Source organism: Dictyobacter aurantiacus (assembly GCF_003967515.1).
Taxonomy (GTDB): domain Bacteria; phylum Chloroflexota; class Ktedonobacteria; order Ktedonobacterales; family Ktedonobacteraceae; genus Dictyobacter; species Dictyobacter aurantiacus.
Window position 1 is genome coordinate 6,050,988 of record NZ_BIFQ01000001.1, and the last position, 82,351, is coordinate 6,133,338.

Annotated in this window: 75 protein-coding genes and 4 pseudogenes (1 of these 79 running past the window's edge); 57 read left to right on the forward strand and 22 right to left on the reverse strand. The window is 54.8% G+C overall.

Translation table 11 applies throughout. The annotated features are described in order from the left end of the window. The 4 genes from KTT_RS24415 to KTT_RS24430 form a co-directional block, all read left to right on the forward strand. Positions 1–518, forward strand: partial view of a helix-turn-helix domain-containing protein gene (locus KTT_RS24415; protein WP_126599174.1) — the 3' portion only. It extends 262 nt beyond the left edge of the window; the window shows 518 of its 780 coding nt (coding positions 263–780); the start codon falls outside the window, past its left edge; the stop codon is at positions 516–518. A gap of 136 nt (positions 519–654) precedes the next feature. Then, the gene (locus tag KTT_RS24420) at positions 655–1,245 is read left to right on the forward strand and encodes an NADPH-dependent FMN reductase (protein WP_160146099.1); all 591 of its coding nucleotides are present in this window, start codon (positions 655–657) and stop codon (positions 1,243–1,245) included. A gap of 54 nt (positions 1,246–1,299) precedes the next feature. Then, positions 1,300–1,785, forward strand: coding sequence for a hypothetical protein (locus KTT_RS24425; protein WP_126599178.1), 486 nt, complete (start codon positions 1,300–1,302; stop codon positions 1,783–1,785). Between the two features lie 40 nt (positions 1,786–1,825). Continuing rightward, entirely contained in the window at positions 1,826–2,794 is a 969-nt protein-coding gene (locus KTT_RS24430; protein ID WP_126599180.1) for a hypothetical protein, read from the forward strand. A 104-nt stretch (positions 2,795–2,898) separates the two neighbouring features. Here KTT_RS24430 and KTT_RS24435 read toward each other — a convergent pair whose 3' ends face one another. Then, the gene (locus KTT_RS24435; RefSeq protein ID WP_160146100.1) at positions 2,899–3,942 is read right to left on the reverse strand and encodes an LLM class flavin-dependent oxidoreductase; all 1,044 of its coding nucleotides are present in this window, start codon (positions 3,940–3,942) and stop codon (positions 2,899–2,901) included. Positions 3,943–4,322: 380 nt separating this feature from the next. Here KTT_RS24435 and KTT_RS24440 point away from each other — a divergent pair, with 380 nt between their 5' ends. The 7 genes from KTT_RS24440 (at position 4,323) to KTT_RS24465 (ending at position 12,117) form a co-directional block, all read left to right on the forward strand. Then, a complete protein-coding gene (locus KTT_RS24440; RefSeq protein ID WP_126599184.1) occupies positions 4,323–5,540 on the forward strand; it encodes a cytochrome P450 family protein in 1,218 nt (405 codons plus the stop codon). Positions 5,541–5,559: 19 nt separating this feature from the next. Then, on the forward strand, positions 5,560–5,961 hold the full coding sequence (locus tag KTT_RS24445) for a sigma factor-like helix-turn-helix DNA-binding protein (protein WP_126599186.1): 402 nt from the start codon (positions 5,560–5,562) through the stop codon (positions 5,959–5,961). A 202-nt stretch (positions 5,962–6,163) separates the two neighbouring features. Continuing rightward, entirely contained in the window at positions 6,164–6,604 is a 441-nt protein-coding gene (locus KTT_RS24450) for an SRPBCC domain-containing protein (RefSeq protein ID WP_160146101.1), read from the forward strand. Between the two features lie 620 nt (positions 6,605–7,224). After that, positions 7,225–7,437 carry a hypothetical protein gene (locus tag KTT_RS36265; protein WP_160146102.1) on the forward strand — a complete coding sequence of 71 codons (213 nt, stop codon included), beginning with the start codon at positions 7,225–7,227 and terminating at the stop codon, positions 7,435–7,437. Beyond that, a complete protein-coding gene (locus KTT_RS24455; protein ID WP_160146103.1) occupies positions 7,430–10,162 on the forward strand; it encodes a PEP/pyruvate-binding domain-containing protein in 2,733 nt (910 codons plus the stop codon). The genes KTT_RS36265 and KTT_RS24455 overlap by 8 nt, the downstream gene beginning before the upstream one ends. Positions 10,163–10,243: 81 nt before the next feature. Continuing rightward, entirely contained in the window at positions 10,244–11,515 is a 1,272-nt protein-coding gene (locus KTT_RS24460) for a sensor histidine kinase (RefSeq protein ID WP_126599192.1), read from the forward strand. Beyond that, the gene (locus tag KTT_RS24465; protein ID WP_126599194.1) at positions 11,512–12,117 is read left to right on the forward strand and encodes a response regulator transcription factor; all 606 of its coding nucleotides are present in this window, start codon (positions 11,512–11,514) and stop codon (positions 12,115–12,117) included. The genes KTT_RS24460 and KTT_RS24465 overlap by 4 nt, the downstream gene beginning before the upstream one ends. 140 nt (positions 12,118–12,257) lie before the next feature. Here KTT_RS24465 and KTT_RS24470 read toward each other — a convergent pair whose 3' ends face one another. The 3 genes from KTT_RS24470 to KTT_RS24480 form a co-directional block, all read right to left on the reverse strand. Further along, positions 12,258–13,067: an arsenate reductase/protein-tyrosine-phosphatase family protein gene (locus tag KTT_RS24470; RefSeq protein WP_126599196.1), complete on the reverse strand. Its 810-nt coding sequence runs from the start codon at positions 13,065–13,067 to the stop codon at positions 12,258–12,260. 123 nt (positions 13,068–13,190) lie between these two features. After that, a complete protein-coding gene (locus tag KTT_RS24475; protein WP_126599198.1) occupies positions 13,191–13,892 on the reverse strand; it encodes an MIP family channel protein in 702 nt (233 codons plus the stop codon). After that, positions 13,892–14,323, reverse strand: coding sequence for an arsenate reductase ArsC (locus KTT_RS24480; protein ID WP_126599200.1), 432 nt, complete (start codon positions 14,321–14,323; stop codon positions 13,892–13,894). The genes KTT_RS24475 and KTT_RS24480 overlap by 1 nt, the downstream gene beginning before the upstream one ends. A gap of 442 nt (positions 14,324–14,765) precedes the next feature. On the opposite strand from KTT_RS24480, the gene KTT_RS24485 reads away from it, so the two are divergent. The 4 genes from KTT_RS24485 (at position 14,766) to KTT_RS24500 (ending at position 17,110) form a co-directional block, all read left to right on the forward strand. Beyond that, on the forward strand, positions 14,766–14,957 hold the full coding sequence (locus KTT_RS24485; protein WP_126599202.1) for an IS3 family transposase: 192 nt from the start codon (positions 14,766–14,768) through the stop codon (positions 14,955–14,957). Positions 14,958–15,061: 104 nt separating this feature from the next. Next, the gene (locus KTT_RS24490; protein ID WP_126599204.1) at positions 15,062–15,544 is read left to right on the forward strand and encodes a DoxX family protein; all 483 of its coding nucleotides are present in this window, start codon (positions 15,062–15,064) and stop codon (positions 15,542–15,544) included. A 115-nt stretch (positions 15,545–15,659) separates the two neighbouring features. Beyond that, the gene (locus tag KTT_RS24495; protein ID WP_126599206.1) at positions 15,660–16,010 is read left to right on the forward strand and encodes a PadR family transcriptional regulator; all 351 of its coding nucleotides are present in this window, start codon (positions 15,660–15,662) and stop codon (positions 16,008–16,010) included. After that, entirely contained in the window at positions 16,010–17,110 is a 1,101-nt protein-coding gene (locus tag KTT_RS24500) for an inorganic phosphate transporter (protein ID WP_218030977.1), read from the forward strand. The genes KTT_RS24495 and KTT_RS24500 overlap by 1 nt, the downstream gene beginning before the upstream one ends. Before the next feature lie 131 nt (positions 17,111–17,241). Here the strand turns inward: KTT_RS24500 and KTT_RS24505 are convergent, their stop codons facing one another. Together KTT_RS24505 and KTT_RS24510 are read right to left on the reverse strand one after the other, a co-directional pair. Continuing rightward, entirely contained in the window at positions 17,242–18,714 is a 1,473-nt protein-coding gene (locus KTT_RS24505; RefSeq protein WP_126599208.1) for a sensor histidine kinase, read from the reverse strand. After that, positions 18,711–19,388 (reverse strand): response regulator, encoded by a 678-nt coding sequence (locus KTT_RS24510; protein WP_126599210.1) that lies wholly within the window; start codon positions 19,386–19,388, stop codon positions 18,711–18,713. The genes KTT_RS24505 and KTT_RS24510 overlap by 4 nt, the downstream gene beginning before the upstream one ends. 248 nt (positions 19,389–19,636) lie before the next feature. Between KTT_RS24510 and KTT_RS24515 the strand changes: the two genes are divergently transcribed. Both KTT_RS24515 and KTT_RS24520 read left to right on the forward strand, forming a co-directional pair. Continuing rightward, positions 19,637–20,329: a phosphatase PAP2 family protein gene (locus KTT_RS24515; RefSeq protein ID WP_160146104.1), complete on the forward strand. Its 693-nt coding sequence runs from the start codon at positions 19,637–19,639 to the stop codon at positions 20,327–20,329. Between the two features lie 211 nt (positions 20,330–20,540). After that, a complete protein-coding gene (locus KTT_RS24520) occupies positions 20,541–20,843 on the forward strand; it encodes an SHOCT domain-containing protein (protein ID WP_126599214.1) in 303 nt (100 codons plus the stop codon). 117 nt (positions 20,844–20,960) lie between these two features. Here KTT_RS24520 and KTT_RS24525 read toward each other — a convergent pair whose 3' ends face one another. Next, positions 20,961–23,048 carry a heavy metal translocating P-type ATPase gene (locus tag KTT_RS24525; RefSeq protein WP_126599216.1) on the reverse strand — a complete coding sequence of 696 codons (2,088 nt, stop codon included), beginning with the start codon at positions 23,046–23,048 and terminating at the stop codon, positions 20,961–20,963. Positions 23,049–23,543: 495 nt separating this feature from the next. Then, complete coding sequence (locus KTT_RS24530) at positions 23,544–24,458, reverse strand: Dyp-type peroxidase (protein ID WP_126599218.1); 915 nt, start codon at positions 24,456–24,458, stop codon at positions 23,544–23,546. A gap of 439 nt (positions 24,459–24,897) precedes the next feature. Between KTT_RS24530 and KTT_RS24535 the strand changes: the two genes are divergently transcribed. The 4 genes from KTT_RS24535 to KTT_RS24550 all read left to right on the forward strand — a co-directional run bounded on the left by KTT_RS24535 (position 24,898) and on the right by KTT_RS24550 (position 28,206). Continuing rightward, positions 24,898–25,713 (forward strand): class I SAM-dependent methyltransferase, encoded by an 816-nt coding sequence (locus KTT_RS24535; RefSeq protein WP_160146105.1) that lies wholly within the window; start codon positions 24,898–24,900, stop codon positions 25,711–25,713. A gap of 145 nt (positions 25,714–25,858) precedes the next feature. Next, positions 25,859–26,617, forward strand: a complete 759-nt coding sequence (locus KTT_RS24540; protein WP_126599222.1) for an N-acyl homoserine lactonase family protein — start codon at positions 25,859–25,861, stop codon at positions 26,615–26,617. A 153-nt stretch (positions 26,618–26,770) separates the two neighbouring features. After that, positions 26,771–27,334, forward strand: coding sequence for a P-loop nucleotide/nucleoside kinase family protein (locus tag KTT_RS24545; protein WP_126599224.1), 564 nt, complete (start codon positions 26,771–26,773; stop codon positions 27,332–27,334). A 194-nt stretch (positions 27,335–27,528) separates the two neighbouring features. Continuing rightward, positions 27,529–28,206, forward strand: a complete 678-nt coding sequence (locus tag KTT_RS24550) for a hypothetical protein (RefSeq protein WP_126599226.1) — start codon at positions 27,529–27,531, stop codon at positions 28,204–28,206. Between the two features lie 93 nt (positions 28,207–28,299). Here KTT_RS24550 and KTT_RS24555 read toward each other — a convergent pair whose 3' ends face one another. Together KTT_RS24555 and KTT_RS24560 are read right to left on the reverse strand one after the other, a co-directional pair. Then, on the reverse strand, positions 28,300–28,896 hold the full coding sequence (locus tag KTT_RS24555) for a hypothetical protein (protein WP_126599228.1): 597 nt from the start codon (positions 28,894–28,896) through the stop codon (positions 28,300–28,302). A 416-nt stretch (positions 28,897–29,312) separates the two neighbouring features. Then, a complete protein-coding gene (locus KTT_RS24560) occupies positions 29,313–31,100 on the reverse strand; it encodes a sensor histidine kinase (protein ID WP_160146106.1) in 1,788 nt (595 codons plus the stop codon). A gap of 262 nt (positions 31,101–31,362) precedes the next feature. Here KTT_RS24560 and KTT_RS24565 point away from each other — a divergent pair, with 262 nt between their 5' ends. After that, positions 31,363–33,837 carry an HAD-IC family P-type ATPase gene (locus KTT_RS24565; RefSeq protein ID WP_218030978.1) on the forward strand — a complete coding sequence of 825 codons (2,475 nt, stop codon included), beginning with the start codon at positions 31,363–31,365 and terminating at the stop codon, positions 33,835–33,837. Between the two features lie 413 nt (positions 33,838–34,250). After that, positions 34,251–34,724: a pectinesterase family protein gene (locus KTT_RS24570; protein WP_160146107.1), complete on the forward strand. Its 474-nt coding sequence runs from the start codon at positions 34,251–34,253 to the stop codon at positions 34,722–34,724. A gap of 457 nt (positions 34,725–35,181) precedes the next feature. On the opposite strand, the gene KTT_RS24575 is transcribed toward KTT_RS24570, so the two are convergent. Continuing rightward, on the reverse strand, positions 35,182–36,783 hold the full coding sequence (locus KTT_RS24575; RefSeq protein WP_126599235.1) for an alpha-amylase family glycosyl hydrolase: 1,602 nt from the start codon (positions 36,781–36,783) through the stop codon (positions 35,182–35,184). A 505-nt stretch (positions 36,784–37,288) separates the two neighbouring features. On the opposite strand from KTT_RS24575, the gene KTT_RS24580 reads away from it, so the two are divergent. Both KTT_RS24580 and KTT_RS24585 read left to right on the forward strand, forming a co-directional pair. Then, positions 37,289–37,768: a MarR family winged helix-turn-helix transcriptional regulator gene (locus KTT_RS24580; protein WP_126599237.1), complete on the forward strand. Its 480-nt coding sequence runs from the start codon at positions 37,289–37,291 to the stop codon at positions 37,766–37,768. Between the two features lie 36 nt (positions 37,769–37,804). Then, positions 37,805–39,409, forward strand: coding sequence for an FAD-dependent monooxygenase (locus KTT_RS24585; protein WP_126599239.1), 1,605 nt, complete (start codon positions 37,805–37,807; stop codon positions 39,407–39,409). A gap of 311 nt (positions 39,410–39,720) precedes the next feature. Here KTT_RS24585 and KTT_RS24590 read toward each other — a convergent pair whose 3' ends face one another. Together KTT_RS24590 and KTT_RS36270 are read right to left on the reverse strand one after the other, a co-directional pair. After that, entirely contained in the window at positions 39,721–40,038 is a 318-nt protein-coding gene (locus KTT_RS24590; protein WP_126599241.1) for a hypothetical protein, read from the reverse strand. A gap of 318 nt (positions 40,039–40,356) precedes the next feature. Further along, the gene (locus tag KTT_RS36270) at positions 40,357–40,524 is read right to left on the reverse strand and encodes a hypothetical protein (protein WP_160146108.1); all 168 of its coding nucleotides are present in this window, start codon (positions 40,522–40,524) and stop codon (positions 40,357–40,359) included. Between the two features lie 172 nt (positions 40,525–40,696). Between KTT_RS36270 and KTT_RS24595 the strand changes: the two genes are divergently transcribed. Then, on the forward strand, positions 40,697–41,308 hold the full coding sequence (locus KTT_RS24595) for a DUF899 domain-containing protein (protein WP_126599243.1): 612 nt from the start codon (positions 40,697–40,699) through the stop codon (positions 41,306–41,308). A gap of 273 nt (positions 41,309–41,581) precedes the next feature. Here KTT_RS24595 and KTT_RS37445 read toward each other — a convergent pair. Continuing rightward, positions 41,582–41,728: pseudogene (locus KTT_RS37445) on the reverse strand (winged helix-turn-helix transcriptional regulator); the annotation flags it as partial. Between the two features lie 454 nt (positions 41,729–42,182). Between KTT_RS37445 and KTT_RS24605 the strand changes: the two are divergent. Genes KTT_RS24605 through KTT_RS24615 form a run of 3 tightly spaced genes read left to right on the forward strand, consistent with a single transcriptional unit; the run spans position 42,183 to position 44,209 of the window. Continuing rightward, entirely contained in the window at positions 42,183–42,761 is a 579-nt protein-coding gene (locus tag KTT_RS24605; protein WP_126599247.1) for a winged helix-turn-helix domain-containing protein, read from the forward strand. Continuing rightward, a complete protein-coding gene (locus KTT_RS24610; protein ID WP_126599249.1) occupies positions 42,758–43,978 on the forward strand; it encodes an MFS transporter in 1,221 nt (406 codons plus the stop codon). The genes KTT_RS24605 and KTT_RS24610 overlap by 4 nt, the downstream gene beginning before the upstream one ends. Before the next feature lie 48 nt (positions 43,979–44,026). After that, complete coding sequence (locus KTT_RS24615; protein ID WP_126599251.1) at positions 44,027–44,209, forward strand: DUF4158 domain-containing protein; 183 nt, start codon at positions 44,027–44,029, stop codon at positions 44,207–44,209. 195 nt (positions 44,210–44,404) lie between these two features. Here the strand turns inward: KTT_RS24615 and KTT_RS24620 are convergent, their stop codons facing one another. Further along, positions 44,405–45,277, reverse strand: coding sequence for an alpha/beta fold hydrolase (locus tag KTT_RS24620; RefSeq protein ID WP_126599253.1), 873 nt, complete (start codon positions 45,275–45,277; stop codon positions 44,405–44,407). A 178-nt stretch (positions 45,278–45,455) separates the two neighbouring features. Between KTT_RS24620 and KTT_RS24625 the strand changes: the two genes are divergently transcribed. Next, on the forward strand, positions 45,456–46,355 hold the full coding sequence (locus KTT_RS24625) for a LysR family transcriptional regulator (protein WP_160146109.1): 900 nt from the start codon (positions 45,456–45,458) through the stop codon (positions 46,353–46,355). A 56-nt stretch (positions 46,356–46,411) separates the two neighbouring features. On the opposite strand, the gene KTT_RS24630 is transcribed toward KTT_RS24625, so the two are convergent. Further along, positions 46,412–47,245, reverse strand: a complete 834-nt coding sequence (locus tag KTT_RS24630) for a helix-turn-helix transcriptional regulator (RefSeq protein ID WP_126599257.1) — start codon at positions 47,243–47,245, stop codon at positions 46,412–46,414. Between the two features lie 182 nt (positions 47,246–47,427). On the opposite strand from KTT_RS24630, the gene KTT_RS24635 reads away from it, so the two are divergent. Next, a complete protein-coding gene (locus KTT_RS24635; protein WP_126599259.1) occupies positions 47,428–48,273 on the forward strand; it encodes an NAD-dependent epimerase/dehydratase family protein in 846 nt (281 codons plus the stop codon). A gap of 90 nt (positions 48,274–48,363) precedes the next feature. Here KTT_RS24635 and KTT_RS24640 read toward each other — a convergent pair. After that, positions 48,364–48,711: pseudogene (locus KTT_RS24640) on the reverse strand (SDR family NAD(P)-dependent oxidoreductase); the annotation flags it as partial. 22 nt (positions 48,712–48,733) lie between these two features. On the opposite strand from KTT_RS24640, the gene KTT_RS36275 reads away from it, so the two are divergent. The 11 genes from KTT_RS36275 (at position 48,734) to KTT_RS24690 (ending at position 58,918) form a co-directional block, all read left to right on the forward strand. Then, positions 48,734–48,898, forward strand: coding sequence for a hypothetical protein (locus KTT_RS36275; protein ID WP_160146110.1), 165 nt, complete (start codon positions 48,734–48,736; stop codon positions 48,896–48,898). A gap of 113 nt (positions 48,899–49,011) precedes the next feature. Further along, on the forward strand, positions 49,012–51,699 hold the full coding sequence (locus KTT_RS24645; RefSeq protein ID WP_126599260.1) for a winged helix-turn-helix domain-containing protein: 2,688 nt from the start codon (positions 49,012–49,014) through the stop codon (positions 51,697–51,699). Between the two features lie 94 nt (positions 51,700–51,793). Continuing rightward, entirely contained in the window at positions 51,794–52,993 is a 1,200-nt protein-coding gene (locus tag KTT_RS24650; RefSeq protein ID WP_126599262.1) for an alpha/beta fold hydrolase, read from the forward strand. Between the two features lie 170 nt (positions 52,994–53,163). Beyond that, on the forward strand, positions 53,164–53,352 hold the full coding sequence (locus tag KTT_RS24655; RefSeq protein WP_126599264.1) for a hypothetical protein: 189 nt from the start codon (positions 53,164–53,166) through the stop codon (positions 53,350–53,352). 81 nt (positions 53,353–53,433) lie between these two features. Then, positions 53,434–53,808: a type 1 glutamine amidotransferase family protein gene (locus KTT_RS24660; protein ID WP_126599266.1), complete on the forward strand. Its 375-nt coding sequence runs from the start codon at positions 53,434–53,436 to the stop codon at positions 53,806–53,808. A 38-nt stretch (positions 53,809–53,846) separates the two neighbouring features. Further along, positions 53,847–54,716 carry an alpha/beta fold hydrolase gene (locus tag KTT_RS24665; protein ID WP_126599268.1) on the forward strand — a complete coding sequence of 290 codons (870 nt, stop codon included), beginning with the start codon at positions 53,847–53,849 and terminating at the stop codon, positions 54,714–54,716. 351 nt (positions 54,717–55,067) lie between these two features. After that, the gene (locus KTT_RS24670) at positions 55,068–55,637 is read left to right on the forward strand and encodes a carboxymuconolactone decarboxylase family protein (protein WP_126599270.1); all 570 of its coding nucleotides are present in this window, start codon (positions 55,068–55,070) and stop codon (positions 55,635–55,637) included. 103 nt (positions 55,638–55,740) lie between these two features. Further along, complete coding sequence (locus KTT_RS24675; protein WP_126599272.1) at positions 55,741–56,343, forward strand: carboxymuconolactone decarboxylase family protein; 603 nt, start codon at positions 55,741–55,743, stop codon at positions 56,341–56,343. 130 nt (positions 56,344–56,473) lie between these two features. Next, positions 56,474–57,457, forward strand: coding sequence for a hypothetical protein (locus tag KTT_RS24680; RefSeq protein ID WP_126599274.1), 984 nt, complete (start codon positions 56,474–56,476; stop codon positions 57,455–57,457). Between the two features lie 188 nt (positions 57,458–57,645). Beyond that, positions 57,646–58,440: an alpha/beta fold hydrolase gene (locus tag KTT_RS24685; protein ID WP_126599276.1), complete on the forward strand. Its 795-nt coding sequence runs from the start codon at positions 57,646–57,648 to the stop codon at positions 58,438–58,440. Positions 58,441–58,624: 184 nt separating this feature from the next. Beyond that, on the forward strand, positions 58,625–58,918 hold the full coding sequence (locus KTT_RS24690) for a hypothetical protein (protein WP_174844798.1): 294 nt from the start codon (positions 58,625–58,627) through the stop codon (positions 58,916–58,918). Between the two features lie 283 nt (positions 58,919–59,201). Here KTT_RS24690 and KTT_RS24695 read toward each other — a convergent pair whose 3' ends face one another. Continuing rightward, a complete protein-coding gene (locus tag KTT_RS24695; protein WP_126599278.1) occupies positions 59,202–59,519 on the reverse strand; it encodes a hypothetical protein in 318 nt (105 codons plus the stop codon). Between the two features lie 240 nt (positions 59,520–59,759). Here KTT_RS24695 and KTT_RS24700 point away from each other — a divergent pair, with 240 nt between their 5' ends. Next, positions 59,760–60,965: a cytochrome P450 gene (locus KTT_RS24700; RefSeq protein ID WP_126599280.1), complete on the forward strand. Its 1,206-nt coding sequence runs from the start codon at positions 59,760–59,762 to the stop codon at positions 60,963–60,965. An 18-nt stretch (positions 60,966–60,983) separates the two neighbouring features. After that, positions 60,984–61,772, forward strand: a complete 789-nt coding sequence (locus KTT_RS24705; RefSeq protein WP_126599282.1) for an alpha/beta fold hydrolase — start codon at positions 60,984–60,986, stop codon at positions 61,770–61,772. 400 nt (positions 61,773–62,172) lie between these two features. On the opposite strand, the gene KTT_RS24710 is transcribed toward KTT_RS24705, so the two are convergent. Then, positions 62,173–62,664 carry an RNA-guided endonuclease InsQ/TnpB family protein gene (locus KTT_RS24710; RefSeq protein WP_126599284.1) on the reverse strand — a complete coding sequence of 164 codons (492 nt, stop codon included), beginning with the start codon at positions 62,662–62,664 and terminating at the stop codon, positions 62,173–62,175. On the opposite strand from KTT_RS24710, the gene KTT_RS24715 reads away from it, so the two are divergent. From KTT_RS24715 to KTT_RS24740, 6 genes are all read left to right on the forward strand, one after another. Then, a complete protein-coding gene (locus KTT_RS24715) occupies positions 62,632–63,432 on the forward strand; it encodes an IS6 family transposase (RefSeq protein ID WP_371864887.1) in 801 nt (266 codons plus the stop codon). The two genes, KTT_RS24710 and KTT_RS24715, sit on opposite strands and share 33 nt — an antisense overlap. A gap of 513 nt (positions 63,433–63,945) precedes the next feature. Beyond that, complete coding sequence (locus KTT_RS24720; protein WP_160146111.1) at positions 63,946–66,498, forward strand: DUF8189 domain-containing protein; 2,553 nt, start codon at positions 63,946–63,948, stop codon at positions 66,496–66,498. 2 nt (positions 66,499–66,500) lie between these two features. Continuing rightward, positions 66,501–68,072, forward strand: coding sequence for an RHS repeat-associated core domain-containing protein (locus tag KTT_RS24725; RefSeq protein ID WP_160146112.1), 1,572 nt, complete (start codon positions 66,501–66,503; stop codon positions 68,070–68,072). A gap of 1 nt (position 68,073) precedes the next feature. After that, positions 68,074–68,379: an RHS repeat-associated core domain-containing protein gene (locus tag KTT_RS24730; RefSeq protein ID WP_126599290.1), complete on the forward strand. Its 306-nt coding sequence runs from the start codon at positions 68,074–68,076 to the stop codon at positions 68,377–68,379. Between the two features lie 639 nt (positions 68,380–69,018). Continuing rightward, the gene (locus tag KTT_RS24735) at positions 69,019–69,207 is read left to right on the forward strand and encodes a hypothetical protein (RefSeq protein WP_126599292.1); all 189 of its coding nucleotides are present in this window, start codon (positions 69,019–69,021) and stop codon (positions 69,205–69,207) included. Positions 69,208–69,921: 714 nt separating this feature from the next. Next, a complete protein-coding gene (locus KTT_RS24740; protein WP_268904540.1) occupies positions 69,922–71,451 on the forward strand; it encodes a TnsB C-terminal domain-containing protein in 1,530 nt (509 codons plus the stop codon). Between the two features lie 60 nt (positions 71,452–71,511). Here the strand turns inward: KTT_RS24740 and KTT_RS24745 are convergent, their stop codons facing one another. After that, entirely contained in the window at positions 71,512–72,795 is a 1,284-nt protein-coding gene (locus KTT_RS24745) for a hypothetical protein (protein ID WP_126594039.1), read from the reverse strand. 140 nt (positions 72,796–72,935) lie between these two features. On the opposite strand from KTT_RS24745, the gene KTT_RS24750 reads away from it, so the two are divergent. Both KTT_RS24750 and KTT_RS24755 read left to right on the forward strand, forming a co-directional pair. Beyond that, on the forward strand, positions 72,936–73,763 hold the full coding sequence (locus tag KTT_RS24750) for an AAA family ATPase (protein ID WP_160145540.1): 828 nt from the start codon (positions 72,936–72,938) through the stop codon (positions 73,761–73,763). 348 nt (positions 73,764–74,111) lie between these two features. Then, complete coding sequence (locus KTT_RS24755) at positions 74,112–75,446, forward strand: protelomerase family protein (RefSeq protein ID WP_371864905.1); 1,335 nt, start codon at positions 74,112–74,114, stop codon at positions 75,444–75,446. On the opposite strand, the pseudogene KTT_RS37740 reads toward KTT_RS24755, so the two are convergent. Further along, positions 75,424–75,525: pseudogene (locus KTT_RS37740) on the reverse strand (hypothetical protein); the annotation flags it as partial. The gene KTT_RS24755 and the pseudogene KTT_RS37740 sit on opposite strands and share 23 nt — an antisense overlap. A 95-nt stretch (positions 75,526–75,620) precedes the next feature. On the opposite strand from KTT_RS37740, the gene KTT_RS37195 reads away from it, so the two are divergent. Continuing rightward, positions 75,621–75,788 carry a hypothetical protein gene (locus KTT_RS37195; RefSeq protein WP_235845536.1) on the forward strand — a complete coding sequence of 56 codons (168 nt, stop codon included), beginning with the start codon at positions 75,621–75,623 and terminating at the stop codon, positions 75,786–75,788. A gap of 95 nt (positions 75,789–75,883) precedes the next feature. On the opposite strand, the pseudogene KTT_RS37745 reads toward KTT_RS37195, so the two are convergent. Then, positions 75,884–76,009, reverse strand: a pseudogene (locus KTT_RS37745) (IS3 family transposase); the annotation flags it as partial. Positions 76,010–76,845: 836 nt separating this feature from the next. Here KTT_RS37745 and KTT_RS24770 point away from each other — a divergent pair. The 4 genes from KTT_RS24770 to KTT_RS24785 all read left to right on the forward strand — a co-directional run bounded on the left by KTT_RS24770 (position 76,846) and on the right by KTT_RS24785 (position 81,093). Continuing rightward, positions 76,846–77,082, forward strand: a complete 237-nt coding sequence (locus KTT_RS24770) for a hypothetical protein (protein WP_126594035.1) — start codon at positions 76,846–76,848, stop codon at positions 77,080–77,082. Between the two features lie 226 nt (positions 77,083–77,308). After that, complete coding sequence (locus KTT_RS24775; protein WP_126594034.1) at positions 77,309–79,396, forward strand: hypothetical protein; 2,088 nt, start codon at positions 77,309–77,311, stop codon at positions 79,394–79,396. A 16-nt stretch (positions 79,397–79,412) separates the two neighbouring features. Further along, positions 79,413–80,042 (forward strand): hypothetical protein, encoded by a 630-nt coding sequence (locus KTT_RS24780; RefSeq protein WP_126594033.1) that lies wholly within the window; start codon positions 79,413–79,415, stop codon positions 80,040–80,042. Positions 80,043–80,124: 82 nt separating this feature from the next. After that, the gene (locus tag KTT_RS24785; protein ID WP_126594032.1) at positions 80,125–81,093 is read left to right on the forward strand and encodes an SUMF1/EgtB/PvdO family nonheme iron enzyme; all 969 of its coding nucleotides are present in this window, start codon (positions 80,125–80,127) and stop codon (positions 81,091–81,093) included. Positions 81,094–82,351: the final 1,258 nt, after the last annotated feature.

Below are 82,351 nucleotides of genomic sequence, written 5' to 3' on the forward strand. Positions count from 1 at the left end.
CAACCCAGTTGCGTCGCATCAGTCGCGACCAGGAGGCAGCGGCACTCTTCCAGAACTGGGATGATCTCAAGCTCTCCCTTGAGGTATTTCGTCACTATCCTGAGAAGGGAACTATTGAGGGAAACATTTTTTTTCCGCAATCCTTCGACGGCCTGATCTTTATTGGCCTGTTCCGCGATCCTATTCCACAGGGGGATCCTGTGAGCGCCACTGTATTAACCGAGACGGGATATTATTGTCTTCCTCTAGTGCCGCCAGGGAAATACTATCTGTTCGCAACCGCTCTACCACGATCCGATGACTTTCGCACTATGTTTGAATCCGGGGCCTATCTACGCTGTACAAGGCAGCCGGTTATCTCTATGCCACATGAAAATATGCGAAAAACCGAGGACCTTGTACTGAATATGAAGAGCTGGACAGATACGCCTATCTTGCTGGCATTGCCCTGGTTACTTTTATCCAGATTAGGTGATTTTTATCATATGCCTTTGCATTTTAACGAATTACTTTCTTAGCATACACGCTAAAGCATCTGGAAGTGCCGCTCGATCGCGGCAGGGCTCATCAATTGGGGCTCGTCCCAGGACAGGGCGAGCCCGGGTATATACAGCGAGGATGCAGGGGCGGCCAGCCGTTGAAAGGACGTTTGTTATGACTGAATCAGGACCGCGTGTTTTTCTCATTGCTGGTAGTGCAGATAAAAACTCGTATATTCGTACCAGTATGGAGATACTGGCAAATACGCTACGTGAGAGCGGCGCTCAGGTTGACCTCTGGGATCTCGCGGAGCAGCCATTACCCTTATTGTGCCCTTCCATTCTCATGGCGACGCCGCAGAGCGTTCCTTTTCCCGTGCACCAGTTTACCCAGTTGGCAGAGCAGGCCGATGCATTTGTGCTTGGCTCGCCCGTGTATCATAACTCATACTCAGGCATCTTGAAAAACGCGCTTGATCTGCTTTCCAGCCAACACCTTTTCCATAAGCCGGTTGCACTGATCAGTAATGGCAATAGTGATCGCACAGCTTGTCTTCCCTGCGAGCATCTACGCAGTGTCGTCAAAGGGTTATCAGCCATTGCCATCCCTACGCAACTGGTTACTATCCCGGCAGATTTTCTTCCGATGGATAATCAGCATGTCTTGACGAATACGCGCCTGCTGGAACGTTTTTCGCTGCTCGCAAAGGAGTTACTCTACTTTACTACTTTTCTTCACCATGATGTGCAGACGCAAGTTTCGTAATAGCATGACATTCTCATCTCGCTGAGAGGTGTTGTTGTGAACAGGGAGGAACGTATGGCAAAACAGCCAGTTGTCATCCGAGTGTGGTGCAGAGAGGAAGATCTGCATAAGACCGCTGGGATGTTATCCTGGACGGTTGGGCACCGGGTTGAAATACCAGAGGAGGTAACCCATAAGACAAAGACCTATTTTTTTATTATCACTGAGATTGAAGAGTACGAGGACGAGAATGTAGTGCGTGCCTCTATGGGTTTCGACATTATTGGCAAGGTGTCAGGGGTAATTGATTGGGAGGTCATGCCCAAAGAGTTTGACCCTAAGCTGACCTCTACACAAAATGATGACGTTATGAATTCCTTGCTTGAGGTGTTCGACAATTTGCCCATCCCTATCTCAATTGTGCAACGCGCCGATGGTACCTTCGCATGGAAGTGGAGGCATGCCAGTGGCCAGGCGCCGACGATGATGGAGGCGGTAAAGGCTGCGCTGATCCATATCATGAAATCGTACAAATTGATCCAGCAAGAATTGATCGGTTGATATTGACGGAATACACAATCTAGCAGCTATGGAGGTACATATGAGTCGAGAGCCTTATCGTATCGAAGTTACAGAAGATGGTTTTGTACAGGGCCGTGAAAAGCTGGAGGGGGCAGGCGCTGCTCAAGCGTTCGGACCCTGGATCGTACTGTGTGCCGCTATCATTGTCGGTTTGCTCATCGCTACCTTCTGGTCACCCACATTTGTTGATACGGTGATCGGGATGAACATCGCCCGTACTGTGCTGGGAAGCAACCCCGCAACGGCTGTATTTACCAATGTCTGGTTTAGCATTATCTTTGCGATTGCCGCCGGCCTGGCAAATACCTTTACCGCCTGCAATTGTGTGGTGTTCAGTTGTATCGCGCCCCTCTCCAGCCAGCAAAGTCAAGGGGCAAAGCGTGGAGTCGCATCGCTGCTCATGTGGATGGCTATTGGTATTATTGTGGTGACGACGCTGTACGGTATTATCGGTACATTGCTGAACAAGCAGATTCCTATGCTCTCCCATGCCGTGTTGCCTTTTGGACAACAATTTCCTGTACGCTTGCTGCAGTCGAGCGTCGTCTTTGTTATTCTAGGCATCGTCCTGTGCTATTGGGGACTGACGGCGCTGCAGTTTGCCAGAAACCCCTTTCAGAAACTGGTTGAGCGCCATTCCTGGCTAGTCTCCCTTTTCCTGGGAATCATTGTTGGTTTCTTTAGCGTGGGCCGCCCCTATCCATTGTTCCAGGAGCTTTTGACATATGCAAGCGGATCTGGCAATGTGCTGCTCTCCGCTCTTTTACTGGCACTCCAGGGACTGTGCAATATGGCGATCATGGCCCTGGTATTTGTGCTATTGATCTATGGTACCCGCGGACGCTTTGTGCGCTGGCTGCAGGCGAATCCGGCGCGGAGCAGAGCTCTCACGGCTTTCTCTCTTGTCGTCGGTGGCATTTTCTTGATTGCATACTGGGGGATTCGTCTCCCTTCACATTTTGGTATTGGCTGGTTCCCGACCTTCTGATCTTTATCTATATGTATGCTATTGGGCCTGGTACGATCAAACGATACCAGGCCCAATTTTGCTGCCACCAGGCGGTAGACCAGGGTGCAAGCAGCAGGCATACTCTACGCGGATGCCGGGAGTTTCATATATTCAGCCACAAACCGCATAGTATCAAAACAATCCTCTTTCACACGTCCCTCGCGACAAACGGGATAGAGAATGGGATAGATGTTGCGATCAATCATCCACTGCATTTTTTTGCGGCGTTGTGCTGGCGAGCCAATGACAGCAAATTGCTCCATCATTTCATCTGTCACCAGATGGCGTGCCTTAAGGATACCTTCTGTGCGCCAGACCTCGCATAGATTGCGCACCGCTGGTCCATACCCTGATGCTTCCATGACCGGGAAGAAGTGTGGAGCGCCAAAGAAGTATGTCAGGCAGGTTCTCAAGGCATCTAGTGATTCATCACTATCGTCGGCGGTTGTCATGGTGAGGGTATAGAGAGCGATATCATCGGGGTTGCGCCCAATTGCTTTGCCTTCACGCTCAAATATTTCTCGATAGCGATAGTAAGATGCCTCGGAAAGTCCATTGGATATGACACCATCGGCCTGCCTGGCCGCCAGCGCGATCATCTGGGGTCCTAGAGCAGAGAGGTAAATACGTGGTGGTGTCTCTAATGGTCCCTCACGCAGACGGAATGCGAATATGTTATAAATTTTTCCCTGATAGGAGAAGCGCCTGGGTTGGCCTGCCTTTACAACTGCATCACTTGGGAGGCCAACAATCGGGCCACCCAATTGCTCATCGCTTTGAGGTGTCAGTATTCCACGTATAATATCGATTGTCTCTCTGGCTCGCTGTATCGGACGATCAAGCGCAATACCATGCGCGGCTTCCATCCAGCTACCGCCACCTGTTCCAATACCATAATGGAGGAAGCGGCCGTTACTGAGTCGCGAGATCGTAGCTGCTCCTATTGCTAATAGTGTAGGCGTACGAGAATAAAAGTTCACATCCCCTGTTCCCAGGCGAAGCGTGGTGGTTCCCGCTGCGACCTCAGACAGAACGGCGAAGCTCTCTTTCCCATCGCCTTCACCTACCCAGAAGCCTTCATATCCGAGTTCTTCGGCTTCCCGGGCATATTGTACAATCTCTTGCATAGATAAATCCCCTGTATTTACCAGGGATACACCCATATGATCTAGCATCAAACGCACCTCCCATTGCGAGTTCTCTCATACTGTCATGTTGAAATACATGTAATGAAAATTAAGTAGCAAATCTCACTTCTGAAAAAGTATAGTGTATTATCTCCAAGAATGCTTCTTTTTAATTGCTTCTTTAATACAGCAATTAAAAAGAAGCAAAATATTGGAAAACCATTTATTATTGTTATGATGTACTTTGTATGATAAGGTGCCGCTTCTAGCGGCGCAGGGAAAAGGAGTGAGGGGAGCAGGATCGCCCCTTTGCTTTTATATCTGGGAGTGAGACGCAGTTCCATCGGTGTGTACTTATGCTTTATGACGAGGAGGAGACGATGAGCCAGTCAACGAAACTCAATTTAAATTCACCCATATTCAAAGCCAACCCCTATCCTACCTTTGCTCAATTGCGTGCTACGGATCCGGTTCACCTGTATGCTTCAACAGCTGAACACAAAACGTGGCTGATCACACGCTATAAAGATGCGGATGCAATTCTTCGTGACGACCGATTTGTCAAGGAACGACGTAACACGTTGCCTCCCGAGGAAAGGGCGCCCATACCAGAAACTCCTCCTTCACCCGCTGATCTCATGAGTCTGATGATGACCGACTTTGATCCACCTACTCATACACGATTGCGCTCGCTGGCGAATCTATCCTTTACCCCGCGTATGGTTGAACAGCGGCGTGAGCGTATTCAGCAGATCACGGATGAGCTCATTGATGGGGTGGAAGCGAAGGGCACGATGGATATCATCGAGGAGTTTGCATTTCCGCTTCCGATGCGGGTGATTGCCGAGATGTTAGGTGTGCCTGCTGAAGATAGCGTTCAGTTGCATGTGTGGACAAAAACTATTGCTGACGCGCTTGGTGATCCGGTTGCTTTTCAGCAGGCGGGCGTGCAATTACAGGCTTTCCACACATACCTGCATGACTTGATTGAGAAAAAACGCCGAAACCCTGCCGATGATCTGGCAACCAGGCTGATCCAGGCGGAGAGCGAGGGAGAACATCTTTCTAAAAGAGAACTGATGACGATGATATTTTTGCTGATCGTCGCCGGACACGATACCACAGCCAGTATGATCGGCAATAGTATGCTTGCACTATTAACCCATCCTGACCAAATGAACTTACTCCGAGAAGATCCTTCCCTGATCAAATCTGCGGTAGAGGAGTTCCTGCGCTATCGTAGCCCATTTATGCAAGCGACGTTTCGCTGGGCTCGTGAAGATATTCAGATTGGTGGCAAACAGATCCGTTGTGGGGATGGGATACTGGTCTCGCTGGCCGCTGCCAACCATGACGATGAGGCATTTGTTGATGCAGAGCATCTGGATATTACACGCCGCGAGAATGCCCATCTTGCCTTTGGTAAAGGCATCCACTATTGTATTGGGGCACCTCTGGCACGGATGGAAGGGCAGATCGCGATCGGATCTCTGCTACGCCGATTCCCTGCTATCAAATTGTCCGTTGATCCGGCGACCCTGACCTGGCGTCCAGGCTCGATTGCGCTGGGATTAAATCATCTACCGGTGAGCTTTTAGTATACACATAAGGAGAAACATGGCTACAAATACTTCCCCTTCTCCCCATGGTGATGCTTCTCACAAGAATCAACTTGCTCAAAGTCTGGCGAAACAAATAGATGCCTTATTGAGGGAATTAGTAGCCATAAACCTGCTTACGGAGCAAGATCAGCGTATTCTTTCTTTACGCATGGGGCTGAAAGATGGCAAATGCTATACGTTAGCCGAGATTGCTGCTCTCCTCCATAAATCACCAGAGTTGATACGTAGCCATCAATATTTTGCTATGCGACAGCACATCAGCAATCCGCAGTTTTTCAAACTACTGGCTAGCTATGCACAAGTAGTTAAACTTCCTCGCGGCCTGGCGTATTATTTGCAGCGTTATAGTAAACCCGAAGATCTTAGTATACCCATTCAGGAATGGGATTTTGATTAAAGGGGGAACTGCAGGAATCAAACATGTTCTCAAAAAGAGCAAGATCTGAGAAGTAGGGCATTTGTGTGCATGTTATAATGTGCTTCATGAACATTGAGTATTTTGTGCGCAACAGTGTAATTTAGTAGTGTTAGAGTTAATGAGTTCATGCGCAACAACATGGAGTTGTGTTGCTCTGAACATGAAGAAAAGGTTGTACATCATGAGCAAGACTGCTACAGACCATGTCTATGAGATCATTGTGAATGCCAATCCGGAAGCTGTCTGGAAATCATTGACCGATGGACAGGAAACGCAGAAGTATTTTTACAATGGTCGCGTGGAATCTGACTGGAAAGTTGGTTCTGATTATCATTTCTACGCTCCAGATAATTCTGTTGTCTCACAAGGAAAAGTTGTAGAGATTGAGCCACACAGTCATCTCAAGCAGACCTGGGTACCTTTATGGATTGGCAATGAGACTTCAACGGTGATCTGGAATCTTCAGCCGTTAAATGGCACAACGCTTGTGAAACTGACTCATACCGATATCAACGACGCTGCATTTGAGCAGGCGCAAATGCATGTTGGCTGGATCTATGTTCTCTCCAATCTGAAAAGCGTGCTTGAGACTGGCGAATCCCTTCCACCCATTTTTGAATAATGTGGTTGAGATTTACCCATTGAACCCTCCCATTGGAGGTATATCAGATTTCTCTTCTCTGACTCTCAAATGCGGGGAAATTCCATGTCGTAAAAAATTGTGTGCCGGAGGCAAAAGTACTCAGAGCGTGTGATGATCTTTTATTGGAGAAAACAGCATTGATGAGAGAGACGAGTGTCCTGCAAGCTTGCTGCAAAATACCACCGCACTGGCTGCAGTGCAACGTCACAAGTTACGCCAAGTTCCGCCAGTGTCACCGGACCGCTCCGCCCCCAGTGCTGCGTTTGATTCCTGAGCCTGATATGGCTCCCGAAGGGGACGATTCTCTGTAAAGAAGAGAGGATCGCCCCCTTTTCTGCATTGAGCCAGGCATTGTGCCAGTGAAGCGCGACAAAGGCGAGGAAGCGGCAAATGCAATAGCAACATATGGCATTCACCGGCTGATAGCATGCTCGATCTTTACGAAACATCTGCTCACCGCGCACCAAAGGTTCTCCACCATGATATTTGTCATGGGCAAATCTGGAGAGATTTCACTTCTCCTTCTGTTCATGCACGGGTACACTTGGGCGTAGGAGCAGGCGCTCCATCGAAACGAAGCGTTGAAGGAGGAGCGAGGCATGATGAGTTCCTACATCGTTCTGTGGACCGCCTTTTATGTCGATAGTACTCGTCGCATCTCATTGCCCAATCACCTTCCACCGCTCACGCTGTGGGTGCCTTCCTGCCAGATCGATTTTCCATTTCTCGTGCTGTCCCTCCCTCGCTTTGCTCGTGCTTGGGTTGCACCATCCACGAGATCAAGCATGGAAAGAAGGAAATACTATGAGTAGACAGAGCCAGGCCTTCCCGTCGAACGATAGAAGCCAACCTGATGCCGATGTTCTCGTTGCCCCCCTGGAGACACTTGACCGAACAACCCTTCCACTCGCTGGTGGAAAGGCTGCCAATCTGGGGGAATTGATCCAGGCAGGTTTGCGCGTCCCGGCGGGCTTCTGCGTCACCACGACTGCCTATGAGCGGATCGCAGCTCATGCGGGGCTTCACACCCAGCTTTTAGAGCTGGCGTCTGTTTCCCGTGAGGGCCGCGCAGAAAGACTCGTCGAACTGGCAATCGCCATCCGCACGGCCTTGAGAGAGACTTCTCTGCCACCAGAGGTGGTCGAAGCCATCACGAAATCCTATCAGGCCCTCTCCGACGGCTCGCCCATTCCGGTTGCCGTTCGTTCCTCCGCGACGACCGAAGATCTGCCCGATGCCTCTTTCGCAGGTCAGCAGGAAACCTTTCTCAACGTGATCGGCATCGATGCGGTGCTCTCTGCTGTCCACCAGTGTTTTGTCTCGCTCTGGACAGATCGTGCGATAGCGTACCGAGCTAGTCTCGGCATTGGTCCACAAAGCGTGCGCCTGGCGGTCGTGGTGCAGAGGATGGTGGTGCCCGAGGTGGCTGGTGTCCTTTTTACTGCTAATCCCCTCACTGGGAAACGGCGAGAGGCCGTCATCGAGGCCAATCCGAATCTGGGTGAGGCTGTGGTTTCCGGTATCACCAACCCAGATCACGTTGTCGTCCGAACGAGGACGGGTGAGATCATCGAACGGCGTCTGGGCGAGAAACAGGTCGTGATCCAGGCCAATGCCTCTGGTGGGACACGCACGATCGAGGCGCGTTCCTCTCACCCGCATTTCTGTCTTTCTGATGAGCAGATCCACACGCTCTCAGCTCTTGGAGCGCGCGTTGAGGCGCTCTATGGGACACCACAGGATATCGAGTGGGCCCTTGATGCCGCAGGCTCCATCTTCCTGCTCCAGGCACGACCCATTACGACACTTTTCCCCCTTCCGGCGGGCGCTCCATCCTCCGATGAGGAGCTACGTGTCTATCTGGCCTTTGGCGTTCAACAAGGCACCTATCGCCCTTTCACGCCGCTGGGTACATCCAGCTGGCGGCTCCTTACATCCGGACTGCTCACGCTCATCGGTCATCCCCCTGCCGATCCGTTATCCGGCCCCAGCTTTGTGCAAGAGGCCGCCAGCCGTCCGTTCTTCGAGGTCACGGCGGCGCTCCGCAGCGCCTTTGGTCGTCGTTTCCTCATCGAATCCATGCGCGAGGCGGAGGTCCATGCAGCCACCAGTTTCGAGCAGCTCACCACCGACCCACGACTGTCGCTGCGGAGGGTTCGCCGGCTTGCCGTTGCCCGCGCCCTCCTGCTCCTGTTTGCTCGTACCCACCTGCCCTGGTATCTGCTACAAGCTCTTATCGCGCCCCGCGTTGCTACCAGACGGGTGCAGCGTGACATTTCACAGCTCCGTTCCGGTTTCCAGCTCGACCCAGATGCTCCAGCTCGTGCCCATCTGGCAGAAGCGGAGCGCCTGCTGCTGGAGAGCACCCGTGTGGCCTTTCGTGTCTCACCTGTCATGCTAGCTGGCATGCAGAGCTTTGTGCTGGCGAGACGGCTGCTTGGGGATCTGGCTTCGGAGAGTGAGTGTCAGCGCGTCCTGGGTGGCTCACCGGCCAATCCCACTACGCAGATGAACCTGGCCCTGTGGAAACTTTCCGAGCTTCTGCAGGCAGATGAGTCGAGCCTGCACCTGCTTACGACGGCGCCCCCTGCACATCTGGCCCAGGACTATCAGCTGGGACAACTCCCCGCGCTCTTGCAAGAAGGGATGACGCATTTCCTGCAGGAGTACGGCCACCAGAGCATCTGCGACCTGGACCTGGGGATGCCGCGTTGGTCAGAGGACCCGACCTATGTGTTTGATCTCCTTACCGGATACCTCCAGTTGCCGGAAAGCGCACACACGCCAGATCTTCAACTGCAACGGGCTGGGGATGCTGCATCTGCCATGATCGAGACACTTTCACAACGTACCAAGCGTCAGCATTGGTTGCGCGGATGGTTGGTGCGCTTGTTGCTCATCCGTGCTCATGCGCTTGCTGGTTTCCGCGAGATGACGCGCTTTGTCCTTGGGTTGCGGCTTGCCCAGGCCCGCTCTCTGCTTCTGCCTGTCGGGGAAGCACTTCGGCAAGCAGGGAGGCTCGGAAAGGCCGCTGATGTCTTCTTTCTGACCTTCCCCGAAATCCATGCGGCCCTTGGGGGAACTGACCAGCGAGCGACCGTCGCGGCGCGACGAACGACCTTTGATCGGGAACTGAAACGGCGGCATATTCCCCTGGTCCTGCTCTCCGATGGGACCGAACCGGCATTGGTGCGACCGTCTGAGCGGGAAGGAGCGGCCCTGCGGGGAACGCCTGCCTCCCCAGGCCGGGTGACGGCTCCGGCACGCGTGATTCTCGACCCCGAAGCGGCTCAGCTCGCAGCAGGGGAGATCCTGGTTGCTCCCTCAACCGATCCTGGGTGGACCCCCTTGTTTCTCAAAGCCGCAGGGCTGGTGATGGAGGCAGGAGGAGCCATGGCACACGGGGCGATTGTGGCCCGCGAATATGGCCTTCCCGCTGTCGTCGGGGTAGCTGGCGCGACAGAACGGATTACGACTGGCAGCCTTCTGACGCTTGACGGCAGCGCGGGAATCGTCACCATTGAGTCCAGGGAGTGAGCCAGGCCACCCCTGCTCTCTGCAGTGGTACAATGAGGGTGTGAACAAGGGAAGGTCGAGTGCAGGCAACAGGAGGAAGACATGCACATCAGCCAGGGTCAGCAAACAAGAGAACACGCCATGAACGCTGAAGGTCCTGGGGGCACCACGTTTTCAGAGGATGTGATTACTTCGAGTGGGATCACCTTCCATCTCTGGCGGCTCTACCAGCATGCCTGGCTTGTGTGCCTCTTCTTTCCGCTGCTGGCGCTGGTTCGCGAGCCCCTCGCCACCTGGCGTCTCGTCTTGGGCCTGGTGTTCCTCCTGGGGTTCGCGGTCAGTTATACCTGGCTGATGTGGCCCCATCCCGCCAGTCGGAAAGCATCTGCGTGGGCAGGCTCCTGGCTCTCACTCCTCCTCTTTGCCACCCTCTCGCTCCTGGTGCTCGCGTTCACGCTCACCTATGGTCTGTCCTTTCTCTGGCTCTTGATTGGCGTGAGTGCTCTTGCCGGAGTGCTGTTCCCGATGCGCAGCGCGTTTGCCATTATCGTGATCTTCACGCTCCTCCCACTCTTCCTTACGGTAGGGATGACAGGAGGTCTGGCAGGCGTGGATTGGTGGTGGCTCATCGCGCTCATGCTGCTGGTGCGAGGACTGGGTCTGGACATGATGGGAGTGGCTCGCATGGGCAGGGCCATTCAGGAACTGCATACCGCACGTCGAGAGCTGGCCCGCCTGGCGGTCATCGAAGAGCGCGAGCGCCTCGCCCGCGATTTGCATGACCTGTTGGGGCAGGCCCTTTCCATGATCTCCCTCAAAAGCGAACTTGCCTCCTGCCTGATTGAGGAAGATCCCAAACGCTGTGCTCAGGAACTCTCCGAGATCGAACACGTGTCGCGAAAGACGCTGCGCGAAGTGCGTGAGGCCGTGGCTGGATATCGACAGCCGACCCTGATCAGCGAACTGGAGGGAGCCCGGCAACTCTTAGAGGCAGCAGGGATTCAGGCACAGATTGAATCTCTCCAACCACCCCTGCCGCCTACGCTGGATGCCGTACTCGCCTGGACGGTGCGCGAAGGGGTAACGAACCTGATCCGCCATAGTCGTGCACAGCAATGCTGCATTCACCTGAAACACAAGAACGGGAGAGTCAGCGCCGAAATCCTCAACGATGGCGGGGAACGGAGGACGGAAGAAAGACCTCCTCAGAGGGGCTCTGGCCTGGCCGGTCTGCAGAAGCGGATATCACCACTGGGGGGAACGCTGGAGGCTGGTCCATATCTCCTCCAGGGTAAACAACACTTTCGCCTCTATGTGGAACTGCCGTTTGAGACCAGACGAGAAGCATGGGTTGCGGAGGGAGATGGCTCATGATCCGAGTGTTGCTCGCAGAGGACCAGGCGATGGTGCGTGGAGCGCTCTCTGCTCTGCTGAGTCGAGAGAAAGATATCGAGGTGGTCGCGGAGGTGGGACGAGGCGATGAAGTCGTACACATGGCGCTGATGACGCAGCCAAATGTTGCCTTGCTCGATATTGAGATGCCGGGTCTTGATGGACTCGCAGCAGCACAGGCGCTGCACGATGCTCTGCCCAACTGTCGGAGTGTCATCCTGACCACCTTTGGACGTAGCGGCTATTTGCGTCGGGCCATGGAGAGTGGCGCAGTCGGGTTTCTCCTCAAAGATGCGCCGGCCGCGGACTTAGCGATCGCGCTTCGGCGCGTGATGGCAGGCGAGCGCGTAGTTGATCCTGACCTGGCTCTGTCCGCGCTCTCTGAGGGGAATAATCCGCTCACCAACCGGGAGCGAGAAGTGCTGGTCGCTGCTCTCCCCGGCCTCAGCCATGCCGAGATCGCCGCACGCCTTTCTTTATCCGAGGGGACCGTACGCAATCACATTTCCGCAGCGATGCAGAAATTAGGGGCACGCAATCGGATGGAGGCGGCGCGGTTGGCTGAACAAAAGGGATGGTTGTGAAAGGCTGAAGCGTTCCGAATGTGGCGTATCTCGCTGCTCTTGATGCCGTCGATGCGCACGGGCGGGCGCTGCCCACCCGCGTCATCTCCCACGCCGTCGTAATGGGCTCCGATGGGAATGGGAGGCATGAGAAGCAGGTTTCATACCCTGTGGTGCTCCACGCTAGCGGGCTGCTGTTGTTGATACCGATGCTCTACAAGTGTTAAAAAGTAGCGGATCCGGGTGGCGAGCTGCGTGGCTGTGTGTTCGAAGGCCTGGTAGCGTTGTTCCGGGGTTCCTTCTGCCTGGACAGGATCGGGAAAGCTCCAGTGGATGAGCTCCGTGTTATCTGGCCAGGTGGGGCATGACTCGCGCACCCGATCACAGACCGTAATGACATAGTCAAAATGCTGATCGCCCAGTTCATCGATATGCTTGGAACGAAGGCGGCTATGATCAACATGCAGGGACGCTAATACCTGCATAGTAGCAGGGTGGATACCGGCCGGCTCCGTGCCTGCACTGGCGACCTCAACGCGCCCACTGCTCATCTGCCGCAACAGGGCTTCCGCCAGCAGGGAACGTGCGCTATTGTGGGTGCAGAGGAACAGAACGCGGAGTGGTCGTTCCGGGATTGGCCACTGTTGCGGATCAGATGGCACCTCCAGGCTCCCAATTGCTGGATGTAAGACGCTGCCTGCGCTCAGATAGAGCACGCGCAGCGCTTCGAGATCAAGGCTATAGTATAGCGATCGCTCATCCGCGCTGCTGCGCCGCTCTGTGACCAGATGGTGTTCACGCAGTTTCCGCAAATGGTACGAGACAACATTCTGGGGTTCATGGAAGTCTTGAATGATTTCTTGCACGCTCCGATCACTATGCGCCAGGGTCGTTACAATGTTCCAGCGGAGCTCATGTGCCAGGACTTTCAAGAATTCGGGGACGTGTGGTGTCGAATGTGTTGTGTTCATATTCGTCGTTCTCCCTTTTACTGGCAAGATCTATGAGAAAAGTGCTGGTGGTACCAGGACGCTTCCTCCGAAGTAAGGCCCAGCTCGAGGTAAGACAGGCACTTTTCTCGCACGATGTGAAGATTAGGCGCGGTCCGGTTTTTTTATTGCCTCGATTGGTGTGATGTCGGGCGTCGCTCGTAACCATTGATAGAGAGCCGCACTCAGGCATGTTCCAATGATGGGGGCAATGATATAGACCCATTGATCTTGCCAGGCTCCTGCAATCAATGCAGGTCCCAGGGAACGAGCTGGATTCATGGACGCGCCACTAATCGGGCCCCCCCACATGGCATCCAGGGTCACTGCAGCGCCAATTGCCAGCGCTGCCAGTTGTCCAACGGCTCTGGTATCAGTCGCCACAGAGATAATGACCATCATTAAGACCGCTGACAGGAGCACTTCCAGGCCAAATGACTGCCAGACGCCACCTGCTGGGATGGTGGCTCCTAATGATGCGATGGGGCCGAAGAGCCCGCGAAGGGCAACGGCCCCGAGCACGGCGCCCAGGATCTGAGCCAAAATATAGAAAGGGACCTGTCTCCAGGGAAAATGGCGCGTGAGTGCAAAGGCAATGGTGACCGCTGGATTAAAATGTGCGCCAGAGAGATGACCCGTGGCAGCGATCATGACCATAATAATCAAGCCGAAGGTGAGTGCGACCCCCACATGTGTTAATGTATGGGTCTGGGTATCGACCATGATGGCACCACAACCAGCGGTAACAAGGGCAAAGGTACCCACACCTTCTGCGACGGCTTTTCGTGGTAAGGATGTCTGCAACATCAGGCTACCCCTAAGATAGCAGGATCCTCGACCCAGGCGCGCAACTGACACTCGATCGCATCACGCACCTGTCGGAATGAGGTAAGTCGTTCTTCCTCTGTTCCCTGAACAGCCGCGGGATCGGGGAAGCTCCAATGGATGCGTGTCGCTTTCCCTGGAAATACAGGGCACTGCTCTGCAGCATTGTCGCAGACAGTGATCACGTAATCAAAGGGCTGATCAAGAAACTCATTGAGATGTTTGGAGCGGTGATGGCTAATATCGATCTGGCATTCAGCCATAGCCTGAATGGCCAGGGGATTAACCCGAGAAGGCGCGGTGCCTGCACTCTCAACATCCATCTGCTCACCAGCCAGGTGGCGGAGCCAGCCTTCCGCCATTTGGGAACGTGCGGAATTTCCTGTGCACAGGATAAGGACCCGTTGTTTCATTGCGTTGTTCCTTTACCTATCAGTATGCTCGTAAAACAAGGCGCTTGTATTGAACATGTAGGTACGAAGCTGGATGAAATTGCTTCGCTGCGCATTTATTCAAAATATATTGATACAAATATTATTGATGTAATTAAGATACCAGAAAAAAAGCTTCACTGCAAGGCGTAATGCCTTCCTTCTTTCCTGCTGCGAGAAAAGGAACATGAACACGCTGATCTGATTTCCTGCTGCTGAGATCAGGTATCAGACTATTCTCCTTACTGTTTCTCTCTTCACCTTTTGAAGAAGCCCTGCTTTCCCGAGTGTTGCGGTATCTTATCCATGTGTAAAAAGACCTTACCGAGGCAGTGCGATCCGGATTTGATCAGCCTTGGTGTCAAGGGCAAGTGGAAGCTCAGGCCCACCGCCTCAAGCTAATTAAAAGACTGGCTATCGCCGGGTGACCCGAGCGTTCCAACGAAAAGGATGGAGCGTCAATCACAAACGGGTCTTACGAGTGATGCAAGAAGAATCCTTGTTGTGCCAACCACAAACTCGAAGCATGGGTATGGCGTCTACGAGAATTTGGTCAAAACGGCCAGTATTGACGCTCCCAATCAAGTGTGGGATGGGTTCTCTCACCCTGGATTGATACCCAGTCGCACTGGCTGCAGGAGTCAGACTCGATCAAAGCCGATTCCTAAGTAGTAAAGGCACGAGTTACGACAATACCTATGGAACAGTGAGGTGATTCATATGCAATGGCTTGCCCGTATCGTAGCCAGTTCAGCACCAGCGGCTACCATTCTAGTGCGTGTGATTGTTGGAAGTGTTTTTCTCTCCGAAGGGCTACAGAAGTTTCTCTTCCCGGCGCAGCTTGGGGTGGGGCGTTTTGAGAAGATTGGTATTCTCTGGCCGCACGTCATGGCCCCCTTCGTGGGGATCGTCGAGATCAGTTGCGGCGTGCTCATCCTTCTGGGTCTGTTCACCAGGCTCGCCGCTCTCCCTTTGATCATTGACATGCTCGTCGCCATCAGCACCACCAAGCTTCCCCTCCTGATTGAGCACGGTTTCTGGAACATGGCCCACGAAGCACGAATCGATTTCTCCATGCTCCTGGGATCCATCTTCTTGCTCATCGTGGGAGCGGGAAGCTGGTCCCTTGATGCGCACGCGGCCCAATGGTTCCGAGCCCATTCCCGAACGCGGCTCCGATTCAGATCAGCACCGTCTCCGTAGTGGAAGAGTATGCATCATAGGAACGCCCGGGAGATACCATTAGCTCTTGCGATATCGGCAGCCGCTATCGTATACTGATAATGGATTTGTTGTTTGTTTGAGAAAGGGCGTGATCATGATTCTCCGTGATTTAGAGCTGGGCGCGATGCAAGCGCACATCCTCTATCATGCGACCATCGAGCCGATCTATGGCAGTTGGATGGCCGGCGAACTGGCTCACCACGGATATACGATCAGTTATGGGACGCTGTATCCCATGCTCCATCGCATGCAGCAGGAAGGGCTCCTGGCGTGTGAAGAACGACGTGAAGGTAGTCAGCTGCGCAAGTACTATCGCGCGACCGAACAGGGGGTACGCGACCTTGAGCAGATACGCCAGCGCATCCGCGAACTCTACCAGGAACTGGTCCTGGAAAAGCCAGGCGCTTCATCAGAGCATCCTTCATCAAGATATGGAGAGGCATAATGATCATGACGATCCTGCTCATTCTTGTGGCCGTTGGTTTTGCCTGGAATCTGGGCGTGCATTATACCGGGGCCGTCATGGGGATGCCCTACGCCGCGCGCTCAATCTCCTTGTGGCCTGCACTGATCCTCATTGGGATATTGACGATTCTTGGTGCCACCTTTGCCAGCCATGGTGTCGAAGCGACGGTGGGACAACAGATCATCGACAGCCACCTGGTGACGGTCCCTGACGCGCTGGTGATTGTGTTGGCTGCGGGAGCGCTCACGCTGCTCTATAACTACTGGAAAATCCCCACTTCCACGATTCAGATTCTGGTCTTTTGCGTTGTAGGAGTTGGCCTGGCTGGCAACATTCCGATCGCCTGGCAGACCATTGGCAAGCTTGCCATCGTCTGGGTCTGCGCGCCGGTAGCCGCCTTTGGCCTGGGTTTTCTCTTCACCCGTTTGCTTGATCTCATCATCCCGACAGAGCTGGCCCGCGCCCAGACGCAGGCGCTAGCCCAGGAGGACGCGCAGGCGCTCCGCCATCACTCCTGGTTCGCGCGCGCCTTTCCCGGCGTCGCGCTCCCGCAAGAGGTATTTCCCTTGAAGAAGGCGCCCGTCTCCCAGGCGACCCTCTTCGCGCTGCGCTGGCTCCCGTTCTTGCTGGTCTGCGTTGGGATGGCGGCCTCGTTTGTGCTGGGAGCGAACGATGTCTCGAACGCAACCGGGGTCTTCATCCTCACCCACCTGTTTTCCTTTCTGCTGGCGGGCTTCATTGGTGGCGTCGCGATGGCGGTTGGGACGCTGACATGGGGACGGCGCATTCTCAATACGGTCGCCTTTGACGTCGTCAAGATGGACCTGACGATGGCCAGCGCTGCCCAGGGTGTACAGGCGCTCGTGGTGCTGATTGCCGTGACGCTGGGCCTGTTCACCTCCATGAATCAGGCCCTCATCGGAGCGATGGCTGGTACAGGTTTCGCCCGTGGGCGCGAAACTGTCCAGCGCAAGCAGATGCTCGCCATTCTGCGCGGCTGGCTCATCGGTCCGCTCTCCGGGCTGATGCTGGCCGTTGTCCTTGAATGGCTGGTGCGGTTCATGCTGCACCTGCGCTAATCACAGAACAAGGGCCATGTGATGGGGCGGCACAGCCTGCTGGAAGATGGCCCCTTCTGACTGCCTTTTGTCTACTGGCTTTTTCTTCTACGGGCGCATGGTCGTGGTTGGTCAAGGTATCCGGCGACAAGCTACTGGAAGATGGGCAGGTGAACGATGAAACAGGAGCCTTGTCCCACCTGGCTGCTTACTTCTATTGAGCCCTCATGTTTGCGGACAATCCATTCAACAATGGAAAGTCCCAAGCCTGTGCCACTGCCTTCGGTCCGTGTGCGAGAGGGATCCACACGGTAGAAGCGTTCAAAGATGTGCGGGAGATGTTCTGGCGCGATGCCGATCCCGGTATCCTGAACGATGAACTGCACTTCGGACGAATTGGTCAGCAGGCCTACCTGGACCGAACCACCAGGATTGGTATAGCGGATCGCGTTGTCCAGCAGATTCAGTATCATTTGTATCAGTCTCGCTTCATCCCCGAGGAGCGTGACCGGTGGGAGTGTCTGAACGGAAAGACAAATGTCCCGTTTGTGAGCCAGTTCCTCCGCATTCGCGGCGACCGCTTCTATCAGCGTATCAAGGTGGACCGTTTCACGCTCAAATTGTGCCTGTCCCTCATCCCCACGAGCCAGGGCCAGCAAATCACTGATGAGCTGAGAGAGACGCTCTGTCTCTGCTGAGATGCTCTGGAGCACGATAGTATACTCCTGTGGTGTTCGCGACTTTCTCAGCGCTATATCTGCCTTATTGCGGATCACAGTGACGGGAGTGCGCAACTCATGGGAAGCATCGGCGACAAAGCGGCGCTGGCGAGAGAAAGACTCGTCGAGCGAATCGAGCATTTTGTTGAGCGTCAGGGCGAGATACTGCATTTCATCGCGCACCGAAGGGACGGGCACCCGTTGGTGCAAATCACCAGCCTGGATCTTGCTGGCCGTTTCCGCCAGCCGTTTCATCGGCGCAAACGACCGGCCTGCCAGCCAATAACTGCCCAGCGCGCAGGACACCAACACGAGTGCGCCTACCGCCAGCAGCGCTGCCACCAGTTGATGTAGCAGAGCATGTAGGGTGGCAAGCGACTCGCCAACCTGGATCACGGCCAGAGGTTGGCCCGCACTCGTAAGTGTGCGGCTGTAAAGGCGCACCTCTTGATCCCTGGTGGACAACACCGTGCCCTGCCAGGGCGTGCCTTGCAACGGCTGCGTGACGCTACTCTGTGGTGCGTGCAGGGTGTGAAAAGCGGATGTTTCGCCCAGCAACTTGCCGTGAGCATCCAGCAGGCGTACCAATGTACCCTGACTGACATCCGAAGAGGTTGTATCTGTTCCGTGGGTTGATGTGTCCAAACCGGGCAGCGCGAGATTCAAATCACGGAGTGTGATGGTTCCCTGGTGGAGGACGAGTGAACTCGCGATCTGCTGAGCGCGCAATCCGAGATCGGTATCCACGCTCGCTTCTAGAGAGCGTTCGAGGTATTGATAAAACACCATTCCGGTGAGGAGCAGAAGCACCGCGAACGCGCTGGTATACCAGGCGGCCAGTTGCAGGCGTAAACTGAACGGTACTGAGCGGCGCAACGTTGTGAGTAGTGACGCGAGGGACTTCATGGTAGCGGCTCCTTCAAGCGATAGCCTGATCCCCGCACCGTCTGAATCAGGTCAGGTTCTCCTGCCGCGCAGAGAGCCTTACGCAAATGGCGAATATACACGTCGATGACGTTGGAGAGATGGTCCGCATCGTAGTCCCAGATATGTTCCGCGATGGTAGTGCGACTCAAAATCTCGCGCGGACGGCTCATCAGCAGATGCAGCAGGGCGTATTCCTTGCTGGAGAGCGAGAAAGACCGTTCGCCGCGCCTGCCTTCGTGGGTACGGGTGTCCAGGGTGAGATCGAGAAACCGTAAGAGGGGGGAACGCTCGGATGTCTCGCGGCGCAGCAGCGCGCGCACGCGTGCCTCAAGCTCCCGAAAAGCAAACGGTTTGACCAGGTAATCATCCGCGCCCAGATCGAGCCCTTGCACGCGATGGTTCACTTCCCCAAGGGCGGTCAGAAAGAGAATAGGCATACGCCTACGCAGCGCGCGCAGGCGTCGGCAGACCTCCCATCCATCGAGATCTGGGAGTAAGATATCCAAAATAATGAGGTCATACGGTACCAGACTACCCATTGCCAGCCCATCCTCGCCATTGGTGGCCAGATCCACGGCATAATGACACTCCTCCAGGCCTGTTTTCAGATCCGGCCCCAATTCGGGATGGTCTTCGACAACTAATAAGCGCATTCCTCCCTCCTTTGTTTCTGTCATGGAAGCTTTCAAGTTTAGCTTTTCTTTCCTTGGTACTGTACCACGTCCAGATGAAGAGGAGGTGAAACGGAATGGTTCTCTCTCCGAGGCGTCCTCCCATTTGGTCAAACAACCAGGTACTTCATTTTCACTTCATGTTCGCCTGGTATAGTGCCGGTAGTAGATGAGCCAGATGCAGATAAGTCGCTGCGGGGGCAATGGTATGTTTAAAGGAGAACCCGGTTATGTCCTGGATATTATATGAAAATTACCGTCTATTTATTGATATAAATCAATACGCTGGTCGTATCCCTTTTCTTGACCAACTCATGATTTTTGGAGCAAACGACCTGATCTTTCTTTGTCCGCTGGTCCTGCTGCTGTTGTGGGGGCGTCCTGCTTTTCTGCGCAGGCGTGCCTTGCGTCCTGGGGAAGAGGAGATCATTCGGGCCTGTCGCGCGACTTTTCTCTGGAGCATCGGAGCAGTCGTCCTGGCTATCGTGTTCAATATGGGCCTTTCGCATATGATCTTTGAGCCACGCCCGTTTGTGACCCATGTGGTCCACCTGCTTATTGCACATCCCGCCGATGACTCGTTTCCCAGTGACCACACCGCTGTCTCGTTCGCGCTGGCTGGCACGCTCGTGTTTTCGTTGCCCTCCTGGCTTATGCATGCCTGGAAACAGCGCGTCACGCTCACAGAAGCGCAGGGATGGCGCACACTCCTTTTGCCGCTAGTTTTGATGGGCGTGGCTGTCCTGATGGCATGCAGTATTGGCATCGCACGCGTGTTTGTCGGGGTTCACTACCCGCTGGATATCGTGGGAGGTGCTGCCTCTGGGCTGGCGGCAGCAGGCATCATGACGGCTCTACGCCGCCCACTGCGTGCTCCGACCGAAGTATGTTTGCGTGCCGCGTCCGCGCTGCACCTGGCATAGTGATCGTGGCCTTTCAGATAATACTTGCTGCCTGGGCCCCAATGTTTGCGTTGTAGGTGAAGATTGTGCGTTGATTGTGATTTTCGATGCCAGTTCTGAGAACTGCGTGTGAGATGTGGATGCCATCCTCGTACCAGGAGATAAATAAATTCATTCATTAGTCCTGCCAGTAGAACGTATTCTACCAGCGGCAAATGAAAGTGAGGATGCTATGATGATGTGGGGATATGGATATGAGCCTGGCTGGGCCGGGTGGCTGATGATGGGTGTGAGTAATATCCTGTGGATTGCGCTACTTGGCCTCCTTGTCTGGGCGGTAATTCGCTGGTTGGAGCGAAGATCGAGCGCCTCCGGACCAGGTGGACCGCGTACCCTGGTTCATGGTCCGTCCGCTCTAGAGATTTTGGGCCAGCGCTACGCACGAGGAGAAATTGATACCGCGACATTTGAACAGATGCGTGAGCGACTTCAAACGGTGGATACACAGCGCATGCTCCATGAAAGTCGGCCATAGCGTGCAGGAGATCTTCAATTGTAGCGGCTGTATCTCGATTTGAATAGGGTGGATGAGGAAACAGCGTAGCCCCCTCTTTTGAAGCAAAAGAGGGGGCTACGCTGTTTCCTCGCTTTCTCAGGCCAGGTGCAGCCTGCGCAGGGTTTGCGCATTGAGCGCCACAATGATGGTGGAAAGCGACATGAGCAGCGCGCCAAAGGCGGCGGGAAGCACGAATCCAATGGGAGCGAGCACGCCGGCCGCCAGGGGCAGGGCGATCGCGTTATACCCGACCGCCCAGCTGAGATTCTGGAGCATCTTTCGATAGCTGGCCTTGCTCAGCGTGATGATGCGTGCGATATCGCGTGGATCATTCTTGACCAGGACGATGCCCGCGGATGCTCGCGCCACATCTGTGCCTGCTCCAATGGCAATACCAACGTTTGCCTGCGCGAGTGCAGGTGCATCATTAATGCCATCCCCAACCATCGCGACCTTTGTGTCTCCTTGTTGTAGCTCGCGTATTTTCTCGATCTTGTGCTCTGGTAAGACCTGTGAAAACACCTCTGTGATGTCCAGTTCTCTGGCAACCCAGCTGGCGACCTCATGCGAATCTCCGGTCAGCATAGCAACGCGTAATCCCTGTTGCTTCAACGTGGCAACGGCCTCGCGGCTCTCCTCACGGATGACGTCGGCCAGAGAGAAGGCCGCGAGCAGGCGCTGATCCTCCACCAGATAGACGACTGTTTGACCGCGAGCGCCCCATTCCCGGACCTGTTCAGCGAACGCTGTGGGCAGCGGAATTACATCCTGTTCAAGCAAGCGTGGACCGCCCACCTTAAGGATGCGTCCATTGACCTGCGCCTGCACGCCTTTGCCGGAGAGCGCCTGGAAATTGGACACTGGTGGCAGCGCCAGGTGTTTTTCGTGCGCGGCCGCGACCAGGGCGCGAGCGATAATGTGTTCGCTGTCCCCTTCAAGGGCGCCGACCAGCGCCAGAGCATCATCTGCGCTGATGCCTTCCACTGTCTGCATGGCCACCAGTCCTTGTTTGCCTTGTGTGAGCGTGCCTGTTTTGTCGAACACAACCACCTTGAGCAGACGTGCCTGCTCAAGGGCCAGGCGATCGCGGACCAGGATCCCATGACGGGCCGACAGGGCTGTAGAGATAGCGATCACGAGTGGGATGGCGAGTCCCAGGGCATGGGGGCAGGCGACAACCAGAGTAGTAACCACGCGTTCCAGGGTCGCGTCATTGAATCCCTGTACCAGTGTCCAGGCGATCAAGGTCAGCAGAGCCACGCCAGCCGCAATGAAGGTAAGCCAGTACGCAGCCCGATCCGCCAGCGCCTGAGCCTGGCTCCGGCTGTGCTGTGCCTCCTCAACCAGGCGCATAATGCCCGCCAGCATCGTGTTATCACCGGTCTGCGTAATCTGGAGCCTGAGAGATCCGCTACCGTTGACGGTACCCGCAATCACGTTGTCGTCCGTGTGTTTCTGGACCGGGCGAGACTCACCAGTAATCATGCTTTCATTGACCTGGCTCTCACCTTCTATCACCCGCGCGTCGGCCGGAATCTGTCCGCCGGGGCGCACCAGGACCAGGTCGTGTTCCTGGAGTTGATTGACAGGGACCTGCTCAATCGTTCCATTGACGATGCGCTCGGCCATATCCGGGAGCAGCCTGGCCAGCTCGCGTAGCGCGCTCTGGGCACTGCCAATTGCCCGCATCTCCATCCAATGTCCAAGCAGCATAATGGTAACCAGCGTGGCCATCTCCCAGTAAAAGTCCATGCCTTGTACAAGATGGAAGGTCACAGCCAGGCTATAGAAGTACGCCGTCGAGATGGCCAGCGAGACCAGCGTCATCATCCCGGGTTTTCCCGCGCGCACTTCTGAGAAGGCACCGCTCAGGAAGACCCAACCGCCGTACCAGAAGATGATACTTCCGAGGAAAGGAGCGATCCAGCCTGAGCCCGGGAATGCCGGCATCTGTAAGCCCAATGCCATATGCAGCATTGGAGCGGTCAGGACCACTGGAATGCTCAACACGAGTGAGATCCAGAACGGGCGTTTGAACATATCCGCATGATGGCCGGCATGCCCTTCGTGCCCTGCCTGGTGGTGCTGGGATCCATGATCAGCCTGGGCTTGGGAAGTAGGATGGTGGTCGTTGGTATCAGAAGGCAACGGCTGATGTTGTTGGTGTTCGTGGATGTGATTCATGATGTGTCTCCGTTCCAGCATGCCGTTTGTGGCATCCAGTATTCAACCATTATACCCACACCCACCGGGTATGGGTATAATGGGGGTAAAAAAAGAGGCCCTTTTCTCCTTGAATGACTGATGCGATAGCTAACCAGTGCATGTCAGGAACTAACGGATACTCTTAATGTGCCATGCTGTTTTTCTATACCCCCCACCCAGGGGGTATGGGAAGAGTATACCATATCACCACCATCTTTGCAAGGAGTTTCGCAAAAAAGATGGTGAAAACTATTCAATGCCACCCTGCCATAGCATTGCGGCCTGTTCTATGGTGGAGTTGGGGGGTCAGCACATTTTGCTCTGTATTCTGTTCAGGAATGAGAAAAGGCATACGTGTCGATATCTTTCGCACGTATGCCTGAGGGAGAACGAGGTATGGGAGTGAGTGTGCCAGGGACTCCCCGTAGGCCCCAGGCCAGAACAAGCCTGGCACCTACGAGGGTATTTTGTGTTTTATTCATCTTCGGGAGAGGCGAACTGGCGCAGCGCCTCGATCGAGGGGACGAAATAATAGGCACCGCTGACGGCTGTCGTGTACAGCGTCAGGGCATCGCGGATGCCATCCTCGGCTCCCGCCATGCGCGCGAGCATGCGGGCCAGACGCTGCTGGTCACTGCTGAAGCCGATGAACATCGTCCCATGCTCGGTGGCCGTGCCGAACGGTGTATTACGGCGGAAGATATGCTGCTCGACTCCATCTTCTTCGATCACGGTGCGTGAGACATGAGACTGCGGACCGCGTATCTCCTCATCAAGCTCCTGGCTGGTATCCTTTGTGCGCCCGATGACTTTTTCCTGCTGTTCGACGGCAAGCGAATTGAAGGCGGTGGCATCATGCATCCACTTCTGCACCAGTACCACGCTCCCTCCCGCGCCGGGAGAGCCATCGGGGATCAAGACCACCTCGGGCGCCTCCGAGAGCGTAGGATTCTCGGTGCCATCGATAAAGCCGGTTAGATCCCGATTATCGCGGTAGGTCCATCCTGCCACCTCCAGCGCGAGGGTAGCCACCGATGCCAGTGCCTGCATAGCCTCTTGCGTGACATCAAAGACCTTATCGTAGGCATGACCGGCCACCCAGAGCCACAGATCATGCTGGGTGGCCGGCATCGTATACCCATCAACGCCACGCACCTCCTGCTCGAAATCGGTGACGTCTGCCGGTATGCCCCTGGACGCCACGCGTTTCCAGAGGGAAGGTCGAAAGCCGGCCACCAGATTAACGCCTCCGGTTGTTATGCTTGGTTGACGCAGATTAGCGATTGCCTGCACCAGCGCAACTGGATCGGCGGACTCAAGTAGATCGAACTCCAGGTAAGAGTGCGACCCCGTCCCTAATGCGAAGATGCCGCTTTGTGCGACGTGCATCCTACTACCTCCTGTGAATCAAATGTGGGCCAGACGCCCGGGTTAAGATCCAGCCTCGACGCTGATTTGAAGGACACGTACTTCCTGCGTACGCCTCCTGGTTTATCTTGTTATAGATACCATCTTTCTCATTGTATCATGTGCCTTCGTGGTTATTGGTCTGGCGTGACCTTTTCAGGCATGGGAATATCCTTCGTGGAGGTAAATGAGGCACGCGGGCTTGATGCAAGAAAATGGAGGGGACCGAGTTTAGGGAGGAGATAGTGATCGATGCTATAGGAGCGGCTACCTATGGCGAAGAATAAGCTGGTGAAGACAAAGGCATAGGCAAAAGATGAAAATACGTAAAGCAGATAGAGATAGAACAAGAGTTACAGGATATAGGTTAAAATGTTAGCAGGTTTGAGTTTGGCGAATGAAAGTGAGGGATGTTTTTTTCATGTCAGACACGATAGATCAGCGATATCTTCTGAATAAGCAATATCATTCGGCGGTAAATCTTGATGCGCGCATACGGTTGCATGAGCGTTTCAGCACCAATCGTACGGACTGGCAACGCTGGGTGTTTGAGCAGTTTGATATTCCCGATGGTAGTCGCGTGCTGGAGCTGGGTACGGGCTCCGGACAGCTATGGGTGCACAACCTGGATCGCATCCCTGAGAGCTGGCAGATCACGCTCTCTGATTTCTCCGAGGGTATGTTGCAGGATGCGAGGAAAAATCTGGGGGAGAAGGCTGAGAGATTTCAATTCCAGGTCATAGACATCCAGGCGATTCCTTTTCCCAATGATACCTTCGATGATGTGATTGCCAACCACATGCTCTATCATGTGCCGGATCGCCAGCGCGCCTTCGCTGAAATCCAGCGTGTGTTGCGACCACGGGGATGTTTCTATGCAGCCACCAACGGGGAAGCGCATCTGCGCGAGATCGAGCACTTCTCCACGCGGGCCGGGATAGCCGCGGGTGGTATCATGGGCGCGCAGGCGCGCTCCGTCTTCAACCTGCAGAATGGGCGTGAGCAGATGGCGCCCTGGTTCAGTCAGATTGAAACGCGTTTATTTGAGGGGAATCTCGCCGTCAGCGAGGTAGAGCCCCTGGTTGCCTTTATTCTCTCGGGTCGGGCTCCAGAGAGCGTCAGCGAGGAGCAGTTGCGGTCCCTGCGCGCTCTTTTGACGGAAGAGCTCAATGCGCGCGGGATTATTCATATAGCCAAAGAAACGGGCCTCTTTATCGCTTCGGATGTGCAGCACTGAGCCTGGTTAGTGACACAAAACGAATCTATGCTAAGAACATATTTCCTGACATAGGTATGCTCTCAGCATAGATTTCTGCTTTTGCTAGTTATGCGGGCCTGCTATACTTTTGGGGCTGATTGGCTAATAATGAAAGGATAAACGTATGGCCAGTATTTCGATGCGTCCACAGCGACTCTACTTGATGCAGGTGGCGGTGATGAAGGTAGGTCCCTTTACATTGCCGGTGCCGTGCTACCTGATCCAGACGCAAGATGGCAAAAATATTTTGATTGATAGCGGTCTTTCGCTGGATATGGCGCGAGCGGGAGAGAGTGAGGTCGTGCTAGAGGATAGCCTGGGGCGTGGCATGACCATTGTATATGGGAAGAGTGTGCTTGAACAGCTGGCTATGATTGGCATGCGACCTGACGACATCGACCTGCTCATCTGCACGCACTATGACGACGATCACGCGGGCAACCTGGGTGTCTTTACCAATGCCCGGCTCATTGTCCAGCGCCAGCATCACGAGCTCGCCAGCGCCGGACATCCACGCTTCGCGGCCACGCGCTCCCAATGGGACCAGCCCGCGGAGCGCTACCAGCTAGTCGAGGGAGACGTGGAACTGCTGCCCGGCATTGAACTGATCGAAACCAGTGGGCATGTCCCTGGTCACCAGGCGGTGCTGGTAGATCTGCCTCACAGCGGTCTTGTGCTGCTGGCCATTGATGCTGTTGCCTTGCGGGACCACTTCACGGCCACGCGGCCCGTTGGTCCCACCGACGCTGACGGAGCGGGGGCCATCGCCAGCACACGCAAGCTGTTGGAACTGGTCGAGAGAAGGCATATTTCGCAGGTCATCTTTGGGCATGATCTTGTCCAGTGGGAGACGCTCAAACAGTTGCCGCTGTTTTTTGATTGATAGCGGGCGTCTTACCAATCTTGAAAAGATTGCATGATACCCTTATATTGATTTGGGCTGGCATCGAGAGGGGAGATACGGTAATATAATGTGGTTGAGAAAAAAATAGGATGATGTCATGACGTCCCTTCACAAGGAAGGTGAGCTGTAAGAATGGGAAAGCCGACATTGATTATCGTAAATGGATTGCCGGGTAGCGGCAAGACGACCCTGTCCAGGCGACTGGCCGTGGATGTGCCGCTGCCGATTTTCTCCAGGGATGGTATCTACGAGACCTTGTACGATGCCCTGGACTGTAACAGCCATGGGATGCCGCCGCTGCTGGCAAAATCCACGTTTACGCTGCTGTATTACGTTCTGGGATCGGTGCTGGCGGGAGGCCAATCGGTCATTGTCGAAGGCTTTTTTGGACGGCCGGATCTCAGGGGAGCCGAGTTCCGAGAGCTGCAAAGCAAGCACGATTTTGAACCGCTGCAGATCCTATGCCAGGCTGATGGTGCCGTCCTGGTTGAGCGCTTCATGGCACGGATCGGTGCGGAGGGTCGGCACAGCGGGCATCCAGACGTGGCATGGTTAGAAGAAAACAAGCAGCGCCTCCTGCAGGGCCGTCTTACGCCGATGCCTCTGAACGGCCAGATTGTCGAAGTCGATACCACCACGCCCGACAGTTTGAACTATGCCGACCTGCTCCAGAGGATACAGACCGCCATTCAGTAAAAAGGTTTCTTTCGAAATGGCTGTGTCTTGTGATAAAATAATGGAAATTTTATCAATGATGGATGCAGCTTCCTTTCCCATTTCAGCAGTAATCTGCCTCCCTGCTCTTAGGATGGAAAGGCTCATGAAAATGGTGAGCTTAGCCAGCTACTTGTACGGCGGGTTATCGCTGAGGAAGCCAGGCGGTACATAAAATGATGACAACGACACTTGATATTTTTGTTGGCATTCTCCAGAAGTTATTGGATGCCGGAACCATAGTCAGCTTAAACACAACGATGGAGTTTGAAGGTTATGTTGACGAGGACAAAGACGACGCCGTACCTGGGGCCGATCCGTCAGATATTTCATTGCGCATCTGGAAAAAAATAGAGCTGGCAGCCGAGCAACGCGTCATGGTGGACGGGCGGCTCATAGACGATATAGAGGATGTTCTTTTTGAGCTCTCGGTAGCGCCACCTGACTGTGACATTGAGCGTTTCTGCAAGCTCATCACCGAACTGGCCGATGCAGGCCACATTGTCCAGGCAAAAGTGGGAGAAGATGAGGTACGCATCCTGGAGCTTGAGCCGCTGGATACAGAGAAATTGCGGGCTATCTATGTTTTTATTGAGGACGCCGAGCGTTCCCTGGATGTCGACGAAAACCAGGACCAGGATATCGAAGACACCTTCTATCGTGAAAGCGACGAGCTTAGCTATCTAACAGCTTTTTATGTCACCTACGACGAAGAAGAGGCCCACTTCCGCCTGTATCCTTCCAACTTCAACGAAGACCTGGAGGATGCCGTAGACCGGTATCAACGCATATTTTTGCCACGCATGCGGGCGGCTCGCGCCTATGGCGAGGTTCCCGGCCTCATTTATCATTGACTGTATTTAAATTTATTGATTAATGCTGTTTGGCTTGAAATCAGTGCTGGAGCAAAGATCTGGGGGAGATGGTCTCCCCCGGATCTTGTTATTTTATGGCTGAAGCTGAAAGCCGGTGTGGGTATTGCGGAAGCGGATGGTATCGGGGCCGATATGGAGCAGCATATCGGGGTAGCGGGTATGGGTGGAGGAGGTGAACTGCAGCGTAATGGGGACGAGTTCCACGTGAGAGCCTGCGAGGCGAGGCCCGATAAAGATGCGTGCATGAGCCGGATTATTGCCAGGAAGCTCGATAACCTCGATCTGGCCTTTAATATTGAGCGCGACAAAATGGCTCGGCTGCCCCGTCTGCTCGTGGCCAACAAACGCATCGGTTTGAAAGGTGCGTGGTCGGCCATAGTGCAGGTCATCGCTGATGAGCGAGACCCATCCTCCCAGCCACTGTGCCAGCAGGATGGCGAGCAGTGCGATCGCCATACCCAGGCCAACCAGCGTTGCTAGCGAGGCTGATGGGAAGCGAGCGGCCAGACGCAAGAGGATAGAAGATCCGGGCAGTGAATGGAACCATGCCCGCTGGCGTCTGCCAAGCTGCCGAGAAGCACGAACCCAGGCCGGGATATCCGCCTCAGCATAGGAATAGATTGGACGATGGCGCAAGGCGCTCCGAGGAAGTCCCATGGATGAAGACATATGCCTGCTCCTTCGCGAATGGATGCATTGGACCCATTCCGTGAATGGGTTTTACTTTTGTGTTATTGGTCAGCGTGAGCGCCCCCGCACGGGCGTCCGCTGCGCGGCCGCACTTATTTGTTGTGTGTGGGTGTGTGGGATGCGCATTTGCGCATCCCACACACCCACAACCCACACACAATGGACTACTGGGCACTGCATGCGAAAGCACTTTGCAGACCGTAGATGATGGATGTGAGTGTCAGTCACTTCTTTGATAAGAAAAGTATAGCTGAGGAGCTCATCGTTTGCCTAGCGGGTTATCCACACGTTGCCGACGAATGCTGTGGATGACTTGTGGAGAACTCGCTCATGCTGTGGATAAAATCACATGACGCGTTCCTGTATCAGTGAAGGTTATGTAAATTAACGTACACCTATTCTTGTGCCTGAATAACGGGGATGGTAAACCAGAAGGTTGCTCCCTGACCGGGATGGCTTTCGAGGCCGGTCGAGCCATGGTGTAGCTCAATGAATGCGCGGCACAGATACAGCCCAAGTCCCAGGCTCAGATCCAGCTCATGTTGAACGGAGAGCCCGGTTGAGCGATAGAAGCGCTGCCAGATCAAATGCTGTTCCTCGTATGGAATGCCCCAGCCTTGATCCTGAACCTCTACACGAGCTACGGCATCCCGGGCACAAAGGCGGATAGAGACCGGACGATCCAAAGGTGAATAGGCATCCGCCTGCCTGAGAAATGTATTCACGACACGTTTAATGCGCGAAGGTTCAGCCATAATTATGGGTGGTTGATCGGCAACGTCCAGATGGAGATGGAAAGTTCGTTCAGGGGAGGCAGCCTGTTGCTCCGCTACAGTTGTGCTGACTAACTCCTGAAGGTTACAGGGGCGCAGCTGCAGCGTAAGCGTCTGAGTTTGAATGCGCGAATCGTCGAGCATATCATAAATCATGCGCTCTTGAATGCGAGCTCCCTGCAATATATTGTCCAATACTTGCATCATATTTGCCTGATAGAGGTGCCACTGCTCAACGGATTCTGGCATTGGCTCACGTTGAAAGCGCCGCTGTGCCAGTTGCAGGTTACCCATCAGGATCGTCAACGGCGTAAAAAGCTCATGGCTGGCCAGATCCAGGAACTCATTGATGCGCTGATTTGTCTCACTCAACACCTGTTCACGGGCCTGGGTGCGAGAAAGCTGAGTCTGTAAATGAAACTGCCTGAGAATGAGGGAGATCAGGAGTGCCATAGCTCGAACGAGTTCAATATCCGCAGATGGGTAGCGAACGTAGCGACCATTTTTCGCCAGTACCAGGCAACCGAGAATCTGATCGAACACAAAAAGCGGGATGCACAGCATCGTCTGTGGTCCCATATTAATGCGTAAATCGTGATGGATAGGAAGTTCATCCCGCTGCACCACCAGTATCTCGTTTGTTAACAGGCGGGCCAGGTGTGCGGTACTAATGAACTCTGAAAGTGGGCATGTCGCGGCAACTTGATAGCGTACTGCTTCCTGTTCCCGCGTAAAGCCACTCATAGCCACAAAGCGCACCTGATCTTGTGCCATATCGAAGGTAAGGAGCCAGGTATAGTCGCAGGCAAGGTGAGATCGCAACAGATCAACGATAGACTGGGTAATGGCCTTCATATCGGGGGACGCGATCAACTCGGCCGCCAGATGAACGTCTGAATCCTCTACCTCGCCAATAGGAAAGAGGCCCATCAAGGCGAACAGGACCTGAATAATCTGCTGTGTTCTTTTCTCGTTTTTATGTTGTTTTTGTTCCAGGTGCATCAAGCAAATGCCACGGCGCAACTGATGTGGTGAATTAAAGGCCGGGGCACAATACAGATCCACACACACGACCTTCCCCTGAGGTTGTTGGATAAAAACGTGATGGGGTTTCGCTGAAACTGATTCCTGGCAATGCAAGGCGTGCAGCAGTATATCATCAGCATTATCAGAAAGAGGGACCTGTCCACTATCATCTTTTACAAGGTGCATATATTCTCGATATAAGTGACCCAGGTAATCGGTGTCGGTGGCAAGGCCTAAAATACGGACGGCAGCCGTATTCATAAATATGATATGGCCAAGCTCATCATAGATGAAGGCACCATCAGTGATAGAGTTAAAAATTGCATGAAAGTCCTTCTCCTGATACTTTTTTCTTTGCGTTGCCGATATATTGTGGTCTGGCATCGTATTTTTCGCTTTTCCGCTTACCTTTGTATTGCAGATATCTATGGAGCTTGACATATGGTGAACTGTCATAGTATAGAGTATGGCAGCTATACACAGCAAGCCGAACTATAGGTAGAAGGAAGATGCAGTTAAGCTATAGAGCGTTTTACAATTAGTCAATTAAATTTGTTATGGTGGTTTATGAATTTAGCTTTCCTGGTAAAATAAAGAAAGGCATTGAATAGTCTGTGAGGCCGTGTGAAATAGATCAATGATGAACATGCAAGAGCAACGTCCCCTTATTCAAGGATTAAGCACATCTGAAGTGGAGGAGCGGCGTGCGCGAGGATTAGGGTGTGTGCCTCCGCCTGCCACGGGTCGTTCATACCTACGGATCTTGAGAGAGAACGTACTCAACACCGTCAATATCATCCTGTTTTCTATCGCGTTAGCCCTTGTTTTGCTGAGGCAATACCTTGATGCCATCGTCTCAGTTGGCGTGGTCTCATTTAATATGATCATCAGCCTGGTCCAGGAAGTGAGGGCAAAGCGAACGCTTGACCGTATTGCCTTACTCACGCGTCCCAATGCGTTGGTACTGCGTGATGGGAGAGAGCAGCTTATTGAACCGGAGGAACTGGTTGTCGGAGACATCCTGGTGCTAGGCCCTGGTGATCAAATAGTTGTTGACGGGCCTCTGGTGGGAGATGGATGTATTGAAGTTGACGAATCGCTGCTCACGGGCGAATCAGACCTCATGACCAAGCGGGAAGGGGACCAATTATATGCGGGGACCTTCTGCATTGCAGGTCGTGCATACTACCGGGCGGAACAGGTTGGGGTGCAGAGTGTAGCAGGCAGGTTGACGGCCGGGGCGCGGGCGTATCGCGTAGTCTTAACGCCGCTGCAGAGAGAAATCGTGATCATCATTCGCCTGCTATTGTGTGTCGCTATTTTTTTGGAGTTTCTGCAGGTAGCGGCGGCATTAATAAGTGGGATGCCGATGGTGGAGGTTGTCAGGATGGCGATGGTCATCATCAGTATTGTTCCCAACGGTTTATTTCTCTCCATCAGTGTTGCCTATGCCTTAGGGGCGGTGCGCATGGCCGGGAAAGGGGCGCTCATACAGCGCTTCAACGCCATGGAGTCGCTGAGTCATGTAGATGTGCTTTGCACTGATAAGACGGGAACGCTAACAACGAATATGCTGGAGCTTGTGGCGCTGCAGCCATACGGGGATATGGATGAAGTGAAGTTGAGGCGACTATTGGGAAGGTACTGCAGGCACCTATCGAACCATAACGCGACCAGTGCGGCGATTGAAGCGGCCTGTATTGAGCAAGGGAGAGAAGGGGTAGAGGTAAGGAGAGAGATTCCGTTTTCGGCCAGGCGCAGGTGGGGAGCACTGGTAGTGGAGGGGAGTGGAATGGCCGGGGTATATGTACTGGGGGCTCCGGATACGCTTCAGCCGTGGTTGGTTCCTGGGGCTGATCTAGGAATATTTGTGGAGCAGGAGACGATGCAGGGCCGACGCGTACTGCTGTTTGCGCATGCAGATATGGTTGTAGGTGAGTCGGTATTGACTGGAGTGGGTGAGTGCTTGCCAGCCAACCTGGTGCCGTTGGGTGCTATCAGCCTGGGTGATCACCTGCGTCCTGAAGCGCGCGAGACGCTAGAGCGATTTGCCCGGTTAGGTGTACAGATCAAAATCATCTCGGGTGATCATCCTCAGACGGTGGCGCGGATTGTTCAGCAATTAGGCGTGGACGTCACGAAGCCTCCCTTGACCGGGGCAGACATAGATATGCTGAATGAGGAACAACTGAAGCGATGTGTAGAGGAAGCGACGATTTTCGGTCGCATCGCCCCTGCTCAGAAAGAGCGCCTGGTGCAGGCACTACATAGTAACACACATTATGTTGCCATGATTGGTGACGGGGTGAATGACGTGTTAGCGCTCAAGCAGGCGGACATTGGCATTGCCATGCAGAGTGGAAGTCAGGCGAGCCGTGGTGTTGCTGACGTGATCTTATTGCGTGATACCTTTGCCTCCTTACCATATGCGGTCCAGGAAGGGCAACGTATTCGGAATGGGATGCAAGATATTTTGAAGCTATTCTTGACGCGTGTGGCCGCGGTGACAATGTTGCTCATTTCGATTTCCTATGTAGGAGGGATTGCCTTTCAACCACGGCAAATCTCGATTCTGACCTTTTTCACGGTCGGGGTGCCAACGCTGGCGCTAGCGTATTGGGCGCGTGCCGAGCGGGTGTCGCAGGATGAGAGAGGGAGGTGGTCATTGCTGGGTTTTGTAGTCCCTGCCTCTGTGACGATGGGAGTGGTGGCTCTATGTGTCTACCTTGGTGTCTTTATCTCCGCGCTACTCAGATTGCCGGTGCCCGCGAATCCGTACCGTGAAGGGCCAATACCACTGGCGCAGACAGCAATGATCCTGTTTTTGGTGTTGTGTGGACTGATATTGGTAGTTGTAGTGGAGCCGCCGAATCGATGGGGAGCGGGGCATGCGAGGAGGAAGAAGAACTGGGGGCCCGTGGTGTTAGTGCTAGTACTGGCTATAAGTTTTATGGGAGTGATAGCAGTGCCGTGGTTACGCACTTTGTTTAACTTACAGATGCTGAGTTTTGTGGCATATATGGGTATTGGAGGGGCGTGTGTATGCTGGGGTATCTGGTTGTGGGCAATCTGGCATTTTCATCTTTTTGAGCGATTATTTCAAGGAGGTGGAAGAGGATAAGAAAGAGGTGGTGAGCCTGGGCAGAAGGGCTGTCAAAGGAGACTAAAGGTGGGATTGAGTGTTTCCTCATCGTGGATGGTCGTAAAGGGAAAGCTCAAAAGCGCTATATACATGGGCATCAATTATTGACTTTTGGAGAAATATGCGGTTATACCAAATTGTGATCGGTCACATTTATTCAGAGGTGTAGCTATATAGAGATCAGGTAATTCGCGAAATGACCCTGATCTCACGAATGATACAAGTTGGACGCCAATGTACCATCTTATCATCGATCCGACTGTTGCAGTGCCCAATCTTGTTCAAAGCTTTGCTGGAGCAGGCCGCCTGATTACTGTGGATGCGAAAGGGAAAGGGGATGTTACTACCGTACAGGCGGCCATGATTCAGTTCCACTGAACAATGCGCAGAACGTGATCATCGCCATCAAAGCCGGTACATATCGTGAAGTCATCAATATTCCTGCAACTAAGCCGTATATCACGCTACTGGGGGGAACTGCTCGACCGGAAGATACTGTGATTACATTTGATAACTGGTCTAGGAGCCCGGCACCAGGCGGCGGGACACTGGGCACCTCCGGGAGCGCGACCGCTACATTGAATGCCCATCTGGGGCGACCGTGGCCTGCGACGTCAGATGCCAGGGCACAGGTAACGGTGCGTGATACCTGGTTGCCTGCCGCGATTTCATCATCTCCCTGGCAAAACTGGACGAGCCCCCCCGTCGATTGGCATACGGTACGCTATGCGGAATATGACAACCGGGGTCCCGGTGCCGGAGTTAATGCCAATCGTCCCCAGTTGACGCCTGCTCAGGCTGCGCAACAGACGCCGTTCACCTATCTATTGGGTCAGGATAACTGGACGCCAGAAGGCTGGCTCTGAACTGATGCTAGGAAAGCAAACGTGATCTTCCACATAGAAGAAAGCCCAGGGCTACTCGAAAATCGCTCAGAGTGATGGCATTTTACAGAGAGGAGCGTGAGACGATGAGGAGAAGAACGCTTTAGGAGTGAGGGAGCGCAGGCCAGTTGAAGGAGGCAGAAAAAAAGAGTGACGCGTGTTGGTCACTCAACAAAGCATACCTCCTTCTCACGGAGGATGAGGCTTATCCTTGCCATCCGACGATCCTCCAGGAAGCGCGTCGGCTTGCCAACCGTAGGTGGGAGCAGGGCACAGACCTCTCCACCCGTGAGCCAGTACAGGGGACACAGAAACATCGAGGTTTCTCTGAGCGCAGAGGGAGGAAAAAATCATCTGCGCCCATTGGGCGCAGATGAAATGGGGTATTATGATCGTATTGCAATCTGTGTGGCTAGAGAACCTATGACCCGAGCAAAGGTCAAGCCTCAACCTCAAGCAGTATCCCCTCATTTCCTCGGAGATGTATCTCTGATAACGGGATCAATCCTTCACGATCCATGTGTGTCGAGAGGAGAATCCGACCCTGACGCTGTCTGGACAAAGTCACGACCTGGTCTTGTGCTGAGAAGTTAAGAGCCACCAGGCAGCACTGATGAACATACTGGCGCTGGTAGACAAAACAGTTGGCGCTCTCCTGCTCAACGGACCGATACGAACCAAGGGTCAGGGCATCATAAGAACGTCGAACAGCGAGTAAGGCTCGCGTCAACATCAGGATGGAGCGAGGGTCCTGTTGCTCAGCCGACACATTATAGGTCTGGTAATCATTAGCAACCGGTAACCAGGGCTTTATCCCGGCAGGAGAGAAGCCCGCATTTGCGCTATCATCCCATTGCATCGGGCTGCGTACCGGATCGCGGCTATACTCAGGATGCTCCCTGGCCAGTGGGTCCTGCATCTCTTCGTGTGCGAGTGTAATATTCTGCATCCCGAGTTCCTCCCCATAGTAGCAGGTCGGGGTCCCGCGCAGCGTGAGCAAAAGCATTTGTGTCAGTCGCGCCTGTTCACGACCCACACGCGTCGCAATGCGAGACATATCATGGTTGCCCAGCACCCAATTGGGCCAGGCTCCCTCAGGGAGAGCGGCCTCGTAGCCCTCGACTGTCTGGCGGATGGCGTGTGCCTCCCACGTTGGCAGATGCACGAATTGGAAATTGAAGGGCAGGTGGATCTCATCAAGCTGTTCACCATAGTATGACATCAGACGTTCTACTGGCAGAGCCAGTTCACCGATGAGCACGCGCTGATCATATTTCTCGGTCAGCGCCCTCATTTCCTGCATAATGTCATGCATGCCTGGTTGGTCTACGATGTAGTGCTCTATGAGACGTCTACGGGGGGGATCACCGGGCTTCCACGCTGGATTGAGCGGATTATCTCGGAATTGCTCATCCTTGAGTAGCACCTCAAGCGCGTCGACGCGAAAGCCATCGACTCCGCGCTCCAGCCAGAAGCGCATGTTATTATACATTGCCTGACGGACCTGAGGATTGCGCCAGTTCAGATCAGGCTGCTTCACATCGTACAGATGCAAGTAGTATTGCCCGCTGGGCGTATCGAATTTCCAGGCTGAACCGCCAAACCTGCTCTGCCAGTTATTCGGTGGACCACCATCATCAGCAGGATCTCGCCAGATGTACCAGTCGCGTTTGTCATTGGTTCGACTCTCGCGTGACTGCTGAAACCAGGGATGTTCATCGGAGGTATGGTTGGGAACAAAGTCCAGGATGATCTTGAGGTTGCGCTGGTGGGCTTCATGCAGTAATGTGTCCAGGTCCTTCAGCGTCCCGAAAAGGGGATGCACATTGGTGTAATTTGTAATATCATAGCCAAAATCCGCCATCGGCGATGGGTAGATGGGCGAGAGCCAGAGTGCGTCAACGCCGAGCCAGCGCAAGTAATCCAGCTTGCTCGTAATACCAGAGAGATCCCCTATTCCATCGCCATTGCTATCGAGAAAACTACGCGGGTAGATTTGATAAATCACCCCCGTTTGCCACCATGAGTGCGAATGCATCATCTGTTATTTTGCTCCTCCTCTTGTATATCATTTCAGCAGTATACCATCTGTGACACTCCGCATGCCCAAGAAGGGCGGCAGCTTCCTCCACTCCTGGGTCCGCGGCCTTCTGAGTATGTGTCTGCTGGAGACTACTCGCTGAAAAGCCATAATTGAACAGGAATAGATGAGGAAGGCGCTTCCATCCAGCGCCTCTTCTCTTTGGCGGTGTCATGCCACTGGAGACCTGCATGCTGGGGAAGACGTGAGCACGTGGGCGATGATGCGGTGGAGATCGGCGTCGACGTGTTGGGGGCGAGGGAGGGGCATGCTCCTTCGAGAAGAGTATATCCGAAGGTTTCGCTCCTCTACAAAAATGGTGAAATCACCTACAGCGTTACCCCTATATAAACGTTTGATGTTTGATACTTGACAGGTGTTTGCACGCAGTATATTATTGTTTCTATGCAATTATTGTTTAAGAACAAATTTTGCGTAGGGACAGTGATTGGAAAGAATAAAACATATGAGTCAAGAAGGAGATGTATTCTCGACACTCGATACACAGGAGCAGGTCTTTTTCTCGGTCTGGAACGAGGTGCGGCAACAGGGGACCAGGCGCAACTTCCGGCTATCTCACGAGCAGGAGATGAGCGCGACGCAATTTACCATACTCGGGTTGATTGAGAAGGCGCAGGGTGAGGATTATTGCACAATTGGTTGGCTGGCGCGCCAGATGGATCTTGACCCAGCCACGGTTGTTCGTTCTCTTGATCACCTTGAGAAACGCCAATATGTGCTGCGCCGCCGCTCCACCCAGGATCGTCGCCAGGTCATCGTGTCGTTAACTGCGGAAGGTCAGGCCACGCAGCAAGCTATCCATCAACGTTTCATGAAAAGTCTTTTATGCCAATTTCGTAGGATGAGCTCGAGCGGTCAGGAAGCCCTTCTACGGGGCTTGCAAGAGTTTTTATCGCTCGGTCGAGATGAAGATTTACTGCTCTAAGCGTAAGCGTTACGGCTCATAAGAAAGAAGAGGCGTATGGAACACGATTTTCCAGTGCTCATCGTTGGCGGTGGTCCCGCGGGACTTGTTACTGCGTTGCTCCTGGCCCAATCTGGCGTCCCTTCGCTCCTGGTGGAGCGTCATACAAGCACCTCAATTCATCCACGTGCGCGCGGACTGAATTTGCGCACGATGGAGATTTTTCGCAGCCTGGGGCTAGAAAAGCAGATTCAACAGGCTGGTGCTTCTCTTGCCGACAACCATTTGATGCTGTTCGTCGAGACGCTGGCTGGACGCGAGATCAGACGCGTGCCCGATGCAGATCTTCTGCCGGTCGGCAAGGAGCTCGAAGCAATTACGCCCTGTACCTGGTGCCAGTGCGCCCAGGATGAACTTGAACCAATCCTGCTGGCTGCTGCACGCGAAAAGGGAGCGCACATCCAATTTCACACGGAGCTGCAGATGCTCACCTACCATGCGCATGGGATCGAGGCAACCGTTCTTGATACGACCACTGGTCAGCAGCGCACTATTCACACGCGCTATCTCATCGCGGCCGATGGTGCGCATAGCCAGGTTCGGCAGCAGCTCGGCCTCGCTATGCAAGGAAGAGCCGGGCTGGGAAACTTTATCAACATTTACTTCCGCGCTGATTTGCGCGACCTCGTATGCGATCGTCCGTTTGGAATCTGTTTTGTTGAGAACGAGGCACTTGAGGGCGTACTCTTGCCGGTTAATAATACGGATCGCTGGCTTTTGAACGTCGAATATGCACCGGAGCGAGGAGCGCAGGCGACGGATTGTAGTCCGGCCCGCTGCCAGGAGCTTGTGCGCGCGGCCATTGGCCGACCAGAGTTGGAGCTTGAAGTTCTGAGTGTCCTCCTCTGGGAGGCGGCAGCGCGGGTTGCGGAACAGATGCAGGTCGGCAATATCTTCCTAGTCGGTGACGCAGCTCATACGATGCCTCCAGCAGGCGGCTTTGGCATGAATACAGCGATACAGGATGCTCATAATCTCGCCTGGAAGCTTGCCATGGTTATTGAAGGGGAGGCGGGTGCGGGTCTATTAGATACCTATGCCGCTGAGCGCTACCCATTAGCATGCGCCGTTGTAAAGCAGGCGACGCGCGAACTCGAAGCAGAGACACCTGATACGCCGGGCACGCCGGGGGATCTACTCACCTCCATTCTAGGCTATAGCTATGCTTCATCGGCCATTATGGAGCAAAGGCATGATGAAAGTGCACGCTGTATCGCTGGGTTGGCAGCAGCCGGGCGACCGGGAACACGGGCATCGCACGTCTGGCTCACCTACCGCGATCAGCGTATCTCTACGCTCGATCTTTTTGGGCGACACTTTGTTCTTCTTCCAGGGGCATTGGGAGGTGCATGGCGAGGCGCCGCTCATACAGTTGCAGAGCGTATGAGGCTGAAGCTTGCTGTATACCAGGTGGGCATAGACTTCACGTTCCCTGGCGGAGACGAGTCCTGGCACGCCAGTTGTGGCATCACAGCTCAGGGAGCCCTTCTCGTACGGCCGGATGGCTTTGTATGCTGGCGCTCCAGCGACCTCGCGCCGAAGCCAGAACAATTGCTTACGGAGCTCTTTCAGCACATTCTCAGCCGGGGGCCGTGCGTGTAAATGCGAAAAATAAATGATCACGTGTTTTCGTGGTGGTCTGGGGAGAAAGAGGGAGGGTGAGGAACGGGAGGGAACGCGCGTGGGGGAAGGACGGAGGGTGATGGAGGCAGGAGAAGGAGCGCTCACAAAGCGAAGGGAACAGCACCCCAAAGCAACAGGGAATTGACGGTGCCAGCCTCCTTGTGTCATTCTTTGATCGATAGATGAGATGAATTTGTGAACACTACGTGAGAGGGGAACAAGGTGAGCGAGCAGGCATGGTGAACGTGCCGGGCCTGCTCGCCTTGCTGTGCGTGAGGAGATGCTGGCCGTTATGGCTCCAATGGTGTGCGCAGGAAGGTAGCCAGTTGGGCGGTGTGGATGGTGGCGTTCGGGCACGACGTGAGCACATGGGCGACGATGCGCAGGAGATCGGCGTCGACGTGATCGGGGCGAGGCAGGGGCATGGCCTGCAGGCGTGTCCAGAGGGTATCGGTGGAGGTGTGGTGCAGACCGAGCAGGGCGCGTTGGTGTGCTAATGGGAGGCCAGTGCGCTGGCGATAGAGGTGGATGGCAGAGCCGAGAAAGCCAGGGGCGCTGGCGGCGAAGGTATACCAGGTTGTGAGGATGGAGGTGTCGTCGATTATCATGATGGTCCTTTCGGTGTAACCGCCTGAAGCGGTGTCTTCAAATGGTTTCACTTGAGTTATACAGCCGCCGCGTGAACGTGTCGCATGAAAAGGGATGAATGTGGAACATTGGCAGGAAATTCGTGTGAGGATGAGAAGAACAAGGGCTGCCGATCAGATAATGCTAAGATCGGCAGCCCTTGTGTGTTCAGTGTGTGTTCGTATCCTCTGATGCGTCGGAGAGGAGCGCAGAGAGAGCGGCCTGGTCGACGTGGAAGCGGTGCGCGATGTGGGCCAGTTCCTGATCGGTGGCCGGGAGACGGCAGAGGCGCAGATGCGTCAGGGTGTCGAGCGAGCACCGCAGGAGCGCGGCGAGTTGTGCATCGGTGAGGCCATGTGGGTTGGTTCTGGGTGTGCTTTTGAAGCATGAAGAGCGACCCGGGGTAGCGTGCGGTCGGTACTGATCATTCTGTGGCGCAAGACGCTGCGCGGCATCGTCGTTTCCATGGTATCCCTCCTCCAGGTGGAATGAGTGTCTGTTGCTTCCTTCTCAAGAGAGCAAGATGCAAGAAGTTTTTCTGGTTGGTTTCTTGTAGAGTACATCTACGTGCACATCACACGTGCTCTCTTGATGGGAGCGAAGCAGAACAATCCGGTCGTCAAAAGAATGGAGGACTTTATGAGTTACCCAACAGTTGTCTCTCGGGAGGAGTGGCTTGCTGCCCGTGAGGAGCTATTGAAGAAGGAGAAGGAACTTACCCACGCAAAGGACCAGCTCGCCGCAACTCGTCGCAAGCTGCCTATGGTCAAGATCGAGAAGGGATACGTTTTTGAGGGGCCAAACGGTAAGGTGAGTCTGCTCGATCTCTTCGAGGGACGCACCCAGTTGATCCTCTACCACTTCATGTATGGTCCCGACTGGGAGAAGGGCTGCATGGGCTGCACGAACTTGGTCAATGAGATGTGCTACATACCTACTCTTCATGAGAAGAACACCTCAGTGGCCGTCGTCTCGCGTGCACCCCTTGCGAAACTTGAGGCGTGGAAGGAGCAGATGGGCTGGACCGTTCCCTGGTTCTCCTCATATGGTAGCGATTTTAACTTCGATTTCAATGTGTCGAACGATGAAGGCGAGGTGTCGTCGTTGAGTGTCTTCCAGCGCGACGGAGATACCATCTATCACACGTACCAGACGTTCCAGCGCGGTGTTGATATCCTGCTGAATTCGTACAACTATCTCGAATTGACCCCGCTTGGACGGCAGGAGGAATGGGAAAAGCGACTTGGGTGAGCCGCCTCCTGGAAATATGATCCCTGATATCGCGCAGTTCTTCGCTCACCTGAACCCGAGATGAGACATCTCGAACCATTTTTCAATTTTTCACGTGCGTAGCGACCTGGGGTGGGGTTGGAGCGGAAGCCCGGACTTTTGGGCACGTGTGATGGTCATGGACTGGTGGCACCCAATTATGACCATCACAAGGAGCGGAAGAGCGGGTCACTTGCTCCATCAGGAGTGAACTTCCTCATCTGTCCAGCAACAGGGGCTCGCTCCCCTACCCGCTTATGTGGCCTCGTCCTCAAACATAGGAAACTCGGCAGCGTGGGTCTGGGCCCACTCGATGAGCGCACAGAGCGTTGGAAGCAGCGTTTGAGTCAGCGACGTGAGCTCATACTCGACACGCGGAGGCACAGTCGGGTAGACCGTACGTGTGACAAAGCCTTGTTAAGGTGGCTCGTTGGTCTTCCGATTGCCTTAGGGAGAAAAGAAGAGCGGCGCGTGCTGGCCGCGCAAAAAAGCGTCCTGAATGATGAATACATCGTTCGCATATGTAATACGTTACATATTACGTATTTCCATTTTACGATAAAAAGAATACTCCTGTCAAAAAAATCGTTTGTGTAGACTTTTTGAACCTTGCCCATGGTTAGTTTCTTTCTCAAGCTTGTCTTAGTATATCTCAGCTTCAGGGACTTTTTCAAAGCGGGGCAAGATCAAATGTTCCTTAAACATGAATGTGGACATACGTGGAGGGGAAATCGGCCACGAGGGCCGAACCTACGGGGGATGCACGCTTTTTGTTTGGCATTGACAAACTCCGATCTATTGATTAAAATAATATTTATCAATTAAATAAAAGTTTAATCAATGAAGAGGGGGAGTGATGCGAGATGAACTTGTGCTTGAGACGCCGGAGCAGGTGCGGGCTTTGGCGCACCCGCTGCGGCAGCGCATTGTGAATCTATTGACGGATGCGCCCTATACCAATAAGCAGATGGCGACGAGGTTCGAGGTGTCGCCGCCACGGCTGTACTTTCATGTGCGCGAGCTGCTGACGACCGGTCTGATCGAGATCGTTGAGGAGCAGCCCAAGGGGGGCGTAATCGAGAAGTATTACCGGGCGGTGGCGCGCGTCATTCGCCTGGGAAGTCAGACGGGGGCGGCCGTGAACGCGGAAGATCTAACGGCGAAGACGCTTGAGGTGGTACGCCAGGAATTTATGCAGGCCAACCGGCACTTCGATGATCATCCGCCACAGCTCTCATTTGCCTACGAGCCTATCCGCGTCTCGACGGAGCGACTGGAACGCATTCAGGGTCATCTGGATGCACTCCGTGAGGAGATATACCAGGCGATGCAGGACCCTGAGCGGGCGAGCCGCGAACATTATGTGGCGCTGGCCTATCTGCTGCATACCTTGCCGGAACCAGGCAAAGAGGCGGCGGAAGGGAGAGAAGCATGATCTTTCAGGGCATCAAACAGGGATTTCAGCCCTTCCGCTATCGCAACTTTCGCCTGCTATGGATCGGGCAGGCCATCTCGGCGCTGGGCCTGCCATTCCAGAGCGTGGCCCTGATCTGGCTGGTTCTGCAGCGCCACGGCTCGCCGCTCGACCTGGCGCTGATGCTGATGGCTATCAGCGTACCGCAGGCGCTGGTCACGCTGGCGGGAGGTGTGATTACCGACCGGCTCGATGCACGCACCGTCATGTTCTGGACGGATGCGACGCGCCTGCTGATGTCAGGCGCGATCGCGCTGCTGGCGCTGATAGGGGTATTGCCGCTCTGGCTGCTGGGCCTGCTGCTCATCGTGTACAGCCTGGCCACAGGTATCTTTAATCCGGCGGCCCGCAGCATCACCCCGCACCTGCTACCGTCTGAAGCGCTGAGCGGCGGCAACGCCCTGATGCAGATCCTGAATCAAGTAGGCAACTTCCTGGGCGCGCTACCAGCGGGCCTGATCGTGGCGCACAGCAGTCCGGCGCTGGCCTTCGCCCTCAACTCGCTCTCATTCGCGGTGGCGGTCTTCGTAACCTGGCTGATGGAGCCGCTGGAGCGCATGGAAAGGGGCGAAACGTCGTCTGTCTTTCAGGACGCGCTGCAGGGCTTTGCCTATCTTGGCCGCACGCCGTGGTTGCTCTCGCTGCTACTGATCGATGCCTGCACCGCCATCGCGGCCATCGGGCCGATCACCATTGGCCTGCCGCTGCTGGCACGGGACGTACTGCACATCGGGGCCAGCGGCTATAGCCTGCTGATCTGGAGCTTTGCCGCCGGCGAGATCAGCGGCATCCTCGTGCCGCTCTTCAGGAGTCCCAGTCAGCGGCGGGGACGCTTCTTCTGCCTGCTCCAGTTCATTGAGGGTCCGATCATGATCGGGGTAGCCTTCGCGCCCCTGCTGCTGGCCATGCTCTGCCTCGCTGTGGTTGCCTTCCTGAACGGCATCTTGCTCGTGGTCTTCCTGTCGCTTATTCAGGAGCACGTCAGCAAGGGGCTGCTGGGCCGGGTGATGAGCTTCTTCATGCTGGCCAGCGTCGGCTTTGTGCCGCTCTCGCAATCGCTCTCGGGCTACATCGCAGCCAGCGCGGGGGTGCAGATCCTCTTCCTCGGCGCGGGCCTGTTGACGGCGCTGAGCGCGCTCGGTGGATTGTTTGTCCCTTCGCTGCGCGCCCTTGATTGATGATCAGGAACGGCGAAGCCGGGGCAAGTCCCAAGGCACGGGCACTTCTTGCCTGACGCGATGGAGAGTGATCGCCCGTTGCCGCTCATTGAAACCGCTCTGGAACGGTTGCGCTCCAATGGCGTTCTTGCCCCAAACATGATCCGTATCGAACGATTGGTATGGGAGATGTATGTCCATAACTATGGAATCCATCTCCTCTTTGTCATGAAAGATATCCCATCTCTATAAAGATACTCTTCTCTTATGAAGAGTAAGGCCGTCAAACCATTCAAGAGCTAGCCGTGCAAAAACAATTCACCCCCCAAGGCTTTTGCTCTCCTCCTTCCCAAGAAGTTTTCTCAGCAATAATTCACAGGCCCCGGGAAGATGGCGGAGAACCATTGATTCTCAACATGTGCACATACTGTGCCTGCTTTTGGCGGCCTACGGCTCTTGTTCAGAGAAAAATGCGTTGAGTCGTTGTAGGAGTTCTTCTGGTTGTTCCTCCGCAATATAATGGCCGCACTGAGAGATGATGCCGCTGGAGACGTTTTCGGCGAGTTGAGCGAGACTATAGAAAGGCCAGCCAGCACCGCTGTATTCGCCTCCCAACGCTAAGGTTGGGATGCGTAACTTTTCTTTGCTGTATTCTTTAAAGAGTTGGGCATTGGATGAGAACGAGCGATAATATTCAAATCCGGCTCGTAAGGCATCTCGGCCAGAGTAACAACGAACGTACTCATCGATATCCTCTTGCGTGAAGGCAGCCGAATTTCTTGCGCGGGAGAAGAACCACTGCAGCAGGATGTGCTCGCGTCCTTCGGCAAGAGATTCCGCCAGGTTCCTGGGAGCCTGGAACAGGCCGAAGTGCCAGATTTTGAGTTTGGTGACAAAATCTTCGCTTCCAAAGCCTTCAACGGGACTGTCCAGGATCACGAGGCGCTGCACAGCCTCACGGTACCGAGCGGCATAGGCATAGGCGGTTAAGACCCCCAGATCATGACCGACGAGGAAAACCTGTTGGAAACCCAGAGAGCGCACCAGCGAGAAGGTGTCCTCAGCCAGCGTGGAGGCATCATAGCCGCTGTCGGTTCGTTCCGAATCGCCTATCCCACGCGAATCGGGCGCGATCACCGTATATTTCTCGGCGAGTGCAGGCATGATTTTGCGCCATGCGTACCAGGTCTGGGGCCAGCCGTGGAGCAGCAGCACCGGAGATCCTTGACCGCCAATCACATAATGTAAACGGACCCCATTGACCTGTGCTGTTTGATGCGTAAAGAGAGGCTCTAATGGAGCCGGAAGTGGTGTCGTCATTTTGTCCTTTCTCTTGCTGAATCCCTCTTGAGCAGACAGGATTCTGTACAGACGTATCCTACAATACGTCGTCACACGGATCATGTGCTTGCGCTCCATCAGCATACCAGAGTATGATATATCGAACAACACAAAGTATTCGAAGCAAACATTCATTTTTACTGATAGTTGGAGGATTATGGATCTACGGCATTTGCAGACGTTCAAGGTGATTGCGGAGACAGGGAGTTTTGTCCAGGCTGCCGAGCGACTGCAATACGCGCAATCAACACTCACATTACACATTCAGCAACTTGAAGCGGAGCTGGGAGTCGAACTCTTTGATCGCCAACGGAGAAAAATTCAGCTGACTGCCGCGGGACACACACTCCTCATCCACGCTCAGCATGTCCTCAATCACGTCGAGCAAATGCAGCAGGATCTCTCAGATCTCGCCGCAGGAGAGAGCGGCACGTTACGTGTGGGCATGATCGAGCCAATAGCACGCCTCTATCTTATGCAGGTCATGTGCACCTTTCATGAGCGCTATCCCCGGATCCGTCTCACCATCGAGATCCTGAGCACAAACCGCACGCACGAACAACTCCTAGCCAATCAGATTGATCTCGGCATCTCAACACCACCACCCGCCAACGGAGGACTCAACTTCGAACCAATCCTGACCGAAACGCCTGTCCTACTCCTCCCCGAAAACCATGTTCTCCTGCAACAAGACGAGATCGTGCTGAGCGATCTATGTGCTGAATGCTTGCTCCTCACGGATCCGCCCTGTGCCTATCGCATGGCGATCGAGCAAGCCTTTATGGCACGCGGACTTCCACTGGCAATTGGCATTGAGATCGGGAGTCTCGAAATTATCAAGCAAGCCGTCCAGCAAGGAATGGGCGTCGCAATCATGCCGAAACTCGCCACATACCATATTCCAGACGGCACGGTTATCCGACGTATCAAAGACTGGAAGCTGCATCTGCCTCTTGGTCTCATCACCAGAGAAGTTCCGCTTCCACAAAGCAAGGCAATACAAGCGTTCAGCTCCCTGTTCAAACAGGCCGTCGCAGACGCTGGAGCAGCGGCTTGATATCTACCAACCCACGAGATGTGCAACGAGACGCGGGTTTGGCTTATGATCTCCCATCAAGAGGTAGCAGACAACGCCTGTTCTAGCTTTGAAGCGGTTGCAGGGGAAGCGGCATAGACTTTCACACGGAGATCGGAAGAAAAAGAGGCTTGAAAGGTCACATGGTCAAATTCCAGGAGACCGAGCGCCGGGTGGATCATGGATCGTGGTCCATTGGGCAACCCTCGTACATCCTGTTGCTCCCACCATTCCCGAAATAATGGGCTCATGTCCTGCAAATCATGGAGTAATTCTTCAAACGAGGCATCGCCCGGATAGCGGGCGTAATCGGCACGAAATTGGGCCACCAGATTGCGCATCTGCACCTCCCAGTCAAGATCGGGCGAGCGTCCTTGCAACTGCAAGTAGCGCCAGACCACATTGAGCGAGTGCGGTGGAAAGGGCTCATCAAAGCGAAAGAGCAGGCCAGCCGCCCGATTCCAGAAGAGAACGTCCCAGCGCCGCCCGATCACAAAGGCTGGATGAGGAGTTAGCGCGTCCACCGTGCGTCGTAATGCCAGTGGAACCTCTTCTTCCTCTGCTGGCGCTTTCGCTGGCAGGGTGTGACCTGAAAGCCTGAACAGATGCTGCTCCTCTGCAGGGGTGAGCCTGAGCGCCTGCGCTATGCTTTCCAGAACGGACATTGAGGGATGAACCTCCTGTCCCTGCTCCAGCAAGGTATACCAGGAGACCCCGATATTCGCCAATTCCGCCACGTCTTCGCGCCGCAGCCCTGGCGTTCGGCGCCTGCTGCGTGCTGGTAATCCTACCTCTGCTTGAGAGAGCCGGGCGCGGCGGGTGCGCAAGAAGGCCGCGAGCGCTTGTCGGCGTTCTCGTTCTGTCTCTTCCATCTGTTCCATCTCCTTATCCTACTACTCGCAATCATACGATCACGAGAGGTTGGTTATCTGATTCTCTCTCAAGCATACTAAGCATGTCGTATCCAGGTCAAGCGAAACGTGCGAAGAGACCTGGCAATGCCTCTCTTTCGACAGTAAGAGAGAAGTTTTCATCCACAAGGAGTCAAATGATCATGAAAACCATTCTTGTCACTGGTGCAACTGGTAAGGTTGGGAGCCATTTCGTACCCCGTCTGTTGCAACGCGAACATACCGTGCGTCTTCTCGTTCGCCGAGCGGAGCAGGCTGAGGCTTTCCGCAAGCTGGGAGCTGAGGTGATCGTGGGAGATCTGAGCCAGCCAGAGAGCCTCGCTTCGGCTGTTACGGGAGTCCAGACCGTAGTTCATCTGGCAGCCTTCTTCCGGGGAACTGACCAGGAGCGAATCAGGACGACCAATGAGGAAGGTGCTCTGGCTCTGGCGAACGCCTCCCTTTCCGCAGGAGTTGAGCGTTTTGTCTTCACCAGCACGAACCTGGTCTATGGTCCGGGTCGTGGTCGGCCTGTGCGCGAAGATGACCTCCTCCAGCCAGCATCCACCTATCCGCAGACCAAGGCCGCAGCTGAACAGGCGCTACAGGAACTGTATCGCACGCGAGGGTTGGGAGTGCGTATCCTGCGTCTGGGTTTTGTCTATGGAGAAGGAGATCCGCATGTGACCGACTTCCTGCCACTCACGCAATCGTGGCATCCGGCAAAACGGCTGCATATGGTGCATCATGCCGATGTCTCACAGGCATTACTGCGTGCTGTTGCCACCTCTGGGATCGATGGCCAGATCTACAATGTTGCTGATGATGCACCCATGAGTCTCGCAGAGTTGCGGCACCTGAATGGTCTGCCGGAAGGTGCAAGTGACGCAGCAGCTCCCTTCAACGATCCGTGGGAAGGGATCGTTGATATCCTTCGCATCCGAGATGAACTGGGTTTCCGCCCCTTCTATCCTTCGTATTATGCTGCTAGAGATGCAGGTGTGCTTTAATGCCGTTGCCAGTGAGAGACGGACTTGTCTCTCACTGGCAACAAGATGTTTCCACATCGCGTGGGAAGGACCCACGGGGTGCGCAACGAGATTTAAGTAATCTTTTTGTTTCTGTGTGAAGTCTCTTTGCAGCCCCGTGGCGACACCGCCGGGGTTGACAGCGTTGGCGACGATACCGTCAGCGGCCCAGTGGCGTGTAACTTCGACCGCGAATAACGAGTCGGCGGTCTTGGACTGTGCGTAGGCTGCCTGTGGGTCGTACTCGTGCCGTTCGAAATGGATGTCGTCTAACACGACCGGTGATCTCATATGTGCCGTGGAGCTGACTGAGACGATGCGTGCCTCGCCCCGTTCGCGGGCACCAATGGCGAGGGCGTCATGCAATCCGAGGTTCAGGGTGAAGTGGCCAAGGTAATTGGTGACGAACTGCAGTTCCCATTCAATTGGAGAAAGAATATCGATGAATAACGCGCACTGCATCCTCCGTCCAGATGTACTGTTCCTCCACATCGATGCCGTCCTGCAGGATGACGTGAATGAACCGATGTACGTTGAGCAGTCACTCCTGCAGATGTTCACACAAAATGGTCAGTTCCGTCCGCTTCCTGGCGTAATCTACCATTGACGCTCACTTCGCAGTGGGTTATAGTATCAACAAGTGGTTGATTGGTCCAGGTCCAACCATACAAATATGGAAAGAGATCCACAAGTGCAAAGGAGTTTGAAAGGCTCAACCTCGTGTCTGACCTCACTATTCCTATAACCAAATGTTTGGTTCCGCCCGTCCGCACACACTATCTTGACCGCACCAGACTCCTGGACCATATGCTGGCATTGGGACCGTATCCGCTGGTTCTCCTTTCGGCAACGGCAGGCTTTGGAAAAACGACCCTGCTGGCAAGCTGGGCTCGGCTTCAGCAATCGCCTGTAGCGTGGCTCCAACTTGATGCGCTGGATAACGATCCTGCTCGCTTCTGGCTCTCGCTGCTGACAGCCATGCGAGTGTGTTGGCCATATCTGGGGGAATCTTTACTAGCTCAGCTGAACGCGCTACAGCCCCCACTGCTGCTGTCACTGGCCACCACGCTTATCAACGAAATTGCACAGGAGAAGCAAAATATCATGCTGGTGCTGGATGACTACCATATCGTGGAAAATCCTTTGATCCAGCAGGTGATCACTTTCCTGGTTGAACATGCCCCGTCCCATTTTCACTTGTTGCTTGCCAGTCGTGTTGATCCCGATCTGCCTCTGGCTCGCTGGCGCTTTCGCGGTCTACTTGGCGAACTGCGTACTTCCGAACTGCGCTTGAACGCAGTTGAAGCCGCTCACTATGTCCAGCGAGTCGCTGGCCAGGTCTTGTCTGAGGAGACGCTGAATCGCCTGTTGGAGCGCACCGAAGGCTGGATTGCCGGCATGCAACTCGCAGCACTTTCCTTGCGCGGTCAAGCTGATCCGACCAGCGTGCTGCCCTCCTTGAGTGGCAAGCAGCGCTTTCTCCTGGACTATGTGCAGGATGAGATCCTGGCGCAGCAAGCCCCGGAGGTCAGGCATTTTCTCCTTCGTGCCTCAATACTGGAGCGCTTGCAGGCCGATCTCTGCCAGGCAGTTCTGAGTGAGCCGAACAGTCAGATGCTCCTTGAGCAAGCGGAACGCTCAAACCTCTTCCTGGTTGCGCTTGATGAAGATCGCCAGTGGTTTCGCTTCCACACCCTTTTTCGCGAAGCGCTGCTTGCGCTTCTGTGCGAGCAGGAACCAGAGACTCTTCCTGGGCTGCACCAGCGCGCAGGCATCTGGCTCGCAGAGCACGAACAGCTTCACGAGGCCATTAACCACCTACTGACCGCGCAAGATTACCCCACCGCGGCCCAGCTTATCCGTCGCTTTATCAGCCCGCAGCATTGGCGCAATGAGTACCGCACACTGCTCACCTGGCTGGAGTGGCTGCCGCGGGAGGAAGTGCTTGCCCATCCTGATCTGAGCTTCTGGTGGGCCTTTTCCTTGATCCTGACCTCTCTGCACCGCCTGAGCGATCCCGGTCTCAGTGTGACCATCCTGGCCGCACTCCAACAGGCTGAGGAGGGTTTTCGGGCTGCTGGCAACGTGTATGGCGTCGGGCAGGTGCATACCATGCGGATGATTGTCTCTGCCAACCAGGGCGACTTTTCCACAAGCATTGAAGAGGCACGCCTGGCTCTGGATGTGCTGCCCGCCCACGATCGTCAGTGGCGCTATCGCGCGCTGGCGGGTGCCGCTCTAGGCAGTGTCTTCCACGGTGATCTGCGGGCCGCATACGAGCAGGCCCAGGAAGCTCTGACCCTCTCCACAGCAGCCCGCTGGTTACCTTCCATGCAAGACGCAGCCGTGTACCTGGGCGAGGTCTATCTACGGCGTGGCGAACTGGGTCAGGCGGCCAGTTATTTCCGTCAATCCCAGGCCTTTGCGGAAGAATATCTGCATCTCAGTCAACTCCAACTTGTCCAGGCCTCTGGCCTGCGCCTCAACCACTACGACCGCATGGCCCTCTACTGTCTGGCCGCCATTGCCTACGCTCGTAATGAGATCGACGAAGCTCGATCAACCATGCAGAACGCCTTGAAGCAGGGTCCGATGGTCTTCTTCCCTACGTTAACGCCCGGTTTCCTGTTGCAACTCCGTCTTGCTTTGACTCCCGGCTCACCGGTATCCGCTCGCACGCTTCTCCAGCAGCACGTGACAGACGCGAAGCTGCCACTGGAAAGACGTGAAGCAAATCTGGCTGAGGCCTGGCTAGCTCTCAAGCAGGGGAATCTCGCGCATACCCAGCGCTGGGCCGCGCAGCTTCTGGCCGGATCTGACGGAGACTATCCCTATATCCGCCGCTGCGAGGAGCAGTTGCTCCTCGCCCGCCTGTGCCTCGCCGAAGGGCGCGCCGATGAGGCACTGGCGCAGCTTTCAATCCTCCAGGCCGATGGGGAGGCACACGAGCATGTCACTGTCTTGCTCGAAACGCTCGTCCTGACCACCCTGGCCCACCAGGCACTCGGCGCTTCTAATCTGGCCCAGGGCAGCCTGCGTGAGGCGCTCACCCGTGCTCAGCCGGAGGAGAATCTCCGCCTCTTCCTTGATGAAGGCGACGCACTGGTACCCCTGCTCGCCGCGCTGCTGCCTGATCTCCAGGATCAGCCGCTCCACGATTTTGTGGCTCGCCTGCTTTCCGCTGCAATGCCCGCTCAGACATCCTCTGATCTTCTGGAAACCCTGACGCCGCAAGAAACGCGAGTCCTGCATCTGCTCGCCGCCGGGTTCTCGAATCAGCAGATTGCTGAGGAACTGGTGATCACGCTGGTCACCGCCAAAAAGCATGTGAGCAATATCCTTGGCAAGCTGAACGTAAGCAGTCGAACCCAGGCCCTCGCCCAGGCTCGCAAACGCGGTCTGCTCTAAATCTACTCCCTTTCTACTGCTTTGGTATACCGCGCTGATACGGCATCTCGCTGTATCCTTGGCATAGATCACAGAGAAAGGATACAAGACTCCAATGACTACCTATACAGTACCAACTCGCACTACTATCTCATTTCCGATTGGTTACTATCACTTGCATTCAGATGAAAGCGTCAACTTTCAACTGAACCGCTTCTATAGCTGGGTCGGTGATCCTGCTATGCTCGACGAAATGCGTGCCGTCTCGGCTGGCGTCAGCGACTACCCGACGTTCCAGCGCATCTTTATCAATCTGGGCGAAAAATACCTGGCTCTGGGTGAAACGCTCAAAGGCGCTACCTATCTTCGCCTGGCCGAGTTCTTTCTTTCTGTTCATGATGAGCGGAAACAGCCAATTCGACGGCGCTTTATCCAACTTGTACGGGACCACTATGGAGTGACACCCGAGAATCATAGCCAGATCCCCTTCGCAGATGGCTGGCTATCGGCCTATCGCTTTACCCCCGCACATCCAAAAGGAACGATTGTGGTCTTCGGCGGCTTTGATAGTTACATCGAAGAGTGGTTCCTGGGCGGCTTTGCCTTTGAGCAGGCTGGCTACGATGTGGTCCTCTTCGAGGGTCCTGGTCAGGGCACGCCACTGGAAGATGCCGGGCTCACCTTTACGCCCGCCTGGGATACAGTTGTCAAAACAGTGCTGGATTATTACCAGCTCTCTGACGTGACGTTGATGGGTTTCTCCATGGGGGGGGGCCTGGTTGTGCGTTCTGCTGCTTATGAAAAACGCGTTCAGCGCATCATCTCCTACGGCATCATGACCAGCTTTCTAGACGTTCAGTTGCGCATGTTTTTAGAGCCTGTGCGTGCGCAGATCCTAAATTGGTTAAACAGTGGCAACGCTGACGCCCTCAACTCCTTTGTCCAGGAAGCCCAGAAAAAGAGCCTCCTCCTGGAATGGGTGATGGAGCAAGCCATGCACACATTCGGCCAGCAGACTCCCTTTGACGTCTTTGCGGCGCTTCAAGCCTATGAGACCGCCTCGGTTTCTCCACTGGTCACGCAAGATGTTCTGCTGCTCCATGGAACCAAAGACCACTACATTCCAACTCATCAGTTCGTTGATCAGATCGCTCTGTTGACCAATGCTCGCTCCTTGACTGCTCGCGCATTTACTGAGTATGAACAGGCGCAGAACCACTGTCAGGTTGGCAACTACGGGCTGGCTCTCCGCGAAGTTCTGACCTGGCTTGACGCTTTGCAGAAACGCGATGCAGAGCTTGCGGAAACACGCTAGACGCGCTCTTTCGGACAACATGCTCTGGCGAGGCCTGAAGCACTTGCGGGGTCCCAGTTTGCCACTGTAGGGGTAAAATTGCATACCATTATGCACATTGCACAAAGAGCTTTTCGTGTTCCTGCCAGATTCCCGAGGTCATGCGTTTTGTCCAAAGATAAAGAATATCGATGAATAACGCGCACTGCATCCTCCGTCCAGATGTACTGTTCTTCCACATCAATGCCGTCCTGCAGGATGATGTGAATGAACCGATGTACGTTGAGCAGTCACTCCTGCAGATGTTCACACAAAATGGCCAGATCCGTCCGCTTCCTGGCTTGATCGACCATTGGTGTTCCCTGCGCCGGTGGCTATAGTATCAACAAGTGGTTGATTGATCCTGGTCCAACCATCCAAGCATGGAAAGAGATCCGCAAGTGCAAAGGAGAATGAGAGCCATGCCGGTCTTCGACTCGTTTCTGACGACTATCCAGCAAGCGGGCGAGTTGGAGACGCGGGAGCGGCGCGTGCTTTTCCTGATGCTGCCGCAGATCAACCTGCTGGACCTGGCGGGACCAGCACAGGTTTTTGACGCCGCAGCGCGGCTGGGCATGCCCTACAGGCTGATCTTCTGTGCCCATCGACAGGAGGTGTGCAGTGCACAAGGATTGGTCTTTGCCCATCTCCAGCCGCTCGAACCCGTCCAGCCAGGCGATCTGATGATCGTGCCTGGTCTGCAGCTCAACAGCGAGGAGAGCAGGAGCGGGCTCTGGGAACCGGCGATCATCCACTGGCTACGCAACGCCGCTAGCGCGGCGTTGGTTTTCGGATAAGATCTTCATCAGAAATTCAAAGTCTAGAAAGGAACAAAATGATGACACCACTTCCAGCTCAGCTAGAGCCTCTTTTTACCCATCAAACAGCACAGGTCAATGGGGTCCGTTTGCATTATGTGATTGGCGGTCAAGGATTTCCGGTGCTGCTGCTCCACGGCTGGCCTCAGACCTGGTACGCATGGAGAAAAATCATGCCTGCACTCGCCGAGAAATATACGGTGATCGCGCCCGATTCACGTGGGATGGGCGATTCGGAACGAACGGAAAGCGGCTATGATGCCTCCACGCTGGCTGAGGACGTTTTCTCGCTGGTGCGCTCTCTGGGTTTTGAGCACATTTTCCTCATCAGTCATGACCTGGGCGTCTCAGCCGCCTATGCCTATGCCGCACGATACCGGGAGGCCGTGCAGCGTCTCGTGATTCTGGATGCTCCCCTCGAAGGTTTTGGGCGCGAAGAGTATGCCGCCAAAAACAGTGTCTGGCACTATGGCTTGTTCCAGGCTCCCAGGAGCCTGGCGGAATCCCTTGTCGAGGGACGTGAGCACATCCTGCTGCAGTGGTTCTTCGCCCGCGCGAGAAATTCGGCTGCCTTCACGCAAGAGGATATTGCTGAGTACGTTCGTTGCTACTCTGGTCGAGATGCCTTACGAGCCGGATTTGAGTATTATCGCTCGTTCTCAACCAATGCACAGCAATTTAGAGCATACAGCAAAGAAAAGTTACGCATCCCGGTTTTAGCGCTGGGAGGCGAATATAGCGGTGCAGGCTGGCCTTTCTATAGTTTCGCTCAACTCGCCGAAAACGTCTCCGGCGGCATCATCCCCGAGTGTGGCCATTATATTGCGGAGGAACAACCAGAAGAACTGCTCCAACGCCTCAATACATTTTTCTCTGAACAAGAGTAGCAGGCCTCTTCTCTAGAAGCCGGTATAACCTACCATCGGCATCTATCTTGCACGAAAGGCAGCTGTTTTGATGAAATGAGGCTGGAGGTGTCTGCAAAACTCCTCCAATCTCTCCAAAATGCTGTTCTTCCAATTCGAGGTAATGCCGCACAGTATCCAATCAAAGGTGAATTGACTCATCTTAGATCTAGGTGCTTTGCCTCACCAGTAATCTGAAGACTCCCTCGTCGAAAGAACGAGGGGTTCTGAGTGGTGCTTCCACGCTTCCAGCCGACCCTGCCGAAACAGGAAGGCTGGCTCTTGTGTGGCTTCACTCAGACTTTGAGGTTTTTCAAGAAAGGAAACAGACAGATGACTGAAACGTCTGATTTCGGAACGTTTGGTCGCTATAAGGAACTCTCCCTGGAGGAGATGACCCCTGAGCAAAAAAGGGCGTATGAGTTCACCGTGAAAGCACGCGGGCAAGTGCCCGGGCCGTACAAGATCTGGCTACAAAACCCGAAACTGATCGATGTCATGGTGCCTCTGGGGGCCTACTACCAGGGGGGCTCATCGCTCTCTAAAGCGGAGATCGAGATTGCCACGAACCTGATAAATGCCCGGTGGTTAGCGGCGTACTCGAACTACGAACACGAATGGATCGCCGAACAGCTCGGTGGTCTGCCAGCGGAGAAGGTCGAGGCGTTGATTGCTGGACTGCCCACGTCGTTTGAGGACCCCCGGCAGCAGGTCGTCTATGAAATCACGTCCGCGCTGATCGCGCCACGCGTGGTCCCCACCGGCCTCTATCGACGTGCGGTTTCCCTGCTAGGAGATGCGGGCCTGACGGATTTAACCGTTCTCATCGGGTACTTTACCAGCGTCTCGCTGACGCTGCGGGCGTACGACGTTCCCTCCAATGCCATTGGTTTAGAGCGTTGATGCCTCCTTTTTTCCCAGGCTGCTAGCGTGGCTAGCAGGATTGCTAGAATATGCATACATTTCAAGATCACGTGTTTTGATCACTGCGAGAGGAGAAGGTACGATGTCTCACCAACCTGAAAGAATGGGCGGTCGTCTGCCCCTGCTCAATCCAACGGCGATGTCGGAGGCACAAAAAGAGGTATATGATCGCCTCAATAAGACCATGATTCAATGGGCCGACCGCGCTCAATTTCAGAGCAAGACCGATGATGGAAGACTGATTGGTCCGTTCAACCCGGGGCTGTACAGCCCTGGCATTGGCACGGCCTTTTTGGATTTACACGATGCTGAAGAGAAGTATACGTCGCTCAGCGAGCGAGTTCGCCAGGTGGTGATTCTTGCCGTCGGGGCTGTGTGGGAGTCGGACTACGAGTTGTACGCTCATGCAGCAGCGGCACGCCAGGCTGGTCTTTCTGAGGACGCCATCCGAACGCTTACGACTGGTGGGCTCCCGGATGATCTGAGTGAGCAGGAGAAGATCGCTCAACAGTACGCACGGAACCTTTCTGCTGAGCATCGTGTGAATGCGGCTCTGTACAGCGCTGCCGAGCAAGCTTTTGGCAAGCAAGGAGTCGTCGATCTCACGTATCTCGTCGGGATCTACCACATCACCTGTGCGCTGTTAAACGCCTTTGACATTCCTGCGCCTTCCGAACAGTTCTAAACGAAGTATTCATAAGCGTGCCACGGGCTTGAGATGAGAGCCAGGATCCCATCAACCGGAGGCACTTCCAACCTTTCTAGTAGAGTAAAGTCTGTGCACAGGCTTTGGAACCATATTCAAGGAGAATATCATGGTATCTGACACTATACCACAAGTGAAGCTGACCACGATCGCCGAGTTTCCCCAGGGATTCATGCTGGAGAACATCGCCGTACGGAGTGACAACTCGATGCTCGTCACCGTTCCGAGTCACCGTGAACTCTGGTTTATTCCTTCACCCGCTACGGCCATCCCGGTTGAACCCCTGAAACTGTCTACCTTTGCCACACTCCCAACCGGCATTGTCGAGACAGAGCCCGACGTCTTCTACATTTCGACGGGCAAGTTTTACAACACGGACGAAGCGTTTCTGGAGCGACTGGATCTGCGCGGCTGGACGCCCGGCATGGCGGTGCAGCTGGAGCAGGTGTTGCAATTCCCTAAGAACGTGCGTGGCCTCAATGGCAGTTGCCTCCTCGCGCCCAACGTCATTCTGCTGGCGGACTCGTTCGCCGGTCTGATCTGGAGAGTCGATCTGCCCAGCGATGGTGGAACTCCAGTCGCACGTGTCTGGTTGCAGCATGAGAGCATGGGATACTATCGGGGTCAGATGAAGCCTGAGCAGCCTGGCATCAACGGCATCCGCTACGCAGCGAAGTTGGGCTATATCTACTACACGGCGACCGCCAAGAAGCTGTTCATGCGCGTGCGGGTCAACCCTGAGACGCTGGAGGCGATCGGCGAGCCGGAGCATGTTTCGGTGGGACGCATGGCGGACGACTTCTGGATCGACGAAGAGGCCGGAGTTGCCTATCTGACCACGCACCGGGAAAACACTCTCGACCGCGTTTCGCTGGAGCCGTCCAAAAACGACGCACGCATCATCATTGCAGGTGAGCCGTTCAATACAGAACTGGTGGGACCCACCAGCGGCGCGTGGGGTCGGCAGGTCGGTGAGACTGGCCACATCGCCTATTTCGCCACCGATGGCGGCACCGTCTCGCCGCCGGCCGACGGAGTGCGCCGTTCGGCAAAGGTGCTGCGTATAGAGGTGCCGCAGGTTCTGCAGCAGTAACGCCATGAGAAGTGTGCTACGACTCTAGTTGCCTGTCAACGTTGATGCGACAGGCAGGGGTGCAGGGGATGCAATCCCCTGACTGGGTTCCAGGGCTGTGCCCTGGCTCTTCTCCCCTCTCGCCCGCGTAGCGGGTGCAACCTTTTCAATGGAGTCTGACAGACTACTAGATTCAATGGAGGAAATAGATGATACAAAAGAAACGGAGCGAATGTATCCGGGGAATCGACGTGACGCTTGAAGTTCTTGTCGACGGCAGTGGTCCCGCCCTGGTTGTGCTGCCATCCTATGGGCGTGGAAGTGGAGAGGACTTCGATGCCTTCGCACAGATGGTGAGCGCGGCTGGCTTCACCGTTCTGCGTCCGCAACCGCGCGGCATCGGAGGTTCACAGGGCACGATGAGTGGATTGACCGTGCACGACCTTGCCGCCGATATCGCGCTGGTGATTCGTTCGCTTGGGTCTGGTCAGGCGATCGTGCTGGGTCACGCGTTCGGCCAGGGGGTGGCGCGTATGCTGGCGGTGGATCATCCCTCCCTTGTCCGGGGCATCATTATGGCGGCCGCGCAATGTAGTTCGGTGTCGCCCGAGATCAGCAAAACGCCACACCAGGCGTGCGACCTTAATGCACCGGTCGAAGAGCGACTTGCCGCGCTCAAGAAAGGGTTCTTCGCGCCTGGTCATGACCCCGCTGTCTGGTTACAGGGCTGGTATCCCGAGACCATGCAGATGGAGGTACACTGTGCCAGCACAGTACCGCAGGCGGAGTACTGGTCTGCTGGATCGGCCCCGATACTGGAGATCATTCCGGATTCCGATCCCTTCAAGCCGCGCGCGTACTGGGGAGAACTTCGCCAGCAACTGGGCGACCGGGTGACCACCGAAATTGTTACCGACGCCAGCCATGCGCTTTTTCCCGAACAGCCGGAGCAGGTTGCCAATGTAGTCATTGCCTGGTGTCAACGGCTGCTCACTGATGGATAGTAGGCGAAAGCAGGCGATCGGACCCCTGCTGTATCATAGAACGCAGCACACCCTCACAGTCGTTTCACATTCGACTGCAGGATTTGACGTTTAAACTAATGCAGACAAAAGGCCCCCAACCTTGCGGCGGGCGGCCTGATCAAGTAAAGTTTCGATAGTAAAACAAAGACGGAGCTTTACTTGTATGAACCTTAGCACATTGAGGCGCTTTCGTCACGAGATCTATGACTGTTGTGAGCGAGCCAAAGATGCGCTCTTTACGACCATGGATGCCCTGATCGCCCAAACTCAGGCTCGTTCGTTGTCCGAATTGTCGCAATATCCTCGCTTTGAGCGGCGCTGGTCGAGTGTCTACGAAGCCTTTGAAGATGGGCGCATTGACCGCAAGCGGTTGCAGGAGGTCTTTGTGCGCTATCTGCCGGCGCCGCGGCAGGGAAATCGGTTCTGGATTGGCATTGTAAACGCGAAAAATACATGATCACTTTTTTTGTGGTGGCCTGGGGAGAAAGAGGGAGGGGCGAAAAGGGAGGGAAAACGCGTGGGGAGAGGACAGGGGCCGATGGAGGGAGGAGAAGGAGCGCTCAAAAAGCGAAGAAAAAAGCCGGCCAAATACATATGGAATTGACTGTGCCAGCCTCCTTGTGTCATTCTTTGATCGATAGATGAGATGAAATTGTGAACACTACGTGAGAGTGGAAAAACAGCGAGCAGGTCTGGTGAACGTGCCAGACCTGCTCGCTGTTTTTCGTTGTTGGAGGCTGTTATGGCTCCAATGGTGTGCGCAGGAGGGCAGCCAACTGAGCGGTGTGGATGGTGGCACCAGGGAAAGACGTGAGCAGGTGGGCGACGATGTGCTGGAGATCGGTGTCGACGTGATCGGGGCGAGGCAAAGGCATAGCCTGCAGGCGTGTCCAGATGGCATCAGTGGAGGCGTCGTGCAGGCCGAGCAGGGCGCGTTGCTGAGCGAGCGAGAGGCCAGTGCGCTGACGATAGAGATGGAGGGCAGAGCCGAGAAAGCCAGGGGCGCTGGCGGCGAAGGTATACCAGGTTGTGAGGATGGAGGTGTCGTCGGTTATCATGATGGTCCTTTCGGTGTAACCGGAGTCTGTAAAATATTTGACAGACCCTGTCGAGCATCTATGGTGGGTGTACATCATCTGTAGCATGCAATGAGAGTCTGACTGGATTGCTACTTTCCTTCTCTCACCGAAAATTAACTTGCCCTGAGTGAATACTCTTCCTTTTGCTACACCTTATACACGCATGATATACTGATGAGATCCCAGATGAACTCATGATAGGTAGAAGAGGCAATAGAAATGTTTGACCGTGCTTTCATTGCGAACCCCTACCCGCAGTATTATGAATGGCTGAAACATGGGCGTGTGGTCTGGTCGCCGGATTTCTTTGGTGGGGCATGGGTGCTGCCTCATTACAAAGATAATACTGAACTCCTGCGTGATAGTGAGCGATTGACCACGGAGAAGGCCGGTGGCCTGGTTGCGCAGTTTCCGCCTGAGTATCATGCTGAACTACGTAGCCTGGATGAATACCTGGCCCGTTGGTTAGCCTTCATTGATCCTCCGAAGCACTTGCGTATTCGCCGCCTCTTGCAAAAGGGCTTCACTTCCGAAGTGCTCAATAGTTTTCGGCCTCGTGTACAGGAAATTGTCGATAATCTACTCGCTCAGGGTATGGTTGAGGGACGGCTCGACATGATGAGCGATTTCGCCTATTTACTGCCAGTGCGGGTTGTCTGTGCCATGTTGGGTATACCAGACAAAGATCACATGCTGTTTGTGCGTTGGATGGACGAACTTGCCATGTTTTTGGGTAACGCTTCATCGACAGTGGAGGCGGCGCGGCATGCCAAAGATGCTCTTGAGAAACTGACCACTTATTTTCGTGAGCTACTGCCAGAGAGACGTAGACACGCGGGCCGGGATTTGATTTCTCTTCTGGTGGCGGCTGAGGAAGAGGGTGATGTGCTAAGCGAGGATGAGTTGTATGCCCAGTGCGTCTTCTTTCTGTTCGCGGGACATGAAACAACCAGTAATTTGATTGGCAATGGCATGCTCTGTTTATTCCGCCATCCCGATCAACTGGCACTTTTGCGTGGCCAACCCTCGCTGGTGGTGGGTTTTATTGAAGAAACGCTGCGCTATGAGAGCCCTATGCAGTATACCTTCCGTATGGCCCGACGCGATTTTGATCTGTTCGGTCAATCTGTCAAGAAGGGACAGGTGCTCGTGTTTCTATTTGGCGCAGCTAATCGTGATCCTGATGTTTTTGAAGCGTCGAATATGTTTGATATTACGCGCAAGAAAAATGCACATCTAACCTTCGGTTACGGCTTACATCATTGTATTGGTGCCGCAACCGCACGCCTGGAGGCCGATATTGCATTCTCTACGCTGCTTCTGCGCACGCACAATATGCAATTGCTGATCGATGAGCCACAATGGCGTGACGTTTTCCGATTTCGCGGCTTACGGTCCTTACCTGTACAATTTGAAGTGAAATGAGAAGAAAGGTTGGCAACGATGGCATACATAACCACCAATGACAGTATACAGCTACATTATACCCTCAAGGGCTCGGGAACGAAAACGCTCGTACTGGTTCACGGTTGGCAGGTGAGTAGTGCTGTTTGGAATTTAGTGGCTGATGAGCTAAGCAGGAAATATCAGCTCATTATCGTTGATTTACGTGGTGCTGGTGCATCGAATGCTGCTCCTGGCCCCTATACGGTTGAACAGCATAGCGAAGACCTCTTTAACCTGGTGCAAAGCCTTGAGTTAAAGAATTTTGTGCTGGTAGGTCACTCGATGGGGGGAGCAATCGCCCAACGCTTTGCCGCAGACCACTGCGAATTGCTGGCGGGATTGATTGTGATTGCGTCCGTTCCCGCCAGTGGACTGGAACTCCCTGCTGATTTTCAAGCTTTTTTCCGCAGTGCGGCAGGCAATCGTAGTCAGACCGAGGCTCTATGGAAGGTCTTTATTGCGAATCCTCTGGCAGCAGAAACGTTTACGATGTTGCTTGACTCAAGCATGACCGTCAAACCGGAAGCTTGCCTGGAGAGTTTTGACTCCTGGCGACAACTGAATTTCGCGGATGAAGTAAAGCGTATTATGACACCAACATTGGTAATCGCGCCTGAGGCTGATAATCCTATGACACCGGACTTCTTACGCGAGAAGATCGTGGCGCTGATTCCCAATAGTCGCTTAACGGTTATTGAGAAAACTTCTCATTATGCTCAGTTAGAGCAACCACAAGAGCTCGTGAAGTTGATTACGCACTTTGTGGATGAGCTTTGTAGTTTGTAAGCTAAAAGCGGCTCATCCTTTTCCTGCTGGAGATCGACGCTGTAAAGGGAGTGATAGCAGGGGACCGAGCGTGTGTTCCCCGCGTGGTGGATGCTCACCGACTGTGACGGCCAGGTGGCAGATACATCACCGGAGCCTGGCGCGCATTGTGAAGAGCGATCGCTTGCCACAACTGGAGATTGTCGTTGTCTGTCTATCTGTCTCCCTGGTCGTTGTGTGTTTTGGTTGCCAACTCGCGGCAGTGGTGTAACCGTTGTCTAGAACTTAGACAAATGCAGACAAGTCACATTTGCTGTCTAGTTCCTGCTTCATCCAGGGAAGTTTCACTTGATATTGCTACCAAGCCAGAGCTGCCCTGTCCACAGGCATACAATCCCGTGCAACTCACGGTACTCCATGCTCAAGCTAGGTTTGCCAGATTATAGGCAGCGTTGAGATCGCGATCAATGACGAACCCACACTCATGGCAGATAAAGATACGCTCACTCAAATCTATTTCTTCTCGAACAGCCTTACAACGTGAACACGTTTTGCTCGTGGGTTCCCATCGAGAAATAACCTTCACCTGAATACCTGATTGTTGCGCTTTATAATCCATTTGGCGCCGAAATTCAAAAAAGCCAACATCGGTAATGGCTCGTGAGAGATGTCTGTTCTTGAGCATCCCTGACACATTCAAATCTTCTAATACGATCACCGCAGGACGCTCGTTTGGTGACTTGGTTTTCATCACCAATTGAGCGGTTGCTTTGTGAAGTGCATCTTTACGAATATTAGCAATATGGGCATGCAGGCGGGATGTGTTGCAAAAATAAAACTCGTCAGATATGATGGATGAAAAGATGAGAAGAGAAGTGTGATGACAACGCAAGCCCCGTTCAAATGGCGTCATTTTGAAGCCGAGATCATTTTGCTGTGCGTTCGCTGGTATCTGCGCTACCCATTGAGTTATCGAGATCTGGAGGAAATCATGCAAGAGCGGGGTCTGCGCGTCGATCATACGACGATTTACCGTTGGGTACAGCGCTACGCGCCAGAGTTGGAGAAACGCTGTCGCCCTCATCTCAAAAGGACGACCGACTCGTGGCGCGTCGATGAAACCTACCTGAAGGTCAAGGGAGTATGGATGTACCTATATCGAGCAGTGGATTCGCAGGGGAACACGCTGGAGTTCTTGCTCAGTCCCACCTGCGACGCTGAAGCAGCCAAACGCTTTTTCTACAAAACACTTGCCTCCTCTCACACGGTCTCCCCTCGTGCGATCACTGTGGACAAGAACGCTGCGTATCCCAAAGCCTTCCATGAGATGCAAGCAACTGGTGCTGTTACTGCGCCTTGTGAATTGCGGCAGCGCAAGTATCTCAACAATCTGGTCGAACAAGATCATCGTTTCATCAAACGCCTCGTCAAACCTGGGATGTTTTTTTGGTCTTTTGAGACCGCATGGAACACGTTACAGGGATACGAAGTGATGAATATGATCAGGAAAGGCCAGGTGCAAAAAGTGGACAAAGGCGATAGCCTCAGTCAAGCAGAGTTCATCGCGAGATTGTTTGGAGTGGCAGTCTACACTCAACAGAACGGGACAGTTTCGCACGCCTCCTTTGTCTCATTTCTTGCAACACAACCTGATAGCTTACGTAGCGCTACCCCGTATTAGGCATATAACTGTTGAGTTTTTTATATGTATAAATTCTCCTTTTATGAGAAAAAATTAAAATAAGATTAGAATGATTAATAATTTTCTATCTGAGGTTGACTTTTCTATCCATGCTTGTTTATACTACATAGTGTAGGTAATGCATCTAGTGGTAAAAAAACACCAGTTGTTTTTCTCTCTCAATACAATGTTTTAGTCGCATATTTTTTATTTTTTGATTTGAATGTTTCCTGAGAGGTTTATTTTTATACCTGGTCATGTAAGAGAGGATAGCGTGCCATTCACCTCTTTTATATACTACCTCTGGCCCATTCTCATCAATAGTTAAGGAGCATGACGCCCTTTCCCCCGGCCATGTAAGGATGCACTGGCTTGCTTTTGCTGTGTTTCGAAGCCACAACGGTGAACCCGCACATGCATTGTCATGTTTTCTTTGCTGTGCTTCGTTTTCACATATCATCGACATTTGTCTCTATATTTATGTACGCGCTTCTGCCGTACAGGAGGGTTTGTATGCCCAAATCACGCATGTCGCACCCGGAGGCTGAGCAGTTGCGTGCTCGCTGTGCCGCTGTGGTGCGCTTGCTCTGGCGTGGTGGCCTCTGGCTGCGCATCGCCTTAGCTGTTATCTTCACCACCCTGACTGCCCTGGCCAACCTGGCCACGCTGGCTCCTTCTGCCTATGCCGCGAGCTTGAGCAGTCTGCAGACCAACCATGCTGGTCTCGCGCAGCTGCCGGCAGAGCAGAGGGCGGTGGTTAACTCGAACCAGCCGCATCTGCTCCCCTCATCGCTGACCACCATCCACTCTGCGGATAACCGCCTGGCTGTCTTCGCCATTGGCAGCGATGCCCGCATCTACACCATCGCGCAGGTGAGCGGAACGGCGAGCAAGGGATGGAACAACCAGCAGGCCATCGGAAAGCCAGCCCCGGTCGCGCTTACAGGTACCCTGGCCGCGACACAAGATGCCGCCAAGAATGTGGTGCTGGTAGCCCTGGGGAGCGATCATCAGCTCTATAGCCTGACACAGATACAGGGGACATGGGGTGATTGGCAACTGCTTGGGAAGCCGGCCGCCGATATTGCCAGCCAGCCCGTATTAACCCTACAAAAGAACGGCGGCCTGGTCCTCTCTGTTATCGGGGTTGATCATGTCTTGTACCAAAACAAACAGAGCGCAACCGGTTCGACCTGGGGAGGCTTCACACCGATTACGCCACAAGGAACACCAGCACTGACCAGCACACCTGCGGTCACCGAGACCTCGGATGGATCCCTCGTAACCGTGGTAGTTGGAACAGACCATGCTCTCTATACCCTACGATCGGGAGCTACCAACTGGTCACAGGTTGCCGCGCCGACCGGGACTTCTTTCTCGGCTGTTCCGGTGCTGCAGTCCGATAGTCAGGGCGCCCTCACGCTACTGGTCTTGAGCGATACTGGCAAGATTTACCAGAGTACGGGAAATCTGACAACCCTGACCGCTCTTGGGCAGGCGCCCAAAGGCAGTGTCTCGCTGCAGGCTACCCTGAGCAACGATGGTACGCGCTTCCTCTTTGCGCAGGATGCGAAAGATAACGTGTTTGTCTGGCAGGGGAACGCCACCACCTGGAAGCAGCTCAATCCGACCAGCCAGAAAGTACACGGGCAGGTGACTCTGGCGTTGACGCGCGCCGGAGAGCCCGAGGTCCTGGCGCTCAATGCGCAGGATCAGATCCAGGATAGCTTCTTGCGCGTCGGATCCAGCGCCATGCATGGTGCCAGCGCGAAAATAGCAATGGCAACCAAAACGGCGACGGCACAGTCCACCACCTGGCGTCCGTTTGCCCAGTTGACGCCGGCGGTCGCCAGCACGACCAGCGCCTTAGGTCAGACCTCCTTCTATGGCTACACCAGCCATCCTATCAATAACTATGTCAAGCTACAGGTCAACGAGGGCAGCGGCAACCTGGTGCTCACCACCAACGATCTGCACATCGCGGGCACGGGTATCGATCTCTCCCTGGGGAGCATCTACAATAGCCAGAGCAACACCTGGACCACGCACGGCCAGAACTGGAGCTCGAACTTCGGCTACTCGGTGAACATTATCGATAACGCCGACGGTTCCGAGACCTATACCGATCCGACGGGCCATCCCTGGACCTTTACGCCAGGCAGTAATGGCTGGGTCTCTCCTCCCGGTATGAATGCGGACCTGGTCTGGCACGATGCGACCCAGCAGGAGACGCTCTTCTTCCACCAGAACGGGATCACCTATACCTTTACCAGCGGCTCAACCTATCTGCAGAAGATCACCGACAAGAATAATAACAGTATCACCTTCAACTACAACGCGACCGACAATCGCCTGGTCGATTCGGTGGTCGATACCCAGGGGCGCACCACCTCATTCCAGTACGAGGCCGATGGCGATGGCCAGATCACGCAGATCACCGATCCCAGCGGCCGTACCGTCACGTATGGCTACAGCGGTGCCGATCTGACCACGATCACTGACCTCAATGGGAAGGTAACCACCTTTGGCTACAATGCCAGTGAGCAGCTCACCAGCATCACCGATCCGCTGAACCACACGACCACCGTCGCCTACAATACCGGCGGGCAGGTGGCGACGATCACCGATCCCACCGCGCAGCATGGGCAGACCAGCTTTGCCTACCACGCCAGCACGGACAGCGCGTGTAGCGGCATCGTGCCCTCGGGTCAGTCGGCCCTGCCCTGTACGGTGGTCACCGATGCCAATGGGCACACGACCACGGTCGCCTACAACACGCAATTCCAGCCTGCCTACAGCAAAGATGCCCTGGGTCACATCTCATCGCAGAAGGTCGACCCTGCCACCTACAACGTTACCCAGTACGGCGATGCGCTCAATGACCTGTCCACCCTGACGTTTTCGACCGATGGCTACAATAATCTCTCGAAGAGCCAGGACCCCACGGGCGCCACCACCAGCTTTGCCTATAACACGGCTGGCACGACCCCGTACTATCCCAGTTCGTCAACTGACGCCCAGAACAACAAACGGATTATACCTATGATGGTACCGGGAATATGTTGACGGTGAACGATCATACCACCGGCAAGGGCCTGACCTATACCTATAACAGCAACGGGACGGTCAGCTCCCAGAAAGATGCCAATGGCAACACCACTACGTTCGGGTACGATAGCCATGGCAATCTGACCTCGGTTACCCCGCCGGCGCCGATGGGCAAGACGACCCTGCAGCCCGACACACTGACCAGCCGCGTCACCTGGCTGCAGGACGGCAACAGCCACAAAACCAGCTATACCTATGACAATCTGGACCGAGTACGCTCGATTACCTACGCCGATGCCTCATCGGTCAGCTACACCTACGACGACAACGGCAATATGCTGACGGAGACGGACGCCACCGGCATCACCAGCTTCCAGTATGACGAGCTCAATCGCCTGACCCAGAAGACCCTGCCAAACGCCACCAAAGTGATCTCGGGCTACGACAAGGTGGGCAACCTGACCAGCCTCAACGATGGGACGGGCACGACCACCTATAGCTATGATGCCGCCAATCGCATGACCAGCCTGAAGGATCCGGGCAGCGCGACCAGCAACTATGGCTATGACAACGCCAATCGCCGCACCTGCATCATCTATCCCAACCAGATCGGCATGCTGCTGTCCTACGATGCCGCGGGTCGCGAGACCAACAACGTCGGGGGCAAGATGAACGGGCTCACCTGTAGCAGCTCATCGCAGGTCAGTACGCCGCTGACCGGCTACAGCTATACCTACACGAACTCCCAGAATGCCCAGACGGAGCTGATGCAAACGATAACGGTTCATAGCGTCAACAACTACAGTTCTTCGGTCACGGCGACCCGGAGCTATGACAGTAAGAATCAGTTGATCGACGTGCAGAACCCGAACCAGCATTGGACGCTGAGCTACGATGCCAACGGCAACAATCTGACGCGTACCTACGCTGGTGCCTCGACCTTCGATGCCACCATGAGCTATAACGCCGACAACGAACTGACCTCGGGCAGTTCCACCGGCAGCAACAGCGGGTCGGCGACCTATAGCTATGATGGCAACGGCAACCTGACCTCGGTCACCAACGGCAGTAGCGGTTCTGGACCCTTGACCCACGCCCAGACGCACACCTACAACGCCGCCAACCAGGACATCAGCGGGAGTGGGACGGCTTCGGGCACCTCGACCAACTACACCTACGGTTACAGTGGCAGCGACCAGACCGATCGGGTCACCAACACCGGCAACACCGCTGTCTACAGTGGTCTGGGACTGAGCAGCGAAACGGTGGGGACCACAAACTACGAGTACGTGCGCTGCAGCTGCGGCCTGCTCAATAGCGAGCGCACCTCAGCCGGCAAGGTCTACTACTACCTCTTCGACGGCCAGGATTCGGTGGTGGCGATGACCGATAGCACGGGAGCCATCGTGGCCAGCTATGGCTACGACCCCTTCGGCAACTACGGCAGCAAGAGCGTGCAGAGCGGCGTATACAATCCCTGGGGTTATACGGGTGGCTACTATGATAGCAATACGGGGCTCATCAAGCTGGGCATTCGCTACTACGATGCCCATGTGGGACGTTGGACACAGGCGACGCCAAGTAGGTGGTAGTTTGCAGGAGGCGACCAAGGCCAACCCGTATGTGTATGCTGATGATGATCCGGTGAATAAGGTGGATCCGAGCGGTAAAGATGCAATTCAATGCTATCTTGAGCTTGCTAGTGTATATCTTACAGGTATTCTTGGTATAGTAGCTGGAATAGTTACTGTTCCTGAAGGCGTAGGAGTCTTTCTCGTAGTGGGAAGCTATGCCCTTGTAGTACTTGGAGGTGCAACCGTAGGAAGATCGAGTGATTGCAATGGTGTTTGGCTGCCAACTGTATCAGGTTTTGCTCAGTGGATACGAGGCGGCCCTTAATCACTACTGCGAAAAGTTATGGCATTACAATTATGGCTGCTGAGTTAGATTCCTGCTTTAGTCCTTTTTCAGCAGATATGAGTCAAATTGACTCCAAGTGTGTGTGATGGCAGAGGTTGTTTAGTATCTCAGTGCAATGTTGTTTATTAAATCAGGCCTTCTTCCAAGAAGGCCTGCCACATCCTGTAATGAATAGCCTTTGTCTAGTTTGAGCGAAAAAATCTTTTTGCAAGGTTTTTTGTAAGTATACATTTGTTGGTGATTACATGCTTTACCTTACTTTCGCAAGTACAGATTTGACTGCAATCGTTTTGAGTGTTTTACTCGCACTTTTAGGATTAGCATTTGCACTTTGTGCTTTTTTCTTGTTTTATGTCGACTATACCTCTTTGAAAAAACAAAACTTGGAAGGAAGTGGGAGAAGAAGATGGTATCAACGCTTTCAATTTATCATCTCCCTGGTAGTTCTTGGTATAGCGATATTGATACTAATACAAGTACCAATTTTTGCCGGTCTTGTTCCAAGTTCTAGAATTGACAGTTTCCTCTTTTTTCTTTTATCTGTGTGCAACTTTATCCTGTTACTCTATGGGTTATACATACGCCAAAAAGCAAAGATGAAAATTTGAGTTCCTGTCAGTGAAATTTTCCTACATCAACAGCTATAGTGACAGCGACCAGACCGATCGGGTCAGCAACAACAGCGCGATCACCGTCTACACCAGCCTGAGTCTGAGCAGCGAGCAAGCTAACAGTGGGACCACGAAGTACGTGCGTTGTAGCTGTGGCTTGCTCAACAGTGAACGCACGCCTGACGGCAAAGAGTAGGGGGTTGAGTATTAACCGTACGAAAAACCACGCTAAGCAAAAGTTGTAAATTGACGAAATAAATGACGCATGGTGAGACGAATGGGTTGTCGTAGGAAACGCTGATCCATTCCTCCTCTCGTTGCTGCTCGTGTGCCTTTGCAAGCCCTTCCCGGTGGTTCTTGCCCCCCGAAAGAACACTGGCTGTTTCGCCAACGAGTGTGAAAAAAAGACCGCCCTTTGCTGCGCGTATTGACGAGGCTTTGTTGGTCTGATTGCGTGCTTGCTTTCTCTGCTGCATGTGTTCCGTTGTGGAGGAGTCGAGTGTTTTGTGGCGCCGTGATGCTTCTCTCCTGGTTGTTTTTCCATCGCTGTCTTCCTTTCTCTGCCAGTAGGTGCTGGGCTCTGTCGGTGCGTGCCGCACGTGTGCAGACCTCGTCCAGGCAGATGAGAGCTGGGGAGAGCAGGAGATGATCTCGATCTACATCTTGGATAATATATATCTCTTTTTATAATAATTTGTATATTTACATTTTTAATATACTTTTAATAGACACTTTCTATGGTATTGCTTATAGTTCTTGGAAAGAAGCTATGAGTGTATGGTGGAGAGCGCGTGTCGTGGAGGAGGGAGGCCTCGAATGGAAGGCACTGGGGGCCCCAGAGAGCAGGCACATGGAGCAGGAGGGGATGTGGGCAGGCAGGCATGGGAGCGTTTTGTGATCATTCGTCCGCATTTATGAGGAAGGCGTGTGTCAAACGGAGATTGCCCGTGTGCATCAGCTCTCACTGCGGACGGTGCAGCGCTGGGTGCAGGCGTATCGAGAGGAAGGACTGTGGGGACTGGGAACGAAAAAGCGTGCTGATGCGGGGCAGCGGCGGGGATTGCCCAAGGAGTTGGTCTTGCTGATCGAGGGGCTGGCGTTGCAGGCGGTGCGGCGACCGCTGAGGAGTATTCATCGCATGGTGTGCCAGGTGGCTCGTGAGCAGCACTGGAAGGAGCCGAGTTATGCCCAAGTTTCACGTATCGTTGGGAGTCTTCCCAAAGATCTGGTGACCCTGGGGCAAGCGGGAGCCGAGAGGTATCGAGAGCGCTTTGATGTGGTGTATCGGCGCGAGGCGCGGCGAGCCAATGCGATCTGGCAAGCCGATCACTGCCAATTGCGCTGCTATGTGCGCAATGCGCAAGGCCGAGCGCAACTGCCGTTATTGAGCGCGATTGAGGATGATTATAGCCGCAGTATATGTGGGTATCGATTGAGTTTTGAAGCCCCCTCGTCGTCCTTGACGGCTCTGACATTGCATCAGGCGATCAATCCGAAAGAAGATGGACGTTGGCCGATGTATGGGATCCCGGAGTGTTTGTATACGGACCATGGCTCTGACTTCACGAGCAAGCATGTAGAAGCCATTGCGGTCGACCTGAAGATCGCGTTGGTTTTTTCCCAGGTTGGGCGTCCCCGTGGCCGAGGCAAGCTGGAGCGGTTTTTTCGAACGGTACGAGAGCAGGTGTTATCGACGCTGCCGGGCTATGCTCCGAAGATTGAAGGGGATCGGAGGCGGCAGCGGGAGATTGAGGCGCAAGCGCGGAGTGTGGCATGTCTGACGCTGGAAGACTTGGAGGCCATCTTTGAGCACTGGCTGTTGGACATCTATCATCAGCGCGTGCATGCCGAGACGCAGGCTACGCCCCATGCACGGTGGGTAGCTTCAGGAATCATGCCGATGCTGCCAGAGAATGAGCGGCAGGTCGAGGGGCTGTTGTTGTACCCTCGTCGTCGCAGAGTGGTGCATCAGGAGGGGATTGTGCTGCAGGGCGCCTGGTACATGCACGAGTTGCTTGCAGGCTATGTAGGCGAGGCGGTGATGATTCGCTACGATCCCAGAAATTTGGCGATGCTGTGGGTGTATGTGGGGGAGCAGGAGGAAAGCTTGTTATGTGAGGCATCGTGTGTGGAACGTGGTGGGCAAGAGGTGAGTTTGCAGGCTCTTGTGTCTGAGAGAACCAAGCGCCGCAAAGCGGTCGGCAACGCCTTACGTGAGCGCAAAGCGGTGGTGGTTCGCTATGCCTCGCCGAAGCAGCAAGCGAGGCGGGAGCTTTCGCGGGCGGCTCCGATAGTGAATGAGGTGAACGCCGGTGAGGGAGGGGCGCCCGATCAGCCAGCGGGGGATGAGAGTGGAAGTGAAGTGCGTGAGTTGAGGGATGGGGCCAAGCCTGACGGGGCCAAGCCAGCGTCGCAGATCAGGTGGTATGAAGATGAATAAGAACGAGAGAGGGTTGCAGGGGAGCCAGGGGGCTTACAGGTATAGGTTTTTTGGGGAACGTTAAGCGCTGGCCCGTTCACGAGCTCGGGCTCGGCGCTTACGCTCCTGTTTCTTCTCCCGCTTGTGTCGCTCTGAGGCGCTTGGTAGCTTTCTGGGTGGTTGCATGTCTTGCGGCCATGGCTCATCGAGCATCTGCCCCTGCAACAACGGCTCGTCATTGAGCACGGTTGCTAGCACCTGTAACCGCCCGCGTACCACACAACTCAATCGACGCACTCGCGGCTGATGGTTGGGCCTGCAGCGTTTCTTGCGCGCAATATGGCTTGCAGGCAACTCCTGCTCACTGTTTGCCGCTCGCTGCTGTTCTTCAGCGACACACCCCATGCTCACACTCATCAGTTGGGCAACTGCCATCGCCAACCACAAACGCTCCACACGCCCTGCTTGCGTCATTTTACTGTGATGCCATCCCCAGAGTCCCCGCTTGAAATCTTTGTACCCCGTTTCGACCCAGGTGCGCATGCGATACCAACACACCTCAGCCTCCTGCGGAAGCAGATCCGTCAGCACGACCCAGGGACCCTCGTAGCCTTCTTCCCAATGCACCAACACCGTCGCGTTGACCCGCGCCTGCTTGCTCGCGAAGCACTCCACACGCCCTTTCCACGATAGACCAGGTGTGGGCACCCACTGCGCGATCATCTCAAAGTCGTCTGAGCCAACTCGTCGAGCTTTACAGTTGCCGTTGATCCGTAAGAAGGGATGCCAGCCGCAGGTGCGAATCCCTTCATAGAGCCACTGGGCATAGAGTCCGCGATCAGCCATCACGATCACGAACCACTCTCCAGGCACACACCCGTGCAGATGCGCGAGTAAGCCTTCCCAATGCGGTCGCCAGGACCCTTTCTCATGCGCCCCCAACACTTTCCAGGCCACTGGAATACTACAGGAGCGAAGAACCACACAGATCGAGAGCACTGTCCAGCGTTCTCCCAGGGTGGTGGCATCAAGGGCCAGTGCCATACGGCGCGTGTGAGGTCCACAGCAGCGCACCACCCATCGCAACAGGGAAGCAAAACAGGTGGAGACCTCGATCTCCCGTCGCTTGTCACCGCATTTGTCATGTGCATCCAGATACCACTCCCGTAAACGTTGAGCTACTGCGTCCTCGGATTGACCCAGGACACACGCGAGCAGAGCACTGATCTGCGACCATCCACAAGCGCCCAGCAGCGTCATGCCAACGCTCCAGAGGACGAGCCCGTTGAGTTGCGATGAGCGAAGATGAGGAAAGGCCGTTGACACCTGGTCCGACCATTGCGATAATAAATGATGGCGATTCATGTTTTCTCCTACAAATGATGTGGAAATCGTTTTGTATTATAGCAGAAAACCATGACTCGCCAGGTTTTTTCCTCCTTCTCCAAAAACCTATACTTGAAAGGAGCCAGGGGGGACCGCCAGCCGGGCAGTCAGTGCTGCGTGTGGGAGAAGAGCACGGCTTGGAGATCCCCTTCTCCACGTTTGAGCAGACGCGGGAATATCGTCGTTTTGTGCAGGTATGTGAAGCTGCCCGTCGGTATCGGTATCTGGTGGTGTGTGTGGGAGATCGTGGGGTGGGAAAGACGTGGGCGGCGCGAGAGTATGCTCAGTGGGCAGCTTTTGAGCGGTTGTTGATGGCCCAGGGGGTGGCCTTTCCAGCGGAGTGTCCGATGCCACGAACGGCCTACTATCGCCCGAAGGCGACGTCCACGCCCAAGAGTATTGAGCAAGATCTGGCCTTGCTGCTGTGGGGCCTGCAGATGATTGCTGATCATGCGAGTGCGGTGGCGCAAGAGAGCGGGCCGATGTCAGGCATGATTCGTCCTGATGGAGTGGGTGTGGTGATGGTGGATGAAGTCGATGGCCTCTCACAGGCGGGCCTGGAGGTGCTGCGGGATGTCTTTGATCGGAGTCGCGTAGGAATGGTCTTGCTGGGCCGTTCTGGAAGTGCCGAGCGGTTGCAGAAGATGGCAGCTCTGTCATCGCGTGTGGGGGTGCTGCATGCGTTTGGGGCCCTTGGAAAACCAGAGACATGCGTTTTGCTGGAACAGCAGATTCAGCAAATGGGGTTGTCGCTCTCGGAAGGAGCAGCCGAAGCCTTTGTGCAGAAGACGGAGGGCAATTTTCAGGAGATGTACCTGGTACTCTGCCATCTGGATTATTTGCTTCTGCGTCATGGGACCTATGTGGTGACGGCTGAGGTGATAGAAGAGGCAGGAGATCGCCTGTTGACGCAAAAGAATGTGCAGCGTTTGCGCAAGAAGCGCTAGTGCGTTGTTGGCGTGGACGCGTCGTACGCAAGGATGGTGAGGAGCATGGCAAGCACGTGGTTAGAAGAGCGTTGGGAGGTGTTGCTGCCGAGGCTGGCAGCCATTGGGGTGGAGCAGGAAGAGGAGATGAAACGGATCTGTCAAGAGGAACTGGAGGTGTGGCGTCGGCGGCCAAGTTTGAAGCGAGCGATCTCGTTGCAGAAGCCGTTAAGCGAAACGCGGAACCGTATTCGGGAGGTGCTGCCACTCACGGAGGAAAATGGATGGTACAATCCCAAATCGAGTCAGAAGGAGCACCTGGCCCTCAAATACCTCAACTTTTCGACCGAGGAATGGATCCAGATGCAGATGCCCCGCGAGGAGAAGGTAGAGACGCGTCGTGAGCGTCCGCTGCCTCTTGCGCGCCCCTGGGATGTGCTGAAAAAAGTGGAGCAGTTGTTGCAAAGCCAGGCATGGCCCGAGTTGGTGGTTGGAATTGGCCTGTCTACTGGTCGAGGGATCGTTGAGATTCTGCACACGGGACATTTCACGAGGAAAAGTGCCTATAGCCTGCTTTTTGCGGCTCCAATGACCGTGTATGAAGTGCTGTGTGTGCCCTTTGAGGTGCCGACCCTGGTGCGTGTGGAGGTGGTGCTTGCGGCAGTTGATCGTGTGCGCCAGTACTTTGGGAAGCATTTTCAGGGTCTGCGACGGCGAGAAATCAGCCAGCAGTGTCGGCCCCAGATCCAGGAGGCGGCCTATAAACAGGCCTGGAGCCTGGTGCCTCTACGCCCTGAAGAGCGCAATGCCTACAAGCGCTTGGCCCATGAGGTGTATCCGCAACTGGCGGCCTGGTTATACTGCCCGACCAACGTCGACCCATTGGTCTATATGGCCACCATTGAGTATCATCGAAAGATCTTGGAAGCGACGTCTGAAGAGGAACGTCTCACTTTGGCCCTTGCTGCTGGATATCGGGAGTATGTGGTGATGGATACAAACGGTGTGGAAGACCAGCGACACGGCATTCGGCTGGGAGAGCCAGGCGTCGAAGTGCTTTCTGTATTTCAAGCAAACAAGCCAGACGAGGAGTTCCCCCCTGGCCATGTCTGGACACTGGAGGAGGTAAAGGCTGCCCTCGCGGCCGATCCGAACATGGATGATGATTGGGATGCGGAGGACCTGGAAGTCTTGCGCCTCTCGCTGTCAACGGTGATTCTCGGGAAGGATGGCACCATTGATCGGCGTCGGGGCATCAAACTGGGAGAGCCAGGTGTGAGAGTGTTAGAGGAGTTTCAACCAAGAGATGAGGAAGAAGGAGAGCGACCAGTGAAGGATGATCTGGAGACGCTTTCGCTCCCACCTCTAATGGACGAAAAGACGGCTGTGACTCGAGAGGAGGTGCAAGAGAGGAAGGAAGATGCTTCTCTCCCCCATCTTTTGGCCTGCTTTATCTATGAGGTTCAGGTCAATGTGATCGAGAATGATCCCCCAGCGGAGATTCTCGATACCCTGGCAACATTGATTGAGCATGCACCTGTGTTCGTGATGGAGCTTGTGGAAGGCCTGCGGCGCATGTCGCCGGAGGATCAGGAAGAGGACTACCCTTCTCGCCTTCCCACTTGTGTGGACGGTGACGCTGGAGAGAGGCATAAAATTCGGTCAAATTCTGCTCCGCCTCCTCAAAAGAACAGTATTCCTTAAGATACACTTCTTCCTGTTTGAGTGTTTTAAAAAAGCTTTTCGCTTTCGCATTGTCATAGGGATTGCCGACCGCCGACATGCTGATCTGCGCGCCAATGCCTTCAAGCTGCTCCACGTACGCTCGGCTGGCGTATTGCACACCTCGATCGGAATGATGGATGAGACCAGGAGCGGGTGCTGTTCGGCAAGGGCGTGCTGAAGGACACGGCGAGTGAGCTGAGTTGTCATATCCCGGGACAGGTGCCAGCCAACGCAGCGGCGGGAGTAAGCATCCAGAATACACGCCAGATCCACAAACGCATTTTGCAAACGGATGGAGGTAAAGGCGCCACCCAGGCTTGATCCGGGGCTGAAAGGAGAACATCTGCGAGCCGGTTGGGATAGACGGGAAACCCATGACACGAATCCGTGGTGATGATTACAAAACGTTTCTTCAGATGACACGACAAGGATTCTTCGCGCATCATCTGAAGCACATGCTTGTGGTTCACACCCCATCCTTGCCGATGCAATTTCCGGGTTACGCGCCGGTATCCATAGCCTGGTGTCAGCGCCGGTGTAATTACGAGCCGATTTAGAGGCGTTTTCTTTCAATGGCAGGGTGAGTTTAGCAGGCTTCTCACGTGGTATCAAGGCCGCTGCGCTTCCCCTTGACACCACGTGAGAAGCCTGCTCAGAGAATTTTTGTGCCATTGAAGCGAAAAAAATGGTTATTTCTTTCTTGTCTAAGAAAGGATTTATTTCAGCCCTAAACCGGCTCGTAATTACGTCGGCGCTAATACCTGGAAACTGCAGGATGATGTGCTCAATCCTATCTCGCAGCGCAATGGCTTCCGGATCCGTATCTAGCTGGCCCAAACGCTCGTAGTACCAACTGCGATTCACTTCGAGCAGATCACACAGCCGTTCAATTGCAGGTAGATCAAGAAGCGCTGGCGACGATGATCGGGATAAGGGAGGGAAATTTTCAACGGCAAAAGCATGTATTGATGCAAATTGAGAGGATCGTGCAGATGAACCCGCAGGCGGAGGTGGTGAGGAAGGAGGTAGTGGAGGCAGCGTGGGAGCACCTGGTCTATGGGCGAGGGTGAGAAGAGAGGGAAAAGGCAAGCAGAGGAGCCAGAAGACAGGAGAGGTATCGAGCAGGTACCTCTCCTTTTGTGTGTATGAAAGAGGAGCGCGGGAGAAGGAAAGGGGTTTGACAGGCAGGAATCTCTCCGCTATAATGCATCATATAATGCTATAGTAAATCATAGAATGTATTTAATTGCGAAGGCACGAAGGAAAGGAGTGGACGGGTATGATGAACCGACGGATCGAGCTGCGTCCAGCGGGGATGTATGTGATCCATGAGGTGGGAGTGCATCCGCTGGAGTTTGAGGGAGGCCATGGGTGGTAGGTGCAGTATCGCGATGAGCAGGGACAGCTGCGGTATGGGTATGTGGTGAAGGTGGATAGGGATGGGCGGCACCTGGAGGTGATGGATGCGATGGCGTATCCGCCTGCTCCGACGCCGTTTGGAGCCTGGAAGGAGACGATCGCGTTTGAGGCGGTTGAGATTGCCGGGAATGGGTTTGATTGTCTGGGGAAATGCCCGGTGCTGGAAGGGCTGACCAAGGAAGAATGTGGAAGATGAGTGATCTTCCGAGGGAAAGCAATGGCGCATCTCAAAGAGAGGTTTCTGGCTGATCCTGAGTGTGTGGGCGTGTACCGAAGAAAAGCACAAGAGATCGTGGATGAAAGAGTACAGATAGGCCAGCAAGTCGGAGGAGAGAAGTCCTGTCCATGTGGATGGATGAGAGGAGCATACGTCTGATGAATAGTGCATCGTATGATGAACAGAGGGAGAATCGAAAACGGAGATGGAGCGAAAGAAATTTGGGGAGCCCGTGCAGACGGCGACGGTGGTAGGAGCAGCCTATGGGATTCACCGGACGACGCTCACACAGGCGGCGAAGGCGGGCGTACTGGGCCGGAGCGCGTATCGGTCGGGAGACGCCTGGCTGATCAAGACGGATCATCCGGATTTCTGGGAGTGGCTGCGGGGGCATGAATATCATCCCCGCGTGAAAGGGTATCGCAAACAGCAGGCAGCCAAAGCGGCCCAGCAGCGTCTGCTGGAGGAAGAGGGAATGGACGTGCCACCACAGGAGGCCCATGAGATGGCTGGTAGCCCGACAGTGCATCAGGAAGCGCGGCGGGAGCCAGAGCAGAAGCAGCAAGAGGCTGTGACGAAGGAACCACCAGCGGAGGGAGATCGACGAGCTGCACCAAGCTCAGGTGGGGATGCACCGATGGATCGTGCACGTCATGGTGATCCAGTGCGTGAGCCAGATCTGGTTGTGTCGGTGGTGGAGGATGCAGTGGATGAGGCGGCAGGAGCCACAGAGGCAGGTGTGTCAGCACGTCGCCAACGGCGATTGATCGCGTATATGGATGTGCGCCGCGGGGAGGGAATGACGGACGCCGGTGAGCGTTTCACCTTCGGGGCGCAGGCCTCGTTATCGGAGGTGTTAGCGGCGGTACCGCAGTTGGGTGATACGAACCAGGTGCGTCTGTGGCTCTGTGGGGAATTGCCGACGGATACCAGTGGCTCGTATGAGGGCTGGGTGCTGGCGAGGGAACTGCGGCAGCGGTACACGACCGGTGCGCGCGGGCACTATCTCTCCGATGAGCGTCCAGAGGAAACCGTCGCTCGCTACCGACGGCGAGGCAGCGAACAGGAGCTGGAGATTCGCCACGTGTTCTCGTGGTTCGGGACCGAGTGTACGGCGACCGAAGCCTACGAAGCGATCCGCTTGCTGAGCAGGTACCTGCAGGCCACCTTTGGAGAAGAAGCGAGCGCGTACGCCACGCCAGCGCTGACATTCCAGGCGCTGTGGACACGTTTGAATCGCCTCCAGAAGCGCAGCTTTGCGCCACTGCCGGCCCCGATCCGGGAGACGATCCGGTCCCACGCGGGGCAGGGCCGGATTGAGCTGTGCACCTTGCCGGAGCTGAAGCGTCTGCCTGGCCTGTACTACTACGACGGCATCTTCATGTACAGTGCGCTGGCGTGGGGATTACCGACGGAGTTGGCGATCCATGACAGCCGCAACGAATACGCCGGGAAGGTGGCAGCACGCTACCGTATCCGCTACACGATCCCGACCGACTGGCAGCATCTGGGCCTGTTCATGACACCCCGCGATGCTATCACCGGGAACCAGAGGGATCGACACACCTGGAGTTTCCCCGGAGCAGAGTCTGCTGGCCAGACCTATGAGACGTGGGTGGACGGCTCCGAACTGGACGTGCTCTCGAGCGCCTACGCAAGTATCGAAGAGGGCTTTGCGGTCTGGCGTATCACGATCCTGGAGCGGATTGTCTTCAAGGCGGAGAAAGCCTCGACACAGAAAAAGCCATTGGACGGCCTGGTCGAAAAGCTGGCGAACCTGCGCGAGAAGGTGGAACGCGATGCTTTGGAAACCCCCGATGACGCCCGACTCTATCAGCTGGTGCGCGGTGGGATCCGTAATATTGTCCTGCATGGCATTGGCACGTTCAACCGGTCAAGCCGCAACGTGACATACATCCTTGGGATAGACGAGCCGGCCCCTGATGGATACAGCAGTCGCCGGGAGATTGACGATACGACGGTGTGGTACAGTGTGCCGGCGGCAACGGAAGGCTACAGCCAGCAGTTTGATCACCCGGAATGGGCGGCGCAGGTGTGGGCGCGTTGTCGTGCCAGAATGATCAAGGCCGCGCTGACGCTGCCACGGGAATCGATCATTGCCATCCGCACGGACGCGATCGCGCTGACCGAGGAACACCCGGACTGGAACACGAACACGAAGCGAGGCACGTTGCGGCTGAAGTGGGCGATCCGGCAGTCGGTGAACGCCCCGCATACCTACGAAGCGCTGGATCTGCTGCAGCGGCAACAAGAGAAGGAACGGGACCGGTAATGAGGGAGAAGAAACCATGGCAGAGATGACACCGGCGGCCGAGGCGATCGCGGGATTACTGGCCGGGGGCTGGACATATGCTGAAATTGGGCGCTCGTTGGGGATCAACGGTTCGAGCATCCGGCAGGCGATTCATCCCAGTCCGGGCCAGCGCCAAAAACCCCTTGCCAAATACGTCCCGGTCCTCCAGCAACTGCAAGGGACGGCGCCAGGCACCAGGCCCGCGACACTGCCAGAGCGACGCAAAACCAAGAGCGGAAACGTGGCCAGCGTGCGTAAAGGCATTCGTGAATTCAAGACAAAGCAGGGGGAGACGCAGTACGCCGCCCGCGTGAAAAAGGGGAGTGCCACGCTGCAGAAACTGCTGGATCTGGCCGCCCAGACCGGAAAAAACGTGCGCTGGGACGTGCTGTTTCAAACGATCCGTACCATCAGCGACGCCACGAAATCGGGGTGGGTAACGGGCAAACTGCCTGATGGCTGGACGGCCGCCACGCTGCTCTCACGCATCGCGCAGCCCCAACAGGGCGACAGTTGGAAACCCGGTGATGTCAGTGGTGCGCTGATAGCGTTAGCCAAGGAACAAAACGAAGGCGTTGTGTCAGCCACGGGTGGCCGGGAATTTAGCATCTTTACGATTCCGTAGCCTCGCTGGTGCGTAGACACGGTGATCTGTTGATACCCAAAAAGGAACCAGTTGGCCTTCGTTCGAGAAAGGAAGGACAGAGATGGATCAGGAGATGGCGCGCGTGCTGCAGGAGGTGGCGTTGTGGGATGCGTGCTCGCTGACGGACTGTGAAGCCGTGGCCCATGCGGTCGAGCAACGGCTGCCGTCGCTATGGGAGTTGATGGGCGTGGAGACGTATGAGGTAGGCGGCCAACGACATGCGATTGCGTTGTTTGCCTGGAGGCCGCCTTCAACATCCTCAGCAGTGACGTATGCGCTGCTTCCCGGTGGGACCGTGACACTGGGCTATGATCGCAGGGCGCCTCTTGCTCCCGATAAAGAACTGGTGCGTGACTGGTGGGACACGCGAATGCTGAGCCTGCATGGGGAACGGGTGACTTTGGATGGCGCTCTGGTGAGAGAGATTATCCCCATGGGTGAGAATGCGTTGGCGGCCGAACTGGCGGAACACCTGCTCCCACTGAGAACGGTCACCCTGGCCCCGTTTTTGCTGGAAACAATCGCGCAAGAAGCTGAGCAGGTGCTTCCCGCGCCAGTGCTCACCTACGAGCGGTATCGCTGGAAGGGGAAGGACTCCTGCTATTTCACGCGCTCCATCCATCGTGCGTTGCCACATCGTCACGTAGTGGCGTTTCTGAAACAGCAGGGATGCCGTCTGCCCAGTGCGGATGAATGGGAATATGCCTGTGCGGCCGGTGCTCGGAGTCTCTTTTATTGGGGAGATGGACCGTTTGCTTCTGGAGAAGATCGCCCCGTGGATCCACCGGCTCACAATGCGTTTGGCGTGAGGATCGTGACGGATTCGTATCGTTGGGAATATTGTCAGGATCCCAGTATGATGCGAGGAGGTGATGGAGGTGCACTGGCCTGTAGCGGTGAAGGGGTACTCGCATCATCGCTGCCGCACGCTTCTGCCTATGCGTGCCGACTGACTGATAAGCAGGTGAATAATGGGGTGTTCGGTCCCTGTTTTCGTCGTGTGTTTGATCTTCCTTTTCCTCTGGCTTGAGGAATGCTACAGCCTAGCCAGCGTTCGCCTGCTGTGCTTCCCATGCTGTGGCGATTGCTCTCTGCGAGAACGCTACAGGACGCGCATCTTGCCCCGACTGCTGCCGTACAGCACACGTCCCACCTTCCTGCCTTCCTGCCGCTTCTCAGCGCATGAGACGCCCCTTCACGGGTAAGAGGAGCGCTCTCACTGGCCCCACGTAGCCCCGTGGCTCCCTCTGTTGCTATGACGGCCCTGCCGCGCGCTCTGGCGGCTGCCTGTCTTTTGCTCCTGCTTATGGCTTCCCAGAGAGCACCTCTGCCTGTTGGTGAGACACGTTGCCCCTCCCAGATACGGCTAGCTATGCGCCTGGCTGGCAGGAATGCGCCCACTGGCCTCTGTTTAGAAAGACTCCCTGAGACGGGAGGAGGGATGGTTCTGTTGTCACAGAACCATCCTCGAGAAGATATGAGCATGGAAGCGAGAGCACGGCAAACAGTGCTGGAAGAAGAGTGATGTCATGAGAGAGACAAGGGAGAGCGATACACGATACGTTGCAAGGATTCACCCTGGCGAGAGAGACGAACGAAGAGGCAGACACGATGAAGGGGGAGCCTGGGTAGTGCTGTGGACGTGTGATTGGGAGAGAGAACGAAAGGAGTGGAGGATGACATAGATGCAGAGAGAGGGCTGGAGAGTAGGGGGAGAGATATGTGGGGATCGAGAGGAGAGTACTCCTCTCGAACACACCCCAAAATGCAAGGCGTGGAGCGGTTGGAGCACCAATCTGTTTGGATGGAATCAATGCGTCTGGTTACTGGCTGTCACGAGAAAAAAAGGGCCAGTTGGCGGCTCTCACCCATGAGAAGTGCGTGTCGCTGGAGGCATGATAAAGAAGGCATGAGGATATTTCTTCCAGGTGAGAGAGGAAGCGCGACAGCGCGGCCCTCATAGTGCGTGTGATTCAATCGGCGCGCTGAGAGACTGCTGAGAGCCTTGTGGAAAAGAGAAGGGTACTGATGGACGCAGACGGAGAAAAAAGTGCTCTCAGCGATTTTTGTGGGTGATACCCCTCGGGGGAGAGAGTAACCCCCGATGATACTTCGTATAGCACCGAAAAGAGGTGAGTAGAATGATGTGCATGGAGAGTGTAAATATGAGTATGTATAAAGTGGAATGGTGGCAAGTGATACTGCAACATGGTAAGACAATGATGGACTGCAAGATGAGCGACAGCGAATCGACCGAGCGACTGCGACAGCAGGAGAGCGCTGCCCCC

What these genes read in the sequence shown, in the direction of transcription:
- KTT_RS24510 (WP_126599210.1), bottom strand. Translation starts at nt 19,388, where the DNA reads ATGCGCTTATTAGTTGTCGAAGACCATCCCGAATTGGGGCCGGATCTG.
- KTT_RS24700 (WP_126599280.1), top strand. Translation starts at nt 59,760, where the DNA reads ATGTTTGACCGTGCTTTCATTGCGAACCCCTACCCGCAGTATTATGAA.
- KTT_RS24475 (WP_126599198.1), bottom strand. Translation starts at nt 13,892, where the DNA reads ATGTTGCAGACATCCTTACCACGAAAAGCCGTCGCAGAAGGTGTGGGT.
- KTT_RS24545 (WP_126599224.1), top strand. Translation starts at nt 26,771, where the DNA reads ATGGGAAAGCCGACATTGATTATCGTAAATGGATTGCCGGGTAGCGGC.
- KTT_RS24470 (WP_126599196.1), bottom strand. Translation starts at nt 13,067, where the DNA reads ATGAACACAACACATTCGACACCACACGTCCCCGAATTCTTGAAAGTC.
- KTT_RS24720 (WP_160146111.1), top strand. Translation starts at nt 63,946, where the DNA reads ATGCCCAAATCACGCATGTCGCACCCGGAGGCTGAGCAGTTGCGTGCT.
- KTT_RS24605 (WP_126599247.1), top strand. Translation starts at nt 42,183, where the DNA reads ATGCGAGATGAACTTGTGCTTGAGACGCCGGAGCAGGTGCGGGCTTTG.
- KTT_RS24515 (WP_160146104.1), top strand. Translation starts at nt 19,637, where the DNA reads ATGTCCTGGATATTATATGAAAATTACCGTCTATTTATTGATATAAAT.
- KTT_RS24425 (WP_126599178.1), top strand. Translation starts at nt 1,300, where the DNA reads ATGGCAAAACAGCCAGTTGTCATCCGAGTGTGGTGCAGAGAGGAAGAT.
- KTT_RS24505 (WP_126599208.1), bottom strand. Translation starts at nt 18,714, where the DNA reads ATGAAGTCCCTCGCGTCACTACTCACAACGTTGCGCCGCTCAGTACCG.
- KTT_RS24495 (WP_126599206.1), top strand. Translation starts at nt 15,660, where the DNA reads ATGATTCTCCGTGATTTAGAGCTGGGCGCGATGCAAGCGCACATCCTC.
- KTT_RS24560 (WP_160146106.1), bottom strand. Translation starts at nt 31,100, where the DNA reads ATGCCAGACCACAATATATCGGCAACGCAAAGAAAAAAGTATCAGGAG.
- KTT_RS24695 (WP_126599278.1), bottom strand. Translation starts at nt 59,519, where the DNA reads ATGATAACCGACGACACCTCCATCCTCACAACCTGGTATACCTTCGCC.
- KTT_RS24745 (WP_126594039.1), bottom strand. Translation starts at nt 72,795, where the DNA reads ATGAATCGCCATCATTTATTATCGCAATGGTCGGACCAGGTGTCAACG.
- KTT_RS24785 (WP_126594032.1), top strand. Translation starts at nt 80,125, where the DNA reads ATGGATCAGGAGATGGCGCGCGTGCTGCAGGAGGTGGCGTTGTGGGAT.
- KTT_RS24690 (WP_174844798.1), top strand. Translation starts at nt 58,625, where the DNA reads ATGAACCTTAGCACATTGAGGCGCTTTCGTCACGAGATCTATGACTGT.
- KTT_RS24715 (WP_371864887.1), top strand. Translation starts at nt 62,632, where the DNA reads ATGACAACGCAAGCCCCGTTCAAATGGCGTCATTTTGAAGCCGAGATC.
- KTT_RS24660 (WP_126599266.1), top strand. Translation starts at nt 53,434, where the DNA reads ATGCCGGTCTTCGACTCGTTTCTGACGACTATCCAGCAAGCGGGCGAG.
- KTT_RS24590 (WP_126599241.1), bottom strand. Translation starts at nt 40,038, where the DNA reads ATGATAATCGACGACACCTCCATCCTCACAACCTGGTATACCTTCGCC.
- KTT_RS24500 (WP_218030977.1), top strand. Translation starts at nt 16,010, where the DNA reads ATGATCATGACGATCCTGCTCATTCTTGTGGCCGTTGGTTTTGCCTGG.
- KTT_RS24630 (WP_126599257.1), bottom strand. Translation starts at nt 47,245, where the DNA reads ATGGAAGAGACAGAACGAGAACGCCGACAAGCGCTCGCGGCCTTCTTG.
- KTT_RS24625 (WP_160146109.1), top strand. Translation starts at nt 45,456, where the DNA reads ATGGATCTACGGCATTTGCAGACGTTCAAGGTGATTGCGGAGACAGGG.
- KTT_RS24650 (WP_126599262.1), top strand. Translation starts at nt 51,794, where the DNA reads ATGACTACCTATACAGTACCAACTCGCACTACTATCTCATTTCCGATT.
- KTT_RS24685 (WP_126599276.1), top strand. Translation starts at nt 57,646, where the DNA reads ATGATACAAAAGAAACGGAGCGAATGTATCCGGGGAATCGACGTGACG.
- KTT_RS24675 (WP_126599272.1), top strand. Translation starts at nt 55,741, where the DNA reads ATGTCTCACCAACCTGAAAGAATGGGCGGTCGTCTGCCCCTGCTCAAT.
- KTT_RS24550 (WP_126599226.1), top strand. Translation starts at nt 27,529, where the DNA reads ATGATGACAACGACACTTGATATTTTTGTTGGCATTCTCCAGAAGTTA.
- KTT_RS24670 (WP_126599270.1), top strand. Translation starts at nt 55,068, where the DNA reads ATGACTGAAACGTCTGATTTCGGAACGTTTGGTCGCTATAAGGAACTC.
- KTT_RS36265 (WP_160146102.1), top strand. Translation starts at nt 7,225, where the DNA reads ATGATGAGTTCCTACATCGTTCTGTGGACCGCCTTTTATGTCGATAGT.
- KTT_RS24445 (WP_126599186.1), top strand. Translation starts at nt 5,560, where the DNA reads ATGGCTACAAATACTTCCCCTTCTCCCCATGGTGATGCTTCTCACAAG.
- KTT_RS24680 (WP_126599274.1), top strand. Translation starts at nt 56,474, where the DNA reads ATGGTATCTGACACTATACCACAAGTGAAGCTGACCACGATCGCCGAG.
- KTT_RS24755 (WP_371864905.1), top strand. Translation starts at nt 74,112, where the DNA reads ATGCCCCGCGAGGAGAAGGTAGAGACGCGTCGTGAGCGTCCGCTGCCT.
- KTT_RS24440 (WP_126599184.1), top strand. Translation starts at nt 4,323, where the DNA reads ATGAGCCAGTCAACGAAACTCAATTTAAATTCACCCATATTCAAAGCC.
- KTT_RS24490 (WP_126599204.1), top strand. Translation starts at nt 15,062, where the DNA reads ATGCAATGGCTTGCCCGTATCGTAGCCAGTTCAGCACCAGCGGCTACC.
- KTT_RS24450 (WP_160146101.1), top strand. Translation starts at nt 6,164, where the DNA reads ATGAGCAAGACTGCTACAGACCATGTCTATGAGATCATTGTGAATGCC.
- KTT_RS24620 (WP_126599253.1), bottom strand. Translation starts at nt 45,277, where the DNA reads ATGACGACACCACTTCCGGCTCCATTAGAGCCTCTCTTTACGCATCAA.
- KTT_RS24455 (WP_160146103.1), top strand. Translation starts at nt 7,430, where the DNA reads ATGAGTAGACAGAGCCAGGCCTTCCCGTCGAACGATAGAAGCCAACCT.
- KTT_RS24580 (WP_126599237.1), top strand. Translation starts at nt 37,289, where the DNA reads ATGAGTCAAGAAGGAGATGTATTCTCGACACTCGATACACAGGAGCAG.
- KTT_RS24705 (WP_126599282.1), top strand. Translation starts at nt 60,984, where the DNA reads ATGGCATACATAACCACCAATGACAGTATACAGCTACATTATACCCTC.
- KTT_RS24465 (WP_126599194.1), top strand. Translation starts at nt 11,512, where the DNA reads ATGATCCGAGTGTTGCTCGCAGAGGACCAGGCGATGGTGCGTGGAGCG.
- KTT_RS24595 (WP_126599243.1), top strand. Translation starts at nt 40,697, where the DNA reads ATGAGTTACCCAACAGTTGTCTCTCGGGAGGAGTGGCTTGCTGCCCGT.
- KTT_RS24710 (WP_126599284.1), bottom strand. Translation starts at nt 62,664, where the DNA reads ATGACGCCATTTGAACGGGGCTTGCGTTGTCATCACACTTCTCTTCTC.
- KTT_RS24565 (WP_218030978.1), top strand. Translation starts at nt 31,363, where the DNA reads ATGCAAGAGCAACGTCCCCTTATTCAAGGATTAAGCACATCTGAAGTG.
- KTT_RS24460 (WP_126599192.1), top strand. Translation starts at nt 10,244, where the DNA reads ATGCACATCAGCCAGGGTCAGCAAACAAGAGAACACGCCATGAACGCT.
- KTT_RS36275 (WP_160146110.1), top strand. Translation starts at nt 48,734, where the DNA reads ATGAATAACGCGCACTGCATCCTCCGTCCAGATGTACTGTTCCTCCAC.
- KTT_RS24655 (WP_126599264.1), top strand. Translation starts at nt 53,164, where the DNA reads ATGAATAACGCGCACTGCATCCTCCGTCCAGATGTACTGTTCTTCCAC.
- KTT_RS24530 (WP_126599218.1), bottom strand. Translation starts at nt 24,458, where the DNA reads ATGCACGTCGCACAAAGCGGCATCTTCGCATTAGGGACGGGGTCGCAC.
- KTT_RS24520 (WP_126599214.1), top strand. Translation starts at nt 20,541, where the DNA reads ATGATGATGTGGGGATATGGATATGAGCCTGGCTGGGCCGGGTGGCTG.
- KTT_RS24420 (WP_160146099.1), top strand. Translation starts at nt 655, where the DNA reads ATGACTGAATCAGGACCGCGTGTTTTTCTCATTGCTGGTAGTGCAGAT.
- KTT_RS24535 (WP_160146105.1), top strand. Translation starts at nt 24,898, where the DNA reads ATGTCAGACACGATAGATCAGCGATATCTTCTGAATAAGCAATATCAT.
- KTT_RS24635 (WP_126599259.1), top strand. Translation starts at nt 47,428, where the DNA reads ATGAAAACCATTCTTGTCACTGGTGCAACTGGTAAGGTTGGGAGCCAT.
- KTT_RS24610 (WP_126599249.1), top strand. Translation starts at nt 42,758, where the DNA reads ATGATCTTTCAGGGCATCAAACAGGGATTTCAGCCCTTCCGCTATCGC.
- KTT_RS36270 (WP_160146108.1), bottom strand. Translation starts at nt 40,524, where the DNA reads ATGGAAACGACGATGCCGCGCAGCGTCTTGCGCCACAGAATGATCAGT.
- KTT_RS24540 (WP_126599222.1), top strand. Translation starts at nt 25,859, where the DNA reads ATGGCCAGTATTTCGATGCGTCCACAGCGACTCTACTTGATGCAGGTG.
- KTT_RS24665 (WP_126599268.1), top strand. Translation starts at nt 53,847, where the DNA reads ATGATGACACCACTTCCAGCTCAGCTAGAGCCTCTTTTTACCCATCAA.
- KTT_RS24525 (WP_126599216.1), bottom strand. Translation starts at nt 23,048, where the DNA reads ATGAATCACATCCACGAACACCAACAACATCAGCCGTTGCCTTCTGAT.
- KTT_RS24555 (WP_126599228.1), bottom strand. Translation starts at nt 28,896, where the DNA reads ATGTCTTCATCCATGGGACTTCCTCGGAGCGCCTTGCGCCATCGTCCA.
- KTT_RS24480 (WP_126599200.1), bottom strand. Translation starts at nt 14,323, where the DNA reads ATGAAACAACGGGTCCTTATCCTGTGCACAGGAAATTCCGCACGTTCC.
- KTT_RS24775 (WP_126594034.1), top strand. Translation starts at nt 77,309, where the DNA reads ATGGAGCGAAAGAAATTTGGGGAGCCCGTGCAGACGGCGACGGTGGTA.
- KTT_RS24430 (WP_126599180.1), top strand. Translation starts at nt 1,826, where the DNA reads ATGAGTCGAGAGCCTTATCGTATCGAAGTTACAGAAGATGGTTTTGTA.
- KTT_RS24780 (WP_126594033.1), top strand. Translation starts at nt 79,413, where the DNA reads ATGGCAGAGATGACACCGGCGGCCGAGGCGATCGCGGGATTACTGGCC.
- KTT_RS24585 (WP_126599239.1), top strand. Translation starts at nt 37,805, where the DNA reads ATGGAACACGATTTTCCAGTGCTCATCGTTGGCGGTGGTCCCGCGGGA.
- KTT_RS24435 (WP_160146100.1), bottom strand. Translation starts at nt 3,942, where the DNA reads ATGCAAGAGATTGTACAATATGCCCGGGAAGCCGAAGAACTCGGATAT.
- KTT_RS24575 (WP_126599235.1), bottom strand. Translation starts at nt 36,783, where the DNA reads ATGATGCATTCGCACTCATGGTGGCAAACGGGGGTGATTTATCAAATC.